The organism is Streptomyces sp. NPDC102259 (assembly GCF_044766465.1).
Taxonomy (GTDB): domain Bacteria; phylum Actinomycetota; class Actinomycetes; order Streptomycetales; family Streptomycetaceae; genus Streptomyces.
In genome coordinates this window covers 721,070-817,102 of record NZ_JBIWMA010000002.1, presented here as the reverse complement: position 1 = coordinate 817,102, position 96,033 = coordinate 721,070, and the positions used below count along the sequence as shown (strand labels likewise).

Below are 96,033 nucleotides of genomic sequence, written 5' to 3'. Positions count from 1 at the left end.
CGGACCCGTGCCGATCAGTTCGCCGGTGTCCCGCCGGTGCCGGTGCCGGGGTGAGCGGCGTTCAGGTGGTTCAGTTCCTCGGGCGTGAGGCGCAGCGCGCCCGCCGCCACGTTCTCCGTGAGGTGGCCGGGGTCTCCGGTGCCCGGGATGGCCAGTACGTGCGGCCCCCGAGCAAGGGTCCAGGCGAGGCGGACAGCGGCGGGGGACGTGCCGTGGGCGCGGGCGACGGCGAGCACCGCCTCGTCATGGGCGGTGGTCGCGCCCCGGGGTCCGGCGTCGCCGGCGATGGCGTAGAACGGCACGAAGGCGACGCCCTGTTCGCCGCAGACGCGCAGGAGTTCCTCGCTCTCGGGGGCCTGGTGGCCGAGGCCGTAACGGTTCTGCACGCTGACGACGGGGGCGATGGCCTGCGCCTCGGCGAGATGGCGGGGGCCGACGTCGGAGATGCCGAGGTGGCGGATCAGTCCGGCTTCGCGCAGTTCGGCGAGGGCGCCGAAGTGCTCGGCGATCGATTCCTGGCGCATCCGGCGCAGATACACCAGGTCGAGGTGGTCACGGCCGAGCTGGCGCAGGTTCTCCTCGACGTGGCCGCGCAGGTCCTCGGGGCGGGCCGAAGTGCCCCACTCCCCCGAGCAGTCGCGGAAGGGGCCGACCTTGGTGGCGATGAGCAGGTCGTCCGGGTACGGGGAGAGCGCGCTGTTGATGAGCTCGTTGGCGGAGCGCAGGGCGGAGAAGTAGAAGGCGGCGGTGTCGATGTGGTTGACGCCGAGCTCGATCGCTCGGCGCAGGACGGCGATGGACCGGCCGCGGTCGCTCGGCGTGCCGAGGTGGAAGGCCGCGCTGCCGGTCAGCCGCATCGCGCCGAAGCCGATGCGGCCGACCGTCAGGCCGCCGATGTCCCAGGTGCCCGCGGCATCCGCGGTGATCGTTCCGGAGGTCATCCGGGCAGTCTCGCACGCACCCCGGGCACTGGTCCGAGCCGGCGGTACGAGCCTCAACAGGCCACGGTCTCCTCGCACTTGCGCAGCGCCTCCTGGACGTCGCGGCTCCAGGGCCGGGCCGTGCGGGGGGCCGAGGACACGGTGTGCACGGTCGGATCCGTGCGCCGGAGGGCTCGGGCAGGGAGCTGTCGAGGAAGTCGCCGAGGCCCTTCAGCGCCCCGGGACGGGTCAGCAGCGCCTCGCAGAGCGCTCTGAGGTCCGGGCCGCGGGGTGCACCCGAGGGGGCCTGCCGGCCGCCGCGGCGGCGCTGGGGGCCACCCACTCACGTCCGTTTTCGCACGCTCACGCCCGCCGCCCGCCACCCGCGCCGCGCCTCGCCGCTCAGTGCAGCGGCTTCTCCAGCACCGCCTTGCGGTGGCTGAACGTCTCGATGGAGTAGCGGCCGTGGTAGTTGCCCATGCCGCTCTCGCCCACCCCGCCGAACGGCAGGTCGGAGACGGTGAGATGGGCCAGCGGCAGGCCGTAGCCGAGGCCGCCGGAGGACGTTTCGGCGGCGATGCGGCTCCGGGTGTCGCCGGACTCGGTGAAGACGTACAGGGCGAGGGGCTTGTCGCGGTCGTTGATGAAGGCGATCGCCTCGTCCAGGCCGTCGACGGTGACGATCGGCAGGATCGGGCCGAAGATCTCCTCCCGCATGACGGGCGAGCCGGGGTCGACGTCGGCGAGGACGGTGGGCGCGAGGTACTTGTCCGTACGGTCGTTGCCGCCGCCGACCACGATCCGGCCGGAGTCGAGCAGGGCGGCGAGCCGGTCGAAGTGGCGTTCGTTGATGATGCGGCCGTACTCGGCCGAGGTCTGCGGGTCGGCGCCGTAGAGCGTCTCGACCGCGCGCGTCAGCAGGGGTTCGAGGGCGGCGGCCGTCTCCGGGTCGGTGAGGACGTAGTCGGGGGCGACACAGGTCTGGCCTGCGTTGAGGAACTTGCCGCGGGCCAACCGGTCGGCGACGACGGAGAGATCGGCGTCGCGGTCGACGAACGCCGGCGACTTACCACCGAGTTCGAGGGTGACGGGGGTGAGGTGCTCGGCGGCGGCGCGCAGGACGACGCGTCCGACGGCGCCGTTGCCGGTGTAGAAGATGTGGTCGAAGCGCTCGGCCAGCAGGGCCGTGGTCTCCGGGATCCCGCCCTCGACGACGGCGACCGCGTCGGTGTCGAGATACGCCGGCAGCAGGAGGGCCAGCGCGGCGGACGTGGCGGGCGCGAGCTCGCTGGGCTTGACGACCACCGCGTTGCCGGCGGCGAGGGCGCCGACCAGGGGGGCGAGCAGCAGCTGGGCGGGGTAGTTCCAGGGCGCGATGACGAGGACGACGCCGAGCGGGTCGACCTGCGTCCACGCGGTGGCGTCGGCGCCGAGGTGGGCCGGGACCGGGGCGGACTCGGGGCGCAGCCACGCGTCCAGGTGATCGAGGGTGTGGTCGATCTCGCGGACCGTGAAGTCGATCTCGGTGCGGTACGCCTCGGTGGAGCTCTTGCCCAGGTCGGCGCGGAGGGCGTCGGCCAGGTCGGCGCCCCGCTCCGTGAGCAGCCGGCGCAGACGGCTCAGCTGCTCCGTGCGCCAGGCGACGGGCTTGGTACGGCCGGTGCGGAACGTGGCGCGCAGCCTGGCTACGACGTCGGCGGGCTGCTCGGGAGTGGCGACGGTGGTCACGGTGCCTCGCTGGGGTGCGCGGGCCTTGCGGCCCTGGGGTCTCGGTGCGAGCGGTCTGCTCGTCCTGGGGGTGCGAGCCGCCGGCTCGGTGTCGGTGCGAGCGTGCGGCTCGGTGTCGGTGTCGGTGCGAGCGATGAGCTCGATGTATATGCCAACCTTTCAGGCACCAAAATACATTCCCGGGACGCCGGACTACTTCATCGGCCCCTCGCCGGCGCCTCCGGCGAGCGCGCGTCTGCGCCGGTCGAGGAAGGCCCGTTCCGCCGGGCTCTCGCTCAGCGCGCAGGCCGCCTCGTAGGCCTCCGCGGCCTCCGTGACCCGGCCGAGGCGACGCAGCAGGTCGGCGCGGACGGCGTGCCAGACGTGGTAGCCGTCGAGGTCCAGCGCGTCGACGAGGTCGAGGGCGCGGCCCGGGCCCTGCGTCTCCGCCAGGGCGACGGCCCTGTTCAGCGCCACGACCGGCCCCGGCGCGAGCTCCATCAACTGGTCGTACAGGCGCAGGATCTGCCGCCAGTCGGTGTCGGCGGCGGTCGGCGCGTCGCTGTGGACGGCCTGGATCGCGGCCTGGATCTGGTACGGCCCGGGCCGGTTGCGGCGCAGACAGCTGCGGACGAGCGACTGCCCCTCGGTGACCAGGTCCCGGTCCCATCGACCGCGGTCCTGCTCGGGCAGCGGAACGAGCGTGCCGTCGGCGTCCTCCCGCGCGGTCCGGCGGGACTGGACGAGCAGCATCAGTGCCAGCAGCCCGGTGACCTCGGGCTCGTCCGGCATCAGCTCGGTGAGGAGCCGGCCCAGACGCAGGGCCTCGGCACACAGGCCCGGGTCGCCCCCGTACCCTTCGTTGAAGATCAGGTAGACGACGGCGAGCACGCCGTTCAGCCGGTCGGGCAGGTCGGCGTCGCGTGGCACGCGGTACGGGATGCCCGCGTCCCGGATCTTCGCCTTGGCGCGCACCAGCCTCCCCCATAGCCCTGAACGGGCATGGGAGGTACCCCCATGGCCATGGTCGGCTCGGGGACGAGGAAGGCGCGGGCGAGCCGGGCGGTGGTGAGTCCGCCGAGGAGGCGCAGGGTCAGGGCGACCTGCGCCTGGGGCGCCAGCGCGGGGTGGCAGCAGGTGAAGATCAGACGGAGCCGGTCGTCGCGCACGGGGCCCTCCTCCACGGGCGGCTCGGTGGCGTACAGCAGGGAGGCCTCGGCGTGCCGCGCGCCCCGGGTGTACTCGCGCCGCAGCCGGTCGACCGCCCGGTTGCGGGCGGTGGTGATGATCCAGCCGGCCGGGCTCGGCGGCACACCGGTCTGCGGCCAGCGTCCGACGGCCGTGGTGAAGGCGTCCTGGACCGCCTCCTCGGCGAGGTCTATGTCGCCGAGGAGGCGGACCAGGACGGCGACGGCCCGGCCGTACTCCGCGCGGAACACGGCCTCGACGTCGAGGGGCATCAGGCCTCGCCCATGAAGGGCCGCACCTCGATGGGAAGGGTGGTGGCCCAGGTCGCCCGCCGGCCCCAGTGCAGGGCGGCGTCGAGGTCCGGCGCCTTGATCAGGCAGATCCCGCCGAGGTACTCCTTGCCCTCGGCGTACGGCCCGTCGGTGACGAGGACGTCGCCGCCGCCCGGCCGCAGCACGGTGGCGGTCTCCGGTCCGTGCAGGCCCCCGGCGAACACCCAGGCGTCGGCCTCGCGCAGCTCCTGGTGGAACGTCTCGAGGTTGCGGCCGATCTCCGCCATCCCCTCGGCCGACGGCGGCTCGCCCTCGCTGGGCGTGATCACGCTGAGCAGGTAGAACTTCATGACGTCCTCCCGGTCTCGTGCCGTTCTGTCACCTCCTACACGAACGGCGGTCCCCCGGATCGACACCCCGCGCCACGCAACCGGAAGAATCCCGCCCATGACCGCACCGCACCCCCTCGTCGCTTGCGCCCGCAGCCTCGCGGACGACCTCCTCGCCCCGCACGCCGAACAGGTGGACCAGGAAGAGGTTCCCGCGAGCCACCTCGCGCGGATCCGGCGCTCGGGCCTGCTCGGACTGAACGCGCCGAAGGAGTACGGCGGGGCCGCGGCACCCGGCGCGGTGGTGCGCGAGACGGCGGAGATCCTGGCCGGGGCGTGCTGCTCGACCTGGTTCGTGCAGGCGCAGCACCACACCCCGGTACTGACGCTGGCCAGGGGCGAGGGCCCGGTGCGCGAGCGCCTGCTGGGCCCGCTGGCGACCGGCGAGCTGCTGTCGGGGGTCGCGTACGCGCATCTGCGGGCGTATCCGCGCGCCCCCGTCCGGGTCACCCGGGAGCGGGCCGGCTGGCGCTTCGACGGGACCGTCCCCTGGTACACGGGGTGGGGCCTGAACGATCTGCTGCTCCTCGCCGGGGTCACCGACAGCGGCGAGGTCCTGTTCGCCTTCACCGAGGCGCGGGAGCAGCCGGGTCTACGGGCCTCGGCCCCGATGCGCCTCGCCGCCCTCTCCGCGGCCCGCACGGTCTCCCTGGAACTGGACGGCCTGTGGCTGCCGGAGGAGGCGGTCGCGCTGCGCACCCCGCACGAGCGCTGGTCGGCGGCGGACCGCCTCAGGACGGTGAACGCCAACCCCGCCGTCTTCGGTCTCACGGAGGCGGCCCTGACCCTGCTGGACGAGGACACGGCGGAACCACTGCGCGCCCGTCTCACGGAGGTCCGCACCCGGGCCTACGCCCTGGCCGACGGCGCTGCGCCGCAGGAGCACCTGGCGGACCGTCTGGCCCTGCGGACACAGGCCTCCGAGGTGCTGGGGGCGGCGACCACGGCAGCGGTGGTGACCGGCGGCGGCCGCTCCATGCTGCTGACGAACAAGGCCCAACGGCTGGCCAGGGAAGCCCTGTTCCTCATGGTCCAGGCCCAGACGCGGGAGTCACGCGCCGACCACCTGAGGTCACTGGCCGAGTAGCCCCCGGGGTGCGGGGAACCGCGCGGGCAGCCACCCACGACACCCGTGCGCCGGGGCCCCGGACGCCCCCGTCAGCCGGCGAACGGCACCTGCACCGACGCCGTCTGCTTCCCGGCCGGGTGTTCCCACAGCCCCTCCCCGGCCAGCAGGGGCAGCACGCCCTCCCCGAACCAGTACGCCTCTTCCAGGTGCGGGTACCCGGACAGCACGAACTCCTCGATCCCCAGCGCCGCGTACTCCTTGATCAGCGCGGCGACCTCCGCGTGACTGCCCACCAGCGCGGTGCCCGCGCCGCCACGGACCAGTCCGATCCCGGCCCACAGGTGGGGATGAATCTCCAGTCCGTCCCGGCTGCCGCCGCCGTGCAGCGCGAGCATCCGCTGCTGTCCCTCGGACTCACTGCGCGCCAGCCCGGCCTGGACGGACCGCACGGTCTCCGCGTCGAACCCGGCCAGCAGCCGGTCCGCCTCCGCCCAGGCTTCCCGCGAGGTGTCCCGGGTGATGACATGAAGCCGGATGCCGAACCGGAGAGTGCGTCCCTGCTTCGCCGCGAGCCCTCGGATCCAGGCGATCTTCTCCGCGACCTGGGCCGGCGGCTCGCCCCAGGTGAGGTACACGTCGACGTACCTCGCGGCGATCTCGCCGGCGATCGGCGAGGACCCGCCGAAGTACACCTCGGGCACCGGATCCGGCACGCGGGCCAGCTTCGCGTCCTCGACCCGGAGATGCTCGCCCGCCAGGTCGACGGTCTTCCCCTCCCACAACTCCTTGACGATCTGGAGGAATTCACCGGTCCGGCGATAGCGGTCGTCCTTGTCCAGGAAGTCGCCGTAGGCCCGCTGCTCGTGGCTCTCGCCGCCGGTGACGACGTTGAGCAGGAGCCGTCCGCCGGTCTGCCGCTGGAACGTGGACGCCATCTGCGCGGCGAGCGTCGGCGAGACGAAGCCGGGCCGGAACGCGACCAGGAACTTGAGCCGCTCGGTGTGCTGGCTGACCATCGCCGTGGTCAGCCAGGCGTCCTCGCACCAGGCCCCGGTGGGGGTGAGCACGCCCACGAAGCCGAGGTCCTCCGCGGCGCGGGCGATCTGGCTCAGGTAGGCGACCGTCGGCGGCCGGTCCCTTCCGGAGGCGGTGGCGGGGGTGCCGTGGCCGCCGCCGACGACATGGCGGCTGTCGCCGTTGGTGGGGAGGAACCAGTGGAAGGTGAGGGACACGTGGGGTCTCCGATCAGGAATGTCCGTCTTGTGTGCCTGTGCGTCAGTGTGCCCGCCGGGCTGTCGGTCCGCCGGATTGCCGGACTGCCGGTGCGCCGGATTGCCGGACTGCCGGTGCGCCGGGCCGCCCGTCCGAGGCGGTTCGTCGCGCGCTAGAGCAGGCCGTGGCGCGGCGGCCGGGTGCCGTTCAGCACGAACCGTCCGAGGTGCTGGATCTTCCAGCGGGTCGGATCGTGCAGGGTGTGGGTGCGGGCGTCGCGCCAGTGCCGGTGCAGATTGAGCGAGTGGAGGGCGGACCGGGTCCCGGACACCTCGAACAGGGCGCTGGAGACCTCCACCGCCGCCCGTGCCGCCTGCACCTTCGCGGCGGCCACCGCGAGGGACGCCTCGGCGGCCGTGTCGTCGGTGAGGTCGGCGCGCGCCGCGTCGACCGAACGGGCGGCCTCGCGCAGCAGTGCCTCCGACGCCCTTACCTCCAGGGCGAGTTCACCGAACCGCTGGATCAGCAGCGGATCCTCGGCGGCCGTCTCGACGCCGCTCTCGAACCACGGCCGGCTCTTGGTCCGCACGAACTCCGCCGCCTCGGCGAGCGCGCCCGCGGCGATCCCCGCGTCGATCGCGGAGTGCAGCAACTGGGCGATCGCGCCGTGGAGCTGCGGCCCCTCGAAGGTGAGGTGGTGCGGCAGGGCGCGGTCGCCCGGCACCGGCACACCGTCGAGGCGGACGGTGCCGCTGGCCGTCGTCCGCTGCCCGAGACCGTCCCAGTCGTCGATCACGGTGAGGCCGGGCGCGTCGGACGGCACATAGGCGACGTGCAGCCTGTCGTCCTCGGCGCGGGCCAGCACCGGGATCCAGTCGGCGAAGAGGGCGCCGGTGGAGTAGTGCTTGACGCCGGTCAGGACGTACGAGCCGTCCGGCCGAGGCTCCAGACGGGTGCGGATGTCCTGGACGTGCTTGCCGCCGGCCTCCGACTGGGCGTTGCCGAAGCGCCGGCCGGCGAGCAGCTCGGCGAAGAAGAACTTCCGTTGCTCCGGCGTGCCCTGACGGCGGATCACATTGACGTAGGCGAAGTGGCTCTGCGGGATCTGGGCGAGGCTGCCGTCGGCGCTGCCGAGCAGCCGGAAGATCTCCGCGAGCGTCCCGGCGCTCACATCCGCCCCGCCATGGTCGGCGGGGACGGTGACGGCGAGCAGCCCGGACCCGGACAGCCGGTCCAACTCGGCACGGGGCAGACGCCGTTCGGTGTCGCGCGCGGAGGCGCCCGTGCGGAACTCCTCGGCCAGCGAGGCGGCGACGGTCAGGGCCTCGGCGTCGTCGGAGATGACATGGGCCGACATCGTGCGCTCAGCTCGCCGCGGCCAGGTACGGCGTCCGCCCGAGCGCGACCGAGAACTGGTCGAGGACGTGGGTGAGCGCCTCGGTGGCGGTCGGGGCGACCGTGATGGAGCCGTCCTCGTGGGCGGTGATGTCCTTGTCGAGGGTGAACCAGCCCTGCACGATATGGGCCGCGCCCATGGAGTTGAGCACGGGACGCAGGGCGTAGTCGATGGCGAGGACGTGGGCGGTGGAGCCGCCGGTGGCCAGCGGCAGGACCGTCTTGCCGGTGAGCGCGTACTGCGGGAGCAGGTCGAGGAGGGCCTTGAGGACACCGGAGTAGGACGCCTTGTAGACCGGGGTGCCCACCACGACACCGTCGGCGCGGGCGAAGAGCTCGGTGGCCTCGACGATCGCCGGGTGGCGGAAGTCCGCGCCGAGCAGGGCCTCGGCCGGGATCGTACGGACGTCGAGCGGGATCACCTCGTGTCCCTGGGCGGCGAGCCGCTGGTCGAGGTGGCGCAGCAGACGGCCGGTGCGGGAGGAGGTGGAAGGGCTGCCGGAGACGGACAGGACGGTGGCCATGGGTCCTCTTTCGAAGGTGCCCGGGGCGCCCCGGCTGGGCGGGACGCTCCGGTGGGAGCGGTCAGGAGTACCAGGTGGTTGCGGCAGTTCGCCCTGGAGGACCCGGCGGCCGACCTCGCGGCGCCCGCGGGCGGCGGGGTCGTGGAGCGTGTGGGGACGGTCGGACACGCGTGTCCTGCCGGTGACGAGTCCCCCGCCGGCAGGGGAAACCCGTAGGCGAATTTCACGGGCGCGGCAGGCATGCGGAACTCCCGGTGCGGAATTTCTCGGGCCCGCAGAATTCACGGGACGCACCGGCGCCGACGGGGTGCGACGTCAAGAGATGGGCGGGCGCGGTGAATTCAGGCGAGGAAAAGAAAAAGCGCGGCGGATCGCGAGGAGATGATCAGGCCGCGGCGCAACAGGAGGCGCTGGAGACGCGCGCGAGGTCGACATGGCGTCGCCGCGTGAGGTCCAGTCGCATCTTCATGTCCACGATCGTGGCAGCCGCCCGCGACGGCAGTCAAGGCAAACCCGACCGGTCTCGTATCGCGGACCATTGAATTTCACGAAGGTGTGACAGGGAAACCCTTGAACGGGCGCCCGACGAGCACGCATTCTTCCGTCGTGCGTACGGAACAGCTGGAATACATCGCGGCGGTCACCCGGCTCGGTTCGCTGCGTCGCGCCGCGGAGGAACTACGGCTTTCCCAGCCCGCGTTGAGCGAGACCGTGCGGAACCTGGAGCGGGAACTCGGGGTGGATCTCCTGGAGCGCAAGCGGTCCGGCGCCACCATGAGCGCGTCGGGCCGGGAACTCCTGCCGCACATCATCGGGGTGCTGGACGCGGTGGACCGGCTGCGCTCGGCGGCGGGCGAGCAGCACCGGATCAGCCGGATGGTGCGGGTCGGCACGGTGAACGCGGCGACCGTGCCGCTGCTCATCCCGGTGGTCCGGGAGTTCCGCGCCGCGCATCCCGTCACCCAGGTGGAGGTGGTGGGCGCCCAGCAGACCGACATCCACCGGATCCTGCTGGAGGGCGGGTTCGACCTGGGTCTGGTCAACCATCTGGAGGGCGACGACGTGCCCGCCGAGTTCGAGTCGACCGAGCTGCTGCGCGGCCGGCCGGTGGTGTGCCTGCGGCCGGACAGCCCGCTGGCCTCCGCCGCGTCGGTCTCGGTCGACGACCTGCTCGACGTGCCGCTGATCGGGATGCGGTCGGGCTATGTCATGCATCGCTACGTCCATCGGCTGCTCGACGGGCGCGGCCTGTCCTTCGCGTACTCCACCGACGGGGCGGAGATGGGCAAGCTGATGGTGGCCGAGGGGCTGGGCGCGACGGTCCTGCCCGACTTCAGTGTGATCGGCGATCCGCTGGAGCGGTGCGGGGCGCTCACCCACCGGCCGATCAGCGGCGACACGACACGGGTGCTGCTGATGCTGCAGCGGCGGCGGGCGGAATCCGTGCCCCAGGCCGCGCGGGACCTGCACGAGGTCTTCGTACGGACGGCACGGACGCTGAGCGCGACGCCCGAGGCGCCGTAGCGACGGGGCCACCGGGGTGGCCGCCGCGCCGCGCCTGGGTCGCGCCTGCCCGCGGGGGGATCAGTCCTCGTCGCCGAGTGGGACCACGACGAGGAAGGCATCCGACTTCAGGTCCATGACCACGGTCGCGGGCTCCCCCTCGGCCCGCCGCCGCGCCGCGTACTCCTCCGCCGGCCACGATCCTCGCGGGGACCCTGCGGGGAATCGCTCCAACACCTTCGCGCTCATAGCGGCAGACACCTCCCGTGCGAAACGGACAACCTCTCCGGGGTTCTGTTGCCCTGGATCGGCGCGATCATGTTCAGGTCCGTGCCGACGGCCCGTCAGCCGCCTCGGCGCGGCCGTGGCCAAGCCGTCCCGGCCACCAGGCGGGGGCGCCGATGTCCCGCACCAGCGCGGGCACCAGCAGCGAGCGCACGACGAGCGTGTCGAGCAGGACGCCGAAGGCGACGATGAAGGCGATCTGGGCGAGGAAGGCCAGCGGGATCACGCCGAGCGCGGCGAACGTGGCGGCGAGCACCACGCCGGCCGAGGTGATGACGCCGCCGGTGGTGACCAGTCCCCGCAGGACGCCCTCCCGGACGCCGTGCCGCAGGGACTCCTCGCGCACCCGGGACATGAGGAAGATGTTGTAGTCGACGCCCAGCGCCACCAGGAACACGAAGCCGTACAGCGGCACGGACGGATCGGTGCCGCCGAAGCCGAACGCATGCCGGAACACGAGGCTCGAAACGCCCAGGGTGGCGAGGAAGTTCAACGCCACCGTGGCCACCAGCAGGGCGGGCATCAGCAGCGAGCGCAGCAGCGCCGCCAGGATGAGGAAGATGATGGCGAGGACGACGGGGACGATGAGGGTGCGGTCGCGTTCGGCGGTGCGCAGGGTGTCGTACCGCTGGGCCGTGTAGCCGCCGACGAGGGCCTCCGCGCCGGGCACGGCGTGCAGGGAGGTGCGCAGGCGTGACACGGTCCGCAGGGCCGCGTCGCCGTCCGCGGCGGAGGCGAGGGTGACGTCGACCCGGACCCGCCCGTCGACGACCAGGGGTTCGCCGCCGGGCCGGCCGGACGCGGTGGCGCCGGCCGCCGAGGCGACGCCCTCGGTGTCGCGGGCCGCGGCGAGGACCTCGTCCAGCCGGCCGGCGTCCGCGACGACCACGGTGGGGTTGCCGGAGCCTCCGGGGAAGTGCCGGCCGAGGGTCTCCTGCGCGGCGACGGAGGGGGCGTCGTTCACGAAGGTCTCGTCGAGGGGCACGCCCTTCGAGGCGAGCGTGGGGGCGAAGGCGGCCCCGGCCAGCAGGACGGCGAGGGTCACCGCCCACACCCTGCGCGGCGCCCGGTCGACGAGGGCGGCGACGCGCCGCCAGACGCCTTGTCCCGCGCTCGCCGCCGCCGTCGTGCGGGCGGGCCAGTAGGCCGCCTTGCCGAGGAGGACCAGGACGGCGGGCAGGAAGGTCAGCGTGCTGAGCACGGCACAGCCGATGCCGATGGCGCCGACCGGTCCGAGCGCGCGGTTGTTGGTGAGGTCGCTGAGCAGCAGGGCGAGCAGCCCCAGGGCGACGGTCGCGGCGCTGGCCACGACGGCGCCCCAGGACTTGCGCAGCGCGGCCGTGATGGCGGCGAACCGGTCGGCGCGCGCGGCGAGTTCCTCCCGGTAGCGGGCGGTGAGCAGCAGGGCGTAGTCGGTGGCGGCGCCGATCACGAGGATGGAGAGGATGCCCTGGACCTGTCCGTCGACGCGGACCACGTCGTGGTCGGCGAGCGCGTACACGACCGCGCAGGCGAGGCCGAGGGCGAAGACCGCGCCGAGGATGATGACCAGCGGGAGCAGCACGCTGCGGTACACGAGCAGCAGGATGACGAGCACGGTGGCCAGCGCGACGCCGAGCAGCAGTCCGTCGATGCCGGCGAAGGCGTCGGACAGGTCGGCCTGGGTCGCGGCCGGTCCGGCCAGCTGGACCGTCGCGCCGGGGACGCGTTCGGCGGCGGCGCGGATCCGGTCGAGGGTGGGGGCGAGGTCGTCCCCGAGGTCGGGGCGCAGGGGCACCACGCCCTCTATGGCCTCCCCGTCCTCGGAGAGCAGCGCGGGCGACACGTCACCGGACACGCTCCGGTCGTCTGCGAGGGAGGCGAGGGCCCGGCCGGCGGCGTCCAGCCGGCCCTCGATCCCGGTCCCGCCGGCTCCGGCCCGGGCCCCCTCGGTCCAGACGACGATCGCCGGGAGCGTCTCGTTCTGCCGGAAGGCGCGTTGCGCGGCGACGACCTCTGTCGACTCGGCGCTGCGCGGCAGGAAGGCGGCCTGGTCGTTGGTGGCGACCTCGCCCAGCCGTCCGGCGTACGGGCCGAGGACGCCGCCGACGCCGAGCCATACGGCGACGAGGAGGACCGGGACGAGCCAGCGGGCGCGTCGGGGGGTGGTGGGCACTTTTCTCCAGCTCCAATGGGCTCAGCGGGGGGGCTCAGCAGGGGATTCTGAAAGGGCTCGGGCAGCGGCAGGGGCAGCTCGACGACACGGGTATCTCAACAACAAACAATCTCAATGATTGAGTAAGTTGCCGCCGAGTGATCGTAGACGCTGCCTGTCCTTCCGCCCCCGGCCGGTCCCCGGATGCGGCGGACCGCGACTTTCTCAGCGCCCGGGAGCGGTGATCCCGGAGAGTTCCTCACCCATCGCCGTGAGGAAGCGCAGCACCACCGACAGCTCCTCCTCGGTGAACCGCGAGCGCGCGGCCCGGGTCGCCTCGGCCAGCGGCCGGAAGTAGGTGCGGGCCACCGACCGGGCGTCGGCCTCGTAGTAGAGGTGGACCACCCTGCGGTCGGCGCTCTCCCGGACCCGGCGGATGTGCCCCGCGCGCTCCAGCCGGTCCACGCACGCGGTGACGGCGCCGGAGGTGAGCCCGAGATGCTCGCGCAGCCGCTTCGGGGTCATCGGCTCGTCCGCGTCCAGGATCGCGGCGAGCGCCTGGACGTCCGTCGCGTGCAACCCCTGGTCGCCCGCGAACCCGTGCGTCAGCCGGTTGATCTCGCCGTTCATCCGCCGCAGCCGAACGGCGAAGGCCTGCAGGTCGGTCGGCGTCCCGGACGCCTCGGACGGCTGTCCCGGCACCCGCCCCTCACGGTCGTTCGCTGTGGCCACGGGGCCAGCGTAGTCGCCGTCCGCGATCACTCGTTCGTGCGCACAAGCCCCGGACGCATCCGTGACCCTCCCGCGCGTGGAAGCGATCTGCGAGAGGGCCACCGACGCGAAGGAACGAGGACCCATGACCTCAGACGGCCGCGGCACACTGTGCCTGGTGACCGGCGCCACGGGATACATCGGCGGCCGGCTCGTCCCGGAGCTGCTGGCGGCGGGCCACCGGGTGCGCTGTCTGGCCCGCTCCCCCGACCGGCTGCGCGACCACCCGTGGGCCGGGGACGTCGAGCGGGTGCGCGGGGACGTCACGGACGCCACGTCGGTCGCGGCCGCCCTGCGGGGCGTCGACGTCGCGTACTACCTGGTGCACGCGCTGGGCACCGGTGAGGACTTCGAGGAGACCGACCGGCGGGCGGCACGGATCTTCGGCGAACAGGCGCGGGCGGCGGGCGTGCGTCGGATCGTCTACCTCGGCGGCCTCACGCCGGCCGGGGTGCCCGAGCGGGACCTCTCGCCGCATCTGCGCTCACGCGCCGAGGTGGGGCGGATCCTGCTGGACTCGGGCGTCCCCACCACCGTGCTGCGGGCCGCGGTGGTGATCGGCTCGGGCTCGGCCTCCTTCGAGATGCTGCGCTACCTGACCGAGCGGCTCCCGGTGATGGTCACTCCGAGCTGGGTGCACACCCGGATCCAGCCCGTGGCCGTCCGCGACGTGCTGCGCGCCCTCGTCGGCTCCGCCGAAATGCCGGACGACGTCAGCCGGGCCTTCGACATCGGCGGGCCGGACGTCCTGACGTACCGCGAGATGATGATCCGCTACGCCGCCGTCGCCGAACTGCCCCGTCGGCTCATCCTGTCGGTGCCGATCCTCACCCCCGGCCTGTCCAGCCACTGGGTCGGGCTGGTGACCCCCGTGCCGGCCTCGATCGCGCGGCCGCTCACCGAGTCGCTGCGGCACGAGGTGGTCTGCCGCGAGCGCGACATCGCCCGGTACGTACCGGACCCGCCCGGCCATCCGCTCGGCTTCGACGAGGCGGTCCGGCTCGCGCTGCGCAAGGTGCGGGACGCGCGGGTCGCCACCCGGTGGTCCTCCGCGTCCGTCCCGGGCGCCCCCAGCGACCCGCTGCCCACCGACCCCGGCTGGGCCGGCGGCAGCCTCTACACCGACGTCCGCGAACTGGCCGTCGACGCCCCTCGGGAGTCCCTGTGGCGGGTGATCGAGAGCATCGGCGGCGACAACGGCTGGTACTCCTTCCCGCTCGCGTGGGCCGTCCGCGGCCGGCTCGACCGGCTGGTCGGCGGAGTGGGGCTGCGCCGCGGCCGCCGGGACGCCGCCCGGTTGCGGGTGGGCGACTCGCTGGACTTCTGGCGGGTCGAGGAGATCGAGCCCGGACACCTGCTCCGACTGCGCGCCGAGATGCGGCTGCCGGGCCTGGCCTGGCTGGAGATGCACGCGGAGACGGACGCCGGCGGACGCACCCGCTTCCGTCAGCGCGCGCTGTTCCATCCGCACGGGCTGCTCGGCCACGCCTACTGGTGGAGCGTCTCCCCCTTCCACGCCCTCGTGTTCGGCGGCATGGCCCGCAACATCGCCCAGGCGGCGGTGGCGGACGCGACGGCGCGGGCGCGGGAGCCGGTCCGCTGACCGGCCGTGCCAGGAGACCCGCCCGCCGCTCCCCCCCTGCATCCGCCGGGCGCCGCTTCCCGGAAGCAGTTGATCGTCCGAACCCCTGCCCCGGAGCCCTGCCATGAACGTCTCGGTCGTCCTGTTCACCGCGGACCTGCGTCTGCACGACCATCCGCCGCTGCGCGCGGCCCTCGACGGGGCGCGGCAGGTGGTCCCGTTGTTCGTGCGCGACCGGGCCGTGGACGCCGCCGGGTTCGCCGCGCCGAACCGGCTGGCGTTCCTCGCCGACTGTCTGCGCGATCTCGACGCGGGACTGCGCGAGCGGGGCGGCCGGCTCGTCGTGCGCTCGGGCGACCTGGTCGAGCAGGTGTGCCGGGTGGCCGCCGAGGCGGACGCGGACGAGGTCCATCTGGCCGCCGACGGGAGCGCGCACGCGCGGCGCCGCGAGGAACGGCTGCGGCGCGCCCTGGAGGCGGAGGGCGTGCGGCTGCATGTGCACGACGCGGTGACGACCGCCGTCGGTCCCGGTGCGGTGACCCCGGCCTCCTCGGACCACTTCGCCGTCTTCACCCCGTACTTCCGGCACTGGTCGCAGTGGCGGCTGCGCGAGCCGCTCGACGCGCCGCGGACCGTGCGGGTGCCGGTCGGCGTCGGCTCGGAGGAGCCGCCCACCCGGAAGGGACTGCCGGGACTGTCGCCGGGGCTGGCCGAGGGGGGCGAGGAGGCGGGACGCGAGCGGGCCGCCGCCTGGCTGCGGTCGAGCATCAACGCCTACGAGGACCGGCACGACGACCTGGCGGGCGACGCGACCTCCCGGCTCTCGCCGCATCTGCACTTCGGCACCCTGTCCCCGGTGGAGCTCGTGCACCGCGCGCGCCGCGCGGGCGGGCCGGGAGCCGAGGCGTTCGTGCGGCAGCTGGCCTGGCGCGCCTTCCACCGTCAGGTGCTGGCGGCCCGGCCCGCCGCGGCGAGCGCCGACTACCGCACCAAGCACGACCGCTGGCGTTCGGAGCGGACGGCGGGCGAGGACGTCGAGGCCTGGCGGGACGGCCGCACCGGCTATCCGGTGGTGGACGCGGCGATGCGGCAGCTGCGCCACGAGGGGTGGATGCACAACCGGGGCCGGCTGCTCACCGCGAGCTTCCTCACCAAGACGCTGTACGTCGACTGGCGCGTCGGCGCCCGGCACTTCCTGGACCTGCTGGTCGACGGGGACGTGGCCAACAACCAGCTCAACTGGCAGTGGATGGCGGGCACCGGCACCGACTCACGGCCCAACCGGGTCCTCAACCCCGTCACCCAGGCGAAGCGGTACGACCCCGACGGAGCGTACGTACGGCGCTGGCTGCCGGAGCTCGAGGGCGTGCCGGCGACCGCGGTGCACGAGCCGTGGAAGCTGCCGGGCCCGGACCGGGCGGCGCTCGACTACCCGGATCCGATCGTCGAGCTCTCCGAGGGTCTCGCCCGCTTCAGACGGGCCAGGGAACGCACCTGAGCGTCCGTCACAGTGCCTCACCAGGTGGGGTCTCACCAGGTGGGGTCTCACCAGGTGGGGTCTCACCAGGTGGGGTCTCACCAGGTGGGGGCCGCGCTCAGCAGGAGGTCGCGGACCCGGGTGACGTCCCGGTTCTCCACCGCGCCGGGGCGCTGGACGAGGAACGCCGTGTTGATCGGCGGGTCCACCGGTTCGTGCAGCGGGACGAGGGCGCCGCGGGCCAGCTCGCCGAGGCAGAGGTAGCGGGGCAGCACGGTGATCCCCGCCCCCGCGACGACCGCGGCCAGCACGCCGCGTAGGTCGGGGACGGTCACCGCGGCGGAACCCGACAGGCGCCGTCCGAAGACGTGCCGCCAGTAGCGGCGCGCGATGGGGAGGTCCTCGGCGTAGGTGACCAGCGGGACGGAGTGCAGTGCCGCCGGTCCGTCGGCGGCCAGCGGCCCGCGCAGCCGCTCGGCCCACGCCGGGGCGGCGACCAGCACGAACTCCTCGTCCGTCAGCGGGACCGCAGTCAGGGTACGGCCACGCGGCCGGGTGGTGGCGATGACCAGGTCGTGCCGTCCCGCCCGCAGCTCCTCGAGCAGCGGATCGGTCAGGCCGGTGGCGACACGCAGCCGGACTCCCCCGGCCACCAGCGGCGCCAGCGCCGGGAGCGCGCGGGTGCACAGCAGTTCGGCCGGCCCGGCGAGGTGCACCGGGCCGGCCCGCCCGGCCGCCGGCTGCGGACCGGCCACGGTGGCCAGCTCGTCGAGCGGCGCGGAGACGCGGGCCGCGAGCTCGTCGGCGACGGCGGTCGGCGAGACGCCCCGCGGGCGCCGCTCGAAGAGCTCGCGCCCGGCCTGCCGCTCCAGTGCGCGCATCTGCGTCGTCACGGTCGGCTGGGACAGCCCCAGCAACTGGGCGGCGCCGGTGAACGAACCCGAGCGGTACACGGCGAGGAACGTGCGCAGCAGGTTCAGGTCCAGATGCTCGGGGGTGCGGCCGTCGGTGTGTTCCACCGGGCCAGTATTCCTCCCCCACCCATAGGAAGCCCTATGTCGGGTATGGGAATCCTCATTGGCTCCCTATGCCTCGACCGCCTAGGTTCGACAAGGCACCCCACCCGCCGGCGGTCCGCGAAGCGAACCCCGGCACCGACACCTCCGGAGTTCACCATGGCCAAGATCCTCTTCGTGCTGACCGGCGCCGACCACTGGACGCTCGCCGACGGCACCCTGCACCCCACCGGCTTCTGGGCGGAGGAGGCCGTCGCGCCGCACGAGGCGTTCCGGGCGGCCGGCCACGAGATCGTCGTCGCCACGCCGGGCGGTGTCGTCCCCACCGTGGACCGGGGCAGCCTGGCCGCGCAGGCCAACGGCGGTCAGGAGGCCGCCGACCGGATCGCCGCCGCGCTCGAAGCGATGACGGAGCTGAGTCGGCCGGTCCGGCTGGAAGACGTGGACCTCGACGAGTACGCGGCCGTCTTCTACCCGGGCGGGCACGGCCCGATGGAGGACCTGGCGGTCGACGAGGTCTCCGGCCGGATCCTGGTCGACGCCCTCCGCTCGGGCAGGCCCCTCGGTGTCGTCTGCCACGGGCCCGCCGCGCTGCTCGCCGCGGTGACCGAGGACGGCTCCAACGCCTTCGCCGGCTACCGGGTCGCCGCGTTCACCAACGCGGAGGAGTTCCAGGCCGGTCTGGGCGACAAGGCCAGGTGGCTGCTCCAGGACCGGCTGACCGAGGCGGGCGTCGAGGTTCAGGTCGGCGAGCCGTGGGCGCCGCACGTGGTGGTGGACCGCAACCTGGTCACCGGCCAGAACCCCGCCTCCTCGGCCCCGCTCGCCGCCGAGCTGCTGAAGCACCTGGGCTGACTCGCTCGCCACGGGGGGGGACATGGCTCGTCAGCCGGCGTAGGCCCCGGCCAGGATCGTCAGGGCGTCGCTCAGGCCGGTCGGGCGGGGCAGGCCCGGGGTGGGTCGGCCGGCCCAGCCGGGACCCGCGAGCATCACGGTCGGGGCCCGCCGGGCGCCGGTGACGCCCCAGCGGGTCTCGGCGACGTGCCGGGCGAGGGGCAGGCTCGCGGTGGAGCGGGCCTGGGCCCACAGGACCACGGCGACCGGGCCCAGCCGCCGCACGGCCGCGGTCAGCGCCTCGACGGGCACGGCCGCTCCGAACATCCGGGTGGGGACGTCGAGTCGACCGAGCCCCGCGTTCAGCGCCTCCAGCGGCAGGCTGTGCTGCTCGCCCGGCACGCAGGCCAGCACCACCGGCCCCGGGCCGCCCGCCGCGTCCCCCGACACGACGGCGCGGGTGGCGTGGCGCAGGGCGGTGGAGACGTGCCAGGACAGCAGGTGCTCCACCTCGACGTACCGGTCGCCGGACGAGGCCCACTTGCGTCCCACCGCGTGCAGCGTCGGGACCATCACCTCCTGCCAGGCGACGGCGAGTCCATGCCGTTCGACGGCCGTGGTGAGCTGCTCCGCGACGGCCGGCGCGTCCAGCCGCACGGCGGCGCGGGCCAGCCCCCGGCACTCCTGGCGGACGTCGCCGCCGAACGGGAGGGCGCCGGCCGCGGCCCGTCGTCCGCCGACCGCGGCCACCGCCTCGGCGGACGGCGGGAGCACGCCGTCCTTCGCCGCCCGGGCCGCGTCCGCGGGCGGCACACCGGACGAGGTGAGCCGGCACATCGTCTCCAGTACGGCCACGTCGCCCGGCCGCCAGCGCCGGTGCCGCCCGTCGGCGCGGACGGCGGGCCCGATGCCGTACCTGCGGTCCCAGGAACGCAGGGTGGTGGGCGCCACGCCCAGTCGGCGGGCCAGCGCCCCGGTCGTCAGGCCGGCGTCCTCGGGGCTCGGGAATGTGCTCATAGGGCGACGATACGACGCAGAATCGACGCATGTTGAGGCGCCTGGTGCGCGGCTCGCAGGATGAGGTCACCGGGGCACGCCCCGGAGGACGTACCGGAACGGCCTGAGCGCAGGCCGCCCGACGCGAGGAGCCGTCGTCATGAGCCCGCAGCCGACCGCCGTACCCTGTCCCGTCCCCACGCAGGAGTCGCTCGCCGAGGAGGAACTCGCCCGGGGCCTGGCGTCGGGGGACGAGGAGTCCCTGGCCGCCGTGTACCACCGCTGGCGCACCCTGGTGCACTCGCTCGCCCGGCGTTCCCTGGGCGACGCCAGGGAGGCCGAGGACGTCACGCAGCAGGTGTTCCTCGGGGTGTGGAGCGGTCGCGCCGGCTACCGGCCCGAGCGGGGCGCGCTCGGCGGCTGGATCGTGGGCATCACCCGTCGCAAGATCGCCGACGCGCTGGCCGCCCGGACCCGCCGCCAGGAACTCGTCGCCTCGGCCGGCTCCTGGCTGACCCTGCGCGACCCCGGCCGCGGTCGCCCCGAGGAGGCCCTCGACCGCGTCCTGGTGCGCGGCGAGCTCGCCCGGCTCCCGGCGCCCCAGCGGCAGGTGCTGCGGCTGACCTTCTACGAGGACCTGACGCAGACGCAGATCGCCGAGCGTACGGGCTGGCCGCTGGGCACGGTCAAGAGCCACGCCCGGCGCGGTCTGCTGCGGTTGCGCGGCCGCCTGGAGCCGGGTCCGCACGGCTGAGACACCCCTCCGCACGCGCGTTCCCCGGGCGAACCGGATTTCGACGCACAAACGCTGCGTTCGAGTCGGCCGAGAAAACGCGGGCGCGGACCAATCCCCCGCCCCTCGTGCGCCGGATTACGCCCGGACATGTCGCACTCCCGAAGGATCCCCCGTGAAAGAAGCCGTCCACACCGGCCGGAACCCGGCCTCCCAGCCGGATCCCCAGGAACTGCTGGGCGCGGTGGCCCTGGGTGACCAGGAGGCCTTCGCCGGTCTCTACGACATCGTCGCGGGGCCGGTGCTGGGGGTGGTGCGCGCGGTGCTGCGCGACCGGGCGCAGTCGGAGGAGGTGGCCCAGGAGGTGCTGGTGGAGGTGTGGCGCTCGGCTCCCCGGTACCGGCCCGAGCGCGGCTCGGCCGTCAACTGGGTGCTGACCATGGCGCACCAGCGGGCCGTCGACCGGGTCCGTTCGGTGCAGGCCGCGGCGGCGCGCGAGCACCGGGCCGCCCTGCTCGACCACGCGCCCGAGTACGACGAGGTCATCGAACAGGTGGAGGCCCGGCTCGAACGGGAGCAGGTACGGCGCTGCCTGCGCACGCTGACCGAGCTCCAGCGGCAGGCGGTGGAGCTCGCCTACTACCGGGGGCTGACCTACCGCCAGGTCGCCGAAGCGCTGACGGTGCCCCTCGGCACGGTCAAGACCCGGCTCCGCGACGGGCTGATCCGGTTGCGCGACTGCCTGGGGGTGAGCGCGTGATCACGTCGGATCTGCACACGCTGTCGGGCGCGTACGCCCTGCACGCCCTGGAGGACGACGAACGCGCCGCCTTCGAACGCCATCTCGCGGACTGCGAGGCCTGCGCCCGTGAGGTCGGGGAGTTCACCGCGACGGCCGCCCGGCTGGGGCTGGCGGTGTCGCTGCGCCCCACGCCCGGCGGCCGGGACCAGGTGCTGCGGCGGATCGCCGAGGTGCGGCAGGCCACCCCGGCCCGGGCGCCCTGGGACCGCTCGGAACGCAGGTCACGAAGGGCATGGTGGGCGTCCCGCTGGGTGCTGGCCGCCTGTCTGGCGGCGACGGCGGCGCTGGGCGGCACGACGGTGTGGCAGTACCAGCGCGCCGAGGACGCCCGGGCCGAGGCCGGCCGCTCCGAGCGCGCGTCCGCGGAGCTGTCCGCGGTGCTCGCGGCGCCCGACGCCCGCTCGCGCACGATCCGGCTGGCGGACGGGGCCGAGGGCACGGTGGTGGTGTCCGCGAGCCGCGACCGCGCCGTGTTCCTCGCCGCCGGGATGGCGGAGCCGCCCGGCGGCAAGGTCTACCAGCTGTGGTTCGACGAGCACGGCGTCATGCGCGACGCGGGGCTGATGGACCCGCGGCGCACGAGTCAGGCGGTGGTCCTGCGGGGGGCGGTGGACGACGCGTCCGCGATGGGCATCACGGTCGAGCCGGCGGGCGGCTCGGCGCAGCCCACCTCGCCGCCCGTCGCACTGCTGCCGTTCCCCACCTGATCCGGACGGCCGCCCGGGCCGGGTCAGCGCCCGGGCGGCCACGGGAAGAAGCCGCTCGTCCGCGAGACGTACTCGGCGTAGCCGGGCCGATCGGCCATGTGCCGTTCCAGGAGCGGCTTTCCGCTGCCCCTGATCAGCAGGAAGCTCATCACGACCGGGGAGACGAAGCCGACCAGGGCCGAGGCGGCACCGTCGCACGCGACGAGGAAGAGACCCCACCAGACGCAGAAGTCACCGAAGTAGTTCGGGTGCCGGGTGAAGCGCCACAGGCCGCGGTCCATGACCCGGCCCCGGTTGGCCGGATCCGCCTTGAAGCGGGCCAGCTGGGCGTCGCCCACCGCCTCGAAGAACATCCCCACCGCCCACAGCGCGGCACCGGCCCAGGCGAACGCGGTCATCGGCGCCGACACGTACTGCGCGGACTGGACCGGCAGCGACACCAGCCACACCAGGGCGCCCTGAAGCAGGTACACCATGCGCAGCGCGTACAGGTTCCGGCTGCCGGGAGCCTTCGCCAGCATCGCCTCGTAGCGGGGGTCCTCTCCATGGCCGCGGCCCCTGCGCGCGATGTGCGCGGCCAGCCGCAGTCCCCACGCGGCCGTCAGGACGGTCACCAGGACACGACGCCCGGTGTCGCCGTGCCCGGCGGAGAGCACGCAGGTCACGAGGGCGACGGCGGTGAAGGCGACTCCCCAGGCGACGTCCACGAGACGGTGTACGCCCTTGCGTGCGGCCAGGGCGAAGGTGGCGAGCAGCACGGCGAGGACGGCCGCGGCGGCCCACGCGAGGTTGAGCGCGAACGCGCCCCAGGGATACCCGCTCATGACTGCTCCAGCCCTCGGTACCAGCGCGCCGGGCTGCCGGGCATCCCGCTGTCCCCCAGCGAGGTCGGCCGCACGCAGAGGATCTGGTCGACGCCCATGCGCCCCTCCTCGAAGGCGAGCGCCCCGCCGACCAGATAGAGCCGCCACACCCGGGCCGTCTCCTCGCCGACGAGCCGCACCACGTCGGCCCAGCGGTCCTCCAGCGTGCGGTGCCAGGCGGCGACGGTGCGCACGTAGTGCTCGCGCAGCGACTCGGCGGACCGCACCTCGAGACCGGCGCCCTCCAGGAGCGTGACGGTCTCGCCGAGCGGCCGCATGTGCATGTCGGGAGCGATGTACGCCTCGATGAACGGACCGCCGCCGGGCGCGTTCCGCCCCCGTGACATCTGCTGGACGAGCACCCGGCCGCGCGGGCGGACCAGCCGGCGCAGCGCGGCGGCGAAGGCGGGGTACTCGGCGTCCCCGACGTGTTCGCCCATCTCGATGGTGGCGACGGCGTCGTAGGCCCCGCCGTCGATGTCCCGGTAGTCCTGGCACACCACCTCGACCCGGTGCTCCAGGCCCCGTTCGCGCACCTCGCGCCGTACGTACGCGGCCTGTTCGTGCGCCAGGGTGACGGCGGTGACCTGGGCCTTGTGCTGCTCGGCGGCGTACAGGGTGAGCGAGCCCCAGCCGCACCCGATGTCGAGCAGCCGCGCGCCGGGGACGACGGCGAGCTTGCGGCAGACCAGCTCCAGCTTGGCGTACTGGGCCTCGGCGGGGGTGCGGTCGGGCTCCTCGTCCGCCCAGTAGCCGCAGGAGTAGGCCATCGGCTCGCCGAGGAGGAGGCGGTAGAAGTCGTTGGACAGGTCGTAGTGGTGGCTGATCGCGGCCCGGTCGCGGGCCCGGCTGTGCAGACCGCCGCGCAGCCGGGCCTGGGCGGCGGGCGGGGCCGGACGCGGTCCGACGGCGCCGAGCCGCAGCGCCTCGGCCGCGGCGCGGGTGCGGTCGGCGAGGGCGGCCCGCGGGGCGTGCGGGCCCCGTTCCCGGGCGGCCGCCCAGAGGGTGCGCAGCGCGTGCGCGAGATCGCCCTCGATGTCGAGTTCACCGGTCACGTAGGCCTGGGCGAGGCCGAGTTCGCCGGGTTCCCAGAGCAGACGGCGCAGGGCGCGGCGGGAGCGTACGACCACGACGGGGCCGTCGGCCGGGCCCGCCTCGCTGCCGTCCCAGGCACGCAGCCGGACGGGCAGGGCAGCGCCGAGCGCGTCCTCGACGAGAGCGCTGAGCCGTTGGGCGGCGCCGGGCCGCGCGGTGCGGGTGGTGCGCACGTCGGTCATCGGGTCGGGTCCTCCTTGGCGAACAGGTACTGCTGGACGTCGAGGTAGCCGGAGCGGAAGCCGGCCTCGGAGTAGGCGAGGTAGAGGGTCCACATCCGGCGGAAGGTGGCGTCGAAGCCGAGGGCGGCGACCTCGTCGGCGCGCTCGGTGAACCGCTCGCGCCACAGCCGCAGCGTCTCGGCGTAGTGCGCGCCGAAGCCGTCGCGGCGGGCGACGGTCAGCCGGGTGTGGTCGCGGACCGTGCGCTCGACGGCCTCGACGGAGGGCAGCAGGCCGCCGGGGAAGATGTACTTCTGGATCCAGGTGTGGGTGTCCCGGCTGGCCAGCATCCGCTCGTGCGGCATCGTGATGGCCTGGAGGGCGGCCCGGCCGCCGGGGGCGAGGCGGTCGTCGAGGGTGCGGAAGTAGACCGGCCAGAACTCCTCGCCGACGGCTTCGATCATCTCGACGCTCACGACGGCGTCGTAGCTGCCGCGTGCCTCGCGGTAGTCGCACAGCTCGACCGCGACCCCGTCGGCGAGACCGGCGTCCCGGACCCGGGCGAGGGCGAGGTCGCGCTGTTCGCCGGAGAGGGTGAGCGAGGTGACGTGGGCGCCGCGCGCCGCGGCCCGGAGCGCCAGTTCGCCCCAGCCGGTGCCGATCTCCAGCAGCCGCGTGCCGCGCCGGACGCGGGCGAGGTCGAGCAGCCGGTCGATCTTGCGGTGCTGGGCGGCGGCGAGCAGGTCCCAGTGGGCGGGGAAGCCGCGGAAGAGCGCCGAGGAGTAGGTGAGTGTCTCGTCCAGGAACAGGGTGAAGAGGTCGTTGGACAGGTCGTAGTGGCGGCTGATGTTGGCGCGGGCGTTGTCCGGGGTGTTGCGCCGGTGGTGCGGCTGCCGCTGCGCCCACCGGCCGCGCAGGCGCTGGAGCGGGGCCGGGATCAGGTCGGCGGCGTGGGCGGCGAGGACGGTGAGCGGGGCGACCAGGTCGGGCGCGTCCCACTCGCCGGCCATGTAGGACTCGCCGAAGCCGATCAGGCCCTGGGCGCCGATCCGGGCGTGGAAGGCGCGCGGGTCCCGGATCTCCAACAGCGGCCCGCCCCGGCCCACGAGGGTGCCGTCCGCGTAGCGTGCCCGCAGCGGCAGCCGGTCCAGCGCCCGGCGGACGACGGCGCCGGTCACGGCGGTCCGGACGGGGGCGGCGGCCGGCGGCACGGCCACGCCGGGCCAGTGTGCGGCGTCCGCGTGCGGGACGGCGTGGCAGTCACCCCGCCGCACGGTGGCGGGGCGGGGCTCTACGTACGTCATGGGTTGTTCTCTCCGGTGCGGTGGTCGGGACGGGGTCGGACGGGCAGGCCGCGCAGATAGAGGCGGATGCCGTGCAGTCGGATGGCGGCGGAGACGGCGACGGTGGACCAGGGGCGGCGCAGCGCCAGGCGCAGCAGCCGCCCGTTCGTCGCTTCCCGTCGCGTGCCCCGCACGGTTGCGGTGAAGGGGCGGCCGCCCGCGCGGTCGAGGTGCACGGTGAGGTCGAGCCGCTCTTCCGGCCTGGGCAGCCGCATGCGGTAGTGGCCGTCGACGGGGAAGAACGGCGAGACGTAGAACTCCTTGTCGGTGTGTGCCCTGCCGTCGGCGTCCGTGTCGAGCAGGTAGCAGTGGCGTTCGCCGTAGGTGTTGTGCACCTCGGCGACCACGCAGCGCGGCTCGCCGCCGGGGCCGTGGCACCAGTAGAGGGTGAGCGGGTTGAAGACGTGTCCGAACATGCGGGCCTGGGTGAGCATGAGCACCGGGCCGCCCGCCAGGTCGACGCCGCGCGTCGCCAGGAAGGCGTCCAGGCCGGCCCGGATGCCGGGCTCGTCGCCGGTGAAGTGGTCGCGCGCGTCGAAGCGCGCCAACGCCCGCAGTGGACGCGGGAGTTCGGGCGGACGGTCGACGTCGATCAGCCACAGGTGGGTGCGGTGGCGCAGCACGTACCGCATGGGTGCGGTGCGCACGTGGGTGATCGTGCAGGGGTACAGGGCGGGCGCCACGCCGACCCGCTCCGTCCCCTCGGTCCGCTCGGCCCCCTCGGTCCGCTCCGTCCGCGCGGTCCTGGGCGTCACCACCGCACCCCCAGCGCGGCGGCCGCCGCCACGCCGGAGCGGCAGCCGTCCTCGTGGAACCCCCAGCCGTGGTAGGCGCCCGCGAACGCGGTGACGGTGGTGTTCAGACCGGAGAGTTCCCGCTGGGCGGCGACCGATTCCGGGGTGTAGACGGGGTGTTCGTAGGCCATGCGGGCGAGGATCCGGCCGGGATCGACGCGGTCCTCGCCGCCGAGGGTGACCACGTACGGCTCGGCCGCGTCGAGCCGCTGGAGCCGGTTCATGTCGTAGCTGACCCGGACGTGGTCGGCGCCGGCGTCGCAGGACGGCATCAGGTAGTTCCAGGAGGCCCGGGCCCGACGGGCGCGTGGGAGGACCGCGGTGTCGGTGTGCAGGAGGGTGACGTTGCGCGCGTAACGGAACGCGCCGAGCACCTCCTTCTCCCGCGGGGTGGCGTCGGCGAGCATCCGCAGGCCCTGGTCGGGGTGGACCGCGATCACCACCGCGTCGTAGGCCTCGGTCGCCCCGTCCTCGGTGGTGATCACGGCGCCGTCCGGGGTGCGCCGCACGGCCCGTACGGGGGTGCCGGCGCGGACGGCGTCCAGCTGCTCGGCGACCCGATCGACGTACGCGCGCGAGCCTCCGGTCACCGTGCGCCACAGCGGGGAGCCGCCGATCCCGAGCATCCCGTGGTGCTCCAGGAACCGGAACAGGTAGGCGGCCGGGTAGCGCTGGGCGGTGACGGCGTCGCAGGACCAGACCGCCGCGACGACCGGCGTCATGAAATGCGCGCGGAAATAGGCGGAGAAACCCTCGCGGTCGAGGAACTCCCCCAGGGTGAAGGTGTCCTCGGCTCCGTGGGCGAGCAGTCGGCGGGCCGCGCGGTGGAAGGCGGGGACCTCGGCGAGCATGCGCAGATAGGGGAGGCGCACGGCGTTGCGGGGCCGGGCCAGGAGGCCGGCGGGGCCGCGGGCTCCGGCGTACTCGAGTCCGCAGCCGTCGCACCGTACGGACATGCTCATCTCCGACTCCTGGGTGGAGACGCCGAGATCGTCGAAGAGCCGCAGCAGGTGGGGGTAGGTCCGGCGGTTGTGCACGATGAACCCGGAGTCGACGCGGTGGGTCCGGCCGTCGGGTGCGGTGAGGTCGTGGGTGTGGGCGTGTCCGCCGAGCCGGTCGTCGGCCTCGTAGAGGGTGACCCGGCGGTTTCCGCGACGCAGCACGTGCGCGGCGGTCAGCCCGGCCACCCCGCTGCCCACGACCGCCGTCCGCCGTCGCCCGTCGGACCCGGCTCCGGGTCCCCCGCGCGGCTCGCCGCCGTCCGCCGCTGTCGTCCGCACCATCGTCCGCTCCTCCCGCCAGGCCCCGGTCCGGGCCCGTCGCGGGTAATCCGAGACCGCGGCGGACGCGGATTGGCGGAAGGACGGGATTGTTTACCGCGAGGGACGAATGATCAGATATGCGAACAGTACGTTCGACCTCTACACATAAAGACCGAATAAGCGCAGAATGAAGAGGCGCGGCACTTACCGCACACCGCTCGAAGCGGTCGGGCCTGCAAGTCGAAGGAGACGAATCATGGCCAACGTCTCGCCCACCAGAGGTGACATGTCGACGCACCCCGATGTTCCCGAGATGCAGGCGAGGTACGCCCGCATGCTCGGTGGTCGTGATGTGGCGCTCGTGGACGGACCGGTGTTCCTGCTCGGTCTGTACTGCGCCGTGTCCCCGTGGATCCTCCACTACACCGCAAGCCAGCCCGCGCTCATGACCCACAACCTGATCGTCGGGATCGCGATCGGCCTGCTGGCGCTCGGCTTCACCGCGGCCCCCGCGCGGATGTACGGCCTGAGCTGGGCCATGTGCGCGCTGGGCATCTGGATGATCATCGCGCCGTGGGTCGTCGGCGACAGCCCGGACGCCGGCGTCGCGGTCAACAACATCATCATCGGCGCCCTGGCCCTGATCCTGGGGCTGATGTGCACCGCCACGGTGGCGAGGAGCACCCCGCAGTCCTAGAGACCCCGTCGCACCCCGGACGACGGCCGGGTCGATCCGCCCACGCGGACCGACCCGGCCGTCGTGCCGTGCGTCGCCCGGCGGTGTCAGGTGATGTTGAGCGCGGTGTCGTCGATGACGAACGAGGTCTGGAGCTTGGAGCCTTCGGTGCTGGTGAACTTGAGCGTGACCGTCTGTCCGGCGTACCCGCTCAGGCTGAAGGTGCGCTGGGCGTAACCGGAGGCCGCGTTGAGGTTGGAGTACGAGGCCAGGGTGCCCAGGACGGTGCCCGAACTGTTGAGGACCTGGACCTGAAGCGTGTCGTAGGCGGTGCTGGTGGTCGTCTCGGCGGTGTCGATGTGCAGATAGAGACTGAGCGTGGCGGAGCAGCCGGACGGGATGGCCGCCGCCTGGGAGAGGGTCTCGGTACCGGCGGTGCCGTTCCCGCCGAGCCAGGCGTAGTAGGAGCCCGTACGGGCGGCCTCGCTGCTGGAGTTGGTGATGACGCCGCTGGTGGCGCTCCAGGTCGTGGCGCCGGACTCGAAGCCGGCGTTGCCGAGCACCTGGGTGTCGGTGCAGTCGGTGCCGCCGTCGTCGCCGCCCCCGCTGCCGCTCGCGCCGGAGAGCCACTCGGTGGCGTTCAGGGCGAGGGCGGCGTTGGTGGCGCCGGTGTCGTTCCAGCCGTCGTAGAGGGTGTTGCCGGACTGGCCGGTACCGTCGTCGATCGGTGAGCTGTCGCCCCAGAAGGCGACGCGACCGCTGCCGAAGGTGCTGGTGGCGAAGAAGGCGCCGGTGTTCCCGGAGTAGCCGCTGCGGTACAGCAGGCCCTTGACCGAGGAGTTGTCGGCCGGCTTGAGCGTGGCCGTGGTGCCGGAGGCGATCAGGCTCTTGGTGACGGTGCCGAAGGAGCCGTGCAGGACGGGGTCGCTGCTGTCGCTGATCGCGGCCGGGTAGCCGGAGCTGATGGAGAGGGTGTCGACGGAGAAGCCGAACGGGTCGGTGGAGTCGACGCTGTTGTTGGTCATCAGATCGTTGAGGATCTCGACCGCGTCCTCGCCGTCGCTGTCGCGGTCGGCGCCCGTGTGGTCGGAGACCATGAACAGGCCGCCGCCGTTCTTCACGAAGTTCATGATCGCCGTCTTCTCGGCGGTGGTGAACAGCGTGTTGGGCTCCGGCAGGACGAGCGTGTCGAAGTTCGACAGGTCGGTGGTGGCCGAGCCGCCGTAGGTGAGGGCGCTCGTGGCGGTCTTGAGGCTGTAGTCGCCGGTCTTCTGGAGGGCGACGCCCCACGACGACAGCGCGCCGGTCCAGTCCGTCTCCGAGGACGGGGAGGAGTCCTGGGAGAGCGGGTCGGGCTTGCTGGTCGAGACGATCCAGTCGGCGTTGCCGGCCTCCTCCGCGTGGCCGTCGTCGAACAGGATGCGGTGGGGGGTGGCCGCGTGGGCGGGTGTGGCGCTGGTGCTGACCTGAAGGGCGGCTCCGGTGACGAGCAGCCCCAGACCGGCCAGGACGGTGGTGACCTTACGGCGGGATCTCTGTGATCCGAGCATCCGGCGAACCTCCGTGAGATGGGGGGACACGAGGCGGGTGCGGGCGCCAAATCTGCGCGCGTAGATACCGCATTCGAGGGTTCTACCCGCGTGGAACGATTGAAAGGTACATGGCATGACGGAGCGGTGAACATCAAACGCAGGCAATAACGTGAGCGAAAACGTCAACATCCCGGACGGCGCGCGCCGCCCGGTCGTGGACCCTGCCGGACGGCGCGCGCCGCCCAATCGTCGACCCTGCCGCCCTACCGCGCGTACACGTACGGCGTCGTCGTGCTCAGGGGCGCGAATCCCAGGCGTTCGAGGATGGGACGGCTCTGGTCGGAGGCGTCGACCTGGAGATAGCGGTAGCCGCGCTCGGCGGCGATGCGGGCGCGGTGGGCGATCAGCGCGCGGTAGACGCCTCGGCCGCGCCAGCCCTCGACGGTGCCGCCGCCCCACAGGCCGGCGAACGGCGCTCCCGGGATGAGTTCCATCCGCGCCGAGCTCACCGGAACGTCCCCGGCCATCGCGAGAAGCGCCACGATCGCGTCCGGGTCGGCGGCGAGACGCCCGAGCAGGAGGTCCCGCAGCCAGGCGCCGTCGTGACCGAACGCCTTCTCGTTGGCCTCGACCATGAGCTCGACGCCCGCCCGGTCGGTGACGGGAACGATGCGGACGCCCTCCGGCGGTTCGGCGTCGACCAGCTGGTCGCCGGTCTCGCCGATCATCAGGGTCTCCTCCGGATCGGCGGTGAAACCGGCCGCCTCCAGACGTTGCCCGAGGTCGGCGGGACGGTCGTGCCCGTGCAGCTTCCACTCGAACTCGTGGCCGAGCCCCGTGAAGTAGGCGACCTGCTCCGCGATCACCGCGTCGGCGTCGGCGGAGTCCAGGTCCGACCAGAGCACCCCGCTCCAGCCGCCCTCGCCACCGACATGGCGGACCACGCCCCCGACCCGTTCGACGCGCGCGTCGGAGCTCTCGGGGCGCGCGCCTTCGCGCATGTCCCGGTCGTACAGGGCTAGTACCGCGGCGTGATCCATAGGCCCACTCCAGCACCCCCGCGCGGCCGCGACAACGCAATTACCGGTGCGGGATCGAGCCGGACGCCGCCACCCCGTTCGGCCGGACCGCCGCCAGATACGCGCTCAGCCGGTCGCGGTTGCGGGCCAGACAGTCGATCCGGGCCTGGATACGGTCGATGTGCCCCTGGAGCAGGGCGGCGGTCTCCGGGGTGAGGTGCTCGGCGGGCAGGATGATCTCGTCGGGTCCGGACAGATACGGCAGGATCGCGCGGATCATCTCGGTGGTGAGGCCCGAGTCGAGCAGGCCCCGGATCTGCTGGACGTCCCGGACGGCCGCCTCCCCGTACGAGCGGTAGCCGTTCTCACCGCGGTCGGGGTGCAGCAGCTCCTGCTCCTCGTAGTAGCGCAGCAGCCGGGTCGGGACGCCGGTACGCCCGGAGAGGTCGCCGATCTTCATGCCGCGCTCCGATCGTCGCTCCCCGTCGTGGCTCCTCGTCGTCGCTCCGTGAGCGGCTCCCGGGGCCACGCCTGCCTTCACGCTTGCCTTCACACTGATGTGAATGTTCGACCATGGTCGCATGTCCACCACCTCCATGGTCAAGGGCACCGCCCTGCCCGCACCCCTGCCCTGGCCGGGCCTGCTCGCCCTGTCCACGGCCGCCTTCACCGCCGTGGTGACCGAGTTGCTGCCCGCCGGGCTGCTGCCGCGCATGGCCCCGGCCCTCGGCGTCCCCGAGGCCCGGGTGGGCTTCCTGGTCACCGGGTACGCGGTGGCGTCGTTCGTGGCGGCGATCCCGGTGACCGCGCTGCTGCGCGGTCTGCCGCGTCGGCCGGTCCTCGTCGGCGCCCTGCTGGGCTTCGCGCTGAGCAACGCGGTGGTCGCGCTGTCGTCGTCGTACGGCCTCACCTTCGCCGCGCGCCTGGTCGCCGGCGTCATGGGCGGCACGCTGTGGGCGATGCTCGCCGGGTACGCGGCCCGGATGGTGCCGGCCGAGCGACGCGGCCGGGCGATCGCGGTCGTGCTCGCCGGCATCACGCTCGCGCTGTCGCTGGGGGTGCCCGCCGGGACGGCGCTGGCCGAGGAGGTGGGCTGGCGGGCCGCGTTCGGAGTACTGTCCGGGCTCGCGGTGCTGCTCGTGGGCTGGGTGCGGTGGCGGGTCCCGGGCTTCCCTGGTGAGGCACGGGGCGAGCGGGTGCCGCTCGCCCGGGTCGCCCTCCTGCCGGGGCTCCCGGTGATCCTTTCCGTCACCCTGTTCCTGCTGCTGGGCCACCAGGTGCTGTACACGTACGTCGCGCCCTTCGCCGAGCACGCCGGATTCGGACGTCCGGATGTGGTGCTGCTGGTGTTCGGGACGTCCACGGTCGCCGGGATCTGGGGGACGGGCCTGCTGGTGGACCGGCGCCCGCGGGCCACACTGCTCGGCGCGCTCGCCCTCTGCGCGGCGGTCATGCTCGCCCTCGGCCGGTACGCCGACGCGCCCGCCGTGCTGCTGGCCTCCGTCGCCCTGTGGGGAGTGGCCTTCGGCGGGGCGCCGACCCTCATCCAGACGGCACTGGTGAACGCCTCGGGGCCCGCCGCCTCGGACGTGGCGACGTCGCTCCAGACCACGGTGTACAACGCCGGCATCGCGGGCGGTTCGCTGACCGGGGGCGTGGTCCTGGAGACGCTGGGCGCGGGGGCCCTGCCGTGGACGGCGCTGCCGCTGATCGCACTGGCCCTCACCGCGGTCGCGCTGGGCCGGCGGCACGCGTTTCCGATGGCGCGGAGCCGAGCCTAGGCCCGGGCCTGTCCGACGTGCGCGGCCGCCCGCGCGTGGGAGTGGGCGTCGGCCGGATCGCGCACATCGCCTCATCCGAGCAACTCGCCATCTGGCCCCTGCGGGTCCGGCCCGGTGGGCGGCTTCGACGGCCGTGGCCGCGGAAGCCGCCGGGCCGCCACAGGCCCCCTGTCCACCTGGCCACCTGGCCGGTGCCACCGCGGGGGCCTGTACGCCGGCCGCTGCGAGGCGGCGGCTAGCGCTCCGCGTGCGGGCGGAAGCGCCGTTGGAGGGCCACACCGCCGAGCAGCAGGGCCGCGCTGCCGGCGAGGGCGGGCAGGGTGGCGTCGGCTCCCGTGTGGGCGAGCGACGCCGCGGCCTCGGGCACCCCGCCCTGGGGGGCCGGAGCAGGGGCCGGGGCCGGCGCCTGCGGTACGGCCCGCGGGCCCGGCTGCTGGCGCTCCGAGGGCGGATCGTGCCGCGTCGGCGGCTGCGGCGCGGGCTCGGCGGGCGGCTCGGGCTCGTCATCGGAAACGTTGACGGACTCGTTGCCGAACGCCGGGTTCGCGATGCCGACGACGTTCACGCTGTTGCCGCTGACGTTCACCGGGAGGTGGACCGGCAGCTGGACGCCGTTGCCGGAGACGACGCCCGGGGAGTCCTGCGTGGCGCCGTGCGCCGTGGCGCCACCGCCGGACGAAGCGCCGTGCTTGCCGGGAGCGGCCGCTGCACCCTTGTTGGCGCAGGTGTTGCCCGCGGCGGGGTTCAGCACGCCCACCACGTTCACCGTGTTCCCGCACAGGTTCACCGGGAGGTGCACCGGCAGCTGGATGCCGTTGCCGGAGATCAGTCCGGGCGAGCCGGCCGCGGCGCCGTCCGCCGCGGAGTCGGCGTGTGCGGGCAGTGTCACAGCCATCGCGCCGGAGACTGCGGCGACGGCCATCACACCGGTTCGGGTAACCCGTCTCATGGGTCCCTGCCTTCCAGACATGAATCGCGGGCACTCGCCCGCACCCGGTAGAACGCCGCCGCACCATCCGGGTTATGCCTGAACACCCTTTCACCCCATTGGGTCCCTCTTTCCGATCCCTCTTCGGTCCTCTCGTCGAACTGGTGTCAGCCCCGTCGCGCGGGCCCCGCAGGGCGCTTGGGGCGCGGTCCGTGAACGGCGCGGGTGGCGCACGGGGCGCGGTCCGTGAACGGCGCGGGGCGGCCTCCGCCCGCCCGGAGGCGGGTCGTCGGCAGGCCGCCTATCGTGAGCGAGGGCGCCGTTCCCGGACCGCTGCGGGCGTCCCTGGAGGCACTGATGCTGGCCAAGCTGCCGACGCCGCCCGGGCTGCGACGCTGCGCGCTCGCCGCGACCGCCGCACTGACCCTGCTGGGCGCGGGCCTGCCGACGGCGACCGCGAACCGCAACGCCGCCGGGGACGGCGGTCCCGACCTCTCCCGGTTCTACGGCCAGAAGGTCACCTGGTCGGCGTGCGAGGGCGACGGCATGCCCGACGACCTCCAGTGCGCCGACCTGACCGTCCCCGTCGACTACCGGCGCCCGACGGCCGGCACGCTCGACCTCGCGCTCGCCCGCTACCGGGCCACGGGCGACAAGCACGGCTCGGTGGTGCTCAACTTCGGCGGCCCCGGAGGCCCCGGGGTCCCTGAACTCGCCTATGGCGGCAAGGAGTTCATGGACCTCACCGACAGCTACGACGTGGTCGCCCTCGACCCCCGGGGGGTCGGCCGCTCCTCCCCCGTCAGCTGCGGGGACGGTGAGGACAGCGGCCTGGCCACCCTGGACGAGGACTCGGCCCTCGCCGATCCCCAGGCACTCCTCACCCGGTTGAAGCAGGTCGCCGCCGACTGCGCCGAGCACTCCGGACCGGTGCTGCCGCACATAGGCACCGTCGACGCGGCTCAGGACCTGGACGTGCTGCGCGCGGCGCTCGGCGACAAGAAGCTCAACTACCTGGGGTTCTCGTACGGCACCCGGCTCGGCGCGGTCTACGCCGCCCGGTTCCCCGACAAGGTGGGCCGGCTGGTCCTCGACGGCGTCGACACCCTGACCGAGCCGCTCACCGAGCAGGGCCTCGCGGGCGCCCGGGGGCAGCAGGTGGCGCTGGACGACTTCGTCGGCTGGTGCACGAAGGACATCGCCTGTCCGTTCGGGCAGGATCCGCGCGTGGCCCGCGGGGAGGTCGTCCGGCTCGTGCGCTCGCTGGACGACGATCCGCTGCCGACCGACTTCGGCGCGGACTTCACCGGCCAGGACCTCGTCGCCGCCCTCGGACAGGGGCTGTACAGCAAGGAGCTGTGGCCCCTGCTGGAACGGGCGCTGGCGCAGCTCATCGAGAGCGGCGACGCCAGTGGGGTGCTCGGCTTCGCTTCCGGCGGCTTCGCCCTTCCGCTGCCGTTCCCGCTGCGCGCCGCGGACCGCGGCGAGCCCTCCCCCGGGGCGCTCGTCGACGAGGAGGACGTCCCGCTCGACAACCTGCCCGCGGCGCTGATGGCGATCAACTGCGCCGACGACCCCGACCGGCCCACGGCCGCCCAGATCACCGCGGACCTCAAGCGGCTGCGCGCCGCCTACGAGAAGGCCTCACCGGTCTTCGGTCAGTACCGCCTCACCGAGGTCCTGATGTGCTACGGCCGCCCCAGGGGAACCGACTTCATCCGCGACGAGGTGAAGAACCTGAGCACCCCGGACCTGCTGCTGGTCGGCACACGCGGCGACCCGGCGACGCCGTACCGCTGGACCGTGGAGACGGCGAAGCGTCTCGGCACCCCGGCCGTGGTGCTCGACAACAAGGGCGACGGCCACACCGGGTACGGCTCGTCCAAGTGCGTGCACCGCAAGGTCGACGACTTCCTGCTGTACGGCTCCCTCCCGCCCAGCGGCAGTTCCTGCGGGCCCGACGAAGGCGACGACTGAGTGCGCCGGCTCCTGCCGCTGCTGCTCGTCTGTCTCCTCGCGACCGGGGCGGCGGTCGCCGCGTCCGCCCGGTCGGCCTGGTGGTGGCTCGCGGCCGGCCCGCTGCTGGCGTCGGCCTGTCTGGGCGGCTGGGACCTGCTCCAGCGCCGGCGCCCCGTGCTGCGCAACCACCCGCTGGTCGGGCGGCTGCGCTATCCGACGGAGCGGGCACTCGCGCGTCCCGGGAGCGGCGCCGCGCGCGAGCCGTTCGGTGGCGACCGGGACGTGTACGAGTATCTGGTGCCGTCGCTGCGGCCGGTGGAGCCGGCCGAGGACCCGCCGGTGGTGCGGGTGGGCGGGCCGCACTGCTCCCAGCCCTACGACATGGCGCTGCTGAACGTGTCCGCGATGAGCTTCGGAGCGCTGTCGTCGCGCGCGGTCCTCGCCCTCAACAGAGGTGCGGCGCTGGGGCGTTTCGCGCAGGACACCGGGGAGGGCGGACTGTCGGAGCACCATCTGCGCGGCGGCGGCGACCTGGTCTGGGAGATCGGGACGGGGTATTTCGGCTGCCGCGACGCCGACGGCGGCTTCGACGCGCGGGAGTTCGCGGACAAGGCGGCGCTGCCCGAGGTCAAGTGCGTGTCCTTGAAGCTGTCCCAGGGGGCGGCGCCGGGCAGCGGCGGCGTGCTGCCCGGGGTGAAGGTGAGCGCCGAGATCGCCCGGGAGCGGAAGGTCCCGGTGGGCGAGACGGTGGTGTCGCCGCCCTTCCACCGGGTGTTCTCGACGCCGCGTGAACTGGTGCTGTTCCTGGCCCGGCTGCGCGAGCTGGCGGGTGGCAAACCGACCGGGTTCAAGCTGTGCGTGGGCTCCCGACGGGAGTTCCTCGCGGTGTGCCGGGCGATGGTGGCGGAAGGGGTGACGCCCGACTTCGTGGTGGTGGACGGGTCGGAGGGCGGCACCGGCGCCGGGCCGGCCGGGTTCGCCGGGCACCTCGGCATGCCGCTCACCCAGGGGTTGATCACCGTGCACAACGCCCTGGTCGGCGTCGGGCTCCGGGACCGGGTGCGGATCGGGGCGAGCGGTCGGGTGACCACCGGCTCGGACATCGTCACCCGGCTCGCGCAGGGCGCCGACTACACCAACGCGGCGCGGGCGATGATGCGCGCGGTCGGCTGTGTCGGCGCTCTGCGCTGCCATACGGGGACCTGCCCGGCCGGCGTCGCGACCCAGGATCCGCTGCGGGCACACGCCCTGAACGTGGCCGACAAGGCCCGGCGGGTCCGGCGCTACCAGCGCGAGACGGTCCGCGACGCCGTCCGGATCATGGCGGCGATGGGCGTCCGCGAGCCGGCCGAGCTCACCCCCGGCCATCTGGTCCGGCGGACGCGGCCGGGCACGGTCCGTTCGTACGCGGAGCTGTACGAGTGGCTGGCGCCGGGCGAACTGCTCGCCGGCCCCCCGGAGTCCTGGGAGACGGACTGGAAGGCCGCGGACCCGGACAGCTTCGGCTAGCGCCCCCGCGCCGACGGCTACGAGGGCGATACCAGGCCCACGAGAGCTACCAGGGCTACCAGGGCCCACGAGGTCCATGTGGGCTTGGTGGGCTATGCGGGCTATGCGGGCTATGCGGGCTATGCGGGCTTGACGGTGACGAAGGCGTCGATCGCCGCCGTCAGCTCGGCCGGCTTCTCGACGGGGAGTTCGTGGCCCGCGTCGAGGACGCGGACGGTGGCGTCCGGGTAGGCCTTGGCCATGCGCAGCATCTGCCGCACCGGAAGCTGGATGTCGTGGTAGCCGTGGATCATCAGGGTCGGGGCCTGGATCTCGCCGACCCTGTCCAGCACGTCGAAGGCGCGCATGGCGCCGTACAGCGTCATGACCACCTCGCGCGGGGTGTCCGCCGAGGACTTGACGTACGCGCGGATCTCGTCGCGGGGGTAGCCGGGGGCGAAGGCCCGCTGGATGTTGGCGGCGACGAACAGCTTGAAGGGGACGAGGGTGGAGACGCCCATCAGCAGGCCCCTGCCCCGGCTGTAGGTCATCTTGCCGATGGAGTTCACCAGCACCATCCGCTCCACCCGTGCGGGGTGGGAGAGGGCGACGGTCTGCGAGATCATCCCGCCCATCGAGTGACCGACCAGCACGAACCGATCGATCTCCAGGTGGTCGAGGAGGGCCAGGAGGTCCGTCGCCAGCTCGGCGACCGTCTTCACGCCCGCGCCGCTGCTCTCGCCGTGCCCGCGCAGGTCGAACCGGATCACCCGGCGCCGCTCGGCGAAGTGCGCCACCTGGTGGTCCCAGCGGTGCCGGTTCGCCGTCCAGCCGTGCACGAACACCAGGGGCACCCCGTCGCCGTCGCGCGGGCCCTCGTCGTCGTACGTCAGTGCTGCGCCGTCGACTTCGAGCTGCGGCATGGGTGCCTCCTGCGGTGCGATCCCGGTTACTGACGCGTACGGTAACCGGCCGAGGGGGTCGCCGTCACCGTCCGGCGCCCACGGGATCGCGCTCAGAACTCCACGGGATCGCACATCAGGGGGCAGGTCATGCGGTCCGCCGCCGCGTCCGCGCCCGAGCGCGGCGCCCACGACGTCGCCGCCGCCGCGACCTTGACCACACATACACCCGAATGCATAACGTTATTGCTCCAAATGCCCGAAAGGCGATGGGGACCTATCGTGCTGATATGGAGCACGCACTGAGCCCAGCGACCCTCTCCGAACTGCGCCGCCCGCGCCCCTATCCCGCGGTGTCCGTGCTGACGCCGACGCACCGGCGGGAACCCGAGAACACCCAGGACCGGGTCCGGCTGCGCAATGTCGTGGCCGAGGCGAAGAAACAGCTGGACACCGACCCGGCGATCAGCCGCGAGCGACGCGCCGACGTCGCCGACCAGATCGACCTGGCCCTGGCCGAGGTCGACCTGGCGCACACCGAGGACGGCCTGGTCATCTACGCCGCCCCGGGCGAGCACCAGGTGTGGTCCCTGGCCCGTGCCGTCCCGGAGCGCGTCGTGCTCTCCGACACCTTCCTGACCCGCAACCTCGTCTCGGCCCAGGCCGCCGATCGGCCGTTCTGGGTGCTGTCCGTCTCCGCCGACCGCGTCACCCTGTGGAACGGCGGCGCCGACCGGGTCACCGAGGAACACGCCGGCGGCTTCCCGCTGGTCAGGAGTCAGCCGAACTTCGACGCCGAGCGCATGGAGCGGATCGGCGACTCGCCCAGCACGTTCCGCGACGAGGGCACCCGCCACTTCCTGCGCGACGCCGACACCGCGATGGGCAGGCTGCTGCGCGCGGACCCGAGGCCGCTGTACGTCACCGGCGAGCAGGCGGCGCTGTCGCTCCTCGACGAGTTGGGCGGGGTCGCCCGGGACGCGACGCACATCGCGCACGGCGGCCTCTCCCACGGCACACCCGACGCCGTGTGGCAGGCGGTGCGTCCCCTGCACGACGCGGAGGGCCGCCGCAACACCGCGGCCGTCGCCCGGGAGCTCGACTCGGCCCGTGGACACAAGACGTTCGCGGCCGGCGTCGACGAGCTCTGGCAGAGCGCGCGGGAGGGCCGGATCCGGCTGCTGGCCGTCGAGGAGAACTACCGGGTCACGGTCCGCGACGGTGGCGACCATCTCGTCCCGGCCGTGAGCGGCGACCTCGACGCCCGCGAGGACATCGTGGACGAGATCGTCGAGCAGTGCCTGGAGACGGGCGCCGAGGTGCGCTTCGTACCGGACGGCGCACTCGGCGACGCGGACGGGATGGCGGGCGTGCTGCGCTACTGACCCGCACCGCGGCGGCTCGGCCGGTCGCCCCGGTCGGCCGGTCGCCCCGGTCGCCCCGGTCAGCCGGTCGCCCTGATGGGCCGGTTGCCCTGGTCGGGGCCCGTTCGACGCCTTTCACCGGCGGCGTACGCTACGGCGTGATCGTCGACCGGGAGGGTGAGTACGCGTGGGTGACCTGCTGGGCGTGGCCGTACTGGGTGCCGGGCACATGGGGGCCGACCACATACGCCGCCTCGATCGCGTGGTGAGCGGAGCCCGGGTCGCGGCCGTGGCCGATCCCGACGCCGCGCGCGCGAAGGAGGCCGTGGCCGGTATCGAGGGCGTGACGGTCCACTCGGAGGTCGAGGCCGCGCTCGACGCGCCCGGCGTCGAGGCCGTGCTGATCGCCTCGCCCGGCACCGCGCACCAGGAGGCGTTGCTCGCGGCCTTCGCCCGCGGGCTCCCGGTGCTGTGCGAGAAGCCGATGGTGCCGGACTCGGCCGGGGCGCTGCGCGTGCTGGAGGCGGAGGCCCGGCTGGGGCGGCGGCTGACGCAGATCGGGTTCATGCGGCGCTACGACGCCGGGTACCGCAGGCTCAAGGCGCTGCTGGACGACGGGCGGCTCGGTCGGCCGCTGATGCTGCACTGCGTGCACCGCAACGTCTCCTCGCCGCCGGGCTTCACCAGCGCGATGCTGATCGACAGCTCGGTGTCGCACGAGATCGACGCGGCCCGCTGGCTGCTCGGCCAGGAGCTGACCGCGGTCACCGTACGGCGCCCGCGACCCTCCTCCGGCGCCCCGCAGGGCCTGCTCGACCCGCAGTTCGTGCTCTTCGAGACCGACGGGGGCGCCCTGGTCGACGTGGAGGTCTTCGTCAACTGCGGTTTCGGTTACCAGGTGCGCTGCGAGGCCGTGTGCGAGGCGGGCAGCGCGCGGATCGGCGACGACCAGGGAATGCTCGTCACCACGGGCGGCACCGCCGGCGCGGACGTGCCCCAGGACTACCTCGTGCGGTTCGTGGACGCCTACGACCGCGAGGTGCAGGCCTGGGTCGACGCCACCCGGCGCGGGCTGGTCACCGGCCCGACCGTCTGGGACGGCTACGCGGCCTCCGTCGTCGCCGAGGCCGGGATCCGGGCTCTGGAGAGCGACACGCGCGTCGCGGTCGAACTCGCCCCGCGCCCCGGCCTGTACACCGCGGGCGGTCACTGAGCCCCGAGGTTCAGACATTGCCGAGCAGAGCCTCCAGTCCCTGGTCGACGGCGGCGCCGACATCCTCCCGGCCCGCCGCGACCACGGCGTAACTGCGCAGCAGGAACCGGCGCAGGGCGCCCGTCTCGAACTGGAGCAGGGCCAGGCCGAGCGGGGAGTGGAACTCCACCACCGTACGGACCGGCCCGCAGGGCCAGATGTGCACGTCCCCGCTCCCGGCCGGACCGTTCACGCCCTGCTCCAGCAGGCTCCGGCCGAAGGTCCAGGTGACCGCCTCGCCCGCGAGGGAGACCTCCGGCGGGAAATCGACGTGCACGGCGAACGGGTCGGTGGAGTCGTAGCGGAGCGTGGCGGGCACGGGCAGCTCCTGGTCCTCCGCGGTGATCAAGCGGGCGCGGACGGGTTGTTCCAGAGTGATGTCCATGCAAGTACGACCTCGCAGGGGCCACTTGCATTACGCGAAAGCGGTGTCCAATTCATGTGACCTGCGTCACAACGGCCAGTGCCTGGAACATCAGCCCGCCGAACACTCGAACGATGGTCACCTCAACCCCCTCAGGAGTCCCCCAAGTCACGTACGTCACCTACGACTTGAGGCACTTCCAAAGCCCGCCGACCACCTCCCGCCACCCCACCCGGAAGACACTGGCATATGCCAGAAGCACCACCGAATCGTGTGTTGCCAAATCCCTTACACACCGTCGCGGGCTGTGCAACAGTCGTAACGGCCCTTGTGCCAGCCTTCGCCGTACCGTCCCGCATCGGAGTGCGTCATGCCGCCCCATGTCTCCGCGGACCGCTCAGCCGCCCAGCCGCCGGGGCGCGGCTCGGTCGACGCGCTGATCACGCAGACACGGCGGCTCAAGGGCGACATGGACGCCGTACGGCAGGACGCCCGCGGCGACACGGCGGACCCGCAGGGCCGCTGGCAGCGCGCGCTCTACGACCTGGCGCTGCACCAACTCGACGACCTCGACACGCACCTGGCCCAGTTGCGGGACGGTCCGCCGCCCGTGCCGGCCGCCGAGCGCCCGCCCGCCGCACCCGCCGCGCCCCGGCGCGAGTCGCTGCTCAGCCGGGTCGGCAGCGCCGAGTGGAACCTGCTGACGGACGAGGCGGTCTGGTCCGAGGAGCTCTACGGGATCCTCGGCCGCGACCCCGCCGCTCCCCCGCTCACCCTCGACGAACTACCCGCGCTCGTTCTCGACGAGGACCGGCCCAGGCTGACGGCCATGGTCACGGACTGTCTGATCGACGCCCGGCCCATCGACGGCGAGTTCCGCGTCGTGCGCCCGGACGGCGAGCACCGCACCGTGCACATGATGGGCGAGCCCGTGCTCGACGCAGAGGGCGGCACCACCTCGATGTGGGCCGTGCTGCGGGACGTCAGCGAACTGCGCCGCAGCCAGCGGGCGGTGCACGAGAGCCGTGACTCGCTCCAGCGGCAGCGGCACCGGGCCCAGACCGAACACCGGCTCGCGGTGGAACTCCAGGAGGCCGTGCTGCCGCCCTGGCGTGGCTCCCCGCGCCTGCCGCACCAGGGCCCCCGCTCCCTCGACCTCGCCGCCCACTACCTGCCCGCCGCGACGACCTCGCAGATCGGCGGCGACTGGTACGACGCGCTCGAACTCTCCGACGGACAGACGCTGCTCAGCGTCGGTGATCTCACCGGCCACGGCCCGACCGTAACGTCGACCACGGCGATGCTGCTGGGCGCCCTGCGCGGCATGGCCATGGCGGGCACCCAGCCCGCCCAACTGGTGTCCTGGCTCAACCAGTTACTGGACGCCACGGTCCAACCGGCCCTGGGCAGCGCGGTCTGCTGCCGCTACTGGCCGGACACCCGCACCCTGACGTGGGCACAGGCCGGACACCCCGTCCCGTTGCTGTTCCGCGACGGGACGGGACGCCGGCTGGACGCACCGCAGGGCGTGCTCCTCGGAGCCACCGCACACGCCGCCTACGGGCAGGCCGAGGAGACCCTCGAAGAAGGCGACCTGCTGCTGCTGCACACCGACGGACTGGCGCCCGCCGACCGCCTCCTCGGCCTGGCCCCTCGTCTGGACAGGGCGCGCACCGCACAGGAGTGTGTGCGGATGGTCGTGGAGGAGTGCGGCGAGAGCGAACGCGCCGACGACGCCTGCGTGCTCGTCGCCCGGGTCACCCGGTGAGTGGACCGGACCGACGACGTCCCGCTCACACCTGAGCGCCGTTGCCCCCCTTGCTCCCCCTGCTGCCCTTCTGCTTGGGCAACGCCAGCCTGATCTCCTCACGCAGCTCGCTGATCCTCGGGTAGGTGGCGTACTCCGCGGTGAGCCGGTACATCTGGCTCAGCCGGTCCCAGGTGCGCCGGGAGGAGTTCGACCCCATCGACATCAGGGCCAGCCGCGCGAACCGGTCCGCCTGCTCGGGGTCGTCGGCGATGAAACAGGCGGACGCCATGGACAGATGGTCGAAGATCTTCGACCGCTCCCGCCCGTCGACGCGCAGCGCCAGCGCCCGCTCCGCGTAGTACTGGGCGTGCGCGGCCGCCTGCGGCTCGAACTCGGCCAGCGTGCGGTAGGCCAGCGCCTGCATGCCGTACAGATCCTCGTCCTTGAAGGTCTGCATCCAGGACGGCGGTGCGACGTCCCCCTTGTCGGAGACGAAGAGGTCCTCCGCGAGACCGAGGGTACGGCGCATGGCCTGGCCCTTGCCCATCGACGCCTGCGCCCAGGCCTCGACGGTGTGGAACATCGCCCGGGTGCGCGGCGTCACGTCGTCGCCGGATCCGGACTGGGCGAGCTTCATCAGGTCGAGGGCCTCGTCGGGCCGCCCGAGGTGGACCATCTGACGGGCCGCCCGGGAGAGCGCCTCGCCGGCCCGCGGCCGGTCACCGCCCTCTCGTGCGGCATGGGCGGCGATGACGAAGTACTTCTGGGCCGTGGGCTCCAGACCGATGTCGTGCGACATCCAGCCCGCGAGGACGGCGAGGTTGGCCGCGACGCCCCACAGGCGCCGCTGGAGATGGGCGGGATGGTGGTAGGCGAGGATGCCGCCCACCTCGTTGAGCTGTCCCACGACGGCCTTGCGTTGCAGCCCGCCTCCGCGGGCCGCGTCCCAGGCCCGGAACACCTCCACCGAACGCTCGAGTTCGTCCACCTCCTCCTTTCCGATGGGGGCGGCCTCGTAGCGGTCGAACCCGGCGGGGTCGGCATGGTGGAGGAGGGGATGGTCGATGACAGGAGCGTCGGAGGAGAGGGTGGGGTCGGTGTGCAGCCACTCGTACATGGCACTGCTGAGAGCTGATCCCGCGGCGAGCGCGGCACCCGCACCCACCAAGCCGCGTCGGTTGAGCATGAGGTCCATTCCCGTGAATTCGGTGAGGACCGCAGCAGTCCGTTCGGGCGCCCACGGCACATCGTCGGGGTGTTCCTCATTCCCGCCGCCGGGCCGTTTCCCTGTACGCCCGTGCCGGACCAGACCGAGGTCCTCGATGGTCACGACACGGCCGAGACGCTCGGTGAACAGAGCCGCCAGCACCCTCGGCACCGGATCGCGCGGGATCTCTCCCATGTCGATCCAGCGCCGCACCCGGGAGGTGTCGGTCGACAGCTGGGGGTGGCCCATGGCCGCCGCCTGCCGGTTGACCAGCCTCGCGAGTTCCCCCTTGGACCAGCCGGCCAGGCCGAACAGGTCCGAGAGGCGGGTGTTGGGTTGTCCGCTCACGTCAAGCCCCCAGGTTCTCGGCTGGAGTTGACAGTAGCCCGGTGAAAGTTGCCGGGCGACTATTCGCCAGGGTTCGCCAGGGTTCGCCAGATGGTGTGCCACTGGGCGATGGGTGTCAGGTAGGAAAGCGCCACCCCGACCCGGTCGCCGAGGGACATTCCCCAGGGTGTACCCGAAAGGGCCGGTCGGGGCAGCGTTCTGACGTCCGGCACACGAAGGGATCTGTTTCTCCCATGTACGCAGCATCGTCCTCCGTGTCCGCCCCGCCCCGGTCGCTGCACACCCGCCCGGGCGGCGGCGGCCCCTATCTCGACCCCGCCGCGCGGTCGGCGGGCCCCGCGCTCGGCGCCGGTCTCGCCCGGCGACCCGCGGGGCTGGGCACTCAACCGCTCAGCGGGAGACTCGACCTGTCCGGCCCCCAGGGCGCCCAGCTGCGCACGGCGATCGCGTCCGTGCACCGGATCTGCCCGGAGTTCGCCCCGGTCCAGGTGCTGCGCCGCAGCGGACGCTCGGTGTTGCTGGTCGGCACGACCGGCCGCAGCACGGCGGTCGCCAAGTGTTTACTCGACCACTCCCCCGTGTGGGCCGAGCAGATCAGGCACGAAATAGCCGCGTACCGCACGTTCGTCCGGCACCGCCCTCCGGTGCGGGCGCCGAGACTGATCGCGGCGGACCCGGACAACTGCACCCTGGTGATCGAGCGGATGCCGGGCCGGGTGGCGGCACTCCAGCGGCACCCCACCGAGGCCCCGCCGCGCGCGGACGTCCGGGCGGCACTCGGCGCGGTCTGCCGGCTCAACGCCTGGCGGCCCCCTGCCGGGACGTTCGACGCCCCGCTGGACTACGCCGCCCGTATCTCCCGCTACCACGAGCTGGGTCTGCTCACCGACCGGGACATGGGCGACCTCCAGAAGCTGCTGCACGGCATCGCGGCCACCGCGGGCCGGCAGGGCATGGGCCAGTTCTGTCACGGCGACGCCCTCCTGTCGAACATCCTTCTCTCACCGGCCGGTCCAGTGCTGGTGGACTGGGAGCACGCGGGGTGGTATCTGCCGGGCTACGACCTGGCGACGCTGTGGTCGGCGCTGGGCGACGCGCCGGTGGCGCGCCGTCAGATCAGCCAGATCGCCCAGTCGGCGGGCCCGGCCTCCCGGGACGCCTTCCTGGTGAACCTGATGCTGGTCCTGACCCGCGAGATCCGTACCTACGAGACGGCCGTGCAGCGTTCGATGCACGACGTCACCCCGACGGCCCCGGGCGCCCATCCAGGTGGCGGGCCGTCCGGCGAGGAACAGCGACTGCTGCTGCGACGACTGCACGACGACTGCCAGCTGGCCCGCCGGGCCGTGCGCGCGGCGGTCGGCACCCGCTGAGGGGACAGGGGTCCGCGGTCGCCTGAACGGCGGCGCACCGCGGGCGCCCGCGGTGCGCCAGCGGTGTCTTGACGGGGGAAATCTCCTGTGTGTGGGCATGATTGACGGGTTGTCGGCAAGCCGGTGACAGATGGTTCATGCCCGGCCCCGCACCCCCCGCCCGCCCGTCCCAGGAGGCCGTCTTGCGAAAACCCGTCACTCGCCCCGGACCTGGCAGACACACCCGTAGAGCCGCAGGCGCCATGGCGTCGGCGGCTCTGCTGCTCCCGCTGCTCGGCGCGGCCTCGCCGGCCGAGGCCACGGATCCCTCGGTCACCCCGGCCGGCACGGCTGCCGGAGCGAGCAGCCTTCAGCGGGCCTTCGGCGTCGCGGCCGCCGAGTACCACGTGCCGCGCAGCCTGCTGCTGGGCGTCTCCTACCTCCAGTCCCGCTGGGACACGCACGCCGGAGCGCCGAGCGTGACCGGCGGCTACGGACCGATGCACCTCACCGACGCCCGTACGGCGCTCGCCGCGGCCCCGCACCACAGCCAGGGCGCGGAGGACGCCCGCGGCGACTCCGCCCGCCCGGCCCGTGTCCCGCGGACGCGGCTCCCGGCCGTCGACGAGCTCCCGGCCCGGCTGCGGACGCTGCCGAGGGCGGCGGAGCTGACCGGCCTGAGCGCCGAGGAGCTGCGCACGGATCCCTCGGCCAACATCGCGGGCGGCGCGGCGCTCCTCGCCGCCGCGCAGCGGAGCCTGGGCGAGCCGCTGAGCGCCGACCCGGCGGACTGGTACGGCGCGGTGGCGCGCTTCTCGGGCGCGGACGACAGCGCGACGGCCGGCGCCTACGCCGACGACGTCTTCGACGTGCTCCGCACCGGCGCGGAGCGCATGACGGACGCCGGTGGGCCGGTCGCCCTGGCCGCCGTGCCGGGCCTGGCCCCGCGGACCGCCCAGCTACGGGAGACCGGCCTGCGCACGGCCTCCACGGCCGGCACCGAGTGCCCGACGACGGTGTCCTGCGAGTGGATCCCCGCGCCCTACGAGCAGTTCGGCGACAACGACTACGGCAACCACGACCTCGGGGACCGGCCGACCGCGCCGAGCATCAAGTACATCGTCGTGCACGACACCGAGGGCGGCTGGGAGGGGGTGCTGAACATGGTCCAGGACCCCACCTATGTGTCCTGGAACTACACCCTGCGCTCGACCGACGGCCATGTCGCCCAGCATGTGAAGGCCAAGGACGTGGCCTGGCACGCGGGCAACTGGTACATCAACGCCAAGTCGATCGGCCTGGAGCACGAGGGCTTCCTCGCCCAGCCGGACTCCTGGTACACGGAGGCGATGTACCGGTCGTCGGCGCGGCTGGTGAAGTACCTGGCCGGGCGGTACGGCATCCCGCTGGACCGGCAGCACGTCCTGGGCCACGACAACGTGCCCGGGCCGACCACCGCGACCGTCTCCGGGATGCACACCGACCCGGGCCCGTACTGGGACTGGCGGCACTACTTCGAGCTGCTGGACCGGCCCTTCGCGGCGACGGCCCGCAGGAGCGGCGGTCTGGTGACGATCCGGCCGGACTACCTCGCCAACCAGCCCGTGTACACGGACTGTGTCACCAAGGGTGAGCCGTGCGCCGCGCACGGCTCCGGCGCGGTGCGGCTGTACTCCGACCACGACGAGAAGTCGGCCCTGATCAAGGACATCGGCCAGGGGTCGGCCCCGACCACGGGCGTGAACGACACCTCCTCGCGGGTGTCCACCGGCCAGCAGTACGCGGTCGCCGACCAGTGGGGTGACTGGACGGCGATCTGGTACCTGGGTCAGAAGGCGTGGTTCCACAACCCGAAGGACCGGCCGACGGCGGTACCCGCGGCGGGCCAGGTGATCACTCCCAAGGACGGCCCCGACAGCGTTCCGGTCTACGGCCGCGCCTACCCGGAGGCGTCGGCCTACCCGGCGGGCGTCCCGGCCCAGGCGGTGTCGCCGCTCCCGTACACCCTGCCGAAGGGCCAGAAGTACGTGGTCGGCGACAAGGTGCCGGGCGAGTACTACTACGCGGTCAGTTTCGCCACCGGCTCGCACCAGGTCGTGATCGGCGAGGACCAGTACTACGAGATCCAGTACGGCCACCGGGTGGCGTTCGTGCGGGCCGCGGACGTGAAGCTGATGTCGTCGATGTCGTAGTCGCGCCTCAGCCCTGCTGGAACAGCTCCGCCGGGAGCGGTTTCAGCAGGGCGTACAGGTCGTCGGTGATGGGGCGGTCCCAGGCGGCGATGGTCACCAGGACGTTGTCGCTGCGGTCGAACTGCACGCAGGAGATCCGGCCCTCGGAGAGCTTGAGGCGGCGCACGATCAGGAGGTTGTCGCCCTGCATCACCGGCATGTCCTCGGTGCCGACGACGGTCACCTCCTCGTCGTTCTCCAGCGCGAGCAGCAGCTGGGCGACCTCGAAGGGAACCTCTCCCTCCTCCACCTCACGGGCCGGGGAGCCCTCGGGCAGGTTGCCGATGATCATCGCGGGGCCGCGGCCGCCGAAGAGGTCGTAGCGCAGGAAGACGCCCTGGCAGCTGCCGTCGGGGGCGGGCAGCAGTCCGGCGCCCAGGTTGCCGGGCCAGTCGCCCGGATCCATGGCCAGGACGTCGAAGTCGGGCCCGGCGGGAGTGGCGCTGCGGCGGCGGAGGAACGACATGCCGCCATGGTACGTGGACAGCGCCGTCCGGCGACCGCCGGGAGGGACACGGTTCGTCGTCCCGGGGTGCCGTCGCTCCTCGGGTGGTGGCGGCTCACGACGCCTGCCCGCCCGGGTCCCCGCCCGGGCAGGCGCACCGTGCCGGCCGGACGCCCGGCACCGGTCTCAGGTCAGGTCGAACTCCCCCTCCCGCGCCCCCGACACGAACGCGCCCCACTCCGCGGGCGTGAAGATCAGGGAAGGGCTCGCTGGGCGACCACTGTTGCGCATCGCGATGAATCCCTCGACGAAGGCGATCTGGACATCCCCCCGCCCCCGGCTGCTGGACTGCCACTCGGCGCTGCTGAGGTCCAGCTCCGGCTTGTCCCAGCCCGTGAGCGGCTGCTGCTGGATGGTGCTCTCGGCCACGTCCGTGCTCCTCCCGGTTCGTCGTCCGCGGGTCAGCCTAGCGATCGGTTCCGAACCCCGACAGAGCACGTGAGGGGGACCTTTCAGGACTCCGGTGGCCGCGCTCCCACGAGCCACATGGAGAAGAACTGCGAGCCGCCGCCATACGCGTGCCCGAGGACCTTCCCGGCCCGCTCCACCTGGTGTTCCCCGGCCTGGCCGCGCACCTGGAGCGCCGCCTCCGCGAAGCGGATCATGCCGGAGGCGCCGATCGGGTTGGTGGACAGGACGCCGCCCGACATGTTGACGGGCAGGTCGCCGTCGAGCTCGGTCACCCCGGCCTCGGTCAGCTTCCAGCCCTCGCCCTCGTCGGCGAAACCGAGGTTCTCCAGCCACATGGGCTCGTACCAGGAGAACGGCACGTACATCTCGACGGCGTCGATGTCCCGGCGCGGGTCGGTGACCCCGGCCTGCCGGTAGACGTCGGCGGCACAGTCCTGGCCGGCCCGCGGCGACACGGCGTCCTTGCCGGCGAACAGGGTCGGTTCGCTGCGCATCGCGCCGCCGAGCATCCAGGCGGGCCGGCGGGGCGCGCGGGCGGCTCCGGCCCGGTCGGTGAGGATCATCGCGCAGGCGCCGTCGGAGGAGGGGCAGGTCTCCGAGTAGCGGATCGGGTCCCAGAGCATGGGCGAGGCCTGGACCTTCGCCAGCGTGATGTCGTGCTCGTGCAGGTGTGCGTAGGGGTTCTTCAGCGCGTTGCGCCGGTCCTTGTACGCCACCAGGGAGCCGACGGTGTCGGGGGCGCCGCTGCGCCGCATGTACGCGCGCACGTGCGGGGCGAAGAATCCGCCCGCCCCGGCGAGCAGGGGCTGCTGGAAGGGGATCGGCAGGGACAGTCCCCACATGGCGTTGGACTCGGACTGTTTCTCGAAGGCGAGGGTCAGCACGGTGCCGTGCACGCGGGCCGCGACGAGGCCGGCGGCGACGAGGGCGGTGGACCCGCCGACGGAGCCGGCCGTGTGCACCCGCAGCATCGGCTTGCCGACGGCGCCGAGCGCGTCGGCGAGGTAGAGCTCGGGCATCATGACGCCCTCGAAGAAGTCGGGGGCCTTGCCGATGACGACGGCGTCGATGTCGGCCCACGTCAGCTCGGCGTCGTCGAGGGCGCGTCGGGCGGCCTCGCGGACGAGCCCCGCGATCGACACGTCCCGGCGTGCCGCGACGTGCTTGGTCTGGCCGATCCCGACGACGGCCACGGGCTCCTTGCTCATCGCGGTTCCCCTTCGAGTACGGCGACCAGGTTCTGCTGCAGACACGGTCCTGAGGTGGCGTGGGCGAGGGCGCGGTCGGACTCGCCCCGGTGGATCCGGGCGGCGGCCTCGCCGACGCGGATGAGGCCGGCGGCCATCATCGGGTTGGCGGCGAGGGCGCCGCCGGACAGGTTCACCCGCACGCTGTCGTCGAGCCGCAGCGCCTTGCGCAGGACGACCTCCTGCGCGCTGAACGGGGCGTGCAGTTCCGCGGTGTCGACGGGCCGCTCGAAGGCGCCGGCACGTTCGGCGGCCAGGCGGGTGGAGGGCGAGTCGGTGAGGTCGCGCACGCCGAGCGAGTGGGCCTCGATCCGGTGGTCGATGCCCCGGATCCAGGCGGGCCGGGAGCACAGTTCGCGGGCCCGCTCGCCGGCCGCGAGGATCACGGCGGCCGCGCCGTCGCCGACGGGTGGGCAGTCGCCGGTGCGCAGCGGCCGTACGACGTAGTCCCCCTGAGGGACGGAACCACGGAGCTGAGCACGGGAGTTGAGGGTCGCGACGCGGCGGCTGCGGGCGCCGATCGCGGCGAGTTCGCTCTCGTCGGTGTCGCCCGCGTCGATCAGGGCCTGCGCCTGGAGGGCGGCGAGGGCGACGGAGTCGGGCCACAGCGGGGCGACGTAGTACGGGTCGAGCTGACGGGTGAGCACGTCGCGCAGGGAGCCGGGCGAGGACTTGCCGTAGGAGTAGACGAGCGCGGTGTCGGCGTCGCCGGTGAGCAGCTTGGTCCACGCCTCGTACAGCGCCCAGGCGCCGTCCGTCTCGACATGGGACTCCGAGATGGGCGGCCAGGCGCCGACGCCGTCGAGGGCGAGGGTGAAGGAGAAGGCCCGGCCGGCGAGGTAGTCGCTGGAGCCGGAGCAGGTGAAGCCGATGTCGGCGGTCTTGAGACCGGTCCGGTCCAGGACGCTGTGCAGGACCGGCATGAGCATCTCGACCTCGGAGAGCTCGTCGGTGGTGCGCCGGACGTCGGTCTGCGCGAAGGCCACCACCGCGATGTCCCGGTTCACAGCAGCTCCTTGTACGTGTCGTAGTCCGCGTCGGGTTCGCCGGTCGGCCGGTAGTGGTCGGGGTAGCGGGCCCCGTCCGTCCACACCGGTTCGACGCGCAGGCCCATGCGTACCTGGTCGTAGGGGATGCCGCCGATGCGGGCGTGCAGCGCGAGGTCGGCGCCGTCGAGGGCGATGTGGGCGTAGACGTAGGGCACCTCGATGTCGAGGTTCTTCGCCTTGATGTTGACGATGCAGAAGGTGGTGACGGTCCCGCGCGGTCCGACCTCGACCTGCTCGTCGGTCGGGACGCCGCAGGTGGGGCAGGCCCCGCGCGGCGGGACGTACACCTTGCGGCAGGACGGGCAGCGTTCGCCGACGGTCCTGCGGTCGGCGAGGGAGTTGATGTAGGCGGTCTGGGCCCGGCCGGGCGAATAGGTGTAGTCGAGCCGGGCGGCGGCGACGATGCCGGCGACCGGGTCCGCGAACTCGCCGGTGCTGCCGGTGAGTTCGGCCGGTCCGCCCTCGTACGGCTCGAAGCAGGCGATGTCGGTGATGGCGCCGGTGCGTTCCTCGGCCCAGCGGATCCGGACGCGCGTCCCGGTGTGGACGGCGTCGGGGCCGGGGGCGTCGAGAGCGTGCAGCAGGGCGGTGTCGGCGCCGTCGAGGCGGACCAGGACCCAGGCGAAGGGGGTGGTGAGGGGCTGCCCGCGGCGGGGCGCGTGGTTCCAGGCCCAGGTGGTGACCGTGCCGGTGGGGGCGACCTCGACCAGGTCGTGGATCTCGTCGGCGGTGACCGGGTCGTACTCGACGGGCGGGACGAGGGTCCGGCCGTCGGAGGCCCGTACACCGAGGACGACCCGCTCACGCAGGCCGGTGAGAAAGGCGCTCTGCACGGGACCGAGGGAACGGGTGAACGGAAACTCGACGACGAGCGGTGCTTTGAGGACTTCGGGCATCGGAGCTGCCTCCTTGGGAGTTCGGCGTGCTGGGGCCGGGCCCCGTGAGGGGCGCGGGGAACTGCGCGACCAGCCCACGGCGGCCCGCAGTCGGCGAACGGCGTCACGCCCGTCCGCTCAACCCGCGGAGCGTCACGCCCGCTTGTAGACCGGCGCCCGCTTCTCCGCGAAGGCACGCGCGCCTTCCTTCGCGTCGTCGGTGTCGAACACCGGCCAACCGCGTGCGAGTTCGGCGGCCAGCCCGTCGGCCTCGGTCAACTCGGCGGCCTCGTAGACGGACGCCTTCACGGCCTCCACGGCAAGGGGCGCGCAGGCATTGACGCGTTCGGCGATCTCCAGGGCCTTCTCCAGGGCGGTGCCGTCGGGGACCACATGGCCGATCAGGCCGATGTCGGCGGCCTCGCGGGCGGTGTAGGGCCGGCCGGTGAGCAGCATCTCCAGGGCGTGGGTGCGCGGGATCTGGCGTGGCAGGCGGACCGTCGAGCCGCCGATCGGGAAGAGGCCGCGTTTGACCTCGAAGAGACCGAAGGTGGCGGACTCGCCCGCGACGCGGATGTCGGTGCCCTGGAGCATCTCGGTGCCGCCCGCGACGCAGTACCCCTCGACGGCGGCGATCACCGGCTTGCGGGGGCGGTGGTGGCGCAGCATCGCCTTCCAGTGCAGGTCGGGGTCGGCCTTGAGCCGGTCGCGGTGCCGCTCGCCCTCCATGCCGCGGCCGGCCAGGGCCTTGAGGTCCATGCCGGCGCAGAAGGAGCCGCCCGCGCCGGTGAAGACGATCGAGCGGATCGAGTCGTCAGCGTCGGCCTCGAGCCAGCCGTCGTACAGGCCTACGAGCATGGCGATCGAGAGCGCGTTCTTGGCCTCCGGCCTGTCGAGCGTGAGCACGAGTGTGGCGCCTTCGCGGCGCACGGTGAGGTGTTCGGTGCCGCTCATCGCAGATCTCCCCTCGGAAAGAACGAGAACAGGTTGCAGGAGGCGTGATGGCAGTTCAAGGGTTTTCTGACAGTCAGTCAGATTTATTGGCGCGGGCCCTTCCCACTTACGGCCCGCTTTGCTCAGATGACCGACGAACCGTCGGAGAACCAGGCCCCAGAACCGGCCCCCGGTCAGGAGGAGCGGTGGAGTACAACCTTGCCGACCTGTTCGAGTCGGTCGTCGACGTGGCGGCGGACCGTGAGGCGCTCGTGTACGTCGACCACCCCGGCACGGGCGCGGAGCGCCGGCTGACGTACGCGGAGCTCGACGCCGCGGCCAATCGCGTCGGCCATCACCTCCTCGACAGCGGGATCCGCCCCGGAGAGCATCTCGGCCTGCATCTGTACAACGGCGTCGAGTACCTCCAGACGGTGCTGGGCTGCCTCAAGGCGCGGATCGTGCCGGTCAACGTCAACTACCGCTATGTGGAAGAGGAGTTGGTCTACCTCTACCGGGACGCGGATCTGGTGGCGCTGGTATACGACGCGGAGTTCACGGACCGGGTGGCGGCGGCGCTGCCGCAGACCCCGGGGCTACGGCACCTGATACGGGTGGGCCCGCCGGGCGAGGGCGTCATCTCCTTCGCGGACGCGGAGGCGAGCGGCTCTCCCGGGCGCGGGTTCCCCGACCGCTCGGGCGACGACCAGTTCATCATCTACACCGGCGGCACGACCGGCCTGCCCAAGGGGGTGATGTGGCGTCAGGAGGACCTGTTCTTCTCGGGGTTGGGCGGCGGCTCGCCGACCGGCGAACCGGTGAAGAAGCCGGAGGAGATCGCCGAGCGGGTCGCGGCCGGCGGAACCGGGATCACCTTCTTCCCCACCCCGCCGCTGATGCACGGCACCTCCACCCTCACCGCCTTCATCGGCTTCAACTTCGGTCAACGTGTCGTGATCCACCGCAAGTTCGTTCCCGAGGAAGTGCTGAGGACGATCGAGAAGGAGAAGGTCACCAGCATCTCCCTGGTGGGCGACGCGATGCTGCGGCCGTTGATCGACGCGCTCGACGGCCCGCTGAGGGGCACGGACTGCTCGTCGGTGTTCAGCGTGTCCTCGTCCGGCGCGATCATGTCGGACACGGTCCGCCGCCAGTTCCGGGCGCTGATGCCCAACGCGATGCTGCTGAACAACTTCGGCTCCTCGGAGTCCGGGTTCAACGGCACCGCGACGGAGGACTCGGGGCCCGAGCGCGGCTTCCGGGTCCGCGTCAACTCCCGTACCCGGGTGGTCGATCCGGCCACCCATGAACCGGTCGCGGCGGGCGAGGTCGGGCGGGTCGCCCAGCGCGGTCACGTCCCGCTCGGCTACTACAACGACCCGGCGAAGACGGCCGAGACCTTCTTCCGCAAGGACGGCGAACGCTGGGTACTGCTCGGCGACATGGCGACCGTCGACGAGGAGGGCGTGGTCGTGGTCCTCGGGCGCGGCTCGCAGTGCATCAACACCGGGGGCGAGAAGGTGTACCCCGAGGAGGTCGAGCAGGCGCTGAAGTCTCATCCGGACGTGTACGACGCCCTGGTGGCCGGGGTGCCGGACCCGACGTGGGGCAGCCATGTGGCGGCGGTCGTGCAGGTGCGCAGCGGTGCCGCGCAGCCCTCGCTGGAGGACATCCAGCACCATTGCCGCACCCGGCTGGCCGGCTACAAGATCCCGCGTCAGCTGGTGGTCACGGAGTCCATCCGGCGCTCGCCGAGCGGGAAGGCGGACTACCGGTGGGCGCGAGAGGTGGCGGTCGCCGAGGACCGGTGACGCGGCCGGGCGTCAGCCCCAGGGGGTGACGGTCAGCCGGATGCTCGCCTCCTCCCCCAGGATCGGCTTCGCCGTAGCGGGGAGGGGGATGTGGGCCAGCCAGACGCCGCTGCGGGGGTCTTCGTCGCCGCACGGTGTGCCGGTGGGCCGGTGCTCCCAAATGGCGCCGGGCAGGTCCGAGTTCCAGACGGCCCAGACGCCCGGACCCTGCTGTCCGGAGCCGACGTCGACGACGAGGATGTCGGCGAAGTCCGCGGTCTGTTCGAGGTGGTCGGTGAAGCGCAGGATTCCGTCCCGCTCCCGCAGCGACAGGATCCGCAGATGCAGCGCGTACCGCAGCGTGGGAGTCTCCGGGGGCCGGGGCGCCTTGCTGTTGAGGAACGTCGTCGCCAGCGGGACGGGCTCGGCGGCCGTGCCGTCGGCGTGCGGCTCCGGCAGCTGGATCGGACACCAGTGGGCGGCCAGCTGTTCGTGCATCACGCTGGGCAGCCCGCGCACGGCCAGCCGCACCTCGGCCTGCCAGCTGGTGCCGCCGGCCTCGCGGGGCAGTCGGAGGCCGACCAGTTCGGCCTGTACCCGCAGGTCGCCGAAGAGGAAGCGCTGGAGGTTCTGGTAGCCCTCCTCGGAGTTGACGAGTCCGTAGCGCCCGCTGTGGCTGCGGTGCACGAACGCCCGGTGCGCGTGGGGAACCTGGGCGTTGTCGATCTGCACGAGCCCGTCGCTGCGAGCGCCGACGGCACGCGCGGACAGGCCGCGGGCGACGTCGTAGTCGGTGGGATCCGTGCCCACCAGGCAGAAGATCCGGTGCGACGGGAATCCGCCCTCGGGAATCTCCCGCGGGTCCCAGTTCTTCGGCGGGCCGCCGTCCTCTCGCAGGGAGTCGGGCGTGAGGTACTCGTACATGCGCCGGGGGGCGAAGACGTCGGCGCCGGCGATGCCGGTGGCGCCCATCAGCCGCTCGACCAGCCCGAACCCGACGTCGAAGGCGATGCCTCCGTGCGGGGTGCCGTAGGTGAAGAACCTGTCCACGTGGTCCGCCGGATCCTCGCCCAGCTCGGGGAGGATCTTCTGGATGAGGCAGCGGCAGACGAGGCCGCCCATGGAGTGGGCCACCAGGTGGACGCGCGGCGCGCCGCTCTTCTCCTTGAGCGTCCTGACGAGGCGGAGCAGGTCCTGGGCCGCGTCCTCGAGGCGGAACTTCCTGGGGCTCGTGCTCCAGGTGCTCGCCGAGGCGTCGTAGAAGCGGTGGATCCAGATGCTGTCGGACGGGATCTCGTCATGGGTGTCCAGATACGTCTCCTGGCCGCCCCGCACCAGGATCTGGTACCCCTCGTCGAGATGCAGCCGCAGCAACGGGCTCTCGAACTGGTGGAACGCGGGCTTGTCGTCCGGTCCGACGCGCACATGCGTCGATCCCTCGTTGAAGCCGTAGAAGGGATCCTGGACGGCACTGTTGATTCCCGAGGTGTCGCCCGCGAATCCCCTCGCGTACACGATGGGGAGCTTCGGCTGGTCGGGCATGGCCCACTCCACGGATCGAGTTCGCTGGTGGAGGCACCCTCAGTTTAGGCGGGCGGCACCGATCCGGCGACCGGTGTGCCGTCGAGGAAGGCTCCGGTGCGTGCGGCGAACCACTCCGAGTCGTCCAGCCACGGGTAGTGGCCGGCGCCGGGCTGTACGGCGAACTCGGCGTTCGGGAAGGCGTCGGCGAGGAGCCGGGCGAGTTCGGGCCGGGGTCCGCCGTCCACCTCGCCGGCGAGTACCAGGACCGGGGCGGTCAGGTCCGCGAGGGCGGCCCGCAGGGCGGGCGGGTCGAAGGCCTCCGGTGCCAGGAACGCGTCCTCCGCCTCGGAGTTGGTCTGCTCGTCCGCGGCGGCGTCATGGGCGCGGGCATCGTCGTCCCACCGGCCGTAGAAGAAGGCGCCGACGACCGCCCAGTCCGGATCGGCGCCGCCCCCGAGCCAGGCCTCGAACGCCGGGTACGCCGTGGCGAACCAGGGTTCGGCCGTGCGCAGCCGAGCCGCCGTCAGCCGGTCCTCGGCCGTGGCCGGCCGGCCCAGCGCCCACGGCGTGGCGGTGATCAGCGCGAGCCGGGACACCCGGTGCGGGTACCGGGCCGCGTACAGCAGCGCGAGGCTGGCGCCCGCCGAGTGGGCGAGCACGTCGATCCGCTCGTGACCGAGGCGGACCCGCAGCGCCTCGACGTCGTCGACCTGCCGGTCGCAGCGGTACGTGGCCGGGTCCGCGGGGACGGCGGAGTCGCCGGTGCCGCGCAGGTCGAGGAGGATCAGCCGGCGGCGGGCGGCGAGACCGCCGAGGTCGCCGAGGTAGGCGGAGGCGCGCAGGGGGCCGCCGGGCAGTACGACGAGCGGCGCGCCCTGGCCCCGCAGGTGGTAGGCGAGCTCGGTCCCGTCCGGGGCGGTGAAGGTCGGCATGCCCCGATCCTCGACGGGGGCCGGACCGGTCCGCAACGGAGTTCTCCCGGGCGAAAGTCACGGCCGCCCTCTTGCCTGTGGCCGGCCGGCCTGGATTACTGATCCCGAGGAAGATCGACCGAATGATCGGTCGCCCGTATTGGCAGGGTTCGACGGCCGGATCGACCTGGTTCGACGAGGGCGACGAGGGAGACGAGGGAGAGAGCCCCATGGCGGACGCGAGGAACCTGCTGGACGAGGGCGAGCGCCTCGGCGAGGGCGCCCTGCGCGCCCTGCAACGGGAGCGGCTGCGGGCCTCGCTGCGCCACGCGTACGCCCACGTGCCGTTCTACCGCGAGTCCTTCGACAGGGCGGGCGTCCACCCCGACGACTGCCGCGACCTCGGCGACCTGCCCCGCTTCCCCTTCACCACCAAGGCCGACCTGCGCGAGCACTACCCGTACGGGATGTTCGCCGTGCCCCGGGACCGGGTCCGCCGCATCCACGCCTCCAGCGGCACCACCGGCCGCCCCACGATCGTCGGCTACACCGAGGCGGACCTGTCCCTGTGGGCGGACCTGGTGGCCCGTTCAATCCGCGCGGCGGGCGGCCGGCCCGGTGACACGGTCCATGTGGCGTACGGCTACGGGCTGTTCACCGGCGGCCTCGGCGCCCACTACGGCGCCGAACGCCTCGGCTGTACGGTGATCCCCGCGTCCGGCGGCATGACGTCCCGTCAGGTCCGGCTGATCCAGGACCTCGAGCCCCGGATCATCATGGTGACCCCCTCCTACATGCTCACGCTGCTCGACGAGTTCGAACGCCAGGGCGTCGACCCGCGCTCCACCTCGCTGCGCGTCGGCGTGTTCGGCGCCGAGCCGTGGACGGAACGGATGCGCCAGGAGATCGAGGGCCGGTTCGCGATCGACGCCGTCGACATATACGGACTGTCGGAGGTGATCGGCCCCGGGGTCGCGCAGGAGTGCGTGGAGACGAAGGACGGCCTGCACATCTGGGAGGACCACTTCTATCCCGAGGTGGTCGACCCGATCACCGGTGAGGTCCTGCCGGAGGGCGAGGAGGGCGAGCTGGTCTTCACCTCGCTCACCAAGGAGGCGATGCCGGTCGTCCGTTACCGCACCCGGGACCTGACCCGGCTGCTGCCGGGCACGGCACGCGTCTTCCGGCGGATGCGGAAGGTGACCGGGCGCAGCGACGACATGGTGATCCTGCGCGGGGTGAACCTCTTCCCCACCCAGATCGAGGAGATCGTGCTGCGCACGCCGGGCGTGGCGCCCCATTTCCAGCTCCGGCTGACCCGTGAGGGCCGCCTCGACGCCCTCACGGTCCGCGCGGAGGCCCGCCCCGACGCGACCCCCGAGGACCGCGACACGGCCGCGCGGGCCGTCGCGGCGGCCGTGAAGGACGGGATCGGCGTGTCGGTCGCCGTCGAGATCGTCGATCCGGAGTCGCTGGAGCGGTCGGTGGGCAAGATCAGGCGGATCGTGGACCTGCGGGAGTCATGAGGCGAACCGTTCGCGCAGCTCCCGCTTGAGGATCTTGCCGCTGGCGTTGCGCGGCAGCTCGTCCACGAACAGCACCCGCTTCGGCGCCTTGAAGTGGGGGAGGTTCTCGCGGGCGTGGGCGACGAGTTCCTCCTCGGTGACCTCGCCGCGCGGGACGACCACAGCCGTGATCACCTCGATCCACTTCTCGTCGGGCAGGCCGATCACGGCCGCCTCGGCGACGGCGTCATGGGTGTACAGCGCGTCCTCGACCTGGCGGGAAGCGACCAGGACGCCACCGGAGTTGATGACGTCCTTCACCCGGTCGACGATCGTGAAGTAGCCGTGGGCGTCGCGCACGGCGAGGTCGCCGGAGTGGAACCAGCCGTCGCGGAAGGCCGCGGCGGTCTCCTCCGGCTTGTCCCAGTAGCCCTCGCACAACTGCGGGGACCGGTAGACGATCTCGCCGGCCGTGCCGTCGGGGACGTCGTCGCCGTTCTCGTCGACGACCCGGGCGTCCACGAACAGGACCTGGCGTCCGCAGGAGTCCAGTCGGCCCTTGTGCTCGTCGGGGGCGAGGACGGTGGCGAGCGGACCGATCTCGCTCTGCCCGAAGCAGTTGTAGAAGCCCAGCCCGGGCAGGCGTTCGCGCAGCCGCTCCAGGACGGGCACCGGCATGATCGACGCCCCGTAGTACGCCTTGCGCAGCCCGCTCAGGTCACGGGTCGCGAAGTCGGGGCGGTTGGCCAGGCCGATCCAGACGGTCGGCGGGGCGAACAGGCTGTCGACGCGGTCCGCCTCGATCAGGTCGAAGAGACGGTCGCCGTCGGGCGCGTCCAGAATGATGTTCGTGGCGCCGACCGCGAGGTACGGCAGCAGGAACACGTGCAGTTGCGCCGAGTGGTACAGCGGGAGGGAGTGCGCGGGACGGTCGCCGGCGCTCAGGTCGAGGGCGGTGATCGCGCTCAGGTACTCGTGCACCAGCGCGCGGTGGGTCATCATCGCGCCCTTGGGCAGCGCCGTGGTGCCCGAGGTGTAGAGCAGCTGCACCAGGTCCTCGGAGCGCGGCTCGGGACCGTCGTACGCGGGGGTCGCGGGCAGCCGGGCGAGGAGTGAGTCGTCGGCGTCCCGCAGGGCGAGGTGCCGTGTGCCGGCCGGGAGCCGGTCGGCCAGGTCCGGGTCGGTGAGGACCAGCGTGCTGCCCGACTGGCGGACGATGTACGCCAGGTCCTCGCCGGTCAGGTTCTGGTTGACGGGGACGTGCACCAGGCCCGCGCGGGCACAGGCGAGGAACGCGACCAGGTAGGCGTCGGAGTTGTGGCCGTAGGCGCCGACCCGGTCGCCGGGCACGAGACCCTCGCCGAGCAGGACGCTCGCCGCGCGCGAGACGGCCTCGTCGAGTTCCTCGTAGGTCCAGGTGCGGTCGCGGTACTCGACCGCGACGCGTGCCGGGGTGCGGCGGGTGCTGCGCCGCAGCACCCCGTCGACCGTGCTGCCATGTCCGGGCGTCATGACTCATGATCCTCGGGCGGCGGCCGGGGCGGGTCAAGTCGCCGGCGGCCCGGGATGCCGGTCGGACCGCCGTGGCGCCGCCCCCGCCGGGGGAAGGAGCGGCACACGCGTCTGGCGGGCCCCGCTCACACGGGCCGCGTCCGCCCCTCCCAGTACGGCTCCCGCAGCCGCCGCTTGTAGAGCTTGCCGTTGGGGTCGCGGGGCATCTCGGCGATGAAGTCGATGCTCTTGGGGCGCTTGTAGCCGGCCAGCCGTTCGGCGCAGTGGTCGAGGAGAGCGGCGGCGAGGTCGGGTCCGGGCTCGCGGCCTGGGGCCGGTTCGACCACGGCCTTCACCTCCTCGCCCCAGTCGTCGTGCGGGATGCCGAAGGCGGCGGCGTCGGCGACGGCCGGGTGGGCGAGCAGCGCGGACTCGATCTCGGCGGGGTAGATGTTGACGCCGCCCGAGATGATCAGGTCGATCTTGCGGTCGCGGAGGAAGAGGTAGCCGTCCTCGTCGAGCACGCCGAGGTCGCCGACGGTGAAGAAGTCGCCGATGCGGTTCTTCCTCGTCTTGTCGTCGTCCTTGTGGTAGGCGAAGCCTCCGGTCGTCATCTTCATGTACACGGTGCCGAGTTCGCCGGGCGGCAGCCGGTCGCCCTCGTCGTCGAAGATCGCCAGCTCGCTGATGGGCCAGGCCTTTCCGACCGTGCCGGGCTTCTTGAGCCAGTCCTCGGCCGTGGCGAAGGCGCCGCCGCCCTCACTGGCCGCGTAGTACTCCTCCACACAGGTGCCCCACCAGTCGATCATCGCCCGCTTCACATGGTCGGGGCAGGGCGCGGCGCCGTGGATGGCGTGCCGCATGGACGACACGTCGTAGCGCGCCCGGACGTCCGCCGGGAGGGCCAGCAGCCGGTGGAACTGGGTCGGGACCATATGGGTGTGCGTGCACCGGTGGGCGTCGATGAGGCGGAGCATCTCCTCGGGCGTCCACTTGTCCATCAGGACCAGGGGGTGGCCGATGTGCAGGGACGCGCCCGCGAACTGGAGCACCGCCGTGTGGTAGAGCGGCGAGCAGACGAGATGCACGTTGTCGTCGAACGGCCGGACGCCGAAGATTCCGAGGAATCCGCCGAGGTACGCCTCTTCGGGCAGCTTGCCGGGCAGCGGGCGCCGGATGCCGCGCGGGCGGCCCGTCGTGCCCGAGGTGTAGTTCATGACCCAGCCCAGGGTGCGGTCGGCCGGCGGCGACTCCGGCTGTCCGTCGAGGAGTTCGGCGTACGGACGGAAGCCCTCGACCTCGCCGACGGCGTACCGGTGGGTGCCGGGGAGCCCTGCCTCGTCGGCGGCCCGGCGTGCCTGGTCGGCGAACCGCTCATGGGCGAGGAGGACCTTGGCGCCGGAGTCGGAGACGATCCAGGCGATCTCGGGGCCCACCAGGTGGTGGTTGACCGGGACGAGGTAGAAGCCGGCCTGGGTGGCGGCGAGATGGGCGGTGAAGAACTCGACCGAGTTGGGCAGCACGACGGCGAAGGCGTCGCCGCGCTCCAGGCCGGCGGCACGCAGTCCGTGCACGAGCCGGTTGGCGGCGGCGTGCAGACGTCCGGCGCTCCACCGCGCTCCGTCCGGCGCGATCAGGACGGTGCGGTCGGGATCCTCGGTCGCCTGGGCCCAGAAGCCCGCGGGGGGTGTGCTGGTCATGTGCCGCTCCTTCCGGCGATGCGGTTGACGCGGTCCACGGCCCGTTCGAAGCCGCGGGTGAGGTCGTCGAAGACGGCCTGGACGCTGCGGACGTCGTTCATCCGGCCGACGATCTGGCCGACGGGCGTGCCGAGCAGGGGGTCGACCTCGTACTTCTGGATGCGCGAGACGGCCTCGGCGACGAGCAGCCCCTGGAGCGGCATGGGGAGGGTGCCGGGCCCGTCGTCGGCGTCCCAGGCGTCGGTCCATTCGGTACGCAGTTGGCGTGCCGGTTTCCCGGTGAGGGCGCGGGAGCGGACCGTGTCCCCGGAGCCGGCCGCGAGGAGTTTGCGGGTGAGGGCGGCCGAGTGCAGGTCGGCCTCGGCGGTGGTCAGCCAGACCGACCCGAGCCACACCCCCTGCGCGCCGAGCGCGAGGGCGGCGGCGACCTGCTGTCCGCTGCCGATGCCGCCGGCGGCGAGGACCGGCAGCGGGTCGACGGCCTCGACGACCTCGGGGGTGAGCACCATCGAGGCGATCTCGCCGGTGTGGCCGCCCGCCTCGTAGCCCTGGGCGACGACGATGTCGATGCCGCCTTCCCGGTGTTTGCGGGCGTGCCGGGCGCTGCCGGCGAGGGCGGCGACGAGCACGCCCTGTTCATGGGCGCGGGCGACGATGTCGGCGGGCGGGGATCCGAGGGCGTTGGCCAGCAGCCGGATCGGGTAGTCGAAGGCGACGTCGAGCTGACCGCGGGCGACCTGTTCCATCCAGCCGGTGATCCGCCATCCGGACGCCTCGCCCTCGGCCAGCTCGGGCACTCCGTACTTGGCGAGGGTGTCCTGCACGAACTGCCGGTGCGCTGCCGGGATCATCGCTTCGACGTCGGCCTCGGTGACGCCTTCGACCTTCTTCGCGGGCATGACGACGTCGAGGCCGTACGGTTTCCCGTCGACGTGCGACTCGATCCAGTCGAGGTCGCGTTTGAGGTCGTCGGGCGCGGTGTAGCGGACCGCGCCGAGCACACCGAAGCCGCCGGCACGGCTGATGGCCGCGGCGACGGCGGGAAACGGCGTGAAGCCGAAGACGGCGTGCTCGACTCCCAGTTGTTTGCTCAGCTCCGTCTGCATGGGCGCAGGATGCCGCAGCCGGTGCGACGACGGAAGCCTCTTTCTGATACTCCGTCAGATTTGCTGTCTCAGCCGGGCACGTTCATCCGCTGGGTGCCCACGACCGACAGCAGCCCCGGCGCTCCCCGTGTACGGCGCGACGAAGCGGGCGCTGAACAGCCTGACCGCGTCGGCCGCCGCCGCCTACGGCCCCGAGGGCATCCGCGTCAACGCCATCGCGCCCGGTACGACGCTGACGGAGATGATCGACGCCTGGGAGGCGGACACCCCGGGAATCGTCGGCCACCTCAACGCCCTCACCCCGCTGGGCCGCGCCGCCGACCCGGACGAGATCGCCCAGGCCGCGGCCTGGCTGCTGAGCGACCGGGCGTCCTACGTCACGGGCACGGTCCTGCGGGTCGACGGGGGCATGCGGGCCTGATCCCGGGGCCGCTCAGCCGCCGGCCGGCTCCTCCAGCACCGCCATCGCCGCGTTGTGTCCCGGCACCCCGCTGACCCCTCCCCCGCGCACCGCGCCCGCGCCGCACAGCAGCACGTTGGCGTGCCGGGTCTCCACGCCCCAGCGGCCGACGCCCTCCTGGGCGTACGGCCAGGCCAGGTCGCGGTGGAAGATGTTGCCGCCGGGCAGCCCGAGGTCGCGCTCCAGGTCCAGCGGGGTCCTCGCCTCGATGCAGGGGCGGCCGTCGGCGTCGATGGCCAGACAGTCGGCGAGGGGCTCGGCGAGGTGGGCCTCCAGCTGGGCGAGGGTCGCCGCCAGGAGCTCCTCGCGCACGGCGTCGTTGTCCCGTTCGAAGAGCCGGGCGGGCGTGTGCAGGCCGAACAGGGTCAGCGTCTGGTAGCCCCGCGCCACGAGGTCCGGACCGAGGATGGTGGGGTCGGTCAGGGAGTGGCAGTAGATCTCCGAGGGCGGGGCGGCGGGCAGTTCACCCGCGGCCGCCTGGGCGTGCGCGGTGGCGAGCTGCTCGTATCCCTCGGCGATGTGGAAGGTGCCGGCGAACGCCTCGCGCGGGTCGACGGAGCTGTCCCGCAGCCTGGGCAGGCGCTTGAGCAGCATGTTCACCTTGAGCTGGGCGCCCTCGGCGGGGGTGGGCGGCTCGTCGCCGGTGAGGGCCGCGAGCGCCTGCGGGGAGGCGTTCACCAGGACATGCCGGGCGGCGGCGACGCCCTCGCCGTCGGCGGTGCGGTAGGTGACCTCCGCCGTACGGCCGTCCGTGTCGATGCGTACGGCCTCGTGCCCGGTGGCCAGGACGGCGCCCGCCTCCCGGGCGGCGCCGGCGAGGGCGTCGGTCAGGGCGCCCATCCCGCCCACGGGTACGTCCCAGGCGCCGGTGCCGCCACCGATCACGTGGTAGAGGAAGCAGCGGTTCTGCTTCAGGGAGGGGTCGTGGGCGTCGGCGAAGGTCCCGATGAGCGCGTCGGTCAGGACCACACCCCGTACCAGGTCGTCCGTGAAGCGCTCCTCGACGGCGACGCCGACGGGCTCCTCGAACAGGGTGCGCCAGGCCTCCTCGTCGTCGACGCGCCGACGCAGCTCGTCCCGGGTGGGCAGCGGTTCGGTCAGGGTGGGGAAGACCTGCCGGGCGACGCGCCCGGTCATGCCGTAGAAGCGCTCCCAGGCCGCGTACTCGCGCTCGCCGCCGGTCAGCCGTGCGAACGCCTCGCGGGTGCGTTCCTCGCCGCCGCCGACGAGCAGGCCGGTGGGCTGCCCGCCGCGCTCCACGGGGGTGTACGAGGAGATGGTGCGGCCCTGGACGCGGAAGTCCAGCCCCAGGTCCCGCACGATCTTCCGGGGCAGCAGGCTGACCAGGTACGAGTAGCGGGACAGCCGGGCGTCCACGCCGCTGAACGGGCGGGTGGAGACGGCGGCGCCGCCGGTGTGGTCCAGCCGTTCCAGCACCAGCACGGACCGGCCGGCCCGGGCCAGATAGGCGGCGGCGACCAGGCCGTTGTGGCCGCCGCCGACGATGACGACGTCGTAGGCCCGGTGTCCCCGGTGATCCTCGTGTCCCGCGGGTCCCGCGTGTCCCTCGTGTTCAGGCATGGTTCTTCGTAACACGAGCGGATCAAGATCGGCCAGAGGTGGTCGCAGGTCGCTCACGGCCGCCGCAGCCGGACCGCGAGGAAGGTCGGCGTGCGGTGGGTCTCCTCGTGCCGGCGGGAGTCGACCGCCCGCGCCTCCTCCGTGGCCCGCGGCTCCACCGGCTGCGCCGGCACCCACCCGGCCCGGAGCAGCTTCCCGAGCGAACCTCTCCAGGGTCGTCCGCCGGTAGCCGAGGGCGTGCCGGTGCAGTTCGGCCCCGTCACCGAGCCGTTCCCTTACCGCGCGCGACAAGTACGTTGCAAGGCAGACGTGTTGCATGCGTGGGAACCCGCATGACCACCGAGCCGGACCCTGCGCCCGAGCCTCCTCGGACGCGTCACGACGACGCCCTGGACGCGGCGATCGGCGGCCGCCTCATCGCTCGTGCGGACGCTTGCCGGGTCGCCGGCCAGAACATGCGGCCGCAGCGTCGCCCGGTGCGGGGGGCGGTCGCGGTGGACGGCGAATCTCTGCGGCCTCACGGGTACGTACCGGCAGCGCACCGCGGGTCATGGCCTCCCTGCGGAACCTCGCCATCGGCGCATTCCGCCTGGCGGGACGGGACATCATCGCCGAGGGCCTGCGCCGCTAGGGACGCGAACCGAGTCGGCAAGCGACCGCCCTCGGGCTCGCGTGATCACTTCCGGCCCCTCGCGAGGACGACTGAGCTCCGGGCCTTCGGGTGCGACTCCGTGGGCAGTGAGGCACGATGATGTGAGTGCCCCTTTCGGGGCTGCGGCCGTTGAGTCACGGGCCGGCGAAAGCGAACATTCCCGTGCGCATGGAACGCCGAGCCGCGACTGCGACGCCGATCCCATTTCCTTTCCGTGACATCAGATGGCGGGTCACTGCCTGAATCCTGCGGTGATGCACCTTCGTAGAGTTAGGGGAATCTCATGACAGACGTCGTCTACTTCGAGGGTATGGACAACCAGCTCTGGGCCATCGACACCAACGGCAAGAACCAGCACAACCTCGGCAACAACGAGACCGCGTCGATGCCTTTCGCGTACGACGGCGTCGTCTACTTCGAAGGCACCGACAACCAGCTCTGGGCCATCAACACCGACGGCACCGGCCAGCACAACCTCGGCAACAACAAGACCGCCTCAACACCCTTCGCATCCGACGGCGTCGTCTACTTCCAAGGCATGGACAACCAACTCTGGGCCATCAACACCGACGGCACCGGCCAGCACAACCTCGGCAACAACAAGACCGCCTCAACACCCTTCGCATCCGACGGCGTCGTCTACTTCCAAGGCATGGACAACCAACTCTGGGCCATCAACACCGACGGCACCGGCCAGCACAACCTCGGCAACAACAAGACCGCCTCAACACCCTTCGCATCCGACGGCGTCGTCTACTTCCAAGGCATGGACAACCAACTCTGGGCCATCAACACCGACGGCACCGGCCAGCACAACCTCGGCAACAACAAAACCGCCTCAACACCCTTCGCATCCGACGGCGTCGTCTACTTCCAAGGCATGGACAACCAACTCTGGGCCATCAACACCGACGGCACCGGCCAGCACAACCTCGGCAACAACAAAACCGCCTCAACACCCTTCGCATCCGACGGCGTCGTCTACTTCCAAGGCATGGACAACCAACTCTGGGCCATCAACACCGACGGCACCGGCCAGCACAACCTCGGCAACAACAAAACCGCGGCGATGCCGTTCGCATCCGACGGCGTCGTCTACTTCGAAGGCACCGACAACCAGCTCTGGGCCATCGACACCAACGGCAAGAACCAGCACAACCTCGGCAACAACAAGACCGCGTCGACACCCTTCGCGACCATCTGATCCATCGCCGTCAGGCAGACGCGGACGGCGGTGAGGCGCCTGATCGGCCCGTGCCGTGGAGTGCGGGCCGTGTCCGTGTCTGTCGCAGGGCTCGATCACCCGGGACAGCTCAGCGGGTTGCGACAGCGCCCGTCGTCAGCGCGCCGGAGCCGGGCTGGAACCGAGGAGACCTACGCTCCGCCGGCCGCCCGCTGCTGCTGCAGCACCGCCACCCTCCGGTACAGCTCGACCGCCTCCTGGCCCCGGCCGAGCCGTTCCAGGCAGTGGGCCTCGTCGTTGCGGCCGGCGAGGGTATCGGGGTGGTCGGCGCCCAGCACGTGCTCGCGGGCCGCGGCCACCCGCCGGTACTCGGTCAGCGCGTCGGTCCAGCGGCCCAGCCAGCCGAGGCCGACGGCGACCTCGCGACGGCTGACCAGCGTGTCGGGATGGTCGGCGCCGAGCACCCGCTCACGGATGGCGCACACGTCCCGGGACTCGGCGAGAGCCTCCTCCCAGCGGCCCAGCCTGCCGAGGTTGACGCCGAGGCCGTGGCGGGCCCGCAGGGTCTCGGGGTGCGTCGGGCCGTGGATGCGGGTGCGGTCGTCCACGAGGTCGCGGTAGAGCTGGAGCGCCTCCGTGCTGCGGCCGAGGCGGCCCAGGCTGATGCCGGTCTCGTAGCGGGCGGCGAGGGTGTCGGGGTGGTCGGGGCCGAGGGCCTGCGCGCGGGCCGCGGCGACCTCGCGGTAGGTCTGGAGGGCTTCCGGCCAGCGACCCAACTGCCCCAGGGCGTAAGCGACTTCGTACCGGGTGACCAAGGTGTCCGGATGGGCGGCGCCCAGCACGCGGGCGCGGGCGACGGCCACCTCGCTCGCCATCCGGTGGGACTCCTCCAGCCGCCCGAGCCTGCTGAGGTTGAAGGCGAGGTTGTGGCGGCAGCGCAGGGTGTCGGGGTGGTCGGGGCCCGCCGTGCGTATTCGGACGGCGAGGACCGAGGTGTACACCTGGTGGGCGTCGAAGTGACGGCCCAGCCGGCCGAGCACGTAGGCCATCTCCTGCCGGGTGGCGAGCGTGTCGGCGTGGTCGGCGCCGAGCACCCGGGTACGGGCGGCGGCCACGTCCTGGTACTCGCGCAGCGCGTCGGCCGCGCGGCCGGTGCGGCTCAGGGTGAAGGCGACCTCGTAGCGGCTGGCGAGCGTCTCGGGGTGGTCCGCGCCGAGCAGGTGCGCACGTTCGGCGGCGACGGCGCGGTGCACCTCCCCCGCCTCCGCCCAGCGGCCGAGCCGCCCCAGGCTGAGGCCCGCGCCGTGCCGTCCGGCGAGCGCGGTGAGCGCCTGCGGGGACGGCGCGTCCGGGGCCGGCGGGGCGGGGACCGCGCCGAGCACCGGCCGGGGGATCCACTCGCCGGTCAGGGCCGCCCCGGCGTCCGGCGGCCTGACCTGCGGTCCGGCGCCGGTCGCCTTGTGACCGGTGGTCATGCCCTTCGTCCAGGACGGCAGCCGCGGCTCGCGGCCGGCGGGCCCGGGCGGCCGCGGCTCGGGCCGGGGGGTCACCAGGGTCGGCACGTACGCCGGTGCGGTGCGGCCCGCGGCGATGCGCCGGACGATCTCACGGGCGTCCTGGGGGCGCTGGTCGGGCCGTTTCGCCAGCAGGTCCAGGATGATCCGGTCAAGGTGGTCGGGCAGGTCCGGGCGGAGTTCGCGGGGCGGCCGGGGCGGGGTGTCCCGGTGGCCGACGAGGATCGCCCAGGGGTCTTCCAGGTCGAACGGCGGGGCCCCGGTGGCCATCTCGTACAGCACGCAGCCCAGCGAGTAGAGGTCGCTGCGCTGGTCGACCTCCTCTCCGCCGATCTGCTCCGGCGACATGTAGTGCGGGGTGCCCATGGCGATGCCGGTGCCGGTGAGACGGGAGGTGAAGCCGACGTCGTGGCCGAGGCGTGCGATGCCGAAGTCGCAGATCTTCACCGTGCCGTCGGCGAGCCGCACGATGTTCGCGGGTTTCAGGTCGCGGTGCACGATGCCCTGCCGGTGCGTGTAGGCGAGGGCCGCGGCGACCTGGTCGGCGATCTCCAGGACGTCCGGGACCGGCAGCGGCCGGCGCTCGTTGTCGTCCAGCAGCTGGCACAGATCGCTGCCGTCGAGGAGCTCCATGACCAGGAACAGGACGCCGTCGCTGTCGCCGAAGTCGTGGACGACCGTCACCCCGCGGTGCTGGAGCCCGGCCGCGACGCGACCCTCACGCCGGAACCGTTCCCGCAGGACGCGCCCGGAGGACGGGTCGTGGTGCGGGGCGATCGGTTTGAGGCACTTCACGGCCACCTGCCGGCCCAGGGACTCGTCACGGGCCCGCCACACCTCGCCCATGCCACCGCGCCCGATCCGGTCCAGCAGCCGGTACCGGCCCTGGATCAGCTTGCTCTCCGCCATAGCGCGCCGCCGCCCCCGTCGCTTTCCGGCCCTTCCCTGGCCGGTCCAGTATGGCGGCCTATCGCCCGACTTTGAACGGGGCCGGGCGAGCTTCGGGCCCGAGCCTCGCCATGGCCCGCAGGATGTGTTTGGGCGGGAGTTGCCACCGCAGACGTGCGGGAACGCAGCGCAGCAGGGTACCTGTGGCGCGCAACTGCCTGGTGACGGTGGCGGGTTCCGGGGCCCGTCTGCCGTACAGCTCGTGGGCGTACGGCGGCAGGGAGGCGTACGCCAGGTGCGCCACCCGCCGCCACAGCAGGGCGCGCGCCGGGACGAGCAGGGGGTGGACCGGCGGCCGCAGCAGGAAGTCGTCCACCTCGTGCGCCTCCGCCCCGGCGGCGAGTTCGGGGCGCACCTTCTCGAAGTACGCCTCCAGGCCGGCCCGGTCGGCGGGTACGGCGTCGGGGTCGAGCCCCACCAGGCGGGCGCTGACGCGGTGTTCGGCGAGGTAGCGGTCGGCGGCGGCGTCGGTGAGCGGACAGCCGGAGCGACGCAGGACGTGCAGATAGGAGTCGATCTCCGCGCAGTGCACCCACAGCAGCAGCTCGGGTTCGTCGACGCCGTACCGCTCCCCGGTGTCCGGATCGGTCGCGGACAGCATGCGATGGATCCTGCGGACGCGGGCGCCGGCCTTCTCGGCGGCCTCGGTGGTGCCGTACGTCGTGGTGCCGACGAAGTCGGCGATGCGCATCAACCGGCCCCAGGCGTCGCGCCGGAAGTCGGAGTTCTGCATGACCCCGCGTACGGCACGCGGGTGGAGGGCCTGGAGGTAGAGCGCACGGACCCCGGCGACCCACATCATCGGGTCGCCGTGCAGCTGCCAGGCCACACTGGTCGGGCGGAACAGCCCCGGGTCGGCGTCCAGGTTCATAGACCTTCCTGCCCGGCACCGCGGGAGCCACTCCTGCCTCCTACGGCGGCCTGTGTCCGCACATCCCCGACGCGATGTCGCCGTGGATCCTTCCCGAAACGCCCCCCGATCAGTCCTCCGGGCGGATCCACGGTCACCTGTACACAGTCACCTCGTCACGGCAAGGAGGTGTCGCCATGGGGGTTGCCCGGGTCACCGAAGGGCCGCTGCGACTCACCGAGCACATCGGTCGCCGCGACTGCTCGCAAACGCGATGCGTCAGCGCATGCCCGCCGCATCGAGCAGGACGGTCACAGTGGGTGCGATGAGCCCTGCCGGCGTGTCGGCTTTGATTCCCGCACGGGCACTGGCGCCGTCGAAGACCAGGATCAGCTGACGGGCCAGCAGATCCGGGTCGCTCGCATCGCCCCGTTCGGCCTCGGCGCGGAAGAACGCCGTCAGGTTCGCCTTGACCCGGTGGGCCACCCGGCTCGCAGGGTGGTTCTGGTCCTTGAGCTCGATCTGCACGGCGAGGTACCGACAGCCCTGGAAGTCGGGCGCACCCGCCTGCGACGCCAGCTGGTCGAAGACGTGCATGATCCGCTCGCGGGGTGGACGGCCGTCGTCCGCCGCGGGCAGGAGCGTCGCCACGAAGGCGGCGGCGCGTTCCTCCAGGCTCGCCGCCAGCAGTTCGCCCTTGCTCTCGAACAGCTGATACATGGAGCGCTTCGACACCCCCGCCGCCTTGCACAGCGCGTCGACGCCGATGCTGACACCGTCTCGGTAGGTAAGCGTGGCCGCTGCCTCCAGCAGCCGCTCTCGGGCACTTGACTTCACGTCGGTGGTCATATTGCGAGGTTAACTCGATTTCGGCCAATTGAAAACCGATCGGTTTCCAACGCTTGCTCGGATCGCGCGGGGAGAGGTGGGCACCCTCTCGGAGACGCCCTGCCTCACCCCGCCGACTTGTGCCTCGTGCACACCGATCAGCGCAGGCGGCAGGGCATTCCCCACTCTCCACGCGTGGTGACGGCCCGCGTGTCCTCGGTGGATCAGTCTCAGTGGCCGCGTGTCCTCGGTGGATTCAGGCTCAGTGGGCGATCACGGGCTCGCCCTCCGACGGCGCCAGAGGCGCATTCGGTACGAGGATCGCCGCGAGCACCGCACCGACCACGAAGAACCCGGCGCCCCACGCCAGGGTGGCCGTGTAGCCCTCGACCCCCGCCTGCGCCACGGTCAGCGCGCCGGGCTTGTGCGAGGACAGGTAGTCGGTCGCGGCCGATGAGGCAACGGTGGTCAGCAGCGCCGTGCTGATCGAGCCACCCACCTGCTGGCCGGTGTTGATCAGGGCCGAGGCGACGCCCGTGTCCTCGTGGTGCACGCCTGCGGTCGCCCCCTGGAACGCGGTGGTCATCACCCCGCCGAGGCCGAGACCCAGCAGGATCAGACCGGGCATGATGTCGGCCACGTAGGTGCTGTCCAGCTCGAGCCGGGTCAGCAGGGCCATACCGGATGCGGCGACCAGGAAGCTGACGCTGATCACGATCTTCGGTCCGACCCTGGGCAGCAGCAGCGAAGGCGCCGTGGTCGACGCGGCGACGATGCCCGCGACCATCGGCAGGAACGCCAGGCCGGTCTTGATCGGCGAGTAGCCGATGCCGGCCTCCAGGTAGTACGTCAGGAACAGGAAGATCGAGAACATTCCCATGCCGATGACGAACACCGCCAGGAACGAACCACCGCGGGTCCGGTCCAGCACGAGTCGCAGTGGCAGCAGCGGATGCGCGACCTTGGACTCCAGCCATACGAACACCGCGAGCAGCACCACGCCGGCGATCATGGAGGCGAGGGTGACCGGGTCCGTCCAACTGGTGGATTCGACGTGCGCGAACCCGTAGACGATGGCGAACAGCGCGGCGCTCGCCACGACGGTGCCGGGAATGTCGAGCTTGGGTCGCTGGGTGATGGCAGGTTTGGCCAGCAGCAGCACCGCACCGAGCAGCGCTACGGCCGCGAAGAGGACGTTCACGTACATCACCCAGCGCCACGACGCCCATTCGGTGAGCATGCCGCCGAGCAGCAGCCCGACCGCGCCGCCCGCACCGGCCAACGCACTGAAGATGCCGAACGCCTTCGGCCTCTCGGTCGGGTCGGTGAAGGTCACGCTGAGCAGTGAGAGTGCCGCGGGCGCGAGCAGCGCGGCGAAGAGTCCTTGGGCCACACGTGCCGTGACGAGGATGTCGAAGCTGGTGGCCGCGCCGCCCAGGACGGAGGCGCCCGCGAAACCGATCAGGCCGGTCACAAAGGTGGTGCGTCGGCCGAACAGGTCGCCGAGCCGGCCACCGAGCAGCAGCAGGCTGCCGAACGCCAGGGCGTAACCCGTGATGACCCATTGCCGGCTGCCGTCCCTGAAACCGAGGTCGTGCTGCGCCGCCGGCAGCGCGATGTTCACGACGGTCGCATCGAGCGTGACCATGAGCTGCGCCGTGCCCAGCACGACAAGCACCCACCAGCGCACGGCATGTGAGCCGCGGCGGCCCGAATCTGTTTTCCCGGAGGCGGACGCCCCACGATCGAAGGTGGTACTCACTTTTCCCCTTAGTTGCTGAGCATGGACCGAAGTTGCCGGGCATAGACCGACCGCCAGTCGGAAACCGATCTGTTTCCACTCAGAAAAACAGATCGGTTTCCACAGCGCAAGCGAACGGCTCGCCTCCGACCCGGGGGCGACCCGAGAAGATCGAGGCCCGCACAGGCCGGCAGCACCTCCTCGACGAGCGACGGGTTGCCCGACGTCGCAGCACGGCCGCTCCGCCGACGGGGGGTCCGCATCGGCGTCGACGCCGTGCGCCACGCGCCACACCGCCGGGACCGCGGGACACCCGCATCCCCTGCCCCGGACCCTCCACAGGCGCCTCACCCCCGGCAGCACGCCGGGGCGTCTCCACGACAGGGCCGGGGAAGCGGGCCCGGAGCCCCGCCCCGGCCGTCCGGCACGGCTGATTCCTTCTTGGCCTTGCATCGAGAAACCGATCGGTTTACGGTGGTGGAAACCGATCGGTTTCTCACTCTGTGGAGGCAGTCATGACCGCTTTGAAGGGCGCCAACGTCTTCGTCACCGGCGGCAGCCGAGGCATAGGCAAGGCCCTGGTGGAGGAGCTCTACCTGCGTGGCGCCGGCAAGGTCTACGCCACGGCCCGGGATCCGCGCGGTGTCACGCACCCCGATGCCGTCCCGGTGGCGCTGGAGGTCACCGACCCGGCATCCGTGGCGGCCGCCGCGGCGCAGGCGGAAGACGTCACCGTACTGATCAACAACGCGGGCGCCTCGGTCGGCGCGTCCTTCCTCGACTCCCCGGTCGACGACGTACGCCGGGAGTTCGAGACCAACTTCTACGGCCCGCTGCTGCTCACCCGCGCCTTCGTGCCGGTCATCGAACGCAACGGCGGCGGCCACCTCCTCAACGTGCACTCCGCGCTGTCCTGGATCGCCCTCGGCGGCTCGTACAGCGCCTCCAAGGCCGCCCTGTGGTCGCAGACGAATTCCCTGCGCCTGGAGCTGCTGCCGCGCGGAATCGCCGTCACCGGACTACACGTGGGATACGTGGACACGGACCTGACGGCCGGCGTCGACGCACCGAAGTCCGACCCTCGTGACGTCGCCGCACTCGCCCTCGACGGCATCGAGACGGGGGCGTACGAGGTGCTCGCCGACGACATCTCGCGCCAGGTCAAGGCGGGTCTCGCCGGCGACCTCAAGGGCCTGTACGCCCAGCTGGCCGAGTAAGACCGAGTGGGACAGGAAGCCGACGCATGCCGATCCACGAGTCACGTCCCACGATTCGCATCCCCGGGACCACCAGTCACACCATCGCCCCGCGCGCGGGCCACCACAGACACGAGGGAACGCTGCGCTACCTCAAGGCGGGCGCCGGCGCTCCCCTCGTCCTGCTGCACACCGTGCGCACGCAGGCCGAGCACTACCGTCTCCTCATCCCGCTCCTCGCGGACCACTACACCGTGTACGCCCTCGATCTGCCGGGGATGGGCCACTCAGAGATCGTCCCCGGCGCCTCGTACGACGAGCCTGCGATGCGCACGGGCGTCGAACGACTCCTCACCGAACTCGACCTCCATGACGTGACACTGGTCGGAGAGTCCATAGGGGCGGTGCTCGCCCTGACCACCGCGGCCGATCTACCGGAGCGGGTACGGCGCGTCGTGGCGGTGAACACGTACGACTTCCGCGACGGAATCGCCCGCTCCGGTCTCCTCGCCCGCGTGGTGGTCGGCGGGGTCCTAGCGCCGGGGGTGGGGCCGGTGATCGCCGGGGTGGAGCCCAAGCCGGCCCTTCGCAGAATCCTTCGGGGCGGCCTCGTCGACAAGAGCGCGCTGCGGGCCGACTACGTGGACGAGCTGCTCCGGGTGGGCCGCCGTCCCGGCTATCCGACCGTCGCCCGAGCCGTGTACCAGAGTCTGCCCAGCCTCATCGCAGCGCGCTCGCGCTACCCCGAAGTCAAGGCCCCCGTCCACCTCGTCTACGGCGAGAAGGACTGGTCCCGGCCCTCGGACCGGGAAGCCAACAGGAAGCTGCTGCCGGCCGCCGACTTCACACAGGTACCGAAGGCCGGTCACTTCATCGCCCTGGAACGGCCCGACGTGCTCGCCGACCTGCTGAACACGGCGGCGTGACCGCCCCTGGCGACAACCGGCGTCTGGGCACTTTGGTACAGGTTCGTAGACCTTCGTGCCGTGCACCGCACGAGCACCCTTGCCTCCTGCGGCTGCCTGCGGCTGCCTGCGTCTGCACATCCCCAACCGCGATGTCGTCCAGGATCCTTCCAGAACGCGCCTGGATCAGTCCCTCCAGGCGCACCCACAGCCTCCTGTCATGTCGTCGCGTCGTTCCCAGCGGATGCGCAGGCGGCGGACGCCGCGCAGCCAGGAGATGGTGCGTTCGACGACCCAGCGGAAGGTGCCCAGGCCGGTGCCGTGCGGCTGGCCGCGCTCGGGCGATCGCCGGGCGGATGCCTCGCTCGCGCAGGAGCCGACGGTACTCGTCGTGGTCGTAGCCGCGGTCCGCGAACAGCATGTCGAGCCGTCGACGGGGCCTGGTGAGGGACCCGGCAACGGCCGGAACCTCGTCGAGCAGGGGCAGGAGTTGAGTGACGTCACGCTTTCGCACGTCCTTGTGGACGGGCCGGGGTCATCGGGCCCGCAATTGCCGAGGACAGCCGCCTCCCAGGGCTGACACGATGTCCGCATGAACAGAGCGATGACGGCAAAGGAAGACCTCGCGTCCCGCCGTCGGTATGCGGCTCTCCATCGGGAGTCCTTCGACGGTGGTGATCTCACGTCGGTGTGCCTACAGCAGTTGTGGTTCACCCGGTGCTCGTTTCGCGGTGCCGATCTGCGTCACGCCAACCTGGACGGCTGCCGCTTCAAGCTGTGCGATCTTCGCGGGGCCAACCTCAGCGGCGCCTCCCTGCGCGGAGTCTCCCTGGCGGGTTGCGATCTGACCGGCGCCGACCTGCGGGCGGCGGACCTGACCAGCGCGCGATTCGGTCGGGTCCTCACCGGCACCCCGCCTCATGGACTGACCACTGCCACCGGCATCAAGCTGGACAACGCCGTCCTTCGCGATCTGCAGCTCGACCAGGTCATTGGCTGGCCCCTCACCAGATGATCAGCCGATGCACGAGGCGCATGGACCCCCCTCGACTCATCGGGCCGCCACCCCTTGGAAGCGATCATCCAGGCCGTCACACACTTCCCCCCGGCTGCACGGGACCGACGATGACTATCCCCGGTATGTGACAACCAGCGTCGGTGGTCGCGGCAGTGCGACCAGGACCGGTAGTTGGCACCAGGCAACGTTCGTGACCTGCAGTGATGCCAAGTAGCTTCCACGCTCTCGAACGCGAAATCAGAGAGATACCTGGCACATTGGTACCGGCATCATGGGCCTGCATCCCTCGCAGTGCCGGAATCCAGCCCCTGGCGAGCCCACAGGCTCCGGGTTCCGACCACGCCCCTGCGGGGCACGGCTCGACAAGGCGGCCGCAGCCGGTGGCGTCGTCCTTTCCCCACGTGATCTCGATCGGCTACTCGCCCTGCAGGAGCGCGCGGATCGAGGGCTGACGGGCAGCCCGTCAGGCCCAGTGGACGGGGAAGAGCTCGAGGGCTCCTCCCTGCCGGACCTCGTCGCCGCGGCGCAGTTGATCCTCATGAGTTGGCCCGTCGGCGCTTCTCTGGCAGGTTCGCAGACGCTGGCCGACCTGATAGATGTCCAGGCCCGGCCCCTGACACAGCGCCGGTTCCCGGGCATGCTGGCACGCTCCGCACCGATCGATGCGGTGCACTTCTTCAGGCAGCAGAGTCCCTGCTCGGCGTTCGCGATCTCGCCTCGCTCCACGAGCGTGTGCGCCCGTTGTCCCGCGAGACCCAGCGTCGGGCACCGGGGTTCGTCAGGAGTCATCCACCGCTCTGGCGAGCGGCTTTGCGAAGCGAGTCCCACAGGGTGTCGATGTGGTCGGGCAGCGTCGTCGTCGCGCCGATGGCGACGCGAATCGCGAAGTGACCGTTGACCGATGTGTGCGTGAGGAAGGAATGCCCTTCGGCGTTGACCGCCTCCATTGCTGCCTTGGTAGCGGCGTCGTCGGGGCGTCCTTCCCGGTCGACGAGGTACAGACATACGAGTGCCAGTGATGGCGGGGTGGCCAGGGCGAAGCCCGACTCGTTCTCGATCCGGTCGGCCAAGGAGTCGGCCATAGCGACGTGGCCGCGGATGCTTTCGCGCAGGCCTTCCAGTCCGGCGCCGTGCACCACCGACCAGATCTTCAACGCACGCATACGACGGCCCAACGGGACCTGCCAGTCGCGGTAATCGATGACTTCGCCCGATTCGGTCGCAGCGTTACGCAGGTACTCCGGCGTGATGGAAAGCGCCGTGGGCAGCGCTCGGGCATCCCTCACCCACATGAACGAGGCGTCGAAGGCGGTGTAGAACCACTTGTGTGCGTCGGTGCAGAACGAGTCGACAAGGTTCACGCCGTCCAGGAGCCAGCGGAACTCGGGACACAACGCCGCGACTCCTGCCCACGCGGCGTCGACGTGCACCCACGCCTCGTACGCACGCGCTGCCAGTGCGACGTCTCTCACGGGGTCGATGGCACCCGTGCCGGTTGTTCCCACGGTCGGACAGACCATGACCGGCCTCTTTCCGGCGGCCGCGTCCTTGGCCAGCATGTCTGCCAGGGCATCCGCCGACATGGACAGCGTGCCCTGGGTGAAGGGGACGATCCGCAATGCTCGCGCGCCGAGCCCGGCCACACGCACGGCCTTGGCCAGTGACGAGTGGGTCTCGGCAGTGACGTACACCGTCTCGGTGCCGTCCACGCCGTGTTCGCGCCAGTCCGGGTTGCTGCGCTGCAGCGCAGCAAGCAGGGCAGCCAACGATGCCGACGAAGCCGAATCCTGCAGCGAACCGCCTCCGCCTCCGGCGAAAGTGAACTCGCGGCCGAGGCCCAGGGCATCCGCCAGGCCGTCGAGCAGGACCTGCTCGATCTCCGTTCCGGCCGGCGATGTCGACCAGAGCATTCCCTGCGCTCCGATCCCGCCCGATGCGATGTCACCGAGGAGCGACAGCAGGGACGCGTTCGCTGGGAAGTAGCCGAAGAAGCCCGGGTGCTGCCAGTGGAGCGACGAGGGGACGACCACGTCGTTGAGCAAGGCGATGAGATCATCGCCCAGCGCCTGGGACGGCTGCTCGGGCAGTTCACGAGGAAGCTGCGCCTTCACGGAGCCCGGTGAGACCTTCGGCCGCACGTGCAGGGAAGGGAGCGAGGTGCGGTATTGGGCGACCCAGTCGACCAACTGGTGGCCCTGGCGGCGGAATTCATCTGGCTCAAGATCAGGCATGCTCTGTCCTAAGAGGTGGTGTCGGTCATGACGAGGGCTGAGCGCCTACCTGAGCACCGGGGATGATCAGGTGCCCGGGGCGAGCCGGCCGCTACGGGATTCAGAGGGCCTCGATGCCGCGTACCGACTGGTGCCGCACCAGAGCCTGTCGTCTACAGTTGTAGATTAATAGCTTCAATGTAATCCCTTATGGGGTCGCTGGGAAGGGGGCGCCAGGGGGACCCCTCTCACGGCCACCGGGCATGACAGCTCTTCGCCCTCGCTCCGTGCGCCCCTGCCGCGACGTGGCGTAAGAGGTTCACCAGGTCACAGCGTTGGGTCTGCGGGTCACACGACCCCTCGGACTCATCCGCCGTGAGGCCCGCGAGTGCGACCACAGTCCTCGGCATTCGGGCGTCTACCCGTTGGTAAGGTGTCACCATGCCCAAGATCGTGGACCACGACGCGCGGCGTGAAGAGATCATCGAAGCCGTATGGCGCCTTGTCGCGCGGCGAGGATTCGCGGCGCTGAACATGCGGGATCTCGCCGCCGAAGCTGGATTCACCAACGGTGCGCTCGCACGATACTTTCCCACCAAAGCAGCGATTCTGCGGGCCGCGCTGGAGCGCGCCAATGCGGCCACCGAGCAGCGGGCCGCCCGCACCATCGCCGGCGCCAACGGCCTGAACGCGTTCCGCAAGTTCTGCGTCGAGATCATGCCCCTGGACGACGAGCGTCTCAATGAGGCCCGCGTGGTCATCGGCTTCTGGAATTACGCGGTAGCCGATCAGGAACTGATCGGCGTCTACGACCAGGCGATATCGCGCTGGCGCGATCAGATGCTCTCGTATCTGCACACTGCGGCTGAAGCGGGAGAGATCAACCCATCCTGCGATCTCGATGCGTTCTTGGACCTTGCGATGGCCACGCTGATGGGACTCCAGATCAACGCGATCTTCGCGGCTCGCCTGACCACACCCTCCCGCCAGTTGCGGATACTCGACGGACTCGTCGCGGGGTTGCAGACCGGCACCTCATGATGTGAGCACGCAGGCGCAGAAGTACTCACCTGTGGATCAGTTGCATCTGATCCGCCCCTTGTGTCACAACCACCGGTGCCCATGGACCCGCGACACCACCGTCGGCAGCGGAAAACTCCGGCAGCCGGGAACGCCTCAGCAACTCGTTCGTGCGGTGGTCCGGGTGGCGTGGACCACCGCCGTCCCGGCTTCGCGCCGTCTTCCGCCCTGCAGACATACGAAGGGGCGAGAATCGAATGCGCCGGGCTTCTCGGCAGCGGCGGCGTAGGCAGGTGCCGTGCACATCGGCGGCCGATGGCCGAGCGCTCCCTCACTCGAGCTTCGTACAATTTGGGTCCGAACGGTAATGTCGATCCAGTGCGTCGCAGAGACGTCGAAGGGGTGTGCCCGTGCCCGGCCATCGATCCATCACGGAAGCCGAGAAGCTGGCCGCTGCGAAGCTCGGCGGCATCCCGATCCGCCATGAGCAGATGGCTGTGGTGGCCAATATCCACCGGGCGGCCTCGGCGGTACGGCAGCATCTGGAGAACTCGGTACTCCGCGGATCCGATCTCACCTGGACGGCGTTCGTCGTGCTCTGGGTGGTCTGGATCTGGGGCGAGTCGGAGACCCGGCACGTGGCTGAGGAAGCGGGGATCTCCAAGGGCACACTCACTGGGGTCGCGCGCACGCTGGAGGCTCGGGGGCTAATGCGGCGGGGCGGTCATCCCACCGACGGGAGGCTGGTTCTGCTCAGCCTCACGGACGAGGGTGAGGAACTGATGCGGCGGGTGTTTCCGCAGTTCAACGAGGAGGAGGCATTCGTGGCCGAGCAGCTGGACGACGACGAGTGCCGCAGCGTCGCGGACGGACTGCGGCGAGTTGTGCTCCAGGTCGAGGAGCACGGCGAGGAGCGTCGGCGCGCCCTGCTGAACGGTGCCGAGCCCGCCCTGCGTCGCAGTGGTCGCCGTCCGAAGCCGAAGGCGTGAAGGGGAGCCCGCGCAGCGGGGCAGGACTCAGAGGGACAACGCCTCCGCCGCGATGACGGCCGGCGGCGCTCGGAGACCCCGCGTTACCGGTGACGCGGTGGCAGCGATCCCACTCCCCGCCGGTGGACCGCGGCAGCTGATCGCATCGGGCGATGGCGATGTCCTGCGGTCCCAGCCCTCGGGCGGCGGTGATGCGCCGCAGAGCTATGCCGGGAGCGAGGTAGCCGCGGGGGCAGGACTTGTGCGGCGTCAGACGAGGAAGACGGCGGTGAGTTCTCGTGCTGTCAATGGCGGTCGCGTGCGGCGCCTACAAGGCCGTCGAACAGTCCCTGCTGGGCGGGGTCTTCGAGGGCGGTGTCCTCGGGGTGCCACTGGACCGCGGCGAACCAGCCGGGAACTCCGGGCAGTTCGAGCCCTTCGACCGTGTCGTCGGCGGCCCGGGCGGTGATCGTGAGGCCGGCGCCCGTACGGTCGACCCGCTGGTGGTGGTAGCAGGATGCCTCCACCTTCTCGGCGCCGGTGACCTGTTCCAGCAGCGAGCCGCGCCGGATCGCCATCGGGTGCACGACATGTCGGTGCTCGCGGTCCGGACCGCCCATGTCCTGGTGGAGGGTGCCGCCGAGGGCGGTGTTGACGACCTGGAGGCCGCGGCAGATCGCGAGCAGGGGCAGGCCCAGGTCGATGGACTGGCGGGCGACTTCCAGGTCGAAGGCGTCCTGGAGGTCGTCGACGTCGTACACGCTGTCGTGGGTGTCGGTCGCGCCGTAGCGGTGCGGGGCGAGATCGCCGCCGCCGGGGAGGAGCACGCCGTCGAAGCGAGCGAGGCGGGCGGCCACCTCGGCGGCGGTGGGCTCGGCGGGGTGGATGGTGGCCGGTTCGCCGCCGGCCCGCCAGACCGCCTCGACCAGCGCGCGGGCGTTGACCTCGGCGGCGTGGCGCAGGGCGGAGGTGGAGGCGGCGAAGCGGGCGGGGATCGCGATCAGCGGTCGCGCGGGCGTCGTCACAGCTGGATCCAGGTGGTCTTGAGTTCGGTGTACTTCTCGATGGCGTGGGCGGACTTGTCGCGTCCGTTGCCGGACTGCTTCACGCCGCCGAAGGGCACGGTGAGGTCGCCCTCCTCGTAGCAGTTGACCCAGACCGTACCGGCCTTCAGCGCGCGCGAGACCTGGTGGGCGGTGGACAGGTCGGAGGTCCACAGCCCGGCGGCCAGGCCGTACTCGGTGGCGTTGGCGAGCGCGACGGCCTCGTCGAGGTCGTCGAAGGTGAGCACGGACAGGACGGGGCCGAAGATCTCCTCACGGGCCAGCCGCATGCCCGGATCCACGTGGTCGAAGACGGTGGGCTGAAGGTAGCTGCCGCCGGTGTCGGCGAGTGTGCGGCCGCCCCCGGCACGCAGCCGAGCGCCCTCGTCGAGGCCGGTGCCGATGTGCTCCAGTACGCGCTCCAGGTGGCGCTCACCGACCAGCGCCCCCATCTCGGTAGCCGGGTCGAGCGGGTCACCGATCCGTAGTTCCCGGGCCCGCGCCACGATGGTGTCCGTCACGCGCTCGGCAATAGAGGAGTGGACGAGCAGCCGCGAAGGGGCCGTGCACATCTCGCCCTGGTTGAAGAAGATGCCCCAGGCGGCGGTTTCGGCGGCCTTCTCCAGGTCGGGTGCGTCCGGGAGGATGATGTTGGGTGACTTGCCGCCCAGCTCCAGCCAGACGCGCTTGAGGTTGGAGTCGGCCGCGTACCGCAGGAAGTGCCGCCCGACGGCGGTGGATCCGGTGAAGGCCAGCACGTCGACGTCCGGGTGGAGGCCGATCGCCCGTCCGGCGGTGGGCCCGTCGCCGGTGACGACGTTGAGCACGCCCGGCGGCAGCCCGGCCTCGGTCGCCAGCCGACCGAGCAGCAACGCGGACAACGGGGAGTTCTCCGACGGCTTGAGCACGACGGTGCAGCCGGCCGCGAGCGCCGGAGCGACCTTCCAACTCGCCAGTGTGAGAGGGAAGTTCCAGGGGACGACCGCGCCGACGACACCCGCCGCTTCGCGGGTGACCAGGGCGAGCGCGTCGGGCGCGGTGTGCGGCGACTCGTCGGTGACCTTGTCGGCCAGTTGCCCGTACCACCGGAAGGTGTTGATCGCGGCGCGCAGCTCGATGTCGTACGCGTCCGTGATCGGCTTGCCCATCTCCAGGCTGACCGTCAGCGCCAGCCGGTGACGCCGCTCCTCCAGCAGATCGGCGATCCGCAACAGGACCCGGCCCCGGTCGGCAGGTGCGAGGCGTGGCCACGGCCCCGAGTCGAAGGCCCGGCGCGCGGCAGCCACGGCGGCGTCCACCTCGGCAGTCCCGGCATCGGCCACGTGTGCCAGCACCTGCCCGTCGCGGGGCGAGAGGGCCGGGTAGGACTGCCCGCCGCCGGGTTCGTCCGCGCCGTCGATGTGGTGCGCACCGGACAGGTCCAGTGCCTTGGCCCGGCGCAGCCAGTCGTCGTGGGTGATGTCCAGCATGCGTAGCCTCCAGGTCATGGCATTACGTTTGAATCCAAACGATATGCCACGGGCAGTCCCCGCAGGGAAGGTCGCGGTCTCGACCGGCTTGTCGTTCGGTCGTACGGTCAACGGGTTATGGACATGCACGGGCGAACTCGCGCCCCTGCGCATGGATCACCACCTCGGCGTACCGGTGCTTGGTGTCTGCTTCGGCGGCCGGGGGCCGACCACCGCGCTCGGTGGATCGGTCAATGCGTCATCGCGCCCGGAGATCGGCCGGCGTTCCAGGTGGGGCGCTTTCTGGGGATGCGGATCCGGAGATCACCAGGGCTATGACGCGCGACTGCCTCGGCGGCGCGGAGCGGTGCGTACGGCCGGCACGTCGGCCACCTGGCGTAGCGGCCGGCTGAGGGCTTCTTCACGCACCCCGGACTCAGGGCAAGCCCTCCCCCGCCCGGAGAGGTCGGCGTGGCCGGTCCGGGCCCGAGGGGGAGGACGAGGACCGGGCCGGCCACACCGCGGGGCAGGCTCAGACGTCGGCCATCGCCCTGCCACGAGTCAGTCGCGCGGCGATGACGCCCAGGACCAGGACCGCCGGGACGGTGAGCTCCAGCCACGTCGCCGTGTCCTGGTCCCCGCCGATGAGGGTGGTGAAGTTGGCCAGGATCAGCCAGATGGCACCGACGATGCCGAGCGCGCCCAGGACGGGGGCGATCAGGGTGTTCCAGGGCCGCGTGTCCAGCCGTTCCCGGCGGAAGAAGACGACCACCGAGACGGAGGTCAGGAAGTACAGAAGCATGACTCCCAGCACGGCGACCCCGCTGAACCAGGAGAAGAGGCTCAGCACCGGGTCCTTGCCCAGCAGCGCGAAGGGGATGACCAGCGCGAGCGAGATCACGGTCTGCACGCCGCCCGCCGCCCAGGGCGAGTGGCGTCGGTTGATCGCGGTCAGCCCGTGCGGCAGCAGGCCGTCGCGGCCGAGCGAGAACAGGTAGCGGTTCGCGGAGTTGTGGAAGGCGAGGACGCCGGCGAAGAGGGAGGTGGCCAGCAGGATCGGCAGCGCGTCGCCCACCCAGCCGCCGAACTGCGCGGTGATAGGTGCGAAGACCCAGGACGTGGCGTCGCCGCTCTCCAGTGCCTTCCCGGCGGCCGCGGTGGCGTTCGAGGCGCCATGGGCGGAGACCAGCATCCACGAGGTGAAGGCGAAGAAGACGGTGACGACCACGACGGACAGGTACGTGGCCCGGGGGACGGTCCTGCGGGGCTCCCGTGCCTCCTCGCCGTAGATCGCGGTGGCCTCGAAGCCGAACATCGACGCCACAGCGAACATCAGCGCCACACCCGGCGCCCCCTGCAGGGCAGCATGGGGCGAGAAGCTGTGGGCGAAGCCCAGCCCCTCGGGACCGCCGCCCTTGAAGAAGGTCACCAGGGCGAAGACGAACAGGATGCTGAACTCGGCCAGCACGAAGACGGCGAGGATCTTGGCGCCCATCTCGATCCCGGCGGCGCCGAGGATCTGGACGATCACCATGGTGACCAGGACCCAGACCCACCACGGCGCGTTCAGCCCCGTGTACTGCGCGACCAGGCCGCTGACGATGAAGCCGTACAGGCCGTACATGGCGGCCTGGACCGCACAGTAGGCGAACAGCGCGACGCCTGCGCTCCCGGAGCCGATGGGGCGACCGAGCCCCTTGCCGACGTAGGTGTAGAAGGCGCCCGCGTCCACGACATGACGCCCCATGGCGACGAAGCCGACGGAGAACAGCAGGATGACGGCGCCGACCGCGGCATACGCGGCGGGCGCGCCCGCGCCGTTGCCGATGGCGACGGCGATGGGCACGGCACCGGCTATACCGGTCAGCGGCGCCTGCGCGGAGAGGACGAAGAAGAGGATTCCCAGAACACCGAGGGAGTTGGGCTTGAGCCGGCCTGCAGCGGAGGGGCTCTGCACGGTCTGTGGTGGTTCGACCGTCTGACTGTCCACGCGGATCACCTGCCTGGAAGGGGAGAGGTTTCGTTTCGAGCCAAACGAGTTTCCTCATAGTGGGCTGAAACTATCCAGATGACAAGGGGGTGTGTGGTGATTTTTAGGCCGCCGCATCGCATGTTGCGAGGCCGTGACCGAGGTGACATCCGCGCCGAACGAGGCCCCGGGCGCCAAGCGCCCGGGGCCTCACAACAGGCAGGTCGGCGAGTCAGTCGCCGCTGTCGCCCGCACTCTCGCCGTCTGCGTCGGCGTCCAGCAACCGCAGCAGGGAGCGGAGCTCCTCGATGGCCGCGTCGGTGACCTCGGGTCCGCCGCCCAGGACGAGCTGGTGCAGGACGAGACCATCCAGGGCGGCGAACACCAGCCGCGTCATCGCACGGTTCGCGCCCTCGGGGAGTATCCGGGACAGCTCGCGCTCGGTGGCGTCGAAGTACTCGTCGTACAGCCCGCGAATCAGCGGCAGCAGCTCCGGCCTGCGCCGGGATTCGAGCAGCAGCTCGTACTGGAAGACCTGGGTGTCGGGGTCGGCCGTGACCATCTCGGACACTCCGGCGGAGAAGTCCGACACCTTGCCGGTCCCCGGCTCGACCGCGCTGACGCTCAGGCTGGTGCGTACGGTATGGGCGAGCGCCTCCTCGATCAGCGCGTCGCGGGAGCCGAAGTGGTGGACGACCAGACCGTGGGTGACCCCTGCCTCCTCCGCCACCGCGCGATAGGTGAGCTTGCGCAGACCGCCCCGGGCCACCACCCGCACGGCCGCGTTGAGCAGGGCCTCCCGGCCCTGCCCGTAGTTCACCCGCTTGCGCGGCCTGCGGCCCTCAGGGGTCCCGGCGGCTTCGGTCATGGGTGCGACCCTACCGGCCCGTACGCGTACGGCGGCGTCGTCCGCGCCCGGCCGCCCGGCACCGGCAGGCGAAGCACGGCACCGGGCGCGGCGCGGCAGCCCCGGTGCGGTTCCGTCCGCGGGGGGGGGCATCAGCGCTTGGGGGCCCGGATACCGCGGAACTCCCAGTCGCCGCCGAGCGCGGTGGACAGGACCTCTTCCGATTCGGTGGGCTGGGCCCCGACGTCCGTACGGATCGAGGTGGGGCCGGTGACAATGTGGTTGGTGAGCCGCCCCAGGCCCTCGACCTCTACCTCGACGACGTCACCGGGCTGGACAGGGCGGGAGTTGGCCGGGGTGCCGGAGAGCAGTACATCCCCGGGGTAGAGGGTGATGGTGCGGGCGATGTCGGCGACGAGGTAGTGCATGTCCCACTCCATCTCATCCGTCGAACCGTCCTGTACGAGCTCGCCGTTGACGTACGTGCGCAGGTACTTGCCGTGGAAGTCCCAGTCGGTGACCAGGCCCGGTCCGAGCGGACACAGGGTGTCGGAGCCCTTCACCCGCAGCATCGAACCGGCGTCGGTGTCGCGGAAGTCGTGCAGGCCGTAGTCGTTGGCGACGGTGTAGCCGGCGATGTACTCACCCGCCTCGGCAGGTGAGATGTTGCGCGCGGTCCGGCCGATGACGATCGCCACCTCGCCCTCGTAGTTGAGCCACTTGCAGCCCTCTGGGCGGACGACGGCGCCCTTGTGGGAGTTGAGGGCCGAGGTCGGCTTGTGGAAGTAGGTCGGCGTCGGGGTCAGCTGTATCTGGAACTCGTCGACCCGGCTGCGGTGGTTGAGGTGAACGGCGACGACCTTGGACGGCACGACCGGCGGCAGGTGCTGGGCGTCCTCGATCTTGACCCGGCGGCCGTCCCCGGCGACGAGTTCGTCACCGTCACGGACGGTCTCGACGGCGGCTCCGTCGAGGAGGACACGGCGGTATTCGGGCATGGCGGGGCCTTTCTAGGAGCGGCTGTGCGGGGTGCGCGGGGAGGCGGACGCGGGCGCGCCGGTGCCGGTCCAGCCCTCGGCCGGGCGGTCGAACCAGAGGTGGGCCTGGCCGGTGCCGATGGAGTTCTCGTACTCGCCGTACTGACGGGCCTTGGCGACGCATGCCTGCTCGCCGAGGGCACCGGCCATCATCAGGTAGTGGTAGAAGCGGGCCTCGGGCTTGTACTTCCAGAACTCGTCCATGGTGTCGAGGACCTTGTCGTGGCGGCCCTCCTTGAACCAGGCGATGCGCTCGTAGTCGGCCTCGCGGGCCTCGGGCGTGAAGATGTGGCCGGGGTCGCTCGACTCGTGGTCGCGAAGCTCGCGCAGCGGCCAGAAGGTGTGCGACAGCGCTCCGGATGCGATCACCAGCACGCGGCGGCCAGGGGTGGCGGCGATACCGTCCGCCAGGGCGCGGCCGAGCCGCAGGTGGTCCTCCATGTCACCGGTCTGGCAGACGCCGATGGTCACCCATCGCTTGTCGGGCAGCCCCTCGCCGAGGAACTTCCACAGGTTGATGGTGGCGTAGTAGATCGGCAGGTACTCGTCGTCGATCGCGGTGACCCAGGTGCCGTGCTTGTCGGCGAACCGGGCGATGTTGTGGGCCAGTTCGGGATCACCCGGGAAGTCGTACGGCATCCGGCACATGCCGCGCGGCAGTTCCTCGGAAGTGAACAGTCCGGCTCTGCGCTGCTGGGCGGTGACGACGAACTCGACGGTGGTGGCCCAGTGCGAGTCCAGCACCACGACGGTGTCGTAGTCGTCACTGTCGAAGACGTCCTCGCGGAGCTGGCGCAAGCCGGTGACGAGGGTGATCTCCTTGCCCTGGTTCAGCTCGAGCCGGTCCCCCTCCGGCAGCACGATGGTGGGGACGTGGGCGAGCAGACCCGCCCCGACGATTTCACCCATGGTCTTGCCATCCGTTCGGCGCGGTGACGGTGTTCTTGACGTCGCAGTAGAAGTCGAAGCTCCATGTGCCGCCCTCCCGGCCGACGCCCGAGTGGCGGGAGCCGCCGAAGGGAGCCTGGAGGTCGCGTACGAAGAAGCAGTTGACCCAGACCGTGCCCGCGACGAGCCGCGCGGTGACCCGCTCGGCGCGCTCGTGGTCGCCGGTGACGAGGGTGGCGGCCAGACCGAAGCGGGTGTCGTTGGCGCGGCGCACGGCCTCGTCCTCGTCGCCGAAGGTCTGGAGCGTCAGGACAGGCCCGAAGACCTCCTCCTGAACGATCTCCGAGTCCTGGGCGACGTCGGTGAGGAGGGTCGGCTCGTAGTACAGACCGTCCTTGGGCTTGCCGCCGATGACCGCGCGAGCCCCGTCGTCGAGCGCGCGGCGCACGAAGCCGTCGATCTTCTCCAGCTGGCGCGGGTGGATGGTGGGGCCGAGGTCGGTGCCCTCGTCACGCGGGTCACCCTGCCTGAGCCGGCTCGCCTTTTCCACGAACCGGCGGGTGAACTCGTCCGAGACCGTCTCCTCGACAAGGATGCGGGTCGCGGCCAGGCATACCTGTCCGGCGTTGTCGTACTGTTCCACCGCCAGGTCCACGGCGAGGTCGAGATCCGCGTCGGCGAAGACCAACAGCGGTGACTTGCCGCCGAGTTCGAGGCTGAGGGGGGTGAGGTTTGCGGCGGCCGCGCGGGCGATGTGCTGGGCGGTGGGCACGGAACCGGTGAAGCTGATCCGGCGGACGTCCGGGTGCGAGACAAGGGGGTTGCCGACCTCGTCGCCGTATCCCTGCACGACGTTGAGGACACCGGCCGGCAGCCCTGCCTCTGCCGCGATGTCGGCGAGCAGCGAAGCAGTGAGCGGGGACCACTCGGCGGGCTTGAGGATCACGGTGTTCCCGGCGGCCAGCGCCGGGGCGACCTTCCAGGTGGCCAGCATCAGCGGCGCGTTCCACGGCGTGATCAGCACGCACGGGCCCGCCGGGTCCCAACTCACGTGGTTGGTGTGGCCGCGGGTGTCGAAGTCCTCGTGCTCCAGCTTCAGCAGCCAGTCGGCGAAGAAGCGGAAGTTGTGCGCCACGCGCGGCATCACACCGCGGCGGTGCGAACGCAGGAGGGCGCCGTTGTCGAGCGTCTCGACATTGGCGAGGTCCTCGATGCGCTTCTCGACTCCGTCGGCGATGGCGTGCAGGATGCGGGCGCGCTCGGCGCGCGATGTGGCGGCCCAGGTGGGAAAGGCGGCGCGAGCGGCGGCGACGGAGGCCGCGGCCTCCGTCGCCGTGCCCCGGGAGATCTCCCCGAGGGTGCTTCCGTCGATCGGCGACACGTCGGTGAACGTCTCGACGGACGCCACGCGTTCGCCGCCGATCCAGTGCCGGGTGTCGACGGCGACCCCGGCCACCGTGGTGATGTGCTCGGTCATGTCCGGTCTCCAGGTCTTCTGATGCGTAAGGGGGGTTACTCGGCCTCGGAGGTGCCGGATTCCAGCAGTCGGCCGCCGTCCCAGACGACGCCCACCTGCCGGTAGTACGCGGCGATCGGCTCCCGGATCTCCAGCCGGGCCAGCTCCTCGGTCGGCGCCTCGAACAGCTCCAGTTCCGCGTCGCCGACCCACGGCTGTCCGGCCTCGAAGGACGCGGCGCAGGTCTCGATCAACTCGTCGAGCGCGAGGCCCTTGCCGTTCTCGATGGAAGGCAGCCAACGGTGGTGGGCCATCGGGTGGCCGTTGACGAAGCCGTTGGTCTCGGACGGCTGGCGCAGGGTCACCACCGTCTGGGCCAGGCGTCGGTCGGCTGCGGCGAGGGTCGCGCCGAAGCGGGCCCCGGCCTCGATGCGCGGGGCCGGACCGTAGGGGTGCGGGCGCGTCTGGTGGATCGAACCGAGCTTCTTCGGGTAGCCCTGGTGCAGCCCGCGGGCGATCGCGAAGTCCTTGTCCACCCAGATGTACACGCAGCGCGAGTACGTCCGCCCCTGGTACGAGCAGCGGACGACGGCGAAGGCCTCCTTGTACTGGGCGCGCACCGGGTCCAGCAGCTCCTCCTTCGTACCGGAACAGGACTGCCAGTCGGCCCAGATCAGCGCGACCGCGCCCGGGTCCTCCTCGGCGAGTTCCAGCGGTGCGGGCAGCAACTCCCGTACACGTGCGGGATCGGTGCGGTACTCGATCGTGAGCAGGTCGCCGGAGTAGTGCCAGGGGGGCGAGGGGATCAGGGACGACGAACCGGTCGCCGTCTTGGGGTGGAAGTAACCACGGACGCTGGCCATGACGTTGGTTCCTTACGCGGTGAGGGCGGGCTGCTTGAGCAGCTGGGCGCGGTAGCGGGCGGCGCGGGTGGCGACGGCGTGGCCGCCGAGGGCGACGACGCCGACGAGCTGCCCGCCCTCGGTGTGGTAGCCGACGAGCATGTCGCCGCCCGGATCGCCGTCCAGGACACGGATGTCGGCGAGGCCGAGCACGGGGGAACCGAAGGACTGCAGCCGGAAGTCGTGCTGGTCGCTCCAGAAGGTGGGCAGCGGCGCGAACGGCGCCAAGCCGGCTTCCGCACCCGCGAGATGAGCCACCAGCGCCTTGGCCGCATGCTTCGCCGTGTCGCTGGGGATCGACCAGTGCTCGACCCGGCGCGGTACGCCGTCGTAGCGGGCGTTGGGGAAGCGGGCGACGTCGCCGACCGCGACGACGTACGGCAGTCCGCCGACCCGCAGCTGCTCGTCCGTGAGCACGCCGTCGGTCAGGTCGAGACCGTTGCCGTCGAGCCACTCGGTGTTGGCGACGGAGCCGACCGACTCCACGACCACATCGGCCGGAAGCACCGTCCCGTCGCTCAGTACGACACCGGTGACATGCTCCTCGCCCTCGAAACCGGCGACGCCCGCACCGAGAGCGAAGCGCACGCCGCGTTCCTCGTGCCGCCCCAGCAGGGCGCGGGCCGGCAGCTCGCCGAGCGGTCCGACCATGGGCAGCGGCAACGGGTCGACCACGGTGACGTCCGTGACGCCGAGACCGACGGCGGTGGCGGCCACCTCGCAGCCGATGAACCCGGCACCGATGACGACGACCCGGGCGCCCGGCCGGACCAGCTCCGCCCGCAGGGCCTGAGCGTCACCGAAAGTCCGTACGGTGTGACGGCCGACCGCGGGGCCCTCGCAGCGCAGGCGCCGGGGACGCATACCCGTGGCGACGACCAGTCCGTCGAAAGGCAGCTCCTCGCCGCTGTCGAGCACGACGACCCGCTCGGCGAGACGGGCGCTCGTGACGCTCGTACCGAGCCGCCACTCCACGTCGGCCGCGCTCGCCTTGGGAGTGAAGGCCAGGGACTCGAACGACGCCTTTCCGGCCAGCGCTTCCTTGGAGAGAGGCGGCCGGTTGTACGGCATGTGGGGCTCGTCACCGATCACGGTGATCGCGCCGGTCCACCCGGCGCCGCGGAGTTGTTCGGCCGCGCGCAGGCCGCCCATGGAGGCCCCGGCGACGAGGATGCGCTGCGTCGTCATGCCGCTCAGTCCTCGATCCGGATGGCCTGCAGCGGACAGACGTCCGCGGCCTCCTCGACCTCGTCGCGCAGGGTGTCGTCCGGGTCGCTGACGTAGGCCAGCCGTCCGTTGTCGTCCAGCTGGAAGACGTCGGGGGCCGCGAAGACGCACTGTCCGTGGTCCTTGCACTTGTTCATGTCGACGACGACCTTCATGGCCGGTCCTCCTGGAAGGTGGGTGCGCCGGAGCGGGCGGGAGAGCGGGGCAGGGGCGGGATGGAAGGGCCCGGCCTGTGGCCGGGCCCCCAGCCACAGGGGTACGGGAAGCCGAACCCCTGACTCGTTTGGCTTCAAACAACATAGGAAGCCGCCGCGCTCTGGTCAATACCTATCCGGATGGATAAATTCTTTGGCGCGCCCCCTTGCGGGAAGGTGGACACCTCCATACCGTTTGGCTTCAAATGATTGACCGGAGCTTCACGACCGCGGCATCGCCCGGCACCCCGACCAGTCTTCGCTCCGCCACCCTCCCCCCGGGCTCGACGCCCGAGAGGTGCCCCGAATCCGCCGAGGAGACATCGGTGAGCGCTCACGACACCCCATCCGTCCGCCGGCACCAGGACCGGCTCGCCGCCGAGGGCATCGACGTGGTCCGGGTGACCTACCCCGACCTCATCGGCACCGACCGCGCCCGCGACGTGCTGCTCGACCACCTACCGTCGGCCTGCGAGCACGGCCTGGCCTTCTGCCGCGCCGTCTACCACACCACCCCGCGCGGCGACGTCGTCGCGATCCAGGGCGGCATCGATGCCGGCCTGCCCGACATCTCCGTGCGACCGGACCTGAGCACCCTCGCGCGCGTGCCCTGGGAGCCCGGCGTCGCGTGGTGTCTCGGTGACACGACCGACCCGGCGACCGGCGACCCGGCCGCGGAGTCGCCGCGCGATCTGCTGCGCTCGGTGCTGGCCCGATGCACGGACGCGGGCCTGAGCCCGGTCGTCGGACCGGAGCTGGAGTACTTCCTCCTCGAAGAGGACGCCACCGCGCCGAACGGCTGGCGGCGCAGCCCCGCCGTCACCGGGTCCGTCTACACTGCCGGCCTGCGTGCCGATCCCGACAACCACCTGCTGCGTACCCTGCGGCAGCTGCGCGACCTCGGTATCGGCGTCATCACCGGCAACCACGAGTTCGACGGCGGCCAGTACGAGATCAACCTGACCCACTCCGACGCCCTGGACGCCGCCGACCGGGCGTTCCGCTTCAAGGCCGCTGTCAAGGAACTGGCGCGTACGGAAGGCAAGTTGGCCACCTTCATGGCCAAGCCCTTCAACGATTCGGGCGGCTCCGGCTTCCACCTGCACTTCTCCTGCGTCGACGCCGACGACCGCAACGTCTTCGATGACCCGGCCGGCGCCTTCGGTCTCTCCGGCAACGCCCGGCACGCCATAGCCGGCCTCCTCACCCACGCCCCGGCGCTCGCCACGCTGCTCAACCCGACCGTCAACTCGTACAAGCGCTTCGGGCCCGACACCCTCGCGCCCTGGCTGATCAACTGGGGCCTGGACAACCGAAGCGCCATGGTCCGCATCCCGCCCGAGCGCGGCTCCGGCGCCCGCCTGGAGCTACGGCTCGGAGACGCCGGCGCCAACCCGTATCTCGCGATCGCCGCGCTCACCGCCGCCGCCCTGCTCGGCGTCCAGGAGGGCAAGGAGCCGCCCGCGCCGCTGGAGGGCTACGGCTACGACCTGGAGAAGTCCCAGGTCCTGCCAATGAACCTGACCGCCGCGCTCGACGCCCTCGAAGCCGACGAAGCGCTCGTCGAACTGCTGGGCAAGGACTTCACCGCGTCCTTCCTCGCCTACAAGCGCGACGAGGCCGAACGCTTCCAACGGCACGTCACCGACTGGGAGTTCGCCGAGTATTCCTACCACCTCTGAGCACCCCGCCAGGAGCACACCATGACGAGCACCCTGAACACCACCGACACCCGCCACGCGCCCGACGACCCGATGCCGCTGGACGAGGTCGACCTCGCCGACAACGACAAGTTCCTCGACGGCGTCACCCCCTGGCGCATGTTCCACACCCTGCGCCACCAGGACCCGGTCCACTGGCAGCCGGAGCCCGAGCCCAACCACGGCTTCTGGGCCGTCACCCGGCACGAGGACATCGCCCGCGTGGGACGCGCCCCGCAGACCTTCACCTCCACCAAGTTCGCCAACCTCGAAGAACTCGACGACGACCAGATCAAGAAGCGCGCCTCCATCCTGGAACTGGACGGCGTACGCCACCGAGCGATGCGCAGCCTGCTGCAGCGTCAGTTCGGCCAGGGCGTCATCAACGAGTACGCCGACTTCCTGCGCGGCCTGACCGCCAGGACGCTGGACACGGCCCTCGCCAAGGGCACGTTCGACTTCGTCGCCGACGTCGCCGCCGACTTCCCCATCAACGTCCTCGCCCGGCTCCTCGACGTCCCCCCGGAGGACAACCAGCAGCTCATCGACTGGGGCAACCGGATCATGGGCAACACGGACCCCGACTACGCCGATGTCCTCCTCCACAGCGAGGAGAGCGAGCAGTACAAGGATCTGCCCTTCCGTAGCCCGGCCTCGCTGGAGGTCTTCGAGTACGGACGGGAGCTGGTCCGCCAGCGGCGGGGCGGCACCGGCACCGACCTGGTCTCCAGACTCGTCAACCAGACCCCGCGCGACGGCGTCCCGCTCTCCGCGCAGGACTTCGACAACTACTTCCTGCTGCTGGTCGTGGCCGGCAACGAGACCACCCGGCACACCATCTCGCACTCCATGCTGGCCCTCATCCAGCACCCCGAGCAGCTGACCAGGCTCCAGGAAGACCCCGCTCTCATCCCGGTCGCCGTCGAGGAGTTCCTGCGCTGGGCCACGCCCGTCTACCACTTCCGCCGCACCGCGACACGCGACGTCGAACTCGGCGGCAAGCAGGTGAAGGAGGGCGACAAGGTCGTCATGTGGTACGCCTCCGGCAACCGCGACGAAGAGGTCTTCGGCAACCCGTACGACTTCGACGTCACCCGCCAGGACAACGACCACCTCACCTTCGGCAAGGGCGGCCCCCACCTGTGCCTGGGCAACCTGCTCGCCCGCACCGAGATCCGCATCATGTTCGAGGAACTGATCCCGCGCCTGGCCGGCATCCGCCTCGCCGGCGACGTCCCCCGGGTCCGCTCCAACTTCGTCAACGGCATCAAGAAGCTCCCGGTCGAGGTCACCCTCGCCTGACCGCCTGTACAGGGCACGGTCACACCAAATGCCGTACCGCATACGGCGCCGACCGGAGTCCTCGTCCGCCGCACGGCAACAGCTCACCGACGAGGTCAGCAGCCTGCCGGCACGAATGGCCTTCCACCAGGCGTGGCTCCAGATCGAGGCCACGACCGTCGCGGGCCCCTACGCAAGCCTCGTGGCCACGGCGCGCGGAAGCCGGCGCACAGATGAGCCTCGCCTGGCAGCAGCCACCGATCACCAGCGACAGCGGCATGAACCTCGGGATCCCGTATCCCCGGGACCGATCGAACGCCACTATCCCTCTTTCGTGCCAACTAAAAATCCTCGTCACAGCAGGCTAACGCCGTACCCGCGGCATCCCCAGGCCGATCCACGAGATGATCTCCCGCTGGATCTCGTTGTTGCCGCCGCCGAAGGTGAAGATCACGGCGGAGCGGTAGCCGCGTTCGAGCTCGCCGTGCAGCACGGCGCCCGCCGAGCCCTCCTGGAGTGCGCCGGGGGCGGCGACGACCTCCATCAGCCAGGCGTAGGCGTCCCGGCGGGCCTCCGAGCCGTAGACCTTGACGGCGGAGGCGTCCTGCGGGGTGAGGGTGCCGTTCTGGAGGGCGCCGACCATCTGCCAGTTGAGGAGCTTGAGCGCGTCGAGTTTCACATGGGTCTGGGCGAGCCGCCGACGCACCCAGGGCAGGTCGATGACCCGGCGGCCGTCGGCGAGCTTGGTCTCCGTGGCCCAGCGCTGCACGTCGTGCAGGGCGCGGATCGCCATGGTGCCGTGCGCGGCGAGGGTCACCCGCTCGTGGTTGAGCTGGTTGGTGATCAGCCGCCAGCCCTGGTTCTCGGCGCCGACGCGTCGGGAGACGGGCACGCGCACGTTCTCGTAGTAGCTCGCGGTGGTGTCGTGGGAGGCGAGGGTGCGGATCACGGTGCAGGAGTATCCGGGGTCGCTGGTCGGCACGAGGAGCATGGTGATGCCCTTGTGCGGCGGGGCCTCGGGGTCGGTGCGCACCGCGAGCCACACCCAGTCGGCGGTGTCGCCGTTGGTCGTCCAGATCTTCTGCCCGTTGACGACGTAGGTGTCGCCGTCGCGCACCGCGCGCGTCTTCAGCGCGGCGAGGTCGGTGCCCGCGTCCGGTTCGCTGTAGCCGATCGCGAAGTCGATCTCACCAGCGAGGATCTTCGGCAGGAAGTACGCCTTCTGCTCGTCGGTGCCGTACCGCATGATCGTCGGTCCGACCGTGTTGAGCGCCATCAGGGGCAGCGGCACGCCCGCCTGGGCGGCCTCGTCGAAGAAGACGAACTGTTCGATCGGGGTGAGGCCGCGACCGCCGTACTCCTCGGGCCAGCCGACGCCGAGCCAGCCGTCCGTGCCGAGCCGGCGGATCGTCCTGCGGTAGAAGCGCTTCGCGGCGACCGGGTCGATGTGCCGGGCGTAGGCGTTGTGCGGCACCAACTCGGCGAAGTAGGCACGCAGTTCGGTGCGCAGCCGTAGCTGCTCGGGCGTGTGGTCGAGGTGCACGGCGCCTCCTGGCTCCCCAAGGCCGGTCCTGACGGCGCACACGGTAGAACGTGTTTCAGAAATTGGGAATGGCGGGGGCTCTTTTCCCTCGGGCCGCAGGCCTCAGGCCCCGGGGCCGCTCAGCCATCAGGTCTCAGTCCTCGGGTCTCCTGCCTCAGGTCTCACGTCTCAGGCGAGCGTTCCTATGAACTCCGTGCAGGCCGCGGCGCAGGCGCGGCAGGCGGCGGCGCCTTCCTCGGCTCCCGGGTGTTTGTCGAAGACGTGGGCGGTCTCCAGGCAGACGGTCCGGCACCACTCCAGTTGGGCGCGGATGCCGGCCTCGTCCAGGCGGTTGTCCTCGGACAGCACGCGACAGGTCGCGTCGCACACCTCCGCGCACATGATGCCCTTGCGGCGCAGCAGCGCCTGCTCGTCGGTCCCGTCCGGCTCCACGAGGCTCGCGCGCAGCGCACTGGCCCGCGCACACTCCGTGCACGCCTGGGCGCAGGCGAAGCGGTCCTCCAGGAATCGGAAGAGCTCCTGTTGCGATGTCTGGTACGTCTGAGATGTCGTCGAAGTCACCCCTGACGGGTAGCCGGGCGAGGCGGGGCGAAACCCCTGGAGCGGCCCGGCGGCGGTACCGACCACCGTGCGCGAGGGGTTGCCGACGGAGAGCCACAGAGGCGGAATGGCGGGTTCATGCCCCTTTTGGTGGGTATTCGCCTGATATGACTAACGCAAGCGTTCAGCTGGCCGCCGCGAGCGGCCTGCTCAGCCTCGTGATGTTCGTGGTCGGGCTGGCCCTGCTGGCCGTGCTGGGCGGCAGCTTCTGGCTGGGCACGCGAGTGAAGTCGCGCGAGCCGGCCAGGCCGCGCCCCGACGAGCAGCCGCACCTCCCGCCGGACGGCGCGGTGCACGAGATACGCGAGAACCGGGAACCCGACGAGGTGCCCCGGATGCCGGAGGGCGGCCGTCCTCTCACGCCGTACGAGCTGACCAACATGCAGACCCGGTCGAGCGGGGACAAGACACGGCCGCGCTGGAGCCGCGGCAGCAGTGGCTCGTTCGGCGGGGGCGGCCTCGGCTCCCACTGACGCAAGGCCCCACGGGAGGAGTCGAGCGGGGGGGGGGGGGCCCGGGGGGGGGGGCCCCCCCCCCCGGGCCCCCCCCCCCCCGGGCCCCCCCCCCCCCCCGCCCCCCCCCCGCGGCCC

General features: G+C 72.0%; 83 protein-coding genes and 3 pseudogenes. 29 read left to right on the top strand and 57 right to left on the bottom strand.

All coding sequences use genetic code 11. The annotated features are described in order from the left end of the window. Positions 1–14: 14 nt before the first annotated feature. The 4 genes and pseudogenes from ACIRPU_RS08190 to ACIRPU_RS08175 form a co-directional block, all read right to left on the bottom strand. Complete coding sequence (locus ACIRPU_RS08190; protein WP_403863237.1) at positions 15–941, bottom strand: aldo/keto reductase; 927 nt, start codon at positions 939–941, stop codon at positions 15–17. Positions 942–1,322: 381 nt separating this feature from the next. Then, complete coding sequence (locus tag ACIRPU_RS08185; RefSeq protein WP_403863234.1) at positions 1,323–2,648, bottom strand: aldehyde dehydrogenase family protein; 1,326 nt, start codon at positions 2,646–2,648, stop codon at positions 1,323–1,325. Positions 2,649–2,840: 192 nt separating this feature from the next. Then, positions 2,841–4,087 (bottom strand): annotated as a pseudogene (locus ACIRPU_RS08180) (RNA polymerase sigma factor). Continuing rightward, entirely contained in the window at positions 4,087–4,437 is a 351-nt protein-coding gene (locus tag ACIRPU_RS08175) for a YciI family protein (RefSeq protein WP_384120441.1), read from the bottom strand. Before ACIRPU_RS08175 ends, ACIRPU_RS08180 begins: the two are co-directional and overlap by 1 nt. A 97-nt stretch (positions 4,438–4,534) precedes the next feature. Between ACIRPU_RS08175 and ACIRPU_RS08170 the strand changes: the two genes are divergently transcribed. Next, positions 4,535–5,563, top strand: a complete 1,029-nt coding sequence (locus ACIRPU_RS08170; protein ID WP_403863230.1) for an acyl-CoA dehydrogenase family protein — start codon at positions 4,535–4,537, stop codon at positions 5,561–5,563. A gap of 71 nt (positions 5,564–5,634) precedes the next feature. On the opposite strand, the gene ACIRPU_RS08165 is transcribed toward ACIRPU_RS08170, so the two are convergent. The 4 genes from ACIRPU_RS08165 to ACIRPU_RS08150 form a co-directional block, all read right to left on the bottom strand. Beyond that, positions 5,635–6,777: an LLM class flavin-dependent oxidoreductase gene (locus ACIRPU_RS08165; protein ID WP_403863227.1), complete on the bottom strand. Its 1,143-nt coding sequence runs from the start codon at positions 6,775–6,777 to the stop codon at positions 5,635–5,637. 152 nt (positions 6,778–6,929) lie between these two features. After that, positions 6,930–8,114, bottom strand: a complete 1,185-nt coding sequence (locus ACIRPU_RS08160; protein WP_403863224.1) for an SfnB family sulfur acquisition oxidoreductase — start codon at positions 8,112–8,114, stop codon at positions 6,930–6,932. A 7-nt stretch (positions 8,115–8,121) separates the two neighbouring features. Then, positions 8,122–8,676 carry an NADPH-dependent FMN reductase gene (ssuE, locus tag ACIRPU_RS08155; RefSeq protein WP_403863221.1) on the bottom strand — a complete coding sequence of 185 codons (555 nt, stop codon included), beginning with the start codon at positions 8,674–8,676 and terminating at the stop codon, positions 8,122–8,124. 385 nt (positions 8,677–9,061) lie between these two features. After that, positions 9,062–9,139, bottom strand: a complete 78-nt coding sequence (locus ACIRPU_RS08150) for a putative leader peptide (protein ID WP_350786652.1) — start codon at positions 9,137–9,139, stop codon at positions 9,062–9,064. Positions 9,140–9,282: 143 nt separating this feature from the next. Here ACIRPU_RS08150 and ACIRPU_RS08145 point away from each other — a divergent pair, with 143 nt between their 5' ends. Then, the gene (locus ACIRPU_RS08145) at positions 9,283–10,200 is read left to right on the top strand and encodes a LysR family transcriptional regulator (RefSeq protein ID WP_403863218.1); all 918 of its coding nucleotides are present in this window, start codon (positions 9,283–9,285) and stop codon (positions 10,198–10,200) included. Between the two features lie 60 nt (positions 10,201–10,260). Here ACIRPU_RS08145 and ACIRPU_RS08140 read toward each other — a convergent pair whose 3' ends face one another. The 3 genes from ACIRPU_RS08140 to ACIRPU_RS08130 form a co-directional block, all read right to left on the bottom strand. Continuing rightward, the gene (locus ACIRPU_RS08140; protein WP_176741484.1) at positions 10,261–10,428 is read right to left on the bottom strand and encodes a hypothetical protein; all 168 of its coding nucleotides are present in this window, start codon (positions 10,426–10,428) and stop codon (positions 10,261–10,263) included. Between the two features lie 73 nt (positions 10,429–10,501). Next, positions 10,502–12,619, bottom strand: a complete 2,118-nt coding sequence (locus ACIRPU_RS08135; RefSeq protein ID WP_403863215.1) for an MMPL family transporter — start codon at positions 12,617–12,619, stop codon at positions 10,502–10,504. Between the two features lie 204 nt (positions 12,620–12,823). After that, positions 12,824–13,330 carry a MarR family winged helix-turn-helix transcriptional regulator gene (locus ACIRPU_RS08130; protein WP_384120422.1) on the bottom strand — a complete coding sequence of 169 codons (507 nt, stop codon included), beginning with the start codon at positions 13,328–13,330 and terminating at the stop codon, positions 12,824–12,826. 124 nt (positions 13,331–13,454) lie between these two features. On the opposite strand from ACIRPU_RS08130, the gene ACIRPU_RS08125 reads away from it, so the two are divergent. After that, positions 13,455–14,972 (top strand): SDR family oxidoreductase, encoded by a 1,518-nt coding sequence (locus tag ACIRPU_RS08125; protein WP_403863211.1) that lies wholly within the window; start codon positions 13,455–13,457, stop codon positions 14,970–14,972. A gap of 103 nt (positions 14,973–15,075) precedes the next feature. After that, a complete protein-coding gene (locus ACIRPU_RS08120) occupies positions 15,076–16,449 on the top strand; it encodes a cryptochrome/photolyase family protein (RefSeq protein ID WP_403863208.1) in 1,374 nt (457 codons plus the stop codon). 77 nt (positions 16,450–16,526) lie between these two features. Here the strand turns inward: ACIRPU_RS08120 and ACIRPU_RS08115 are convergent, their stop codons facing one another. Next, positions 16,527–17,447, bottom strand: coding sequence for a LysR family transcriptional regulator (locus ACIRPU_RS08115; protein ID WP_403863205.1), 921 nt, complete (start codon positions 17,445–17,447; stop codon positions 16,527–16,529). 156 nt (positions 17,448–17,603) lie between these two features. On the opposite strand from ACIRPU_RS08115, the gene ACIRPU_RS08110 reads away from it, so the two are divergent. Continuing rightward, complete coding sequence (locus ACIRPU_RS08110; RefSeq protein ID WP_355708232.1) at positions 17,604–18,299, top strand: type 1 glutamine amidotransferase domain-containing protein; 696 nt, start codon at positions 17,604–17,606, stop codon at positions 18,297–18,299. 30 nt (positions 18,300–18,329) lie between these two features. On the opposite strand, the gene ACIRPU_RS08105 is transcribed toward ACIRPU_RS08110, so the two are convergent. Further along, the gene (locus ACIRPU_RS08105) at positions 18,330–19,295 is read right to left on the bottom strand and encodes a MerR family transcriptional regulator (RefSeq protein WP_403863201.1); all 966 of its coding nucleotides are present in this window, start codon (positions 19,293–19,295) and stop codon (positions 18,330–18,332) included. Positions 19,296–19,434: 139 nt separating this feature from the next. Between ACIRPU_RS08105 and ACIRPU_RS08100 the strand changes: the two genes are divergently transcribed. The 3 genes from ACIRPU_RS08100 (at position 19,435) to ACIRPU_RS08090 (ending at position 21,516) form a co-directional block, all read left to right on the top strand. Continuing rightward, the gene (locus ACIRPU_RS08100) at positions 19,435–20,028 is read left to right on the top strand and encodes an RNA polymerase sigma factor (protein ID WP_403863198.1); all 594 of its coding nucleotides are present in this window, start codon (positions 19,435–19,437) and stop codon (positions 20,026–20,028) included. Positions 20,029–20,182: 154 nt separating this feature from the next. Beyond that, the gene (locus ACIRPU_RS08095; RefSeq protein WP_403863195.1) at positions 20,183–20,767 is read left to right on the top strand and encodes a sigma-70 family RNA polymerase sigma factor; all 585 of its coding nucleotides are present in this window, start codon (positions 20,183–20,185) and stop codon (positions 20,765–20,767) included. Beyond that, positions 20,764–21,516, top strand: coding sequence for an anti-sigma factor domain-containing protein (locus ACIRPU_RS08090; protein ID WP_403863192.1), 753 nt, complete (start codon positions 20,764–20,766; stop codon positions 21,514–21,516). The genes ACIRPU_RS08095 and ACIRPU_RS08090 overlap by 4 nt, the downstream gene beginning before the upstream one ends. Positions 21,517–21,539: 23 nt before the next feature. Here ACIRPU_RS08090 and ACIRPU_RS08085 read toward each other — a convergent pair whose 3' ends face one another. The 5 genes from ACIRPU_RS08085 to ACIRPU_RS08065 all read right to left on the bottom strand — a co-directional run bounded on the left by ACIRPU_RS08085 (position 21,540) and on the right by ACIRPU_RS08065 (position 27,055). Next, positions 21,540–22,340, bottom strand: coding sequence for a DUF1295 domain-containing protein (locus ACIRPU_RS08085; protein WP_403863189.1), 801 nt, complete (start codon positions 22,338–22,340; stop codon positions 21,540–21,542). Then, a complete protein-coding gene (locus ACIRPU_RS08080) occupies positions 22,337–23,656 on the bottom strand; it encodes a class I SAM-dependent methyltransferase (RefSeq protein WP_403863186.1) in 1,320 nt (439 codons plus the stop codon). The genes ACIRPU_RS08085 and ACIRPU_RS08080 overlap by 4 nt, the downstream gene beginning before the upstream one ends. Beyond that, positions 23,653–24,939 (bottom strand): class I SAM-dependent methyltransferase, encoded by a 1,287-nt coding sequence (locus tag ACIRPU_RS08075; protein ID WP_403863183.1) that lies wholly within the window; start codon positions 24,937–24,939, stop codon positions 23,653–23,655. Before ACIRPU_RS08075 ends, ACIRPU_RS08080 begins: the two co-directional genes overlap by 4 nt. Next, positions 24,936–25,610, bottom strand: a complete 675-nt coding sequence (locus ACIRPU_RS08070; RefSeq protein WP_403863609.1) for a DUF1365 domain-containing protein — start codon at positions 25,608–25,610, stop codon at positions 24,936–24,938. The genes ACIRPU_RS08075 and ACIRPU_RS08070 overlap by 4 nt, the downstream gene beginning before the upstream one ends. Positions 25,611–25,729: 119 nt before the next feature. Next, on the bottom strand, positions 25,730–27,055 hold the full coding sequence (locus ACIRPU_RS08065; RefSeq protein ID WP_403863180.1) for an NAD(P)/FAD-dependent oxidoreductase: 1,326 nt from the start codon (positions 27,053–27,055) through the stop codon (positions 25,730–25,732). A 235-nt stretch (positions 27,056–27,290) separates the two neighbouring features. On the opposite strand from ACIRPU_RS08065, the gene ACIRPU_RS08060 reads away from it, so the two are divergent. After that, a complete protein-coding gene (locus ACIRPU_RS08060; RefSeq protein WP_384117874.1) occupies positions 27,291–27,731 on the top strand; it encodes an SPW repeat protein in 441 nt (146 codons plus the stop codon). An 86-nt stretch (positions 27,732–27,817) separates the two neighbouring features. Here ACIRPU_RS08060 and ACIRPU_RS08055 read toward each other — a convergent pair whose 3' ends face one another. The 3 genes from ACIRPU_RS08055 to ACIRPU_RS08045 all read right to left on the bottom strand — a co-directional run bounded on the left by ACIRPU_RS08055 (position 27,818) and on the right by ACIRPU_RS08045 (position 30,721). Beyond that, positions 27,818–29,260 (bottom strand): hydrolase, encoded by a 1,443-nt coding sequence (locus ACIRPU_RS08055; RefSeq protein ID WP_403863176.1) that lies wholly within the window; start codon positions 29,258–29,260, stop codon positions 27,818–27,820. 245 nt (positions 29,261–29,505) lie between these two features. Next, on the bottom strand, positions 29,506–30,282 hold the full coding sequence (locus tag ACIRPU_RS08050; protein WP_403863173.1) for a GNAT family N-acetyltransferase: 777 nt from the start codon (positions 30,280–30,282) through the stop codon (positions 29,506–29,508). Between the two features lie 40 nt (positions 30,283–30,322). Then, positions 30,323–30,721: a MerR family transcriptional regulator gene (locus ACIRPU_RS08045; protein WP_403863170.1), complete on the bottom strand. Its 399-nt coding sequence runs from the start codon at positions 30,719–30,721 to the stop codon at positions 30,323–30,325. Between the two features lie 121 nt (positions 30,722–30,842). On the opposite strand from ACIRPU_RS08045, the gene ACIRPU_RS08040 reads away from it, so the two are divergent. Further along, positions 30,843–32,042, top strand: a complete 1,200-nt coding sequence (locus tag ACIRPU_RS08040) for an MFS transporter (RefSeq protein WP_403863167.1) — start codon at positions 30,843–30,845, stop codon at positions 32,040–32,042. Between the two features lie 235 nt (positions 32,043–32,277). Here ACIRPU_RS08040 and ACIRPU_RS08035 read toward each other — a convergent pair whose 3' ends face one another. Next, positions 32,278–32,964 (bottom strand): chaplin, encoded by a 687-nt coding sequence (locus tag ACIRPU_RS08035; RefSeq protein ID WP_403863164.1) that lies wholly within the window; start codon positions 32,962–32,964, stop codon positions 32,278–32,280. A 363-nt stretch (positions 32,965–33,327) separates the two neighbouring features. Here ACIRPU_RS08035 and ACIRPU_RS08030 point away from each other — a divergent pair, with 363 nt between their 5' ends. Together ACIRPU_RS08030 and ACIRPU_RS08025 are read left to right on the top strand one after the other, a co-directional pair. Further along, complete coding sequence (locus ACIRPU_RS08030) at positions 33,328–34,947, top strand: alpha/beta fold hydrolase (RefSeq protein WP_403863606.1); 1,620 nt, start codon at positions 33,328–33,330, stop codon at positions 34,945–34,947. Beyond that, complete coding sequence (locus ACIRPU_RS08025) at positions 34,948–36,438, top strand: FMN-binding glutamate synthase family protein (protein WP_403863161.1); 1,491 nt, start codon at positions 34,948–34,950, stop codon at positions 36,436–36,438. A 119-nt stretch (positions 36,439–36,557) separates the two neighbouring features. Here ACIRPU_RS08025 and ACIRPU_RS08020 read toward each other — a convergent pair whose 3' ends face one another. Together ACIRPU_RS08020 and ACIRPU_RS08015 are read right to left on the bottom strand one after the other, a co-directional pair. Then, the gene (locus ACIRPU_RS08020) at positions 36,558–37,340 is read right to left on the bottom strand and encodes an alpha/beta fold hydrolase (RefSeq protein WP_403863158.1); all 783 of its coding nucleotides are present in this window, start codon (positions 37,338–37,340) and stop codon (positions 36,558–36,560) included. Between the two features lie 92 nt (positions 37,341–37,432). Next, entirely contained in the window at positions 37,433–37,558 is a 126-nt protein-coding gene (locus tag ACIRPU_RS08015; RefSeq protein WP_403863155.1) for a hypothetical protein, read from the bottom strand. A gap of 51 nt (positions 37,559–37,609) precedes the next feature. Here ACIRPU_RS08015 and ACIRPU_RS08010 point away from each other — a divergent pair, with 51 nt between their 5' ends. Beyond that, positions 37,610–38,704 carry a chemotaxis protein gene (locus ACIRPU_RS08010; RefSeq protein WP_403863152.1) on the top strand — a complete coding sequence of 365 codons (1,095 nt, stop codon included), beginning with the start codon at positions 37,610–37,612 and terminating at the stop codon, positions 38,702–38,704. Positions 38,705–38,870: 166 nt separating this feature from the next. Then, positions 38,871–39,896 (top strand): Gfo/Idh/MocA family protein, encoded by a 1,026-nt coding sequence (locus tag ACIRPU_RS08005; protein WP_403863149.1) that lies wholly within the window; start codon positions 38,871–38,873, stop codon positions 39,894–39,896. Between the two features lie 10 nt (positions 39,897–39,906). Here ACIRPU_RS08005 and ACIRPU_RS08000 read toward each other — a convergent pair whose 3' ends face one another. Further along, complete coding sequence (locus tag ACIRPU_RS08000; protein ID WP_403863146.1) at positions 39,907–40,320, bottom strand: SsgA family sporulation/cell division regulator; 414 nt, start codon at positions 40,318–40,320, stop codon at positions 39,907–39,909. A gap of 349 nt (positions 40,321–40,669) precedes the next feature. On the opposite strand from ACIRPU_RS08000, the gene ACIRPU_RS07995 reads away from it, so the two are divergent. Beyond that, a complete protein-coding gene (locus tag ACIRPU_RS07995; RefSeq protein ID WP_403863144.1) occupies positions 40,670–42,067 on the top strand; it encodes a PP2C family protein-serine/threonine phosphatase in 1,398 nt (465 codons plus the stop codon). Between the two features lie 25 nt (positions 42,068–42,092). On the opposite strand, the gene ACIRPU_RS07990 is transcribed toward ACIRPU_RS07995, so the two are convergent. Further along, positions 42,093–43,604: a hypothetical protein gene (locus ACIRPU_RS07990; protein WP_384117906.1), complete on the bottom strand. Its 1,512-nt coding sequence runs from the start codon at positions 43,602–43,604 to the stop codon at positions 42,093–42,095. Positions 43,605–43,837: 233 nt separating this feature from the next. Between ACIRPU_RS07990 and ACIRPU_RS07985 the strand changes: the two genes are divergently transcribed. Together ACIRPU_RS07985 and ACIRPU_RS07980 are read left to right on the top strand one after the other, a co-directional pair. Beyond that, on the top strand, positions 43,838–44,977 hold the full coding sequence (locus ACIRPU_RS07985) for an aminoglycoside phosphotransferase family protein (RefSeq protein ID WP_403863141.1): 1,140 nt from the start codon (positions 43,838–43,840) through the stop codon (positions 44,975–44,977). A gap of 242 nt (positions 44,978–45,219) precedes the next feature. Continuing rightward, positions 45,220–47,148, top strand: coding sequence for an N-acetylmuramoyl-L-alanine amidase (locus tag ACIRPU_RS07980; protein WP_403863138.1), 1,929 nt, complete (start codon positions 45,220–45,222; stop codon positions 47,146–47,148). A gap of 7 nt (positions 47,149–47,155) precedes the next feature. Here the strand turns inward: ACIRPU_RS07980 and ACIRPU_RS07975 are convergent, their stop codons facing one another. From ACIRPU_RS07975 to ACIRPU_RS07950, 6 genes are all read right to left on the bottom strand, one after another. Beyond that, positions 47,156–47,653, bottom strand: coding sequence for a hypothetical protein (locus ACIRPU_RS07975; RefSeq protein ID WP_062646030.1), 498 nt, complete (start codon positions 47,651–47,653; stop codon positions 47,156–47,158). A 165-nt stretch (positions 47,654–47,818) separates the two neighbouring features. After that, the gene (locus ACIRPU_RS07970; RefSeq protein WP_355708279.1) at positions 47,819–48,061 is read right to left on the bottom strand and encodes a DUF397 domain-containing protein; all 243 of its coding nucleotides are present in this window, start codon (positions 48,059–48,061) and stop codon (positions 47,819–47,821) included. A gap of 83 nt (positions 48,062–48,144) precedes the next feature. After that, positions 48,145–49,311, bottom strand: coding sequence for a thiolase domain-containing protein (locus tag ACIRPU_RS07965; RefSeq protein ID WP_355708280.1), 1,167 nt, complete (start codon positions 49,309–49,311; stop codon positions 48,145–48,147). Next, a complete protein-coding gene (locus ACIRPU_RS07960) occupies positions 49,308–50,357 on the bottom strand; it encodes a thiolase domain-containing protein (protein ID WP_384117914.1) in 1,050 nt (349 codons plus the stop codon). Before ACIRPU_RS07960 ends, ACIRPU_RS07965 begins: the two co-directional genes overlap by 4 nt. Next, positions 50,354–51,295, bottom strand: a complete 942-nt coding sequence (locus ACIRPU_RS07955) for a Zn-ribbon domain-containing OB-fold protein (protein WP_403863133.1) — start codon at positions 51,293–51,295, stop codon at positions 50,354–50,356. Before ACIRPU_RS07955 ends, ACIRPU_RS07960 begins: the two co-directional genes overlap by 4 nt. 132 nt (positions 51,296–51,427) lie before the next feature. Further along, positions 51,428–52,228, bottom strand: coding sequence for a crotonase/enoyl-CoA hydratase family protein (locus tag ACIRPU_RS07950; protein WP_403863130.1), 801 nt, complete (start codon positions 52,226–52,228; stop codon positions 51,428–51,430). 185 nt (positions 52,229–52,413) lie between these two features. Here ACIRPU_RS07950 and ACIRPU_RS07945 point away from each other — a divergent pair, with 185 nt between their 5' ends. Beyond that, entirely contained in the window at positions 52,414–54,018 is a 1,605-nt protein-coding gene (locus ACIRPU_RS07945; RefSeq protein WP_403863127.1) for an acyl-CoA synthetase, read from the top strand. 12 nt (positions 54,019–54,030) lie between these two features. On the opposite strand, the gene ACIRPU_RS07940 is transcribed toward ACIRPU_RS07945, so the two are convergent. Beyond that, positions 54,031–55,539 (bottom strand): esterase/lipase family protein, encoded by a 1,509-nt coding sequence (locus tag ACIRPU_RS07940; RefSeq protein ID WP_403863124.1) that lies wholly within the window; start codon positions 55,537–55,539, stop codon positions 54,031–54,033. A gap of 44 nt (positions 55,540–55,583) precedes the next feature. Continuing rightward, complete coding sequence (locus ACIRPU_RS07935; protein ID WP_403863121.1) at positions 55,584–56,453, bottom strand: alpha/beta fold hydrolase; 870 nt, start codon at positions 56,451–56,453, stop codon at positions 55,584–55,586. 209 nt (positions 56,454–56,662) lie between these two features. On the opposite strand from ACIRPU_RS07935, the gene paaK reads away from it, so the two are divergent. Next, entirely contained in the window at positions 56,663–57,958 is a 1,296-nt protein-coding gene (paaK, locus tag ACIRPU_RS07930) for a phenylacetate--CoA ligase PaaK (RefSeq protein WP_403863603.1), read from the top strand. Here the strand turns inward: paaK and ACIRPU_RS07925 are convergent. The 3 genes from ACIRPU_RS07925 to ACIRPU_RS07915 form a co-directional block, all read right to left on the bottom strand. Then, positions 57,953–59,449, bottom strand: a complete 1,497-nt coding sequence (locus ACIRPU_RS07925) for an acyl-CoA synthetase (RefSeq protein WP_403863118.1) — start codon at positions 59,447–59,449, stop codon at positions 57,953–57,955. The two genes, paaK and ACIRPU_RS07925, sit on opposite strands and share 6 nt — an antisense overlap. Positions 59,450–59,574: 125 nt before the next feature. Continuing rightward, on the bottom strand, positions 59,575–61,128 hold the full coding sequence (locus ACIRPU_RS07920; protein WP_403863115.1) for an acyl-CoA synthetase: 1,554 nt from the start codon (positions 61,126–61,128) through the stop codon (positions 59,575–59,577). Further along, entirely contained in the window at positions 61,125–62,234 is a 1,110-nt protein-coding gene (locus ACIRPU_RS07915; protein ID WP_403863113.1) for an NAD(P)H-dependent flavin oxidoreductase, read from the bottom strand. Before ACIRPU_RS07915 ends, ACIRPU_RS07920 begins: the two co-directional genes overlap by 4 nt. A gap of 109 nt (positions 62,235–62,343) precedes the next feature. On the opposite strand from ACIRPU_RS07915, the pseudogene ACIRPU_RS07910 reads away from it, so the two are divergent. After that, positions 62,344–62,655 (top strand): annotated as a pseudogene (locus ACIRPU_RS07910) (SDR family NAD(P)-dependent oxidoreductase); the annotation flags it as partial. 12 nt (positions 62,656–62,667) lie between these two features. On the opposite strand, the gene ACIRPU_RS07905 reads toward ACIRPU_RS07910, so the two are convergent. Both ACIRPU_RS07905 and ACIRPU_RS07900 read right to left on the bottom strand, forming a co-directional pair. Further along, positions 62,668–64,275, bottom strand: coding sequence for a phytoene desaturase family protein (locus ACIRPU_RS07905; protein WP_403863110.1), 1,608 nt, complete (start codon positions 64,273–64,275; stop codon positions 62,668–62,670). Positions 64,276–64,328: 53 nt separating this feature from the next. Further along, on the bottom strand, positions 64,329–64,538 hold the full coding sequence (locus ACIRPU_RS07900; RefSeq protein ID WP_403863107.1) for a hypothetical protein: 210 nt from the start codon (positions 64,536–64,538) through the stop codon (positions 64,329–64,331). A gap of 672 nt (positions 64,539–65,210) precedes the next feature. Between ACIRPU_RS07900 and ACIRPU_RS07895 the strand changes: the two genes are divergently transcribed. Then, positions 65,211–66,131: a DUF5050 domain-containing protein gene (locus ACIRPU_RS07895; RefSeq protein ID WP_403863105.1), complete on the top strand. Its 921-nt coding sequence runs from the start codon at positions 65,211–65,213 to the stop codon at positions 66,129–66,131. A 170-nt stretch (positions 66,132–66,301) separates the two neighbouring features. Here ACIRPU_RS07895 and ACIRPU_RS07890 read toward each other — a convergent pair whose 3' ends face one another. The 4 genes from ACIRPU_RS07890 to ACIRPU_RS07875 all read right to left on the bottom strand — a co-directional run bounded on the left by ACIRPU_RS07890 (position 66,302) and on the right by ACIRPU_RS07875 (position 72,012). Next, positions 66,302–68,533, bottom strand: coding sequence for a tetratricopeptide repeat protein (locus ACIRPU_RS07890; protein ID WP_403863102.1), 2,232 nt, complete (start codon positions 68,531–68,533; stop codon positions 66,302–66,304). Positions 68,534–68,591: 58 nt separating this feature from the next. Further along, positions 68,592–69,443 (bottom strand): oxygenase MpaB family protein, encoded by an 852-nt coding sequence (locus ACIRPU_RS07885; RefSeq protein WP_403863099.1) that lies wholly within the window; start codon positions 69,441–69,443, stop codon positions 68,592–68,594. A gap of 258 nt (positions 69,444–69,701) precedes the next feature. Further along, a complete protein-coding gene (locus ACIRPU_RS07880; RefSeq protein ID WP_403863096.1) occupies positions 69,702–70,271 on the bottom strand; it encodes a TetR/AcrR family transcriptional regulator in 570 nt (189 codons plus the stop codon). A 241-nt stretch (positions 70,272–70,512) separates the two neighbouring features. After that, a complete protein-coding gene (locus ACIRPU_RS07875; protein WP_403863600.1) occupies positions 70,513–72,012 on the bottom strand; it encodes an MFS transporter in 1,500 nt (499 codons plus the stop codon). Between the two features lie 494 nt (positions 72,013–72,506). Here ACIRPU_RS07875 and ACIRPU_RS07870 point away from each other — a divergent pair, with 494 nt between their 5' ends. Beyond that, positions 72,507–73,208, top strand: coding sequence for an SDR family oxidoreductase (locus tag ACIRPU_RS07870; RefSeq protein ID WP_403863093.1), 702 nt, complete (start codon positions 72,507–72,509; stop codon positions 73,206–73,208). Positions 73,209–73,234: 26 nt separating this feature from the next. After that, positions 73,235–74,113 carry an alpha/beta fold hydrolase gene (locus ACIRPU_RS07865; protein ID WP_403863090.1) on the top strand — a complete coding sequence of 293 codons (879 nt, stop codon included), beginning with the start codon at positions 73,235–73,237 and terminating at the stop codon, positions 74,111–74,113. A 165-nt stretch (positions 74,114–74,278) separates the two neighbouring features. On the opposite strand, the pseudogene ACIRPU_RS07860 reads toward ACIRPU_RS07865, so the two are convergent. Next, a pseudogene (locus ACIRPU_RS07860) lies at positions 74,279–74,600 on the bottom strand (transposase); the annotation flags it as partial. Positions 74,601–74,684: 84 nt separating this feature from the next. On the opposite strand from ACIRPU_RS07860, the gene ACIRPU_RS07855 reads away from it, so the two are divergent. Then, complete coding sequence (locus ACIRPU_RS07855; protein ID WP_403863087.1) at positions 74,685–75,107, top strand: pentapeptide repeat-containing protein; 423 nt, start codon at positions 74,685–74,687, stop codon at positions 75,105–75,107. A gap of 788 nt (positions 75,108–75,895) precedes the next feature. Here the strand turns inward: ACIRPU_RS07855 and ACIRPU_RS07850 are convergent. Next, complete coding sequence (locus tag ACIRPU_RS07850; RefSeq protein WP_403863084.1) at positions 75,896–77,341, bottom strand: pyridoxal phosphate-dependent decarboxylase family protein; 1,446 nt, start codon at positions 77,339–77,341, stop codon at positions 75,896–75,898. A 420-nt stretch (positions 77,342–77,761) separates the two neighbouring features. Here ACIRPU_RS07850 and ACIRPU_RS07845 point away from each other — a divergent pair, with 420 nt between their 5' ends. Both ACIRPU_RS07845 and ACIRPU_RS07840 read left to right on the top strand, forming a co-directional pair. After that, on the top strand, positions 77,762–78,361 hold the full coding sequence (locus tag ACIRPU_RS07845; RefSeq protein ID WP_403863081.1) for a TetR/AcrR family transcriptional regulator: 600 nt from the start codon (positions 77,762–77,764) through the stop codon (positions 78,359–78,361). Between the two features lie 389 nt (positions 78,362–78,750). Beyond that, positions 78,751–79,329: a MarR family winged helix-turn-helix transcriptional regulator gene (locus ACIRPU_RS07840; protein WP_007379215.1), complete on the top strand. Its 579-nt coding sequence runs from the start codon at positions 78,751–78,753 to the stop codon at positions 79,327–79,329. A 284-nt stretch (positions 79,330–79,613) separates the two neighbouring features. Here the strand turns inward: ACIRPU_RS07840 and ACIRPU_RS07835 are convergent, their stop codons facing one another. From ACIRPU_RS07835 to ACIRPU_RS07790, 10 genes are all read right to left on the bottom strand, one after another. Beyond that, the gene (locus ACIRPU_RS07835) at positions 79,614–80,333 is read right to left on the bottom strand and encodes a gamma-glutamyl-gamma-aminobutyrate hydrolase family protein (RefSeq protein WP_403863078.1); all 720 of its coding nucleotides are present in this window, start codon (positions 80,331–80,333) and stop codon (positions 79,614–79,616) included. Then, positions 80,330–81,820 (bottom strand): aldehyde dehydrogenase, encoded by a 1,491-nt coding sequence (locus ACIRPU_RS07830; protein ID WP_403863597.1) that lies wholly within the window; start codon positions 81,818–81,820, stop codon positions 80,330–80,332. Before ACIRPU_RS07830 ends, ACIRPU_RS07835 begins: the two co-directional genes overlap by 4 nt. Before the next feature lie 511 nt (positions 81,821–82,331). After that, positions 82,332–83,789 (bottom strand): APC family permease, encoded by a 1,458-nt coding sequence (locus tag ACIRPU_RS07825; protein WP_403863075.1) that lies wholly within the window; start codon positions 83,787–83,789, stop codon positions 82,332–82,334. Positions 83,790–84,000: 211 nt separating this feature from the next. Further along, a complete protein-coding gene (locus tag ACIRPU_RS07820) occupies positions 84,001–84,636 on the bottom strand; it encodes a TetR/AcrR family transcriptional regulator (protein WP_403863072.1) in 636 nt (211 codons plus the stop codon). A 131-nt stretch (positions 84,637–84,767) separates the two neighbouring features. Continuing rightward, positions 84,768–85,613 (bottom strand): fumarylacetoacetate hydrolase family protein, encoded by an 846-nt coding sequence (locus tag ACIRPU_RS07815; RefSeq protein ID WP_403863069.1) that lies wholly within the window; start codon positions 85,611–85,613, stop codon positions 84,768–84,770. 12 nt (positions 85,614–85,625) lie between these two features. Then, a complete protein-coding gene (locus ACIRPU_RS07810) occupies positions 85,626–86,561 on the bottom strand; it encodes a 3,4-dihydroxyphenylacetate 2,3-dioxygenase (protein WP_403863066.1) in 936 nt (311 codons plus the stop codon). After that, entirely contained in the window at positions 86,554–88,017 is a 1,464-nt protein-coding gene (locus tag ACIRPU_RS07805; RefSeq protein WP_403863063.1) for an aldehyde dehydrogenase, read from the bottom strand. Before ACIRPU_RS07805 ends, ACIRPU_RS07810 begins: the two co-directional genes overlap by 8 nt. Before the next feature lie 35 nt (positions 88,018–88,052). Next, on the bottom strand, positions 88,053–88,859 hold the full coding sequence (locus ACIRPU_RS07800) for an acetoacetate decarboxylase family protein (protein ID WP_403863061.1): 807 nt from the start codon (positions 88,857–88,859) through the stop codon (positions 88,053–88,055). 12 nt (positions 88,860–88,871) lie between these two features. Next, positions 88,872–90,086 (bottom strand): NAD(P)/FAD-dependent oxidoreductase, encoded by a 1,215-nt coding sequence (locus ACIRPU_RS07795; protein WP_403863058.1) that lies wholly within the window; start codon positions 90,084–90,086, stop codon positions 88,872–88,874. 5 nt (positions 90,087–90,091) lie between these two features. Beyond that, positions 90,092–90,280, bottom strand: coding sequence for a ferredoxin (locus tag ACIRPU_RS07790; RefSeq protein ID WP_037898529.1), 189 nt, complete (start codon positions 90,278–90,280; stop codon positions 90,092–90,094). 365 nt (positions 90,281–90,645) lie between these two features. Here ACIRPU_RS07790 and ACIRPU_RS07785 point away from each other — a divergent pair, with 365 nt between their 5' ends. Then, complete coding sequence (locus ACIRPU_RS07785) at positions 90,646–92,001, top strand: glutamine synthetase family protein (RefSeq protein WP_403863055.1); 1,356 nt, start codon at positions 90,646–90,648, stop codon at positions 91,999–92,001. Between the two features lie 21 nt (positions 92,002–92,022). After that, complete coding sequence (locus ACIRPU_RS07780) at positions 92,023–93,321, top strand: cytochrome P450 (protein ID WP_403863052.1); 1,299 nt, start codon at positions 92,023–92,025, stop codon at positions 93,319–93,321. A 343-nt stretch (positions 93,322–93,664) separates the two neighbouring features. On the opposite strand, the gene ACIRPU_RS07775 is transcribed toward ACIRPU_RS07780, so the two are convergent. Next, complete coding sequence (locus ACIRPU_RS07775) at positions 93,665–94,843, bottom strand: acyl-CoA dehydrogenase family protein (RefSeq protein WP_403863050.1); 1,179 nt, start codon at positions 94,841–94,843, stop codon at positions 93,665–93,667. Between the two features lie 168 nt (positions 94,844–95,011). Next, positions 95,012–95,404, bottom strand: coding sequence for a ferredoxin (locus ACIRPU_RS07770; protein ID WP_355708312.1), 393 nt, complete (start codon positions 95,402–95,404; stop codon positions 95,012–95,014). Positions 95,405–95,550: 146 nt separating this feature from the next. Here ACIRPU_RS07770 and ACIRPU_RS07765 point away from each other — a divergent pair, with 146 nt between their 5' ends. Beyond that, positions 95,551–95,916, top strand: a complete 366-nt coding sequence (locus tag ACIRPU_RS07765) for a DUF6479 family protein (protein ID WP_385570626.1) — start codon at positions 95,551–95,553, stop codon at positions 95,914–95,916. Positions 95,917–96,033 lie beyond the last annotated feature (117 nt).

Excerpts from the sequence above, each read along its gene's own strand:
- ACIRPU_RS08110 (WP_355708232.1), top strand. The coding sequence starts at position 17,604 with ATGGCCAAGATCCTCTTCGTGCTGACCGGCGCCGACCACTGGACGCTC.
- ACIRPU_RS07885 (WP_403863099.1), bottom strand. The coding sequence starts at position 69,443 with ATGAACCTGGACGCCGACCCGGGGCTGTTCCGCCCGACCAGTGTGGCC.
- ACIRPU_RS07815 (WP_403863069.1), bottom strand. The coding sequence starts at position 85,613 with ATGCCCGAATACCGCCGTGTCCTCCTCGACGGAGCCGCCGTCGAGACC.
- ACIRPU_RS07830 (WP_403863597.1), bottom strand. The coding sequence starts at position 81,820 with ATGCTGGACATCACCCACGACGACTGGCTGCGCCGGGCCAAGGCACTG.
- ACIRPU_RS08000 (WP_403863146.1), bottom strand. The coding sequence starts at position 40,320 with ATGGACATCACTCTGGAACAACCCGTCCGCGCCCGCTTGATCACCGCG.
- ACIRPU_RS07765 (WP_385570626.1), top strand. The coding sequence starts at position 95,551 with ATGACTAACGCAAGCGTTCAGCTGGCCGCCGCGAGCGGCCTGCTCAGC.
- ACIRPU_RS08140 (WP_176741484.1), bottom strand. The coding sequence starts at position 10,428 with ATGAGCGCGAAGGTGTTGGAGCGATTCCCCGCAGGGTCCCCGCGAGGA.
- ACIRPU_RS08035 (WP_403863164.1), bottom strand. The coding sequence starts at position 32,964 with ATGGCCGTCGCCGCAGTCTCCGGCGCGATGGCTGTGACACTGCCCGCA.
- ACIRPU_RS08065 (WP_403863180.1), bottom strand. The coding sequence starts at position 27,055 with ATGGTGCGGACGACAGCGGCGGACGGCGGCGAGCCGCGCGGGGGACCC.
- paaK (WP_403863603.1), top strand. The coding sequence starts at position 56,663 with ATGGCGGACGCGAGGAACCTGCTGGACGAGGGCGAGCGCCTCGGCGAG.
- ACIRPU_RS08120 (WP_403863208.1), top strand. The coding sequence starts at position 15,076 with ATGAACGTCTCGGTCGTCCTGTTCACCGCGGACCTGCGTCTGCACGAC.
- ACIRPU_RS08080 (WP_403863186.1), bottom strand. The coding sequence starts at position 23,656 with ATGACCGACGTGCGCACCACCCGCACCGCGCGGCCCGGCGCCGCCCAA.
- ACIRPU_RS07845 (WP_403863081.1), top strand. The coding sequence starts at position 77,762 with ATGCCCAAGATCGTGGACCACGACGCGCGGCGTGAAGAGATCATCGAA.
- ACIRPU_RS07820 (WP_403863072.1), bottom strand. The coding sequence starts at position 84,636 with ATGACCGAAGCCGCCGGGACCCCTGAGGGCCGCAGGCCGCGCAAGCGG.
- ACIRPU_RS07890 (WP_403863102.1), bottom strand. The coding sequence starts at position 68,533 with ATGGCGGAGAGCAAGCTGATCCAGGGCCGGTACCGGCTGCTGGACCGG.
- ACIRPU_RS08015 (WP_403863155.1), bottom strand. The coding sequence starts at position 37,558 with ATGCATTCGGGTGTATGTGTGGTCAAGGTCGCGGCGGCGGCGACGTCG.
- ACIRPU_RS07780 (WP_403863052.1), top strand. The coding sequence starts at position 92,023 with ATGACGAGCACCCTGAACACCACCGACACCCGCCACGCGCCCGACGAC.
- ACIRPU_RS07795 (WP_403863058.1), bottom strand. The coding sequence starts at position 90,086 with ATGACGACGCAGCGCATCCTCGTCGCCGGGGCCTCCATGGGCGGCCTG.
- ACIRPU_RS07975 (WP_062646030.1), bottom strand. The coding sequence starts at position 47,653 with ATGTCGTTCCTCCGCCGCCGCAGCGCCACTCCCGCCGGGCCCGACTTC.
- ACIRPU_RS07880 (WP_403863096.1), bottom strand. The coding sequence starts at position 70,271 with ATGACCACCGACGTGAAGTCAAGTGCCCGAGAGCGGCTGCTGGAGGCA.
- ACIRPU_RS07920 (WP_403863115.1), bottom strand. The coding sequence starts at position 61,128 with ATGACCAGCACACCCCCCGCGGGCTTCTGGGCCCAGGCGACCGAGGAT.
- ACIRPU_RS07935 (WP_403863121.1), bottom strand. The coding sequence starts at position 56,453 with ATGCCGACCTTCACCGCCCCGGACGGGACCGAGCTCGCCTACCACCTG.
- ACIRPU_RS08030 (WP_403863606.1), top strand. The coding sequence starts at position 33,328 with ATGCTGGCCAAGCTGCCGACGCCGCCCGGGCTGCGACGCTGCGCGCTC.
- ACIRPU_RS07805 (WP_403863063.1), bottom strand. The coding sequence starts at position 88,017 with ATGACCGAGCACATCACCACGGTGGCCGGGGTCGCCGTCGACACCCGG.
- ACIRPU_RS07925 (WP_403863118.1), bottom strand. The coding sequence starts at position 59,449 with ATGACGCCCGGACATGGCAGCACGGTCGACGGGGTGCTGCGGCGCAGC.
- ACIRPU_RS08045 (WP_403863170.1), bottom strand. The coding sequence starts at position 30,721 with ATGAAGATCGGCGACCTCTCCGGGCGTACCGGCGTCCCGACCCGGCTG.
- ACIRPU_RS07790 (WP_037898529.1), bottom strand. The coding sequence starts at position 90,280 with ATGAAGGTCGTCGTCGACATGAACAAGTGCAAGGACCACGGACAGTGC.
- ACIRPU_RS07850 (WP_403863084.1), bottom strand. The coding sequence starts at position 77,341 with ATGCCTGATCTTGAGCCAGATGAATTCCGCCGCCAGGGCCACCAGTTG.
- ACIRPU_RS08170 (WP_403863230.1), top strand. The coding sequence starts at position 4,535 with ATGACCGCACCGCACCCCCTCGTCGCTTGCGCCCGCAGCCTCGCGGAC.
- ACIRPU_RS08150 (WP_350786652.1), bottom strand. The coding sequence starts at position 9,139 with ATGCGACTGGACCTCACGCGGCGACGCCATGTCGACCTCGCGCGCGTC.
- ACIRPU_RS07950 (WP_403863130.1), bottom strand. The coding sequence starts at position 52,228 with ATGAGCGGCACCGAACACCTCACCGTGCGCCGCGAAGGCGCCACACTC.
- ACIRPU_RS08160 (WP_403863224.1), bottom strand. The coding sequence starts at position 8,114 with ATGTCGGCCCATGTCATCTCCGACGACGCCGAGGCCCTGACCGTCGCC.
- ACIRPU_RS07865 (WP_403863090.1), top strand. The coding sequence starts at position 73,235 with ATGCCGATCCACGAGTCACGTCCCACGATTCGCATCCCCGGGACCACC.
- ACIRPU_RS07905 (WP_403863110.1), bottom strand. The coding sequence starts at position 64,275 with ATGCCTGAACACGAGGGACACGCGGGACCCGCGGGACACGAGGATCAC.
- ACIRPU_RS08010 (WP_403863152.1), top strand. The coding sequence starts at position 37,610 with ATGGAGCACGCACTGAGCCCAGCGACCCTCTCCGAACTGCGCCGCCCG.
- ACIRPU_RS07995 (WP_403863144.1), top strand. The coding sequence starts at position 40,670 with ATGCCGCCCCATGTCTCCGCGGACCGCTCAGCCGCCCAGCCGCCGGGG.
- ACIRPU_RS07800 (WP_403863061.1), bottom strand. The coding sequence starts at position 88,859 with ATGGCCAGCGTCCGTGGTTACTTCCACCCCAAGACGGCGACCGGTTCG.
- ACIRPU_RS08050 (WP_403863173.1), bottom strand. The coding sequence starts at position 30,282 with ATGGATCACGCCGCGGTACTAGCCCTGTACGACCGGGACATGCGCGAA.
- ACIRPU_RS07985 (WP_403863141.1), top strand. The coding sequence starts at position 43,838 with ATGTACGCAGCATCGTCCTCCGTGTCCGCCCCGCCCCGGTCGCTGCAC.
- ACIRPU_RS07810 (WP_403863066.1), bottom strand. The coding sequence starts at position 86,561 with ATGGGTGAAATCGTCGGGGCGGGTCTGCTCGCCCACGTCCCCACCATC.
- ACIRPU_RS08100 (WP_403863198.1), top strand. The coding sequence starts at position 19,435 with ATGAGCCCGCAGCCGACCGCCGTACCCTGTCCCGTCCCCACGCAGGAG.
- ssuE (WP_403863221.1), bottom strand. The coding sequence starts at position 8,676 with ATGGCCACCGTCCTGTCCGTCTCCGGCAGCCCTTCCACCTCCTCCCGC.
- ACIRPU_RS08060 (WP_384117874.1), top strand. The coding sequence starts at position 27,291 with ATGGCCAACGTCTCGCCCACCAGAGGTGACATGTCGACGCACCCCGAT.
- ACIRPU_RS07855 (WP_403863087.1), top strand. The coding sequence starts at position 74,685 with ATGAACAGAGCGATGACGGCAAAGGAAGACCTCGCGTCCCGCCGTCGG.
- ACIRPU_RS08075 (WP_403863183.1), bottom strand. The coding sequence starts at position 24,939 with ATGACGTACGTAGAGCCCCGCCCCGCCACCGTGCGGCGGGGTGACTGC.
- ACIRPU_RS07940 (WP_403863124.1), bottom strand. The coding sequence starts at position 55,539 with ATGCCCGACCAGCCGAAGCTCCCCATCGTGTACGCGAGGGGATTCGCG.
- ACIRPU_RS08070 (WP_403863609.1), bottom strand. The coding sequence starts at position 25,610 with ATGCGGTACGTGCTGCGCCACCGCACCCACCTGTGGCTGATCGACGTC.
- ACIRPU_RS07955 (WP_403863133.1), bottom strand. The coding sequence starts at position 51,295 with ATGCCCGAAGTCCTCAAAGCACCGCTCGTCGTCGAGTTTCCGTTCACC.
- ACIRPU_RS08055 (WP_403863176.1), bottom strand. The coding sequence starts at position 29,260 with ATGCTCGGATCACAGAGATCCCGCCGTAAGGTCACCACCGTCCTGGCC.
- ACIRPU_RS08020 (WP_403863158.1), bottom strand. The coding sequence starts at position 37,340 with ATGCCGCAGCTCGAAGTCGACGGCGCAGCACTGACGTACGACGACGAG.
- ACIRPU_RS08085 (WP_403863189.1), bottom strand. The coding sequence starts at position 22,340 with ATGAGCGGGTATCCCTGGGGCGCGTTCGCGCTCAACCTCGCGTGGGCC.
- ACIRPU_RS07965 (WP_355708280.1), bottom strand. The coding sequence starts at position 49,311 with ATGAGCAAGGAGCCCGTGGCCGTCGTCGGGATCGGCCAGACCAAGCAC.
- ACIRPU_RS08190 (WP_403863237.1), bottom strand. The coding sequence starts at position 941 with ATGACCTCCGGAACGATCACCGCGGATGCCGCGGGCACCTGGGACATC.
- ACIRPU_RS08105 (WP_403863201.1), bottom strand. The coding sequence starts at position 19,295 with ATGAGCACATTCCCGAGCCCCGAGGACGCCGGCCTGACGACCGGGGCG.
- ACIRPU_RS08125 (WP_403863211.1), top strand. The coding sequence starts at position 13,455 with ATGACCTCAGACGGCCGCGGCACACTGTGCCTGGTGACCGGCGCCACG.
- ACIRPU_RS07895 (WP_403863105.1), top strand. The coding sequence starts at position 65,211 with ATGACAGACGTCGTCTACTTCGAGGGTATGGACAACCAGCTCTGGGCC.
- ACIRPU_RS07980 (WP_403863138.1), top strand. The coding sequence starts at position 45,220 with ATGGCGTCGGCGGCTCTGCTGCTCCCGCTGCTCGGCGCGGCCTCGCCG.
- ACIRPU_RS08175 (WP_384120441.1), bottom strand. The coding sequence starts at position 4,437 with ATGAAGTTCTACCTGCTCAGCGTGATCACGCCCAGCGAGGGCGAGCCG.
- ACIRPU_RS07915 (WP_403863113.1), bottom strand. The coding sequence starts at position 62,234 with ATGCAGACGGAGCTGAGCAAACAACTGGGAGTCGAGCACGCCGTCTTC.
- ACIRPU_RS07870 (WP_403863093.1), top strand. The coding sequence starts at position 72,507 with ATGACCGCTTTGAAGGGCGCCAACGTCTTCGTCACCGGCGGCAGCCGA.
- ACIRPU_RS08040 (WP_403863167.1), top strand. The coding sequence starts at position 30,843 with ATGTCCACCACCTCCATGGTCAAGGGCACCGCCCTGCCCGCACCCCTG.